Origin of the sequence: Methylobacterium sp. yr668 (genome assembly GCF_900116245.1) — a bacterium.
Classification (GTDB): domain Bacteria; phylum Pseudomonadota; class Alphaproteobacteria; order Rhizobiales; family Beijerinckiaceae; genus Methylobacterium.
This window is the reverse complement of the sequence record NZ_FOZY01000006.1, coordinates 170,885-282,384: the sequence shown is the minus strand read 5'-3', so window position 1 is coordinate 282,384 and position 111,500 is coordinate 170,885. Positions and strand designations below refer to the sequence as shown.

Below are 111,500 nucleotides of genomic sequence, written 5' to 3'. Positions count from 1 at the left end.
ACAGCGCCCGCCTCGCCGGCGAGATCGGCTGCGGTTTCGGCTTCGCGCAGCACTTCTCCGGGATGCCCGCGGAGCCGCCGATGCTGGACTACCGGACCCGGTTCCGGCCGACGCGGCTCGGCGCGAAGCCCCACGCGATCCTGGCGGTGGCGGCGATCTGCGCCGCCACGGACGCGGAGGCCGAGCGACTCGCCTCCAGCGCGCGGCTCGCGACGCTGCGGCGGGAGCGCGGCGAGTACCGGCCTCTGCCGAGCCTCGCCGAGGCGCTGGACTACCCGTATTCCGACGGCGAGCGGGTGCAGATCGCGCGCGGCCGCGACCGCCTGCACGTGGGCGGCCCTGAGACCCTGCGGGCCCGGCTCGCCGACATGGTCGCGCGCACGCAGGCCGACGAGCTGATGATCGTCTCGGCGATCCCCGACCAGGCGGCGCGCCACGACTCCTACGCGCTGCTGGCGCGGGCCTGGGGACTCGGCGCCGCCTCACAGGCGGCCTGAGCCGTCACTCGCCCCCGCCGCGGGCGCTGGCGGCGGCGAGGCCGGCCGTGCAGGCTCCCCCCGGTTCACGCCCGCGACCAGACGGGCCGACCGGAGGAGAGGCAGCATGGGCAACCGACGCGAATTCCTGACCGCCACGGCCGCGGGCCTCGCCGCCGCCGCCGCGGCGCCGGCCCGGGCCGCCGAGGAGCGCACGGCGGCTCCGAAATCCACGCCGGCGGGGGCGCCGCCCTTCGGCATGCCCCGCGACATGGTCCTCCTCAACATGCGCCGCGGCGACGGCTACGCCCTGGGCGTGAAGACGAAGGACGGCGTTCTCGACGTCGAGGCCGCCGGCCGGGCGCTCGGGATGCCGGTCCCCGCCGACATGGACGACCTTCTCCAGAACGGGCGCGGCCCGGCCCTGCGCGCCCTGATCGACGCGGTCGAGGCCGCGCCCGACGGGCGCTTCGTGCTGGCGGAAGCCGACGTCGCCTACGCGCCGGTGGTCACGCGGCCCGAGAAGATCATCATGATGGGCTTCAACTACCGCCACCACGCGGAGGAGACCGGCACGCCGATCCCCAAGGACCCGCCGCTGTTCAACAAGTACAACAACGCCCTGAACCACCACGGCGGCACGATCGCGCTGCCGACCCAGGCGGCGCGGGAATTCGACTACGAGACCGAGCTGGTGATGGTGTTCGGCCGCGAGTGCCGGAACGTGTCCGAGGCGGACGCCCTCGATTATCTCGCCGGCTACTGCACGGGCAACGATTTCAGCGCCCGGGACCTCCAGACGCTGACCTCGCAGTTCATGATCGGCAAGACCTCGGACGGGTTCGCGCCGCTCGGCCCCTACCTGGTGACCGCCGACCGGGTGAAGGACCCGAACAACCTCAAGCTCAAGACGCTGGTCAACGGCCGGGTGCGCCAGGACTGGAGCACCGACGACATGATCTTCAACTGCCGCCAGCTGATCAGCTTCGCGTCGAAGGTGATGACCCTGAAGCCGGGGGACATCTTCTACACCGGGACCCCGCAGGGGGTGATCTTCGGCGAGAAGATCCCGCGCAAGGACCGCGCGTGGCTGAAACCCGGCGACGAGGTCGTATCCGAGCTGGAAGGGCTCGGTGAGCTGCGCTTCAGGCTGGTCTGATCCGTCGTCCCAGTGGTGCGACCCGCACCGTCATCACGAGCGCAGCGACGTGACCCAGGGCAGCGCGACGGCAGGTGTCGTCGCGCCGGCCGGATCGCTTCGCTCCGCTCGCGAGGACGGCACTGTCGCAGCCATCACCCGTGAACGGCCCGGGTGCTGAGACCGTCCTCAGCGCCCGAACAGGCGACCGAGACGGGCGAGGAAGCCGCCCCCGTCCGCGGGCTGCGCACCGGGCGTCGCCGCCTGCGCGGCCTCCGCCCTCGGCGCCAGGACCAGCCCGAGGGCCGCCGTGTCGGTGGTCTCGCGGTCGATCAGGATCAGGCTGCCGGTCTCGCGGTTCTCCGCGTACGGGTCCACCGCCACCGGCCGGTCGAAGCGCAGGCTCACGTCGGCGATGTCGTTGGCCGACAGGCGCTCGGCCGGGCCGGGCCTGCCGGTCTCGGGATCGATGCGCGAGGCGATCCGCTCCACGGTCGCGGTGACCGTGGCGGTGCCGATCTTGGCGAGCAGGCTCGCGCCCGGGCTGAGATCGGTCTCGGAGGCCCAGAACAGGCGCGCGTCGAGGGTCTCGGTGACCCGCATCGGCGCGTCGGTGGCCACGATCACCTGCCCGCGGGAGGCGTCGATCTGGTCGGCCAGCACCAGGGTCACCGACTCGTCCTCGCCGGCCTCGGGCAGGTCGCCGTCGGCGGTGTAGATCCGCGCCACCGTGGAGGTCCGGCCGGAGGGCTGCACCGTCACCGAATCGCCCGGCCGCACCCGGCCGCTGGCGATCCGGCCGCTGTAGCCGCGGAACTCGGAATTGGGCCGGTTGACCCACTGCACCGCCATCCGGAACGGCGCGTTCAGCGCCTCCGCGCGGACCGGCACGGTCTCGAGGTAGTGGAGCAGGGTGCCGCCCGTGTACCAGGGCGCCGCGACGCCCGCGTCCACGACGTTGTCGCCGTTCTTGGCCGAGAGCGGGATCGCCTTGACCTCGGAGAAATTCAGCCCGCGGGCGAAGTCCGAGAACCCCGACACGATGCCGTCGAAGGTGCCCTGCGCCCAGCCGGCGAGGTCCATCTTGTTCACCGCCAGCACGACGCGGCGGATCCCGAGATTCGACACGAGCAGCGCGTGGCGCCGCGTCTGCCGGGTCAGGCCCTGGCGGGCGTCGACCAGGATCACCGCCACGTCGGCCGTCGAGGCGCCGGTGGCCATGTTGCGGGTGTACTGCTCGTGGCCGGGGGTGTCGGCCACGATGAAGGAGCGCTTGTCGGTGGAGAAGAACCGGTAGGCGACGTCGATGGTGATGCCCTGCTCGCGCTCGGCCTGGAGGCCGTCGACGAGCAGCGCGAGGTCCATCTCCTGCCCCTGCGTCCCGTGCTTGCGGGAATCCCGCTGGAGCGCCGAGATCTGGTCGTCGAAGATCTGCTTGGTGTCGTGCAGGAGCCGCCCGATCAGGGTCGACTTGCCGTCATCCACCGAGCCGCAGGCGATGAAGCGCAGCACCGCCTTGTTGCGGTGGGCGGTGAGGAACGCCGCGTAGCCGGAGGCCCGGTCGGTGAAGGCCGTGGGAGCCTGGTGGAGCGTCATCAGAAATAGCCCTCCTGCTTCTTGCGCTCCATGGCGCCGGCCCCGTCCTTGTCGATCACCCGGCCCTGGCGCTCCGAGGTGCGCGCCGCCAGCGTCTCGCCGATGATCTCGGGGAGCGAGGCCGCGTCGCTCTCCACCGCGCCGGTGAGCGGGTAGCAGCCGAGGGTGCGGAAGCGGACGAGGCGCTGCTGCGGGGTCTCGCCCGGCGCGAGCGGCAGGCGCTCGTCGTCGACCATGATGAGCTGGCCCTCGCGCTCGACCACCGGCCGCTCCTTGGCGAAGTAGAGCGGCACGATCGGAATGTTTTCCTGCTCGATGTAGAGCCAGATGTCGAGCTCGGTCCAGTTCGACAGCGGGAAGACCCGCAGGGACTCGCCGCGCTTCTTCTTGAGATTGTAGAGGTGCCAGGGCTCGGCGCGCTGGCGCTTCGGGTCCCAGCGGTGCTGCGCGGTACGGAGCGAGATGATCCGCTCCTTGGCGCGGCTCGCCTCCTCGTCGCGGCGCGCGCCCCCGAAGGCGGCGTCGAACTTGTGCTTGTCCAGCGCCTGCCGCAGGGCCTGCGTCTTCATCACGTCGGTGTGGACCTCGGAGCCGTGGCTCACCGGCCCGACACCGCGGGCGAGCCCGTCCGGGTTGGTGTGGACCAGGAGGTCGAGGCCGAGCTCCTTCGCGCGGGCGTCGCGGAAGGCGATCATCTCGCGGAACTTCCACGTCGTGTCGACGTGGAGCAGCGGGAACGGCAGCCGCCCGGGCGCGAAGGCCTTGAGGGCGAGGTGCAGCAGCACCGAGGAATCCTTGCCGATCGAGTAGAGCATCACCGGGTTCTCGGTCTCGGCGACCGTCTCCCGGAAGATGTGGATGCTCTCTGCCTCCAGCCGCTTGAGATGGCTGAGGCGGTCGGCGGCGGTCGGTGCGGGCGTGGGGGCGCTCGGCTGCACGGCGGCGGCGAGGGCGGCGCTCATCGGGCGAACTCCGGCTGGCGGGCTGTCTGATTCGGGGTGGTCTCGAAGGCGGCGGGCTCGAGGATCGCGGGTTCTTGGCCCGGCTGCACGGCCGCACCGGGGCGTCCGACGTGCAGGCCGCACTCCTTCTTGTCTTCCTGCTCCCACCACCACCGGCCGGCGCGCTCGGGCTCGCCGAGCTTCACGGCGCGGGTGCAGGGGGCGCAGCCGATCGACGGGAAGCCGCGATCGTGCAGGACGTTGTAGGGCACGAAATTGTCGCGCACGAAGCGGTCGACCTGCTCCCGCGACCAGTCGGCCAGCGGGTTCAGCTTGATCAGGCCGCGCTCCGCGTCGAAGGCGGCGAGCGGCGTCTCGGCGCGGTTGGCCGACTGGCCGGCCCGCAGCCCGGTGAGCCAGCCGCTCGCGCCGGCGAGCGCGCGGCCGAGCGGCTCGACCTTGCGGAAGCCGCAGCAGGCCTGACGGGCCGCCACCGAGCGCCGGAAGCCGTTGATGCCCTCGCTCCGCACGAAATCCTCGGCGGCCGCGCGTTCGGGGGCGTAGGCGGTGATTCGGATGCCGTAGGCCGACTCGGTCTCGGTCCACGTGTCGTAGGTCTCGGCGAAGAGGCGGCCGGTATCGAGGGTGACGATCTCGACGCGACCCTTCGCGAGGCCCGCCATGGCCAGCGCGTGGGTAAGCGCTTGGTCCTCGACGCCGAGGCTCGTCGTGAAGACGAGGCGGCCGGGGATCTCGGCGGCGATCAGGTGGAGGCGGCCTGGAAGGTCGAGCCCGGACAGCCGCTCCGCGAGGGAGTCGGCCGCCTGTCGGTCCGGACGGGTCATCGCGCCATGTCCCGGGGTTCGCGTGGTGGAAAGGCCACGGCCAGCGCCGTGCCTGTTGTCGAACGGTCGAAATGTTCGCTATACCGAACGAAGTCAAGGCGCCCCGGCGCGCTTGGCGGGGTCGGACCGGCGGTTCGGCGTGCGGTTGCGCACAGCTTCCGGCGCGGGCAGCATGGGCCCGAGGTAAAAGATTCTTCTCACTGGTCCCGGTAGACACGTATATGCGCTCGCGCCCCGCGCGCGGCGGAAGCCCACGGAGACAGCTTTGGACGCGATCGATCTGAAGATTCTCGCCCTGCTGCAGACGGACGCCACGCTCTCCATCGCGGCGATCGGCGAGCGCGTGGGCCTGTCGCAGACCCCGTGCTGGAAGCGCATCCAGAAGCTCGAGGCCGACGGGGTCATCGACCGGCGTGTGGCGGTGCTCGATCCGGTGAAGCTGGGCCTCGGGCTGACGGTGTTCGTCTCCATCGAGACCGCGGACCATTCCCAGGAGTGGCTGCAGCGCTTCGCCGCAACCGTCTCGGCCATGCCGGAGGTGCTGGAGTTCTACCGGATGGCCGGCGACGTGGACTACATGCTGCGGGTCGTCGTCGCCGACATGCAGGCCTATGACAGCTTCTACAAGCACCTCATCGCGGTGCTGCCGCTCAAGAACGTCACCTCCCGCTTCGCGATGGAGAAGGTGAAATCCACCACGGCCCTGCCGCTGCCGGCGCCCCCGAAGAACGGGCGGCACCTGCCGGGGACTGCCCCCGTCCTCGCCGTGGTTGGAGAATGATATTCTCTTTTTTCGCAGTGCAGCGAACGTGATGTCCTATACGCCGCCCGTTCTGCAAAACGAACGTTTCTCGATTGACACCGGCCGCGCCGGCCCCGACATGGTCCCGTGATGTCCCGCCAGAATCTCCTCCCGCGCACCGCCCCGTTCGGGGACGGCGAGCGCGCCAGCCTCGACGCGGTGCTCGGCACCGCGAGCCCCACGCAGCGCGCCTGGCTCGCCGGCTTCCTGGCGGGCCTCGACGCCGCGGGCGGCCAGCCGGCCGCGGTGCCGGCCGCCCCGCCCAAGGCCGCCGCGCCGCTGACGGTGATCTACGCCAGCGAATCGGGGAACTCCGAGGCGCTCGCCGGCAACGTCGCCAAGCTCGCGCGCAAGCAGGGCTTCAAGCCGAAGGTGGTGGACTTCGCCGACCTCGACGTCGCGACCCTGCCCAAGGCCGGCAAGCTGATCGCCATCGCGGCCACCTGGGGCGAGGGCGAGCCGCCGGCCCGGGCCGTGCGGGCCTACGGCGAGCTGATGGGGGAGGGCGCCCCGCGCCTCGACGGCGTCGAGTTCGCGGTCCTGTCGCTCGGCGACACGTCCTACGCGGAGTTCTGCGCCATCGGGAAGGCGCTCGACGCGCGCTTCGAGGCGCTCGGCGCCAAGCGCGCCGCCGAGCGGGCCGACCTCGACCTCGATTTCGAGAAGCCCGCCGCCGACTGGATCAAGGGCGCGCTGAAGGCGCTCGCCCCGGCCGAGCAGCCCGACAACGTCGTGGCGGTGGACTTCGCCCGCGCCGGCGCCGGCGAGGACGACGACGCCGAGCCGAGCCGCGAGCCCGTCGTGGTCGAGGTCGTTGAGCACGTGAACCTCAACTCGTCGCGCTCCGACAAGGAGACGATCCACCTCGCGCTCGCCTTCGAGGACGGCGCGCCGGCCTACGAGCCCGGCGATTCGCTGGAGATCTATCCCGAGAACGACCCGCAGCTCGTGGACGAGATCCTGAACGCCGCCGGGCTCTCCGGCGACGAGGCCCTGCGCCGGGCGCTGCTCGCCGAGCGGGACATCACCACGCTGTCGGCCGCCACGATCGAGCGGTTCGTGAAGGCGACCGGCCACGCGGAGGCGCAGACGCTCATCGACAGCGGCGAGGCCAAGGCCTGGATCGAGGGCCGCCACCTGATCGACCTGCTGGAGACCTACCCGGCGAAGCTCACCGCCGAGCACGTGAATACGATCACCCGGCCGCTGCCGCCGCGGGCCTACTCGATCGCCTCCTCCCGCAAGGAGGTCGGCGACGAGGTCCACCTCGCGATCGCGGCGGTGCGCTACGAGACCCACAGCCGCGCCCGCTCGGGCGTCGCCTCGGTCCACGTCGCAGACCGGATCCGCGACGGCGCCAAGCTGCGGGTGCGGCTGAAGCCGAACCGCCACTTCCGCCTGCCACAGGATCCGGCCACCGACATCATCATGGTCGGGCCGGGCACCGGCGTCGCGCCGTTCCGCGCCTTCGTGCAGGAGCGCCGCGCAGTGGAGGCCCCGGGGCGGTCGTGGCTGTTCTTCGGCGACCGGCACTTCACCCACGACTTCCTGTACCAGCTCGAGTGGCAGGACGCCCTGGAGGACGGGTCGCTCACGAAGATCGACGTGGCCTTCTCGCGGGACCAGCCGGAGAAGGTCTACGTTCAGGACCGGATCACCCAGCACGCGCAGGAGTTGGTCTCCTGGCTGGACGGGGGCGCGCATCTCTACGTCTGCGGCGATGCCAAGGCCATGGCCAAGGACGTGCGCGCCGCCGTGGTGGGCGCGTACCAGAGCGCGAAGGGCCTCAGCGCCGCCGACGCCGAGACGCAGGTCGCGGCGCTGGAGCGCAGCCACCGCTACCAGCAGGACGTTTACTGAGGACACACCGCTCCCCGCACCGCGGGGGGCCTTCAACGAGATGCGGCAGAGACAGGCGGGACGCAGGTCCCCGCTCCCGGGCGGGAGAGGGACAGGGTGAGGGATCAGGTCTTTCCGGAGAGGGCGCACCCCTCACGCCGACCCGCTCCCGCACGGGAGAGGGGGCGGGTCGCGGATCCGGTTCCAGTCCTGCACCGGCTTCGCTCCGCTCGCCACCTCCCGATCGGGGAGGAAGACGCGTTCAGACAGACGGATTCACCCCATGGACGACCACAGCCCCCGCGACGCCGCCGAGACCCCGGCCCCCGGCCCGACCACCGCCCCGGCCAAGCGCGTCTACGAGACCCCGCCGACAACGCGCCCGATCACGGACGCCGAGGCCGCGCGCGCGGAGAAGCTCGCGGCGAACGAGCACATCAAGATCGCCAGCGGCTACCTCCGCGGCACCCTGGCGGACGGCCTCCTCAAACACGCCACCGGGGCGATCTCGGAGGATGACGGGCAGCTCGTGAAGTTCCACGGGATGTACCTGCAGGACGACCGCGACCTGCGCCCCGAGCGGACCAAGAAGAAGCTCGACAAGGCCTACAGCTTCATGATCCGCCTGCGCATCGCCGGCGGCGTCATCACCCCGAAGCAGTGGCTGATCCTCGACGACATCGCCCGGACCTACGCGGGCGGGGCGCTGCGCGCCACGACGCGCCAGACCTTCCAGTACCACGGCGTGATCAAGTCGAACCTGAAGCGCACGATGGCCGCCATCGACGGCGCGCTGCTCGACACGATCGCGGCCTGCGGCGACGTCAACCGCAACGTCATGGCGGCGACGAACCCCGCTCAGACCGGCGCCCACAAGGCCGCCTACCAGCTCGCCAAGGACATCTCCGACTCGCTGCTGCCCAAGACCAGCGCGTGGCGGGAGATCTGGCTCGACGGCGAGCGCGTGGTCGGCGGCGAGGAGGAGGCCGAGGTCGAGCCGGTCTACGGTCGGACCTACCTGCCGCGGAAGTTCAAGACCGTCGTGGCGGTGCCGCCCTCCAACGAGGTCGACATCTTCGCCCACGACCTCGGCTTCATCGCGATCCTCGACAAGAAGAACCAGGTCACCGGCTGGAACGTGACGGTGGGCGGCGGCATGGGCATGACCCACGGCGAGCCCGACACCTTCCCGCGCACCGCCGACGTGATGGGCTTCGTGAAGCCCGAGGACGCCCTGAAGGTCGCCGAGGCGGTGATGACCGTCCAGCGCGACTGGGGCAACCGCAAGAACCGCAAGAACGCCCGGCTCAAGTACACGATCGAGCGCTACGGCCTCGACGCCTTCCGGGCCGAGGTCGAGAAGCGCGCCGGCAAGAAGCTCGGCGCGCCCAAGCCCTTCACCTTCACGGGCAACGGCGACCGCTACGGCTGGGTCGAGGGCGACGACGGCCGCCACCACCTGACCCTCTACGTGCCCTCGGGCCGGATCAAGGACATCGAGGGCGGCGCGCAGTTCCTCTCGGGCCTGCGCCGCATCGCCGAGGTGCATCAGGGTGATTTCCGCCTCACCGGCAACCAGAACGTCATCATCGCCAATGTCCCGGCCGAGAAGCGCGCCGAGATCGACGCGCTGGTCGACGAGTACGGCCTGACCCGGGGCGCGAGCGCGCTGCGGCGCAGCTCGATCGCCTGCGTGGCCCTGCCGACCTGCGGCCTCGCGCTCGCCGAGAGCGAGCGCTACCTGCCGGACCTGATGACCGAGCTGGAGGAGAGCCTCGCGTCCCACGGGCTCGCCGAGGAGGAGATCACGATCCGCTCCACCGGCTGCCCGAACGGCTGCGCCCGGCCGTTCATCTCGGAGATCGGCCTCGTCGGCCGCGGCCCCGAGCGCTACCACCTCTACCTGGGCGCCGCCCACGACGGCTCGCGGCTCAGCAAGCTCTACCGGGAGGACGTGGCGGCCTCCGAGATCCGCGACACCCTCGACCCGCTCTTCGCCGACTACGCGAAGGGCCGGCAGCCGGGCGAGCATTTCGGCGACTACCTGATCCGCGCCGGCCACGTGGCGCGGACCACCAACGGCCCGGACTTCCACGAGCGGACCGGCGCCCTCAAGCCGTCCACGCTCGGCTGACGAAAGGCCGCGCGCGTCCGGGACGGCGCTTCCGGACGCGCCGGGACCGCGAGGCCGCGGCGGCAGGGTCGCGGGCAGGGTTGCGGAATGCGGGTCGCGGCCCGGCCCCGCCCTGACCGGAGCCGCGCGCCGATCCCGGGCGGCCGGGCCGCGGCGCGAGGGATCCGAGCCCCGGAGGAGCTCCCCGCCCATGCGTGGATCCGGACGGCCGTTCCGAGAAAACCGGAACCGCCGCCGGAGACCCGGCCGCGCTCGCGCCGGCACGCCCGGTAGATCCCAGCCCTCGCATATCCCCGCCCCAGCGATGCGCTGCCGTCGCAACCCATCGCCCGCGATGAGAATGAACGTTCATTGACATGAGAATGAACGTTCATTATAAGGGTGGGGCAAACAGGAGCGCGCGATGGCTCTCACCCTAGAAGGCCGCTGGTCCGATCTCGATGCCGAGCGTTTCGGCGCCCGCGGCCCGGGCGCCCTCGCCCTCGTCCGCGCCGTCTGCACCCCCGCCAACCTGACCTTCGGCGCCGTCCTGGCCCTCGCCTGGCTGGCCCTGATCAACTGGACGGGCGCCGGCCCGGACGGCTGGCAGGCCCGGATCTGCGCGGACCTGCATCAGGGACCGCAATCCTGCGCCGTCGCCAGCCTGGGCAAGGACCAGAGCCGCGTCGCCCCGGTCGCCCTCACGGCGCAGCCGGGATCGTGACCGGCGCGGCGGACAGGGCGGCGGAGGCCCGCGGCAACCCGTCCGCCCGGCGCGAGCACATCCTCGACGCCGCCGAGACCTGCTTCGCGCGCAACGGCTTCCATCGCACCACCATGCAGGACCTCGCCCGCGAGGCCGCGATGAGTCCGGGCAACTTCTACCGCTACTTCGAATCCAAGGAGGCCCTGGTCCTCGGGCTGGTGGAGCGCGAGCGCGAGCGCGGCACGCTCCTGGTCGCCGAGATGGAGGGCAGCGGCGATCCGCGCGGGACGTTGCTGGGCATCATCGCCCGCTACTTCGCGTCGATCACCCGCGAGGCCGCGACCCTGCGGGTGGAGATCTGGTCGGAATCGACCCGCAACCCGGACATCGCCGCCATGACGGCGCGGACCGAGGCGGAGAGCCGCGACTGGTTCGTGGCGACCCTGGCGGCGCTCGCCACCGCGCCGGGATGCGATCCGGCCGGGCTCTACGCCCTGCTCGCGCCGCTGATGAAGGGGATCGTCGTCGGCCGGGCCGCGCTGCCCGACTACGACGTCGCCGCGGCGATCGCCCAGCTCCACGCGCTCCTCGACGCCGGGCTCGACGGTCGCCTGCCGGCCCCGGCGCTCGCGGGCCGACACGCCGGCCGCTGATCCCGGCACCGCGGCCGCCGCGCCCCCGGGACGCACCGGCGGCGCGCCGGTCGAACCGCCATCGACGATCGCGCGTCGGACACGGCGCGCGGTACGCCGGCCGGTCCGCGTTTCCCCCCCTCGCGCGGGCCGGCCGGCCGTTCTCCCGGGCGATCCCGCGCGGTCACCTGACAGACGCGACGGCGTGAGTCGGCCCGCGGCCCGGGATTCAGCCGGTTGCGAAGGCCACGCATTACACACTCTGTAGTTGGCATCTTTGAATGATTTCAAAGCATTGCCCCTCAAAGCGTGCCTTCCGCGCCACATCCGGGCAGAGGATGCGCGCGTCACCCGCGGCTTTCGGGATCGGCGTTGAGAAAGGAGGGCGTTTGCACTCTAGAAACACCGCACCGCGTCGATACGCCGCTCTTGAGAACGATTTTAAATCATGCACGCCGCCCGGATCGACGCCGTCGATCGCATCAAATACTGCCGGTCGCGCCTGAATATCTGCAGCACTGGACTCGCGACGTCGCTCCTCCTGCTCGCGCCGACGGAGATCCGCGCGCAATCCGAGCCGGCCGCCGACGAGGTCGTTCTCTCCGAACTCAGCGTTGCGGGCACGGGCCCGGCCAGCGAGCGGGCCGACGGTCCCGTCGTGGGCTACCGGGCGACGCGCTCGGCGACCGCCACGCGCACCGACACGCCCGTGCGCGACTCGCCGCAATCGATCAACGTCGTGTCCCGCTCGGTGATCACCGACCAGCAGGATCTGCGGCTGACCGATGCCGTGACCAACGTCAGCAACGTGGTTCTCGGCAGCACGGTGCAGGGCCGGTCGCAGAACTACCTGATCCGCGGCTTCTCTACGCAGGTCTTCGCCGTCGACGGCGTGCTGGTCGATCCGGCCATCAACTTCTACCCGGTCACACGGGACCTCGTGGACGCCGAGCGCGTCGAGGTGATCAAGGGCCCGGCCTCGGTGCTGTTCGGCCGGGGCGATCCCGGCGGCGTCATCAACATCGTGACCCGCCGGCCCACCTTCGAGCCCACGGCCGACGCGAGCGTGCAGGGCGGCAGCTTCGGCTTCCGGCGCTTCCAGGGCTCCGTGTCGAGCGCGCTGCCCGCCGTCGAGGGCCTCGCCGCGCGTCTCAGCTTCGCCGCCCAGGAGGATCCGACCTTCCGCAATTACGGCGGCGACACCAACCGGCGCGTCTTCGTGGCGCCGGCCTTCAGCTGGACGCCGAGCGCCGACACCCGGGTCTACGTGAACTCGGAATTCACCAACCAGCACACCCAGTACGACGAGGGGCTGGTGGCCTTCCGCGGCCGCGTCCCGCTCGACAACATCGGCCGGTTCTACGGTGAGCCGTCCTCGCGCTACTTCGGCGCGTTCAACACGATCACCATGCGGGCCGAGCACGACGTCAACGAGAACCTGACGCTCCGGCAGGTCATCGCCGGGCAATGGGGCACGTTCGACGTGTTCGCCGCCCGTGCCCTATCGGTCAACAATGCCGGCACGCTGCTGAGCCGGCGCGAAGCCACGGTCAATTCGCGCTTCGCCGCGGTCGACAGCCAGACCGAGGCCGTGATGAAGTTCGACACCTTCGGCTTCGCGCATACGGCGCTCCTCGGGTTCGAGTACTCGAACGGCTTCCGCCACGCCTTCTCCCAGCAGGGCAACCTCGCCCCGGTCAGCTTCCTCAACCCGATGTTCGGCGCGGCCTTCCAGCCGCTCCAGTTCCAGGCCGACCTGAAGCAGAAGCTGGAAGTGTTCGGGCTCTACGTCCAGGACCAGATCGTGCTGGCGCCGGGCCTGCAGCTCGTCGTCGGGGCCCGGTTCGATCTCGGCAGCCAGTACTATTTCAACCGGCAGCCGGCCTCGCGGACCCAGCCGCCCGAGCAGACCCTGTTCGGCGCCTCGCCGCGGGTCGGGCTGATCTACCGGCCGTTCGAGCCGCTGACCTTCTACGCGAGCTACGCCACGTCGTTCCTGCCGCAGACCGCCAGCGTGCTGAACGTGGCGAGCCCGCCGCCCAGCACGGGCGAGCAGGTCGAGGCCGGCACCCGGGTCGATCTCATGCCCGGCCTGACCCTGAGCGCGGCCGCCTTCCAGATCGTCCGGGACAACGTCGCGGCCACCGACCCGCGCAATCCCACCTTCTCGGTCATCACCGGCCAGCAGCGGTCGCGGGGTGTCGAGGCCGACCTGGCCGGCGAGATCCTGCCCGGCTGGAGCATCATCGGCAGTGTCGGCCTGATCGACGCGCGGATCACCAAGGACACGACCTTCGCGGTCGGCAACCGGCTCACCGGCGTGCCGGTGTTCAGCGGCAGCCTGTGGACGACCTACGCGTTCCAGGACGGCCCGCTGCGCGGGCTCGGGCTCGGCTTCGGCGTCACCCATGTCGGCCGACGCTACGGCGACCTCGACAACAGCTTCACCGTGGGCGCCTACAACCGGCTCGACGCGCTCGTGTACTACGATTTCGACGCCCACTGGCGCCTGTCGGTGAACATGCGCAACCTGACGAACGCGCGCTACATCGAGGCGCCGACCAACGCGACCAACAACACCCCCGGGGCGCCGTTCACGGTGCTGGCGACGATCACCGCCCGGCTCTGACGGGCGGGCCGCATCGCCCGAGCGGCCGGGCCGTCGCCCCGCCGGAGGCCGCCGTCAGGGGCTCGCCGTGCGGACGGCGCCCGCCGGCGCCCCGGCCGCGACGGTCCTGCGGCGGGCGCCGGCGCGGCGGCGCAGGACGTAGAGCGTCAGGCCGGTCGCCGCGAAGCCCGGCATGGCCAGCGCCGCGAGGCAGAACAGCAGCGCGACGAGGTCGCCGAAGAAGCGGCCGCGATGCACCTCCAGGACGTTGTCCAGGAGGCGCCGGCCCAGCGGCGCGTCGGCGGCCCGCTCGGAGGCCAGCAGCGCGCCCGTGGCGGGATCGTAGCGGATCTCGTTGCGGGCGCTCGGCGCGTCGACGCCCTTCGGCAGCCAGCGGATGCGGATCGCCTTCGTGTCGGCGCCCGGCAGGGTCAGGACCGCCGTCCCGGCCTCCGCGCCGGTCCGCGCCCGGAAATCCGCCCAGGCGCGGTCGACGGCCGCGCCGTCGGCGGCGGGATCGGCCGGTTTTCCGGCGGCCCTGCGGCCGGCCGGCTTCGCGGCGTCGGGGGCGCCCACGAGCAGCCGCGTCGCGCCGTCCTTGAACCACGGATAGGACCACGTCAGGCCGCTCAGCGCGATGACCAGGTAGACCGGCAGGAGCCAGGTTCCGACCACGGCGTGCAGCGACCACCAGCGCGGCCGGCCGGGCCGCGACAGGGCCGGCTTCAGCCAGATCCGCCAGCGGTGGATCCGGGGCCAGCGCAGGTAGAGGCCGGTCGCCAGGAAGGCCAGCAGCGCCAGGGTGCAGGCGCCCGTGACCGTGCGGCCCCAGCCCTTGGACCCGCCGGGCAGCAGCAGCCAGCGGTGCAGGTCCCGCACCGTCGTGAAGGCGCCCTCCAGCCGCACCGGGCCGAGCAGCGCGCCGTCGTAGGGGTCAGCGTAGGCGGCGGGCGGCCGCGCGCGGGTCTCGGGATCGCGGGCGAAGCGGACGTGGACGCTCGCGCGCGGGTCGTCCGACAGGGTCAGCACGTTGGCGACGCGGCCGCCCGCCTGCGCGACGATCCGCGCCGCCAGCGCCGCGGGGGGCAGTGCCGTCCGCCCGCCGGGCGCGACCTCGAGCCGGTCGCGGTTGGCGAAGGCGGTGACCGCCTCCTCGTAGCTCATCAGCGCCCCGGTCAGGCCCATCAGGGCGAGGACGAGGCCGGCGGTGAGGCCGAGCGCCCAGTGCAGGCGGAAGAGCAGGGTCCGGAGGGAGGGAATCGGCAGCGTCATGGCGGTGCCGGCTGCCTAGCAGAGTCCGGCCACGCTGACGACGCGGCGGGACGCAACGCCGTCCCGCCGGTGAGTCTCAGGTGATCGGCGCGGGGTTGAACAGGGTCAAGTCGTTGAACAGCCCCCACCGGTCCGACCAGGGGCGCTTGCGCCCGCTCGCCACGTCGAGGATCAGGTGGAACAGCTCCCAGCCGACCTCCTCGATCGTCGCCGCGCCGGTGGCGATGCGGCCGGCATCGAGGTCGATCAGGTCGGACCAGCGCTCGGCCAGCTCCGTGCGGGTGGCGACCTTGATCACCGGCGCCTGACTGAGCCCGTAGGGCGTGCCGCGGCCGGTGGAGAACACCTGCAGGGTGATGCCCGAGGCGAGCTGCAGCGTGCCGCAGACGAAGTCGCTCGCCGGCGTCGCGGCGAAGATCAGGCCCCTCTCGCGGACGCGCTCGCCCGGCGCCAGGACCCCCGAGATCGCGCTCGTGCCCGACTTGGCGACCGAGCCCAGCGCCTTCTCGACGATGTTGTTGAGGCCGCCCTTCTTGTTGCCCGGCGACGGGTTGGCCCGGCGGTCGGCCTCGCCCTTGGCGAGGTAGGCGTCGTACCACGCCATCTCGCGGACCAGCGCCGCGGCGACCTCCGGGCTCTTCGCCCGGGGGGTGAGCAGGTGGATCGCGTCGCGCACCTCGGTCACCTCGGAGAACATCACGGTGGCGCCGCAGCGGACCAGCAGGTCGGCCGCGAAGCCGAGCGCCGGGTTGGCGGTGACGCCCGAGAACGCGTCGCTGCCGCCGCATTGCAGGCCGACGACCAGCTCGGAAGCCGGGCAGGTCTCGCGGGTCCGGCGGTTCAGCACCTCCAGGCGGGCCTCCGCCATGGTCAGGATGCTGTCGATCATGGCCGAGAAGCCGCGGTGGCGCTCGTCCTGCAGCCGCACCACCCCGTCGCCGGCCGCGCCGCTGTCGGGCAGGAGCCGCTCCGAGACGAGCTTCTCGCAGCCGAGGCCGACGACCATGACCTCGCCGCCGAAATTCGGATTCTGCGCGAGGCTCTGGAGGGTCCGGATCGGCACCACCGCCTCGGGGGCGTTGATGGCGACGCCGCAGCCGTAGGCGTGGGTCAGGCCGACCACGTCGTCGACGTTGGGGAAGCGCGGCAGCAGCTCCTGCTTGATCCGCCGGATCGCCACGTCGAGGGTGCCGGCGACGCACTGCACGCTGATCGAGATCGCCAGGATGTTCTTGGTACCCACCGACCCGTCCGGGTTGCGGTAGCCCTCGAAGGTGTAGCCCTCGAGCGGGGGCAGGGGGGCCGGCACGCGGGTGGCCATCTCCAGGGCGTCGAGGGCGGGGGCGACCGGCGTCGCGACGCGGGATTCCTCCACCCAGGCGCCCCGCGGGATCGGTTGCGTGGCGATGCCCACCACCTCGCCGTAGCGGCGGACCTCGCCGCCCTCCGGGATGTCGGTGAGCGCCACCTTGTGGCCCTGCGGCACGAACTCGACGAGCTCCAGCCCGTCCGGGAAGACCGTGCCAGCCGGCAGCCCGAAGGCGTTGACCACGATCGCGACGTTGTCGCTGTCGCTCAGGCGGATCGTGCGCGGCACGTCGCCGGCGGCCCCTGCGGCCGCCGCGCCGGCCGGCTGCGGGCGGGTCGGGGCTTCGATCTCGGCCTGCATCGGATGCTCCTTCCGTCTCGCGCCCGTCCGGGCTCCTGTCGGGATCAGGCGGCGTCGCCGACCGCGTGGTTCGCCAGGGCCTCCAGGGCCTTCACCATGGCCGAGTGGTCCCAGGCCGCGCCGCCCTGGGCCACGCAGGCCGAGAACAGCTGCTGCGCCAGCGCCGTGGCGGGCAGGCTGAGGCCGAGCGTCCGGGCGTTGTCCAGGGCGAGGTTCAGGTCCTTCTGGTGCAGGCCGATGCGGAAGCCGGGATCGAAGGTCCGCTCGATCATCCGCGCGCCGTGCAGCTCCAGGATCCGCGAGGTGGCCAGCCCGCCGGTGATCGCCTGCCGCACCTTGGCGGGATCGGCGCCGGCCTTCGAGGCGAAGAGCAGCCCCTCGGCCACCGCCTCGATGGTCAGGGCGACGATGATCTGGTTGGCGACCTTGGCCACCTGTCCGGACCCGACCGGGCCGACATGCGTGACCGTCTTGCCCATCGCGGCGAACAGGGGCTCGGCGCGCGCGAAGGTCTCGGCCTCGCCGCCGACCATGATCGAGAGCGCGGCGTTCTTGGCCCCGACCTCGCCGCCCGAGACCGGCGCGTCCAGATAGGCGCCGCCCCGCTCGGCGATCCGGGCGGCGAAATCCTTGGTGGCGAGCGGCGCGATCGAGCTCATGTCGATCACGGTCTTGCCGGGCGACAGCCCCTCGGTGACGCCGCCCGCGCCGAACAGGACCTGCTCCACGTCCGGGGTGTCGGGCAGCATCAGGATGATCGTGTCGGCGCGCTCGGCGACCTCGGCGGCGGTGGCGCAGGCGGTGCCGCCCGCCGCGAGCAGGGCCTCGGGCACGCTGCGCCGGGACTTGAGGAACAGGCTGTGGCCCGCCGCGATCAGGTGTCCGGCCATGGGCGTGCCCATGATGCCGAGGCCGATGAATCCGATGTTCATGGGTACGATCCCGTTGCGGAGCTCAGGCGCGGAAGCGGGCGGCGAGCGCCTCGGAGCTGCGGGCGAGGAGCCCCATGTCGGAGCCCACCGCGGTGAAGCGGGTGCCGGCCGCGATGTAGCGGCGGGCCAGCTCCTCGCTCGGTGTGAGGATGCCGGCCTGCTTGCCGGCCCGGACGATCCGGGCGACCGCCGCCTCGATGGTGGCGACCACCTCCGGGTGGCCCTGCTGGCCGACATAGCCGAGGCTGGTGGAGAGGTCGCCGGGCCCGATGAACACGCCGTCCACGCCCTCCACGGCGGCGATCGCGTCCAGATTGTCGAGGGCGCGGCGGGACTCGACCTGCACCGCCACGAAGATCTCGGCCTCGCAGCGGGTGTGGTAGTCCTTGATCCGGCCGAACCGGGCGGCGCGGGGCGCCTGCGAGAAGCCGCGGATGCCGCGGGGCGCGTAGCGCGTCGCCGCGACCACGCGGGCGGCCTGCGCGGCGTCGTCGATGTTGGGGATCATCAGCGACTGGGCGCCGGCGTCGAGGATCCGCTTGATGGTGATCGGGTCGTCGCTCGGCACCCGCACCATCGGGTGCGTGTCGCCCTCCATCATCGCCTGGAGCTGGGCGTAGATGTCCCGGAGGTCGTTGGCCGAGTGCTCCATGTCGAGGAGCAGCCAGTCGAACCCGGCCCCGGCGACCACCTCGGTGGAGATGGGACTGGCGAGGCTGCACCACAGGCCGATCTGCTGGCGCCCCTCGGCGAGGGCCGCCTTGAAGCGGTTGGTGAGGTTGTCCATCACGATCCTCCCTGGGGGCGTCGCGGCGTCTGCGCGCCGTCCGCCCCATCACGCGCAGCCTTCCGCCGCGAGGTCAAAGCCAAACACTGGATCGATCGATGCGGATCGCGCATCGATCGACCGTGCGGGCTCACGCGGGCGGCATCTCGGCCACGATCGAGACAAGCTGGGCGATGAGGGGGTCGTCCGCGTCGCGCCGCCACGCGAGGAGCAGCTCCACGGGGCGCGGCGCCGGCAGGACGAGGGGGCGGAACACCACGCCCTCGAAGCGCAGGCGCTCGGCGGCGGCCGGCACCAGGGCGATGCCGAGCGCCGCCCGGACGAGGGCCAGGATCGAGTGGATCTGCGTGAGCTGCTGGACCGTCGGGGGCTGGATCTCGGCCTCGGCGAGCAGGCCGAGGACGAGGTCGTGGAAGTAGCGCGCCTCGTTGGGCGCGTAGCCGATGAGCGGCTCGCGCCCGAGATCGGCGGGGGTGAGCCCGTCGCGCAGGGCCAGGGGGTTCCCGGCCGGCAGGGCCACCACCAGGGGCTCGGCCAGCGCCCGGACGGCGATCAGGTCCGGGTGCGTCACGGGCGGGCGCACCAGCGCGGCGTCGATCCGGCCGGCGAGCAGCTCCTCGATCTGGTCCTTGCTGACCATCTCGCGCAGCGCGAGCGTCACGTCCGGCAGCGCCCGCCGGAACGCGGTGACGAGGCGCGGCAGGAAGTCGTAGGCCGAGGCCGCCGTGAAGCCGAACTTGAGGACGCCCGCGCGCCCCGCCGCGACCTGCCGGGTGACGTGCGTCGCGGTCTCGGCGAGCCGCAGGATGCGCTGCGCCTCGGGCAGGAAGCTGCGACCGGCGGCGGTCAGCCGGACCGTGCGGCTGGTGCGCTCCAGGAGCTGCACGTCGAGGACGCGCTCCAGGACCTGGATCTGCCGCGACAGCGGCGGCTGCGTCATGTTCAGCCGAGCGGCCGCACGCCCGAAATGCAGCTCCTCCGCCACGGCGGCGAAGCACCGGAGCTGGCTGAAGTCGAACATGAAGGCTCCCTCTCCCGGACCGCGGCGCAGTCGGGCGGGAGCATAAGGCCTTCGCGGCGGCCACGTTGAGATCGCCGCCCTCATCCAATTAGGTAAGGCGGCGGCCTCCGGGCCCGACCGGCCTACGGGGTCACCTCGTGCCCGGCATAGTCGATCCGGCCGTCCGGCCCCTTGGTCCACTCGTAGATGACGTAGTCGGGGCGGGTGAGGTCGCCCTTCCCGTCGTAGGCGATCGGGCCGACCACCGTGTCCACCGGCTTGCCCCGGTGCAGCCAGTCGGCGAGCGCCTTGCCGTCGCTGGAGCCGGTCTCGGCCATCGCCTTGGCCAGGACCTGCACGGCCGCGTAGGCGTAGAGCGTGTAGGCCTCGGGATCGATGCCCCGGGCGTTGAACGCCGCGACCACCCCCTTGGCGTTCGGGTTCTTGCGGGCGTCCGGCGCGAAGGTCATCAGGGTGCCCGCCGCGCCCGGGCCGGCGATCTGGACGAATTCCTTGTCGGGGATGGCGTCGCCGCTCATCATGCGGGCGGCGAGGCCCTGGTCGCGCATCTGCCGGATGATCAGCCCGGCCTCGGTGTGCACGCCGCCGAAATAGACGACGTCGACGTTGGCGGACTTCATCTTGGAGACGAGCGCCGCGTAGTCCTTCTCGCCCGGGTTGATGCCCTCGAACAGCACCTCCTTGCCGCCCTTGGCCTTGAAGGCCTTCAGCGTCTCGTCGGCCAGCCCCTTGCCGTAGGGGGTCTTGTCGTGGACGAAGGCGATCTTCCTGCCCGGGAAGTGCCCGGCCAGGTAGCTGCCCGCCACCGCGCCCTGCTGGTCGTCGCGGCTGCAGGTGCGGAACGTGTTCCACATGCCGCGCTCGGTGAACTTCACGCTCGTGGAGGCCGGCGTGACCTGGATGATGCCGGCGTCGAGATAGACGTCGGAGGCCGGGATCGTGACGCCGGAATTGTAGTCGCCGACGACCATCTTCACGCCGTCGCTGGCGAACTTGTTGGCCACCGAGACGCCCTGCTTCGGGTCGGAGGCGTCGTCGCCGACCGTGACGGTCAGCGTCCTGCCCTTCAGCGTGCCGGCCCTGTTGATGTCCTCGACCGCCTGGCTCACGCCGTTCCGGATCTGGGCGCCGAAAGCCGCGTTCGGCCCGGTCATGGGCGCGGCGACACCGATCTTCACCGGCGCGCCGCCCTCCTGACCTTGCGCCGCGGTCATGAACAGCAGCCCGGCCAGGCCGGCCATCAATAGTCGCGTCATCTTTCCCCCAAGATGTGGCCGGACAGATCGCCGACGAACGCTGAATTCGGATAGATCAACGCGGATTCCCGCGCGTCGAGTCGCAGATCACCCGGCGCGATCCTGTCGCTCACCTTCACCGGGGTCAAGGTTTGGGGGCGGGCCGAGACGGTCACCGGCGCGGGCGCGCGATCGGCCGGCGGGCCCTCACGGAGCCGTGCGGCGGCCCGAAGGCCCGACGGGTCGGGATGGCGCCGATGATGCATCGGGCCGGCGCATCCGCAGCAACCCGCCGTGACCGATGACCGCCTCCCGTCCCCGCCGCACCCCCAGCCCCGGCCGACCGGGCCCGCGTCCGGGACGCGGCTGATGGGGCCGCGCGCGGACGAGGATCGGGACGAGGATCGGGACAGGGATCGGGGCGAGGGTCGAGACGCGTCGGTGGACTGGGCCGAGCGTCGCCGGATCGCCGAGCAGGGACGGGGCGACCGGGCGTGGTCGCTCTGGGGCCCCTATCTCAGCGAGCGGCAATGGGGGACCGTGCGGGAGGATTACAGCCCCTGCGGCAACGCCTGGGCCGCCCTGACGCACGAGGACGCCCGCTCGCGCGCCTATCGCTGGGGCGAGGACGGGCTGGCCGGGATCTGCGACGAGCGCGGCAACCTGTGCCTGGCCCTTGCCCTCTGGAACGGGCGCGACCGCATCCTCAAGGAGCGGCTGTTCGGCCTGACCAACCAGGAGGGCAACCACGGCGAGGACGTGAAGGAGGTCTACCACTACCTCGACGCGGTCCCGAGCCACGCCTACCTGAAGATGCTGTACCGCTACCCGCAGGCGGCTTTCCCCTACGCGGACCTCGTCGACGAGAACGGGCGGCGCGGGCGGGAGCAGCCCGAGTACGAGATCGAGGAGACGGGCGTCTTCGACGGGGACCGGTTCTTCGACGTCACCGTGGAGTACGCCAAGGCCGACGCCGACGACGTCCACGCGGTGATCACCGCGCTGAACCGGGGGCCCGAGCCCGCCGACCTCCACCTCGTCCCGCAGCTCTGGTTCCGCAACACGTGGTCGTGGGAGGCCGGGCAGGCGCGCCCGCGGATCGCCCGCGCGCCCGACGGGGGCGCCGTCTGCACCCACGAGCGGCTCGGGCCGTACCGGCTCGCCTTCGACGGGGCGCCGGACCTGCTGTTCTGCGAGAACGACACCAACCTGCGGCTGCACGGCGGGCAGCCGGACGCCGCGGGGCCGTTCAAGGACGGTCTCCACGCGGCGATCGTCGACGGCGATCCCGCTTCGGTGCGCCGGGACGCGGGCACCAAGCTCGGCCTGCACTACGGGCTGCGGCTGGCGCCCGGGGAGACCGCCCGGATCCGCCTGCGGCTGTCGGCGGGCCTGCGCGCCCGGGCCGTCGACGACGGGTCCCTGGTCCGCCGCCGGGTGGCCGAGGCGGACGCGTTCTACGAGGAATTGCAGGACGGCATCGCGAGCGCGGATTCCCGCGCGATCTTCCGCCAGGCCGCCGCCGGCCTGATCTGGTCGAAGCAGCTCTACAGCTACGACGTGCGGCGCTGGCTGGAGGGCGACCCGCTCCAGCCGCCTCCGCCCCGGGGGCGCGCGGGCGGCCGCAACGGCCAGTGGCGCCACTTCGCGGCGGCCGACGTGCTGTCGATGCCCGACACCTGGGAATATCCCTGGTTCGCCGCCTGGGACCTCGCCTTCCACTGCCTGCCGCTCGCCCTGCTGGACCCGGACTTCGCCAAGAAGCAGCTCCTGCTGCTCACCCGCGAATGGTACATGCACCCGAACGGCCAGCTCCCGGCCTACGAGTGGGAGTTCGGCGACGCCAACCCGCCGGTCCACGCCTGGGCCACCTACCGGGTGTTCGAGATCGACCGGGACCGGCGGGGCGGGCGCGGCGACCTCGCCTTCCTGGAAGGCGTGTTCCACAAGCTCCTGATCAACTTCTCCTGGTGGGTGAACCGCAAGGATGCGCAGGGCCGCAACGTGTTCCAGGGGGGCTTCCTGGGGCTCGACAATGTCGGCGTGTTCGACCGCTCGCGCCCGCCCCCGGGCTTCGGGGTGGTGCACCAGGCCGACGGCACCGCCTGGATGGCGATGTACGCGCTGACCATGATGCGCATCGCCCTGGAGCTCGCCCTCCACAACGACGTCTACGAGAGCACCGCCTCCAAGTTCTTCGAGCACTTCCTGCTGATCGCCGAGGCCATGACCGACATGGGCGGGTCGGGCGGGGACGGGCAGGGCTACGGCCTGTGGGACGAGACCGACGAATTCTACTACGACGAGGTCGACATCCCCGGCGGCGGGATGCTCCCCTTGCGGGTCCGCTCCATGGTCGGGCTGGTCCCGCTCTTCGCCGTCGAGGTGATCGAGCCCTCCGTGCTCCACCGGCTGCCGGACTTCGCCCGGCGCCTGAACTGGGTGCTGGAGAACCGGCCCCACCTCGCCCGCCTGGTCTCCCGCTGGACCGAGGGGGGCGTGAAGGACCGCAAGCTGCTGTCGCTGCTGCGCGGCCACCGGATGAAGGCGCTGCTGCGCCGCATGCTCGACGAGGCCGAGTTCCTCTCGCCCTACGGCGTGCGCTCCCTGTCGAAGGTGCACCGCGACGCGCCCTACGTGCTCAACGAGCTCGGCGCCTCCTTCACGGTCCGGTACGACCCGGCCGATTCCACCTCGAACATGTTCGGCGGCAACTCGAACTGGCGCGGCCCGGTCTGGATGCCGATGAACTTCCTCATCGTCGAGGCGCTGCGGCGCTTCCACACCTATTACGGCGACGACTTCCGGGTGGAATACCCGACGGGCTCGGGCGCGCTGCTCACGCTCAGCGCCATCGCGGACGCCCTCGAGGACCGCCTGATCGCGCTGTTCACCAAGGACTCGACCGGTCGCCGGCCGGCCTTCGGGTCGCGGCCGCCGATCGCCCCGGCGCCGGGCGCCGAGGAGCCGCTGCTGTTCCACGAGTTCTTCGACGGGGATACGGGGCGGGGCCTCGGCGCCGCGCACCAGACCGGCTGGACGGCCCTGATCATCAACCTGCTGCGTGACCGGGCACGCCCGCGATAGGCGCGCCCGGCCGGGAGCCGGCCAATCCGGTCAGCAGCTCAGCCGCCGGCCTTCGCGACGCCCGAACACTTTGTAGTGGGCGGCGCCCGATTCCATCTGGCCGTTGGCCACGGCGCGGCGGACATCCGGATTGCAGCGCAGGTACTCGCGCTCGTCGAACCCGTAATTGGCGCGGCCGCGGTAATCGTCCCGGTCGCGGTAGCCGCGGTCCCGGTAATCGTAGTCGCCGCGGTCGCGGTAGCCCCGGCCGCCGTAATCGTCGTAGTCGGGGCGCGGCTGCGCGGAGACCGGGCCGACCACGCCCAGAATGCCGAGGCTCACCGCGGCCGCTGCCAGAATCGCCTTCATCGTACCAATCCTCCCTTGTCGGTGGCCAGAAACGCGTCGGGGCGCGGATGGTTCGATCGCCTCGGACGTGGCACCCCCGGCCAGCCCGAGCCCAGCCCCCGCGATGCGGGAAGCCCGCCTCGCGGCTCTGCCCCGGCCCGCGCCGGGGCGGACGCAGCCCCGGCGCGGATGCGCGTCACATGCGGCGCATCATCTCGCGACGCATCTCGCGGTGGCGCATCTCGCGGCGCATCTCCCGATGCATCATGTGGCGCTCCATCCGGTGGCGCATCATCCGGCGCTCCATGCGACGGCGCATCATGTGGCGCTCGACGGGATCCATCTGGACCGTCGAGACCATGCCGGCGGGCGCCGACACGCCCGTGCCGGGGCCGATCGGCGCGGCGGAGGCCGGGATCGCGACGGCGGAACCGAGGGCCGCCAGCAGGGCGGCGGCAATGATCGTTGAACGCACGTGAGGTTTCCTCTCTCGCCGCCCGGGAAGACGGGCGGGCGTTTCCAGGGGACTCGCGGCCGGATCCGCCCGCAATCCCGCCCAGGAAGGCTCGGGCCGCCCGGATGGTTCCCCGGACCGGGCCGCCCCGCCAGGAACGCGCCGGAGCGGTATCGCGACGGGCATCGCGTCGGGCCGGCGGCCGGGCCCCGTGGCCGCCCTGGGTTGGACCGGGCAGGGCACAGGTGATGCACGAACGCATCACCCGGCCGCAAAAGCGAACGGAACCAAGCCGCGGCACGACCGAAGATCAGAGCAACATCTCCGCCCACAATGACTCGAATACATCCTCAAAATACTCATTCTATGAAATCCATGAGATCTATAAAATATCATTCTCGTCTCAACGATTGCATAACCAGTCAAATTTGAGGAAACATCTCGAAAATCCACGCTTCAGAATCGAGACATCATGACCTAATCATGAGAACGCATCATGCGAACCGCGCGAGATCAGCAGAAGCTCCGCTTCGGCATCCGAAGCCTTACCGGCGAAGAGACCTTGACGCTCATGCCTTCGACGACGCGCGGCGGGGGACACTACATGTACCGCATCTCCAGTTCTGGACTTCTCCTGTGCCTGCTGTCGCAGACCGCGATGGCGGCGGACCTCCCGCGGCGGGCCCTTCCGCCGGCGGCGACGGCCGTGCCGATCTTCTCCTGGACCGGAGCGCATGCCGGCCTGTTCGCCGGTTACGGGACCCTCGATCGGGCCACGCAGTTCGTCTGCACAGGTCCGGACGGGCAGCCCGGAGCCCGGAACTGCCCGGTCATTCCATCGAAGCGGGCCTCGGACGGGAGCTTCGTCGGCGGCGCCGAGGTCGGCTACGATTGGCAGGTGAATTCCGGCTTCGTCGCCGGCGCCGCCGCGGATTACCAATTCACCCGGCTGTGGGGCTACGATCGCCGCGAGGGCGCCTTTCCGGCCGCGGGCGGCGGCTTCTATCGCCGCAGCGTCGCCCATTCCGGCCAGAGGCTGGACGAACTCGCCACCCTGCGCGGCAGGATCGGCTTCGCCGTCGATCGCACCCTCGTCTACGCCACGGGCGGCCTCGCCGCGGGCACGGTCCGGACCGACAACAACCTGTCGTTGGCCGGTTTCCCGCTGTTCGACGGGCGCCAGGGCGCGGTGCGCCTGGGCTACGTGGCCGGCGCCGGCATCGAGCACGCCTTCAGCGAGCACCTCTCCGCCAAGGTCGAGGGTCTCTACTACGATCTCGGCTCCCGGGCGGTCCTCCCGGCTCCGTCGTACCCCGTGCTGACCGGCTACCACGCCGGCACGCGGGTCGCGACGGACGGCTTCCTGGCCCGCGTCGGCCTCAACTACCGGTTCGGAGCCGGGCTTCCCACCCTGGCCCCGATCGCGTCGGCAGGCCCGGCCACCTGGGATTTCGAGGGCGGCCTGCGCTACTTCTTCAGCTCCGGGACACCGCGCGAGAAGCTCGGCGACCCCGACGCGCCCGGCCAACTCAATTCGCGCCTGACCTACAACAACACCCAGGCGCATGCCGGCGAGAGCTTCGCACGGCTCGAGCACAACCCCACCGGCCTGTTCGCCAAGGGCTTCCTCGGCTCGGGCGGCGTCACCGGCGGCCGCCTCGCCGACGAGGACTTCCCGCCCGCCCTGCGCCGCTATTCGAAGACGCTGTCGCCGATCAAGGACGGCGACATCGGCTACAGCGTGATCGATCTCGGCTACGACGTGCTGCGCCGGGACGGGTACAAGCTCGGCGGCTTCCTCGGCTACCAGTTCGCGTCCGAACTGTATAACGGCTACGGCTGCCGTCAGGTGGCGGGCGGGGCTCCCTGCGCCAGACCCTACCCGACCAGCATGAAGACGCTGGGCGAGAGCATGCAGTGGAACGCGCTGCGCGTCGGCGTGATCGGCGAAGCGCGGTTCGACCGGGTCCGGCTGAGCCTGGAAGGCGCCTACCTGCCGGTCGTGAGCCTGAGCGGCGTCGACCGGCACTGGCTGCGGCCCGACATCAATCCGGGGCCGGAAGGCGGCCGCGGCGACGGCTACTTCCTGGAGGGGATCATCTCGTACGACCTGACGCCGTCCGTCAGCGTCGGCGTCGGCGGCCGCTACTGGCAGCTCCAGGCCGACAAGGCGCACACGACGGCCTTCCCGTTCTCGCCGCCCAGCCCGATGAAGTTCGAGACCGGTCGCTACGGCGGCTTCGCGCAGCTCTCCTACCGGCTGGCCGATTTCGGCTTCGGCGAGACAGGCGCTCCGGCGGCCCCGATCCGCAAGGACTGATCCAGCCGCCACGCCGCGCCCGAACGCGGGCGCGGCAGGCCAGGGGACGGGCCGCGCCGGCCGTTCGATCCCGGTGCCTCGATCCCGGTGCCTCGATCCCGGCATCGCCCCCCCCCAGCCCGCGGCAGCGACGCCGCGGGGCCGCTCAGCTTGGCCGCGCGGCCGCGTGAACCGGCCGCGACCGGTCGTCGGCGTCCCCGGCAGGTCCGGCCCGGACGGGAGTTCCGGCCCGGACGGGAGTTCCGGCACGGACGGGAGTTCCGGCACGGACGGGAGCGCCGGCACGCTCGACGGAGGGCCGACGCGGCCGGACCGCTTCCGCACGGAGCGCGTGCCCCGCGCGCGCGCCACTCACGGCCGCGGCCGGGCCGGGTTCCCCACCACGGTGGCGCCGGCCGGGACGTCGCGCGTCACCACGCTGCCCGCCCCGACGATCGCGTCGTCGCCGATCGTGACCCCGGGGAGGATGATCGCGCCGCTGCCGATCCAGACATTGGCGCCGATCACCACCGGGCGGGCGAATTCCAGCATCTGCCGGCGCTGGGCCGGGTCGCGCGGATGATCGGGGGTCAGGATCTGCACGGCGGTGCCGATCTGCGTCAGGTCGCCGATCGTGACCGACATCACGTCGAGGATGCTGCACCCGAAGTTCAGGAACACGCCGCGGCCCAGGCTGATGTTGTAGCCGTAGTCGCAGTGGAACGGCGGCCGGATGTTGCAGCCCGGGCCGACCCGCGCGAAGGCCTCCTCCAGGAGCGCCTGCCGCTCGGGCTGGCTCCGCGTCTGCGCGGCGTTATACCGGTCCATCCATTCCGAGATGCGCCGGTTGTCGGCGGCCAGTTCCGGGTCGTCGGCGCAGTACAGCTCGCCCGCCAGCATCCTCTGCTTCTGAGTCTTCACGATCTCTGTCTTCATGGTGGGGACCTCCCTCCGGCCGCGTCGGACCCTAGCTATGCGTACATATGTACATATCAAGGCCGCGCGCGTCACGGCCCGGCTGCCCTGAACCGGATCCGAGGAGGTCCCCTTGCCCGCCGCCCAGCGCCGTTTCGACCCGGATCGCCGGGCGCGCATCATCCGGGCGACCCTCGACGTCGTCGCCGAGCACGGCGTCGCCGGCACGACCCACCGCCGGGTCGCGGCGGCGGCCGACGTGCCGCTGGGCTCCATGACCTACCATTTCGACAGCCTCGACGCGCTTCTGACCGAGGCGTTCACCGGGCTCGCCGACACGGTCTCGGCGCGGTTCGCCGACCGGCTCGCTGCGGCCGCGACCGTTGACGAGGCCTGCGAGGCCGTGGTCGACCTGATCGTGAGCGACCTCTGGGCGAGCCCGCGCACGATGCTGCTGAGCTACGAACTCTACGCCTTCGCGGCCCGGAACCCGCCGCTGCGCCGGGTCATGCAGGACTGGATGGCCAAGAGCCGGGCCGCCCTGGAACGGCACTTCGCGCCGGAGACCGCCAAGGCCCTCGACGCCATGATCGAGGGCCTGACGATCCACCGCTCGGTCGACCCGCAGCCGGCGGATCGGGCGCAGGTGCGGGCGATCGTGGAGCGGCTGGTGCGGTAGGGCCGCACCCGTCCCCGCACCCGTCCCCCACCGGGCCGGGGACGCCGCGCGCCGGCCCCTCAAGCGATCGTGATCGCCGGCCGGACAGGTGCCGAATGCCGCACGGTGCCGGCAAGGAATCAGCAACCGTCGCGCGAGCAGGTTCGCCCCGATGCGTGCCGAGGGCGCGCCCGGGCGCGGTCCGCGCCGGTGGTGGGGAACCCTGGGGCCGATGCAGACTGACGCGACCCGCCCGGCCGCGCCGCCGGATCCCGCTCCGCACCGGGCCGCGGGCGAGCCTGCACCCTGGGACGGGGGCCCCGGCTTCGGGCAGTGGCGTCTCGATCCGCGGACCCGCCGGGTGACCCGATCGGCGAGTCTCGCGCGGCTGCTCGGGACGCCCGGCGCGTGCGACCTGCCGCTCGCCGAGCACGTCGCGTGCTATCATCCGGACGACCGCGCCGCCCTGGTCGCGCGGCTCGAGGGGATCCTGGGAGGAAGCCGGCCGGCAATCCCCTACCAGGCGCGGGCCCGCATCGTCCGCCCGGACGGGACCGTGCTGGACGCGATCATCCAGGGGCTGCCCGAGTTCGGGCCCGAGGGCGCGCTCGTCGCCCTGCACGGCCTCATTCTCGACGTGACCGACCTCGTCCGGTCGGAGCGGCGGGCGCGCGAGACCGACATGATCCTGCGCGGCACGCTGGACAGCTTGGACCAGGGACTCGTCGTCCTCGACGCCGACCAGCGGGTGCGCGCGTTCAACCGGAGCGCCGCGGACCTGCTCGACCTGCCGGACGACGTCCTGCGGGCGGGCGTCGCCCTCCCGGACATCCGCGCCTACCAGCGGGCCCGCGGCGACTGCGCGGCGGCCGGGTCCGATCCGGGCCTCGGAACGGGCGCGCGCGCCGGGCTGCCGCCGCTGTTCGACTGGCGCCTGCCCGGCGGCCCGATCCTGGAGGTCCGGTGCGCGGCCCTGCCGGACGGCGGCACGGTCCTGACCTTCGGCGACGTGACCCAGAACCGGATCGCCGAGCGGGACCTGGAGGAGAGCGAGCGCCGCTACCGGCTGCTGGCCGAGAACGCCACCGACATCATCATCTGGTCCGACCTGACCGCCCGCCGCCGCTACGTCTCGCCGGCGGTGCGCGCCGTCCTGGGCTACGACCCGCAGGAGCTGATCGGCACCCATCCCCTCGACTTCGTCCATCCCGACGAGGTCGGCGCGTACCGCCGCGTCCTCGACGACCTCACCGGCGGCCGCGCGTCCCGCGCCCTGACCTCCCAGCGCTACCGGCACCGGGACGGGCACTGGGTCTGGGTGGAGATCTCGTTCAGCCTGACCCACGATCGGGCGACCGGCGCCCCGGACGGCTACGTGGCGACCCTGCGCGACGTGAGCGCCCGCAAGGCCGCGGAGGACGCCCTGCGGTTGAGCGAGGCCCGCTACCGCGCCCTGGCCGACGCGCTGCCGCAGCTCGTCTGGATCGCCAGCACGGAGACCGGCGACGCCTCCTACGTCAACCGGCGCTTCGAGGATTACTACGGCCCGATCGGCCCGACGCGCGCCGCCCGGATCGCCCGGACGCATCCCGACGACACGGAGCGGATGGAGCGGCTGTGGTCGGAGGCGCCCGCCCGCCGCGCGCCCTACGAGGTCGAGGGCCGCCTGCAGCGGCACGACGGCGCCTACCGCTGGCACAAGATCGTGCTCCTGCCGATCTGGCAGGGCGAGAGCATGGTGGGCATGCTCGGCACCGCCCTCGACATCGACGAGATCGTCACCGCCCGGCGCGCCGTGGAGGATGCCAGCAGCCTGCTGCACCTCGCCCAGCAGGCCGCCCATGCCGGGACGTGGCACCTCGACCTCGACAGCGGCCGGATCGAGTGGTCCCCCGAGAGCGCGCGGCTCCACGGCATCGAGACCGACCGGAACCACGCGCTCGACACCCGGGACTGGCTCGCCCTGATCGACCGCGCCGACGGCGAGCGGGCGCTGCGGATCGCGGCCGCGGCCGCGGCCGCCGGGCAGACCTTCTCGATCGAGTTCCGGGTCCCCACCGCGGACGGCGGCGTGCGCTGGATCAACGGCGTCGGGCGCGGCGCGCCCGGGCAGGCGCGGCGGATGATCGGCCTCAACATCGACGTCACCGCCCGCAAGGCCGCCGAGGCGGCGCTCCTCGCCGCCAAGGCGGCGGCCGACGCCGCGCGCCTGGAGGCGGAGCGGGCGAGCGCGGCCAAGAGCGAGTTCCTCGCCGCCATGAGCCACGAGATCCGCACGCCGCTCAACGGGGTGATCGGCTACGCCGACCTGCTCCTCGACGGGACGGATCTCGGACCGTCGGCGCGCCGGAACGCCGACCGCATCCGCACCGCCGGGGCCGCGCTCCTGACCGTGGTCAACGACGTCCTCGACTTCTCGAAGGTCGAGGCCGGGCAGATCGAGATCGTGCCCCGGCCCTTCGCCCTGGAGGCGCTGATCGACAACGCGGTGTCGATCGTGCGCCCCTCCGCGGAGCGCAAGGGGCTCGCCCTCACGCTCGCCCAAGGCCCGGGCCTGCCCGACTGGGTCGAGGGCGACGAGGACCGCCTCCGGCAGATCCTGCTCAACCTGCTCAACAACGCCGTGAAGTTCACCGCGTCGGGCGGCATCGACCTGTCGGTCCGGGTCAGCCCGGACGCGATCGGCGGGACGCGGCTGCGCTTCGCGGTCCGCGACACCGGCATCGGGATCCCGACCGACAAGTGCGACCGCCTGTTCCGGCGCTTCTCGCAGGTCGACGGCTCGATCAGCCGCGAGTACGGCGGCACCGGGCTGGGGCTCGCCATCTCGAAATCCCTCGTCACGCTGATGGGCGGGACGATCGGCGTCGCGAGCACGGTCGGGCACGGCTCGACCTTCTGGTTCGAGGCCGACCTGCCCGCCGCCGTCCCGCCGGCCCGCGCGACCGCGCCGGCCTCGGCGATCGCCCGCGCGACCGGCCGCCGCCTGCTCCTGGCCGAGGACGTGCCGCTCAACCAGGACCTCGCCCGGATGATCCTGGAGCGCGCCGGGCACGCGGTGGACGTGGTGGCCGACGGGGTCGCCGCGGTGGCGGCCGTCCAGGCGCGGTCCTACGACGTCGTCCTGATGGACGTGCAGATGCCCGTGATGGACGGCATCGCGGCGACCCGGCGGATCCGCGCCCTGGGCGGCGCCGCCGGCCGCCTGCCGATCCTCGCGATGACGGCGAACGTCCTGCCGCAGCAGGTGGCCGAGCTGCGCGCCGCCGGGCTCGACGACCATATCGGCAAGCCGTTCCGCGCGGACGCGCTGCTCGCCGCGATCGACCGGTGGGCGGCCCCTCGCGCCGAGCCGCCGCGCCGCGCGGGGACGATCGACCGGGCCACCCTGGACGAGATGACCGCGATGGTCGGCCAGGCGCGCATGGGCGACCTCCTGGCGATGCTGGCGAAGGAGCTCGCCGAGCGGTTCGGGCCGGCGGCGACCGACGGCGACCGGACGCGGCTGATGGGGGACGCGCACGCCATGGTGTCGGCGGCCAGCATGATCGGCTTCCTGGATCTGGCCGCGACCTGCCGGGCCTTCGAGACGGCCTGCCGCGCGGGCGAGGACGTCACCGCGCTGCTGGCCGCGCTCCGGGCCCAGGCGGCCGCCACGATCGACGAGATCGCCGCGCTGCGCGCGGCCTGAGCGGGGGCGCCGCCGGAGCCGGCCCGCGGGTTTTGCACGCCCAAATTCTCGTCTCCCAGCCACGCGGCGGCGAGGAACGATCTTCCAGCCCGGCGGTCCGCCCAGCTCCCCAGGCCGCGAGCCGCGCCCCGGCCCGCCGGGCCGCGACGCCGGGACGACGATGGCGGGTGCCTCCGGCGAGGGCGGTTCGGAGAACGGCACCGGGTATCGCGCGCGTCCGGGGAGATGGATATTCCGGCGCGCGCGGTCCGCGCACCGCCGCGGTCGGCTGCCTGCGACCCGCGCACCGCCGCGGGGGCCGCGGCGCGAGGCGGATCCCGGGCGCGACCCGGGCAGGGCGCGGGCCCTTGCCTTCGTGGCCGAGCTCGGTCGACCCTGCGCCCGGCCGCCCGAGTCGCCTCCGCGCCGGGCCGGCCGGAATGGGGGACATCTCATGACATCTGCCGGTCCGCACCGCCGCGCCGTCGCGCTGGCCGCCCTGGCCGCCCTGGTTCTCGGCGCGCCGTTCCCCGGCACCGCCCGCGCGGCCGACCGGGAGGTCACCTTCGCCCACCAGGACATGGTGGTGCCGTTCCGCGCCCTGATGGCCTCCGGGGCGATCGAGAAGGCGACCGGCTACACGATCCACTGGCGCAAGTTCGGCGGCGGCGGCGACGTGATCCGCGCCATGGCCTCGGGCAGCGTCCAGATCGGCGAGGCGGGGTCGAGCCCGATCGCGGCGGCCGCCTCGCAGGGGCTCGACATCCAGCTGTTCTGGATCCTCGACGAGATCGCCGACGCCGAGCAGCTCGTGGCCCGCGCCGGCAGCGGCGTGACGGGCGTGGCCGACCTGCGCGGCAAGACGATCGCGGTGCCGTTCGTGTCGACCGCGCATTACCAGCTGATCGCCGCCCTGGCGGAGGCCGGGCTGACGCAGGCCGATGTCCGGATCCTCAACATGCGGCCGCCCGAGATCGCCGCCGCCTGGGAGCGGGGCGACATCGACGCGACCTTCATCTGGGACCCGGTGCTCGCCCGGGTGAAGAAGTCCGGCACCGTGGTGGTCTCGGCCGGCGACCTCGCCCGCCGGGGCAAGGCGACCTTCGACGGCCTCGTGGTCGACCGGGCCTGGGCGGCGCGGAACCGGGACTTCCTGGTGACGCTCGTCCGGCTGATCGCCGCCCAGGACGCGGCCTACGCCGCCAGGCCCTGGGGCGCCGACGCGCCGGAGGTGGCGGCGGTGGCCCGGATCAGCGGCTCGGCGCCCGCCGAGGTGCCCGCGAGCCTCGCGGCCTACCGGTTCCCGACCCTGGAGGCGCAGGCCTCCCCGGCCTGGCTCGGCGGCGGCGCCGCCAAGGCCCTGACCGAGACCGCCGCCTTCCTGAAGGCGCAGGGGCGCGTGCAGGCGCTGGCGCCCGACTACGCCCGGTTCGTCACGACGGAGGTCGTGGACGCGGCCCGGAAATAGCCTGTCCCCGGACCGGAGGGCCCATGATCGAGATCCGCAACCTGAGCGTCCGCTACGGGCAGGGCGCCGACGCGGTCGCCGCGCTGTCGGGGATCGACCTGACCATCGGTCCCGGGGAGTTCGTGGTGGCGCTCGGCGCCTCGGGCTGCGGCAAGACCACCCTGCTCTCGGCGATCGCGGGATTCCTGGCGCCCACCGAGGGCCGCATCCTCCTCGACGGCGCGCCGGTCCGGGGTCCGGGGGCCGAGCGGGGCGTGGTGTTCCAGCGCCACGCCCTGATGCCCTGGCTGGACGTCGCCGAGAACGTGGCCTTCGGACCGAAGATGCGGGGCGTGCCCCGGGCGGAGCGGCGGCGGATCGCCCTGGCGACGCTCGACCTCGTCGGCCTGCCCGACTGCGCCGACCGGAAGGTCTACGAGCTCTCGGGCGGGATGCAGCAGCGGGTCGGCCTCGCCCGGGCGCTCGCCGGAGACCCGCGCGCCCTGCTGATGGACGAGCCGCTCGGCGCGCTGGACGCCTTCACCCGCGAGCAGATCCAGGAGCTGATCCTCCGGATCTGGCACCGGACCGGCAAGATGGCCTTCTTCATCACCCACGACGTCGAGGAAGCGGTGTTCCTCGCCACCCGGCTGGTGATCATGAGCCCGCGGCCCGGCCGCATCGTCGAGACGCTGGACCTGCCCTTCTCCCGGGCGTTCGTCGAGGGCCGCGACGCGCGGGCCGTGAAGTCGGACCCCGCCTTCATCGCCGTGCGCGAGCGCGTGCTCGCGCGCATCCGCGGCGGCGCCGGCGCGGCGTCCGAGGCCGTCCGATGAGCGGTCTGCCCCGCGCCGCGCCGGACGCGGTCCCGGACGTGATCCCGGACGTGATCCCGGACACGGCCCCGGCCCCGGCTCCGGCGGCGGCCCCGCTGGCGCGCACCGGAATCCGCCGCCGCCGTGGGATCCTGGTGCCGACGGTCAGCGCCGCCACGGTGCTGGCAGCCCTCGGCCTCTGGCTGGTCGCCACCCGTGCCGGCTGGGTGAAGCCGCTGTTCCTGCCGCCGCCTGAGGCGGTCCTGGCGGCCTTCGGTCAGGCCTGGCGCGGGGAGATCGACGGCGCCCCGCTCGGGCTCCACGTCGGCGACAGCCTCCTGCGCGTCCTCGGCGCCTTCGCGCTCGCCGCCCTGGTGGGCATCCCGGCCGGGCTCGCCATGGGCACGAGCCGGATCGCCCGGGGCATCCTCGACCCGCCGATCGAGTTCTACCGGCCGCTGCCGCCGCTCGCCTACCTACCCCTGATGATCATCTGGTTCGGGATCGGCGAGCTGTCGAAGGTGCTGCTGATCTTCCTCGCCTGCCTCGCCCCGGTGGCGCTCGCCGCGCGGGCGGGGGTGCGCTCCGCCTCGGTCGACCAGATCAACGCCGCGCGCGCCCTCGGGGCGAGCCGCTGGCAGGTCCTGCGCCACGTGGTCGTCCCGGCGGCGCTGCCGGAGATCCTGATCGGCCTGCGGATCGGCATGGGCGTGGGCTGGACCACCCTGGTGGCCGCCGAGATGGTGGCGGCCCAGGCCGGGCTCGGCCAGCTCGTCCTCAACGCCTCCAATTTCCTGCGCACCGACGTGGTGGTGATGGGCATCCTGCTGATCGGCCTGTTCGCGGGCCTGTTCGAGCTCGGGATGCGGGGCCTGGAGCGCGTGCTGGTGCCCTGGAAGGGCCGACACTAGCGCCGCCGCAGCACCCGCTTGAGCCGGCTGCCCGCGTGCGGATCGACGTAGTGCAGCAGGGCCGTGGCCCGGATCGCGTCGGACGCGCAGGGCTCGTTCGTGTGCAGCGAGCGGTAGCCCCAGAAGAAGTACAGGCTTCCCGGCTTCAGCGACAGGCGGATCACGCGGTCGCTGCCGCGGTCGTAGGCGCGGGTCAGGAGCTTCTGCGCGAGCGGATTGTCGACCAGCGCCTTGTCGACGAGGTTGCGGAGGTAGCTCCGACGCAGTGCGCGGGTGTTCGGGTGGATGATCAGGCGCCCCGGAGTACCGTGGTCCGGCATCGTGACCGGGACGAGGGCCGTGAGCACGTACGAGTCGAAGTGGAAGCGCATCGAGTGCGTCCTGGCGCCATGTCCCGCCAGACAGCGCAGGATCTGGTAGTAGCCGACATCCGGCGCGGGCCGTCCCACGGCGCTCTCGTAGATGCCGCGGCACAGGGCGTTGAAGGTCGGGTCGTCCGGCAAAGCGGCCAGGAACGTGCCGCCGAGATCCTTCGTCCCGGTGAAACCCGCGTACTCACCGCCCTTCGCGGCGACCGCCCGCGCGACGAAAGCCTGCGCGACGCGCAGGTCCTCCGGGCTCACGTAGTCCTCGAGAACCGCGTAGCCCTGTGACGTGATCTGCTGCGCGATCGCCCCCGCCACGGCGCCGGAGGGGACCTTGAACATGTAGCTCATGGGACCGACCCGAGCCAGACGACACCCGAGAGCCGGTCCGAACGCCATCAGGCGCATTATCTGAGCCGATAGAGTCGGATTCGTCAATCATTCATCTGGATAAATAGCTGCACAAGATGGCGCAAGTTGCGCCATTACTGCACAGGCCGCCGGGACGAAGGGGGCTATGGGTTCACGGCGCGGCGGCGGATGGGTCCGCGCGGAGACCCTGCGGATCGGAGGAACGGGCCGGCCCGCGCGCGGCTCTGCATCCACGTCCGCGTCCCGACAAGATGTGGGGCCCACCAGGCAGCGGACGTGGAGGTCGGCAGAACCAACCCGTCCTTGATCGCGTCGGCCCGCTCGCCGGTCGCCCTCATTTGATGCGCTCGCTGCGCTGACGAACCGCGTCCAGCGCTCACGCGGACGCGCAGGGCGCGCAAGCTCCGGCCTGGACCGGGACGTCCCGGGCCCCTCGGCCAGGACGCGGGGCCTGCATGCGGGGCTTGGACGCGGGGCGTCGCGCCGTCCCCGCCGGCGGAGTCAGGTGTCGGCCAGTGGAGGGACGGCACGTCGCGGCGGCCAGCAGAAGAAAATTCCCTTCGAGTCCGCCGCTCAACTCTGATGGAAGCCTAGGTCGGGCGAACCGGGCACGGCGAGACAACACATATATTTGAATACAAGATCTTTACGGGAATTTGTATTAGGCTATAACGGATTTTGCAGGATCACAATCGTCGCGCAGCGTCGCCTCTGGTTGCGGTGAGATCGGGGAGGTCTCGGATGGACCACGCGGACGACGTCGTATCCGAGGCGGCGCTCGTCGCAGCGCTCGAAGCCTCGGGCGGCGTCGGCTTCTGGATGTGGGACATCCTCCGGGACGAGGCGCGGGCCGATCCGGTGAGCGCCCTGCTGTTCAACATCAGCCCGGCCCGGTCGCGGGTCGGGGTCAGCCTCGCGGAGCTCCTGAAGGCCGTCCATCCGGACGATCAGCCCCACATCTCGCAGGTCATTCTGGACTGCGTCCGGACCGGCGGCTCCTACACGGCGGAGTACCGCGTCTGCTCGCCGGAGGGGCGGCTGCGGTGGCTGTTCACCCGCGGGCACTTCTACCTGGACCAGGACGGGCGACCGACCACCGGACGGGGCGTGATCGTCGAGATCTCGGACAGCAAGGCGGCCGGCGCGGCTTTCGCGGAGCGCGACGGGGACACGATCGACGACGCCCTCAGCCGCACCGCCGACCTCTGCCTGTCGCTGCACAACACGGTCTCGGTGGTCGGCGACACCGCCCTCGTGGCGCTGACCGAGACGCTGCTCCTCGAGATCGGCAAGCGCCTCGCGGAGCGCCAGCGCGCCGAGCGCAGCGGCGGCCTGCACTGAGCGGGGCAGCTGCCGGAGGTCGCGGATCGTCCGCTCGATGCGCGCCGCCCCGGCTTCGTCGACCGGCACCGGCCGGCCGGTCTCGTCCGGCCCGTCCGGGACCGGCGCCCCCCGCGCCTGCGACCTTCCGACCGGAACTTGGCCGTGCGGCACCCGTGTTTGCCGGTTGAATGAGCCCCGCGCTCACAACTGCTGAGAGGTGAACGCCATGACCATGGACGCCCGCGAGATCTACGTCACGGCCCTGAAGAACACCCATGCTGTGGAGATGCAGGCGCTGCAGATCATGGAGCGGCAGGTCGAGCGCCTGGAGCGCTATCCCGAGATGGAGCAGGCCCTGCGCCGCCACATCGAGGAGACGCACGGGCAGCGCCACCGGCTGGAGGAGGCGCTCCAGAGCCTGGGCGACAGCCCCTCGACCCTCAAGGAGGGCTTCCTGGGCTTCGTCGGCAACATGATGGCCCTGGGTCACACGCCGGCCCAGGACGAGATCCTGAAGAACACCTACGCCAACCACGCCTTCGAGAATTTCGAGATCGCCGCCTACGAGTCGCTGCTCACCATCGGCGACGCCGCCGGCCAGCAGGGCCACCGGACAGCGTTCGAGCAGTCCCTCAAGGAGGAGCAGGCCATGGCGGAGGCGGTGCGCAAGCTGATCCGCCCGACCACCGAGCGCTACCTCTCGCTGACGGTATCCGGCGCCAAGGCCGACCGCTGAGGTCCCGCCGTCCCCGCCCCGAGACCGGGCGGGGACGGCCTCCCGTACCACTTTCGCCCGCTACCCGAGCCACGCTGACCCGGTCTGATCGCGCGCCCATGGACATCGGAAGCCGCCCATCGACGGACAGTCCCCGGCCGGAGCCGGAAACCGCCGGCGGGGCCCTGGGGAGGGGGTGCGTCCACCTCTGCGTGGACATGCAGCGCATGTTCGCCGAGCCCACCGACTGGCAGACCCCGTGGATGAACCGCGTCCTGCCCCATGTCTGCCGCCTCGCGGCGGCGCATCCGGAGCGGACCGTCTTCACCCGCTTCATCCCGGCCACCCGGCCGGGCGAGGGCCGCGGGACCTGGGCGACCTACTCGCGGCGCTGGGCCGGCATGACCCGGGAGCGCCTCGACCCGGGCCTGATCGACCTCGTCCCGGACCTCGCCCGACTGGCTCCGCCCGCCGAGATCGTCGACAAGACCGTCTACTCGCCCTGGCTCGAGACGGGTCTCGACGCGCGCCTGCGCGCGCGGGGGGTCGACACGCTGATCGTCACAGGCGCCGAGACCGACGTCTGCGTGTTGGCCGCCGTGCTCGGCGGGGTCGATCTCGGCTACCGGATCGTGCTGGCTACCGACGGCCTGTGCAGTTCCTGCGACGAGGCGCACGACGCCCTCCTGCTGATGTACCGGATGCGCTACGGCCACCAGGTCGAGACGATGACGACCGCCGAGATCCTCGACCGCTGGCACTGAGCCGGCCGCGCGCCCTCCCGCCGGGCCCGAGCATCCGATCTGTAATGGCCAAGCTCAAGGCGAGTTCTCGGCCCGGCTCCGCCGGCCACCCCGGATCACGAACACTCGATCCGTGCGGCCGCGCACGCGAAAAACAGTCGCGGCGCATGAACCGGTGGCCGGTGAGACCGTTATGTTCCTGAACAGGGTTCCGGAGGAAAGGTTATGGCCAAGCACGAGATCCTCGGCTACTTCGAGCACCGCCGCGACGGGGCCTGGGTCTGCGTCCGTCCCTTCACTCTGACCACGCGGGATGCGAGCGTCGACATCCGCCAGGGCATGCGCTTCGACTACGGCAAGCGCGTCGGAGGCGTCGATCTGGCCGAGTACCTCGAGCGCCTGGGTTCGCAGTTCGGTTCCTGAGGCGCGGTCACGCGCGAGCCGCATATCGCAGATCCTTCGATGCGGCGCCGGGCGTGACCCCTGCGCCGCGCTTCGTCGTTCCGAGCGCCGCTCAGGCGCCGCCCCACTGCATCGTCAGGCCGCCATCGACCACCAGGGTGTGGCCGGTGATGTAGGCGGCGTCCTCCGAGGCGAGGTAGAGGATCGCCCGGGCGATCTCCTCGGGCTGGCCGGCCCGGTGCCACGGGATCCGCTCCAGGGACTCGTCGAGAACCTCCGGCTTCTCGAACCGGTCGGCGGTCATCGGCGTCTCGATCAGGCCCGGGGCGACGCTGTTGACGTTGATCCGATCCTCCGCGAGTTCGCGCGACAGGGACCGGCAGAGGGAGCCGAGCCCGGCCTTCGACATGCCGTAGGGGGCGCTCTCCGGCGTGGGCAGGTGCTGGGCCACGGAGGAGACGAACACGATCTTTCCGTTGCCGCCCTGGGCCCGGCGCATCCGGATGAAGGGGCGGGCGCAGAACAGCGGCCCCATGAGGTTCACCCGCAGGATCCGCTCCAGCACCGCGTCGTCCATCTCGGCGACCGGCATCCCGCTCATGGCCTGCCCGGCATTGGCCACGAGGATGTCGAGGGTGCCGAACTCGCTGCCGATGCGGTCGAAGGCCGCGGTGACCGCCGCCGGGTCGCCGACGTCGAGCTGGAGCACCAGCGCCCGCCGGCCCGCGGCCTCGACCCGCGCGGCGGTCTCGCGGATGCCCTCCGCGTCGCTGTGATAGGTGATGGCCACGTCGGCGCCCGCGCGGGCGAGCAGTTCCGCGGTCGCCTGCCCGATGCCGGAATCGGCCCCGGTGACCAGGGCGCGGGTGTCGGTGAAGCGCATCGCGGATCTCTCGCTGACGCCGCCGTCGCGGCGGGGTGCCTGGGCAATGGGCGCCGCCCGGGCCGGTTCCGGGCGCGCGCAGCCGCCGCAGGGGAACCCGATCCGGGTTCGCGTCTTTGACGCCCCGCCGCCGCATGGCCTAGTGAGGTCGCATGTCCCTCGAAGATACGACCCGCTCGCTCGCGGAGGAGTGCGCGCCCGACACGCGGAGCCGCATCCTCGCGACGGCGGGCACGTATTTCCGCGAGATCGGCTACCAGAAGACGACCGTGGCCGACATCGCCCGGACGCTGAAGATGAGCCCGGCCAACGTCTACCGCTTCTTCGAGTCGAAGAAGGCGATCAACGAGGCGGTGCTGGAGCGGCTGATCGGCGAGAGCGAGGCGGTGATCCTCGGCATCGCCGACCGGCCGGGCCTCGACGCCACCGCGCGCCTCGCGGCGGCGATCGAGGCCCTGCATCGCGACTCCACCCGGCGCTGCGAGACGTTTCCCCGCCTGCACGAGATGATCGAGGCGGCGATGGCGGAGAGCTGGGACGTCTGTCGCCACCACGTCGCCCGGATCACCGCCGGGTTCGAGCGGATCATCCGCGACGGGGTGGCGCGGGGCGAGTTCGAGGCGGCCGATCCCGCCGAGGCGGCCGCCTGCGTCCACGTCGCCATCGCCCGCTACACCCACCCGCTGCTGGTGGGCTGCTCCACCCTCCAGCCGGTGCCGCCCATGGCGGCGATGACGGCGTTCCTGCTGCGGAGCCTCGCGCCGCGCGGGTCGCTCCCGTAGCGCGCCGCCTACTCGGAGGCCGGTCCCGCCTCCGGCGCCGGCTCGGAGGCGCTGGGCTGCGGCCCGTCATAGCCCTCGATCACTAGGATCTCGGCCTCGACGCCGCCGCGCTGCTTGGCCTTGGCGGCCTGGTAGAGGTCGGAGTTCCAGCAGGCGAGGGCGTCGGCGTAGCTCGGGAACTCGATCACCACGTTGCGGGACCGGGCCGGGCCCATCACCGCCTCGTGGGCGCCGCCGCGCACGAGGAACCGGCCGCCGAACTTGGCGAAGGCCGCGCCGTTGGCCGCCACGTAGTCCTTGTAGGCCTCCGCGTCGCGGACATCGACCCGCGCGATCCAGTAGCCCTTGGTCATGCTGCGTCTCCTGCCCTGCGGAGCGAAGTGGGACCGCTCCGCCCGAAGGCAATCCCGCTCGGATCAGGCGAGGTCCGCCACGATCGCCCGCGCCACCGCGCGGGGGTCGGCGGCGCCGGTGATCGGGCGGCCGACCACCACGTGGTCGATCCCGGCCCGGCGGGCGTCGCCCGGCGTCATGACCCGCTTCTGGTCGCCGGCCGCGGCGCCCGCCGGGCGGATGCCCGGGGTGACGATCAGCCGGTCCGGACCGACGACGCGCCGGACCGCGCCCGCCTCGGCGGCCGAGCAGACGAGGCCGTCGATGCCGATCTCGGCCGCCTGCGCGGCGCGCTTGGCGACGAGCTCCGCCACCGGCAGGCCGTAGCCGGCCTCCGCGGCGTCGGCGTCGTCGTAGGAGGTGAGCACCGTCACGGCGAGGATCCTGAGTCCCGCGCCCCGGCCGCGGACCGCCGCCCGCATGGTCTGCGGGTAGGCGTGGACGGTGAGGAAGGTGGCGCCGGAGCCCGAGGCCGAGCGCACGCCCTCCTCGACGGTGTTGCCGATGTCGTGGAGCTTCAGGTCGAGGAAGACCTTGAGCCCGCGGGCCGCCAGCCGCTCGGCCAGGGCGAGGCCGCCCGCGTAGCCGAGCTGGTAGCCGATCTTGTAGAAGGTCGCGGCGTCGCCGATCCGGTCGATCAGCGCCTCGGCGGCCTGCACGCTCGGCAGGTCGAGGGCCACGATCAGGCGGTCGCGGGGGTCGGCAATCTCGGTCATCGGCGCGTCCTTCGGGGGTCGCGGCACGGATCACGCGCCGGCGATGCCTGTCAATGCGGGCGGGTCCGGGCGACGCCGTCCCCGACCCGCCGTGCGCGCCCCGACCCGCGCGCCGTCCTTGCGAGCGCAGCGAAGCAATCCAGGGCGGCGCGCCGGTCTCGGATTTGATGTGTCGCTGGATTGCTTCGCTGCGCTCGCAAAGACGGGCGCGACCCTTCAGTCCCGAGGGATATGGGATGCGCATGTCGTCGCTGTCGGGACGAGGCCCCGATGGCCCCTCATCCCGCCATCACCCCGCCATCACCCGCGCCACCTCGGCGCGCAGCACCGGCAGCAGCTCCGCCTCGAACCAGGGCTCGCGCTTCAGCCAGCCGTTGTTGCGCCAGGACGGGTGGGGCAGGGGCAGGACCCGGGGGCGGCGCGGCTCGGCCAGGATCTCCCGCCAGCGCCGCACCGTCCCGGTGAGGCCGCCCTCCATCCGTCCGAGGTGCCAGCCCTGCGCGTACTGGCCGATCACCAGGATCAGCTCCAGGTCCGGCAGGCCGGAGAAGAGTTCCGCCCGCCAGCGCTCGGCGCATTCCCGGCGGGGCGGCCGGTCGCCGCCCTTGGCGTCGAGGCCGGGGAAGCACGACCCCATCGGCACGATGGCCACCCGGGCGGGATCGTAGAACCGCGCCGCGTCGAGGCCGAGCCAGGCGCGCAGCCGCACGCCCGACGGGTCGGTGAAGGGCTGCCCGGTGCGGTGGGCGCGGGTACCGGGAGCCTGGCTGGCGATGCAGAGGCGGGCCGTGGCCGAGCCCTGGACGATCGGCCGGGGCTCCTGGGGCAGGGGCGGCCCGTAGCGCGGCGTGTCGCGGCAGAGGCGGCATGCGCGCAGGCGCGCGGCGGTGTCGTCGAAGGCGGGCATGGCCCGGAGATGGCGTCGCGGCGCCCGAAAAAGAAACGGCGCGGTGTCGCGCCGCGCCGTCGTCAGTCGGGTCTCTTGCCTTGGGGGGAAGGCCCACCCTTCCTACGCCGATCCGGGCCGGCGGAACGTGCGTTTCCTCACGCGCCCTTCACGCCGGAGAGGTCGAGCGGCAGCGAGCGCAGGCGCCGGCCGGTCGCGGCGAAGACCGCGTTGGCGATCGCCGGCCCGAGCACGGGCACGCCCGGCTCACCGATCCCGGTGGGCGCCGCCTGGCTCGGCACGATGTGCACTTCCACCTTCGGCATCTCGCTCATCCGGGTCGGCTCGTAGGCGTCGAAATTGTGCTCCTGCACCTGCCCGTCCTTGAGGGTGATGCGGTTGCGCAGCACCGCCGACAGGGCGAAGCCCACCGCGCCCTCGACCTGCGCGCGGATCACGTCCGGGTTGACCGGAACGCCGACATCCACCGCCGCCACGATCCGGTTGACGCGGATCGCGGCGTCGTGCGCCGTGACGTCGGCCACCATGGCGACGTAGGAGCCGAAGGATTCGTGGACCGCCACCCCGAGGCCGCGGCCCTGGTCCTGCGGCTTGGCGCTCCAGCCGGCCTTCTCGGCGGCGAGCTTGAGCACGCCGGACAGCCGCGGCGCCTGGGTCAGGAGGGAGAGCCGGTAGGCGACCGGATCGACGTTGGCGGCGTGGGCCAGCTCGTCGATCATCACCTCCATCACGTGGGCCGTGTGGGTGTGGCCGACCGAGCGCCACCACAGGACCGGCACGCCCTCGCGGCCGTTATGGACGCCGAACCGGTAGGCCGGCAGCGCGTAGGCGGTGTCGGAGGCGCCCTCCACGGTGGTGGCGTCGATGCCGTTCTTGACGATCATCGCCTCGAAGGGCGAGCCGATCATGATCGACTTGCCGACCATCACGTGGTCCCAGCCGACCACCGCGCCCTTGCCGTCGATGCCGGCCCGGACCCTGTGCAGCACGGTCGGGCGGTAATAGCCGCCGGCCATGTCGTCCTCGCGGGTCCAGACGAGGTGGAGCGGGGCCTTCTCGCCGGACGCCTTGAAGACGGTGGCGGCTTCCGCGAGGTAGTCGGCGGTGGGCGTCGCCCGGCGCCCGAACGAGCCGCCGGCCCAGTTGCTGTGCAGCCGGACCCGGTCGGCCGTCACGCCGAGGATCGCCGCCATGGTGGCCTGCTCGACGGTCTGGAACTGGAAGCCCGCGTAGACGTCGTAGCCGCCGTCGGCCCCCTTCTCGATCGTGGCGTTCAGGGGCTCCATCGCCGCGTGGGCGAGGTAGGGGAAGGTGAACTCGGCCTCGACGACCTTGGCGGCGCCCTTGAGCGCCGCCTGCGGGTCGCCGCGCTCGGAGGCCGTCAGGCCGGGACCCTTGGCGCGCTCGCGGTACTCGGCCAGGATCGCGTCGGACGAGCGGGTCTCGGCGGTGCTGTCGTCCCAGGCGACGGTCAGCGCCTCGCGGCCCTTCATGGCCGACCACGTGTCGCGGGCGATCACCGCCACGCCGGTCGGCACCTGCACCACGTCGAGGACGCCCGCGACCTTCCGGGCGGCCGCGGCGTCGAAGCTCTTCACGGTGGCGCCGAAGCGCGGGGCCCGGGCGACGAGGGCCGTGACCTGGTTCGGGCGGCGGATGTCGAGGGAGTAGACCGCCGTGCCGTTCGTCTTGGCGACGGAATCGAGGCGCGGCACCGTCTGGCCGATCAGCGTCCACTCGCTCGGGTCCTTGAGCCGCGGCTCGGACGGCACCGGCAGCGAGGCGGCCGAGGCCGCGAGCTCCCCGAACCGGGCCTGCCGGCCGGACGGGGCGTGGCGCACGAGACTGTCGGCGACCGTGATCTCGGAGACCGGCACCTTCCAGCGGAAGGCGGCCTCGGCCATCAGCATCTCGCGGGCGGCCGCGCCGGCCTTGCGCAGCTGGAACCAGGAATTGGCCACCGCGGTCGAGCCGCCGGTGCCCTGGATCGGGCCCATCAGGGTGTTGTTGTAGAGCGCCGCGTCGGCGGGCGCGAACTCGGTGCGGACGTGTCGCCAGTCGGCGCCGAGCTCGTCGGCCAGGATCGTGGCAAGCCCGGTCGTGTTCCCCTGGCCCATGTCGAGGTGCTTGATCACCACCGTGACGGTGTCGTCCGCGCCGATCCGCACGAAGGCGTTGGGCTGCGCCTTCACGTCGGCGAGGTTCGGGCCGGGCGCGGCGCGGGCGGGTTTCGGGTCGAGCCGGAACGCGACCACGAGGGCGCCGGCGCCCGCCAGCAGGCCGCGGCGGCTGGGACGGGCGGGGAGGGGATTCGGTCGACGGGCGTTCAGCATGGCGGCGAGGCTCCGGTCGGGACCGCGGGGGGAGGGCGGGAAGGTGGGCGCCGGGACGGATCAGGCGAGGCTGCGCGCGGCTTCGTGAATCGCCGCGCGGATGCGCTGATACGTGCCGCAGCGGCAGATGTTGCCGTCCATGGCACCGTCGATGTCGGCGTCGGTGGGCTTGGCGTTGCCCGAGAGCAGGCCGATCGCCGACATGATCTGGCCGGACTGGCAGTAGCCGCACTGGACCACGTCGAGCTTGCGCCAGGCCGCCTGGACGGCCTCGGCCACCCGGCCCGACACGCCCTCGATGGTCGTCACCTGCGCGGCGCCGACATCGCCCAGCCGCGTCTGGCAGGCGCGGACCGGCTGGCCGTCGAGGTGGACCGTGCAGGCGCCGCACTGCGCGATGCCGCAGCCGTACTTGGTGCCGGTGGCGTCGAGCCGGTCGCGCAGCACCCAGAGCAGGGGCATGTCGGGATCGGCGTCGATCGCGTGCGCGACGCCGTTGACGGTGAGATTCGGCATGGTCGGCGACCCTCTACTCGACGCGCGTGTCCGGGCGCCCCGGATCGCGGCGTGCGACCGCGCTCGGGCCGGCGGGCCTCCACCCGAGACTAGCGGGCGCGGGCCCCGACACGATGTGCGGCACCGCACGTCGATCCGGCGGCACGACAGTCTCGATACAGCCCGCGATGCTTAAGATTGCAGGGATGTCGGCAGCCGCTTCTTAACATATCCGCCCCATCCTCACGGAGTGCTTCCCCGCCACCGCCGCCCGTCCGCGCATTCGAGCCGAGTTTGAAGACGCGCATGTCCGATCTCACCGTCGAGATGGTCCAGCGCGGTCGCGGCCCCTCGACGGAGGAGGCGGCGCGCCGCCGCGGGGTCGCCCGGGAAATCCGTTCGGCCCGGGAGAAGCTGACCTCGCGGACCGGCCTCGAACGGGCCTTCGACTACGAGCTGCTGCGCCACTACGCCCAGTACCGGGTCGGCGCGGGCATCCCGCTGGTGGGGTTCGCGGCGGTGCTGGCCGCGGCGTCGACCTTCTGGATCGCGCCGCCGGTGGCGGCGATCTGGGCGCTCGGCGTGGTCCTGATGATCTCGCTCAACACGACGTTGAGCCGGCGCTTCCTCCGCGCCGACCCGGCGACGATCCCGCTCGCCCGCTGGCGCCGCCGCTTCCTGGTCGGCGAGGTGCTGCAGAGCCTGTCGTGGGCCGCGATGATCGGGCTCGGAACCACCGGCGGCTGGACCTTCGCGCTGTTCGGCCTCGTCATCGCCTCCGCGGTCACCACCATGCTGGCCGCGACGGTGCCGCTCGCCGCCGTCGCCGCCCTGGTGCCGCTGGCCCTCGCAACCGCCTCGCTCGCGGCCTTCTCCCGCGGGATGGACCTGCTGATGCTGGTGGTCATGGCCGGCGGGGCGCAGGTCTTCTTCCTCGGCCTGTCCCGCCGCCTCTACACCTCGACGGTGGGCGCCCTGCGCTCCCGCGCCGAGAAGGACGCGGTGTTCGGCGAGTTGGAGCAGGCCAAGGCCAATTCGGACGAGGCCCGCCGCCGGGCCGAGGAGGCCAACCTCGCCAAGTCGCGCTTCCTCGCCACGATGAGCCACGAGCTGCGCACGCCGCTCAACGCCATCCTGGGCTTCTCGGAGGTGATGAAGAACGAGGTGTTCGGCACCCATACGGCGCCGTCCTACCGCGAGTACTCGCACGACATCCACGACAGCGGGATGCACCTCCTGAACCTGATCAACGAGATCCTCGACCTGTCGCGGATCGAGGCGGGGCGCTACGAGCTGAACGAGGAACCTGTGCAGCTCGCCCACGTGGTCGAGGAGTGCCGCCACATGATGGGCCTGCGGGCCAAGGCGAAGAACCAGACCTTCCACGACCTCGTCGACGGCTCGCTGCCGCGGCTCTGGGCCGACGAGCGGGCTCTGCGCCAGATCGTCCTGAACCTCCTGTCGAACGCCGTGAAGTTCACGCCCCCGGGCGGCGAGATCTGGCTGAAGGTCGGCTGGACCGCCTCGGGCGGGCAGTACGTCTCGGTGAAGGACAGCGGCCCGGGCATCCCCGAGGACGAGCTCGGCACGGTCCTGTCCTCGTTCGGGCGCGGCTCGCTCGCGATCAAGACCGCCGAGCAGGGCTCCGGCCTCGGCCTTCCGATCGTGAAGGGCCTCGTGGAGCTGCACGGCGGGCAGTTCCAGCTGTCCTCCAAGCCCCGCGAGGGCACCGAGGTGGTGGTGACCCTGCCGGCCGCCCGGGTCATGGACACGCTGCCGCCGGTCGAGGTCGAGCCGGACTTCGTGGGCCCCGTGCGCGGCCCCCTCAACCGCGCCGCCTGAGCGGCCCGTTGGGCCGCGCGCCCCGGCTCAGCCGAGACCGCCGAGGGCGCAGACCCGCGCCCACTCGGCCTCGGTCACCGGCTGCACCGACAGCCGGGAATTGTTGACCAGCACCATGTCGGCGAGCGCCGCGTCGGCCTTGATCGCCTCAAGCGTGACCGGGCTCGGCAGCGCCCGCACGGCCCTGACGTCGACCATGCCGAAGCGGCCGGTCTCGTCGGTGTGGTCGGGGTAGTAGGCGCGGATCACCGCCACGATGCCCACCACCGCCTTGCCCTCGTTCGAGTGGTAGAAGAAGCCCTCCTCGCCGACCTGCATGGCCATCAGCTGCTTCTTGGCGAGGTGGTTGCGCACGCCGTTCCAGTGCGTGCCGGCCTCCCCGGCCGCGACCTGCTGATCCCACGACCAGGTCGCGGGCTCGGATTTGAACAGCCAGTACGCCATCGCTGAAGTCCCAGTAGACCGCCCGGCCGGGCGGCGCGCCCCGCCATAGCCCAGCTTCGCCTCCCGGGAACAGGCCGGTCCGGCCCCGGCCGCGCGCGGGACCGGCGGTCAAGCAGAACCCGCGTAGAACGCCGCAGCTCTGCTATCGCAAGCCTTGGGCAAATATTAAATTCTGCATGCAAATAGCCGTATAGCGCGTCACGCACCAATCGCCGGTTGCATACATGATCTCAGTCATCGGTTGCTTTATCGGTGAACACAACCTGTGGCTGGTAGGCCTCGCGGCCCTGGTCTGCGCGCTGGCGAGCGGCACCGCGATCGAGCTTCTCACCCATGCCGGCCGGACCGGCGGCCGCGGCCGCTACGTCTGGGTCGCGGTGGCCGCCGCCGCCGGGGGATCGGGGATCTGGGCGACGCATTTCCTGGCGATGCTCGCCTTCGAGCCCGGGCTGCCGTCGGGCTACGGCGTCGGGCTGACGCTCCTCTCCTACGTGGACGCCGTCGCGATCACCGGGCTCGGCTTCGCCCTGGCCGTCTCCGGCCGGGCGGTCCAGGCGGGCCTCGGCGGCGCCGTGGTCGGCGGCGGCATCGCGACGATGCACTACACCGGCATGGCCGCCTATCAGGTGGCAGGACACCTCGCCTGGACCCCCGCGCTGGTCGTGGTCTCGGTCGGCCTCGGGGCGGGGCTCGGCGCCGCCGCCCTGGTGGTCGGCCTGTCGGCCACCACGTTCCGGGGTCGGTACGGCGGCGCCGCGCTGCTGATCCTGGCGATCTGCGGCCACCACTTCGCCGGCATGGGCGCGGTGACCCTGCATCCCGACCCCACCGTGGCGATCCCCTCGGGCGCGATCCGGAGCGGGTGGCTCGCCGCGGCCGTGGCGGTGGCGAGCTGCCTGATCCTGCTGCTCGCCGGCGCCGCCCTCGTGGTCGACCTGCGCGAGCGCCGCCGCGCCGATCTCGAGCGCGAGCGCCTGCGCAGCCTCGCCAACGCGGCCGTGGAGGGCCTCGTCGTCTGCCGCGGCGGCGAGATCGTCAGCGCCAACGAGGCCTTCGCCCGGCTCGCGGGCCTGGAGGCGGCCGTCCTGACGGGCCGGAGCCTCAGCGCCTACCTGCCGGACCTCGTGCCCGGCTTAGGGACGGCCGACCAGCCCCTGGAGACCGAACTCGTCCCGGCGGCGGGCGCCCCCATTCCCGTCGAGGTGATCATGCGCCCGGTCGCCGAGTACGGGCGCCTGCCGCACCACGCCGTGGCGGTGCGCGACCTGCGCGCGCGGCGCCGGGCCGAGAGCGAGATCCACTACCTCGCCCACCACGACGCGCTCACCGGCCTCGCCAACCGCACGAGCTTCCACGCCCGGCTCGAGCGCGCGATGCGCGCCGCGGACGCCCAGGGCGGCCGGCTCGCGGTGCTGTGCCTGGACCTCGACCGGTTCAAGGAGGTCAACGACCTGTTCGGGCACGCCGCCGGCGACGCGATGCTGCGCGACCTCGCGCTGCGGGTCGGCGGTCTCCTCGATGCCGAGCAGCTGATGGCGCGGCTCGGCGGCGACGAGTTCGCCATCCTGACGCCGCAGGCGGAGGGACAGGCGGAGCGGCTGGCCGAGCGAATCCTCGCCACCCTGGCGGCGGTTCCGGCCGCCTCCGGCCCGGTGATCGCCACCAGCATCGGCATCGCGGTCTATCCCGACGACGCCGCGGACCTGCGCGCGCTCCTGAGCCATGCCGACGCCGCCCTCTACCGGGCCAAGAGCGAGGGGCGCGGCACCTGCCGGCGCTACGACGCCAGCATGGGCGCCGAGATCCGCGACAGGCGCCAACTCGAGCACGACCTCCGCCACGCGGTGGCGCGGGGCGAGCTGGAGCTCGTCTACCAGCCGCAGAGCCAGATCGAGTCCGGCACGGTCACGGGCTTCGAGGCGCTGCTGCGCTGGCACCATCCGGCCAGGGGCGGCATCTCGCCGGCCGTGTTCATCCCGATCGCCGAGGAGACCGGGGCGATCCTCGAGATCGGCGCCTGGGTGCTGCGGGAGGCCTGCCGGGCGGCGGCCGGCTGGCCGAACCCGCTGGCGATCGCCGTCAACGTCTCGGCGGTGCAGCTCCACAACCCGCACTTCGTCCCGTTCGTCCACGGGACCCTGTACGAATCCGGATTGCGGGCGGAGCGCCTGGAGATCGAGATCACCGAGACCGCGCTGATCCGGGATCCGGCCCGGGCGCTCCTCACCCTGCGCCAGCTCAAGGCCCTCGGCGTGCGGATCGCCATGGACGATTTCGGCACCGGCTACTCGTCGCTGTCGAACCTGCGCGCCTTCCCGTTCGACCGGATCAAGATCGACGGCTCGTTCATCAGGGCGGTCCACAGCAACCCGCAGGGGGCCGCGATCGTGCGCTCCGTCCTGGGGCTGGGGCGCGGCCTCGGGCTCGCCGTGGTGGCGGAGGGCGTGGAGACCGCCGAGGAGCTGTCCTTCCTGGCCGGCGAGCAGTGCCACCTCGCCCAGGGCTACCTGCTGGGTCGGCCGGCGCCGATCGCGCGCTTCGCGGCCCACACCCACGGTCAAGGACAAGGACAAGGCCACGCTGTGCCGGCGGCCTCGGTGGCGTGACAGAGGTTGCGGGGCGGGGCCGGCGTCAGTCGGTCTCCCCGCGCAGCGGACGGGCCAGCAGGCCGGCGATCACGTCGTCGACGCTGGCGGTGCCCGCCACGATGGCGGCGACGGCCGCCGCCACCGGCATCTCGATGCCCCTGGCGGCGGCCAGCCCGGCCAGCGCCGCGGCCGTGAACGCCCCCTCGGCGAGCTTGCCGCCCGCGGCCTCGGCCGGGCTCGCCCCGGCGCCGAGGCGCTGGCCGAAGGCGAAGTTGCGCGATTGCGGCGAGGAGGCGGTGAGCACGAGGTCGCCGAGGCCGGAGAGCCCCATCAGCGTCTCGGGCCGGCCCCCGAAGGTGCGGGCGAAGCGCATCAGTTCGGCGAAGGCCCGGGCGATCAGCGCCGCCCGGGCGCTCTCGCCGAGCCCGCGCCCGGCCACGATCCCGCAGGCGATGGCGAGCACGTTCTTGCCGGCGCCGCCGATCTCGACGCCGCGCACGTCGTCGGTGTGGTAGAGGCGGAAGCTCGGTCCCGACAGCAGCGCGCTCAGGGCGGCGGCGCGGCCGGCATCGGCCGCCGCCAGGGTCACGGCCGTGGGCAGGCCGCGGGCGACGTCGATCGCGAAGCTCGGGCCGGACAGGACCGCCACGGGCGTTCCCGGCGGCAGGACCTGCTCGGCCACCGCGCTGAGGAAGCTGTCGCTGCCGCGCTCGATCCCCTTGGCGCAGAGGATGACCGGCCCGGCCGTCGCCAGGGGTCCGCGCAGGGATTCCAGCACGCCGCGCACGGTCTGGGCGGGCACGACCAGGAGCGTCGCCCGGGCACGGGCGAGGTCGGCGGCCTCGCCCGTCGCCCGGATCGCCGGGTGGAGCGGCACGCCCGGCAGGTAGCGCGGGTTCTCCCGCTGGGCCTGCAGGGCGGCGGCGGCCCCCGGGTCGCGCAGCCAGAGGGTGACGGGATGGCCGGCCCCGGCGGCGGCGTTGGCCAGCGCCGTGCCCCAGGCCCCGCCGCCGACGACGTTGATCGGGGTCTCGGCGCTCATGCCGCTTCCTCCCTGTCGGCGCAGTCCAGCCGGTAGAGCACGTGGTCGCGCAGCGGCCCCTCCGGCACCGCCGGATGCGGGAATGTCCCGGCCGCGCGCATGCCGAGGCGCTCCATCACGGCGCGGGAGCGGCCGTTGCCGGCCGCCGTGAAGGCCACGACGCTGCGGATCCCGCAGCGCTCCGCGAGGTCGGCGCGGGCGAGCCGCGCGGCGCGCGTGGCGAGGCCGCGGCCCCAGGAGTCGCGCGCGAGGCGCCAGGCCAGCTCGACCGTCGAACCGGGCCGGTCGCCGCCGGGGAAGGGCAGGGGCCGCAGGATCCGCATCGCGCCGGCGAAGCCGACGAACCGGCCCGCGTGTTCCAGGGCCCAGGGGCCGAACCCGTCCGCCACGAAGCGGCGGTCGAGGAGGCCGGCCTCGGCCTCGCTCTCCGTCGCGGTCCGGGTCCGGGGACAGTGGGCCATCACCGCCGGATCGGCGTTGAGCGCCGCGAACGGCGCCGCGTCCTCCGGGCGCCAGCGGCGCAGGGTCAGGTCGCCGTCGCGGAGAGCCGCTGGCACCGGCGCCAGGGCGATCTTGCCGCGCCACGCGAGCGAGCGGCGGTTGAGGAGGGCGAGATCCGCGCGCCCCGCGAGCACCGCCTCGCCGAGCGCGATCGCCAGCTCCAGCTGCGCGAGGGGCATGGTGGCGTGGGCGGGCGGGCGGACATGGTCGCGCCAGGCGCCGCCGCAGGCGTGGTCCAGGAGGATGCGGGCGAAGCAATGGTCGAGCCGCACCGGCCAGCCCGGCCGGGCGGCCCCGGGCAGGCGGCGCTCCACCAGGTCCCGCCAGTGGGCGCGCCGGTCCGCCGCGCTCATCCGGCCGGGACCGCCGCGCGGGCCGGGGCGGCCGCCAGCGGCCAGCGGGGCCGCGCCGGGGCGGTGAGGTCGTCCACCAGCCCGAGGCGCAGGCGCTCCAGCCCGGCCCAGGCGATCATCGCGCCGTTGTCGCCGCAGAGGGGCAGGGGCGGGGCCACGAAGCTCAGGCCCGCCTCGCCCGCCAGGGACGCGAGCGCCCGCCGGACGGCGCCGTTGGCCGCCACGCCCCCCGCCGCCACCAGGGCGGTCGGGCGTCCGGCGACGTCCGAGAAGGCGCGCAGGGCGACCCGGGCGCGGTCCACCACCACGTCGACCACGGCGGCCTGGAAGCTCGCGCAGAGATCGGCGACGTCGCGCTCGGCCAGTGGGGCGATCCGCTCGGCCTCGATCCGCACGGCGGTCTTGAGGCCCGAGAGGGAGAAGTCGGCCTCGCGGCGGCCGAGCATCGGCCGGGGCAGGGCGAAGCGCTCGGGATCGCCGGCCTCGGCCACGCGCTCGACCTCGGGGCCGCCGGGATAGCCGAGGCCCAGGAGCTTGGCGACCTTGTCGAAGGCCTCGCCGATGGCGTCGTCGACGGTGGAGCCGAGGCGCACGTAGTCGCCGACGCCGCGCACGGCGACGAGCTGGGTGTGGCCGCCCGAGACCAGGAGCAGCAGGTAGGGGAAGGCGATGCCGTCGGTGAGCCGCGCCGTGAGGGCGTGGGCCTCCAGGTGGTTGACGGCGAGCAGGGGCTTGCGGGTCACGAGCGCCAGGGTCTTGGCGGTGACGAGGCCGACCAGCACGCCGCCGATCAGCCCGGGCCCGGCCGCCACCGCGATGCCGTCGAGGTCCCGGAAGCCGGTCCCGGCCCGGTCGAGGGCGCGGGCGATCAGCCGGTCGAGCACCTCGACATGGGCGCGGGCGGCGATCTCCGGCACGACGCCGCCGTAGGCCGCGTGCTCGGCGATCTGGCTCAGCACCTCGTTGGCGCGGATCTGAGCGCCACCCTCCTCGTCGACCGACACCACCGCGGCGGCGGTCTCATCGCAGGTGGTCTCGATGCCGAGCACGGTCTTCTGCACGCGCGGAACTCCTTGGTCCGGGCTCATCCTATCCGGCGGCGGCGGCGGCGCGAAGGCGGCCGGTCCCCGCCCGGGCCCGGAGCGTGGTGGATGCGCGCCGCCCTCCGTCCAGGAGGGCGGCGCGCGAGCCGTCGTCAGTCGACGGCGACCATGACGTCGGAGGCCTTGATCACCGCGTAGGCGGGACCGCCGGCGACGAGCTTGAGGGCCTCGACGGCCTCGTTGGTGATCGAGGCGGTGACCACCTGGCCGGGGCTGATCTCGATCCTCACGTGGGAGGTAGTCGCCCCCTTCTCCACCGAGACGACCGTACCCTTGAGAACGTTGCGCGCGCTGATCTTCATGGTCTTCTGCCAATCTCCACGAGCGGCACCGGAACGGGCCGCGGGGCGGCCCCGGGCCGGTCTCCTACAGCATGGCGGAGCCCGGCGCGACCGCCTCAGCGCGGATCGGCCCCGGGCGCGCCGGGCTCGTCCTCGGGGACCGGCGCGGCGCCCCAGGCGGCGAGCGCGGCGTTGAGGTCTTCGAGGACGAAGTGCCGGGCGCTGTCCCGGTCGTAGCCTTCCGCGAGGAGTTCGTCGTAATCCGTGAAGACGTGGCGCGCGTAGGCCACGAGGGCGAGGCGGGCCGCCGTCTCGGGGGCGGCCCGGCGGAGGCCGGGGCTCGCCAGCGCCCGGTCGAGGGCGGCCTCGGCCTCGAAATCCGGCAGGCGCGGGGCGAGGCGGGCCAGGGCCGCGGCGACGGCCTCCCGGCGGTTCAGGGGCGGACCGGCGCTCACCGGGGATCTGCCGTCGGCATGATTTTAAAGGTGTGATCGGGTAGGATCGCCGCCAGATGAGGCGGGGCCGGCACAGGATCCTCCGCCGGGGAGATCACGTCCATGGCAATTCTTCGTCCCGCGCTGCTTCTCGGCCTCCTGCTCGGGGCGACGCCGGCGCTGGCCCAGAGCCCGGCTCCGGGCGCGGGCCCCGGCCCCGCCGCCCCGGCCGGCCCCATCGTGGGCGGCCGCCGGGTCACCCCCATGAGCCAGATCAAGCCGACGGGCAACGCCGCGGCCACCGGACTGCCGCAGCCCGTGAGCCAGGCCGAGATGATCAAGGCTCAGAAGGCCGCCGAGGCCCGCTCGAAGGCCTGGGACAGCAAGATGCGGCACACGATGGGCTCGATCTGCCACGGCTGCTGAGGCCCGCGCCCCGTCCCGGGTGCCGGAGGCCGGCCTTCGGGACTGAGGTATCGAAACGCGAAGGGGCCGCCCGAACGGGCAGCCCCTCCATCGGTCGCCGGGGCGACAGGATCAGCGGGAGTAGAACTCGATGACGAGGTTCGGCTCCATCTGCACCGGGTAGGGCACCTCGGACAGGCTGGGGATGCGGGTGACGCGGGCGGTCATCTTGGCGTGGTCGGCCTCGATGTAGTCCGGCACGTCGCGCTCGGAGAGCTGCGTCGCCACGATGACGATCTCGAGCTGGCGGGACGACTCCTTGACCTCGATGAGGTCGCCGGCCTTCACTTGGTAGCTCGGGATGTTGACGCGGACGCCGTTCACCTTGACGTGCCCGTGGTTGACGAACTGGCGCGCGGCGAACGGGGTCGCGACGAACTTCGCCCGGTAGACCACGGCGTCGAGGCGGCGCTCGAGCAGGCCGACGAGGTTCTCGCCGGAATCGCCGCGCAGGCGGATCGCCTCGGCGTAGTAGCGGCGGAACTGCTTCTCGGTGATGTTGCCGTAGTAGCCCTTGAGCTTCTGCTTGGCGCGCAGCTGCGTGCCGAAGTCGCTCATCTTGCCCTTGCGGCGCTGGCCGTGCTGGCCGGGGCCGTACTCGCGGCGGTTGACGGGGCTCTTCGGGCGGCCCCAGATGTTCTGGCCCATGCGGCGGTCGAGCTTGTGCTTCGCCTGAATCCGCTTCGACATATCTTCCGCGTCCTCTCGTGACGAGAATGAGGAACGCGCCCTCCTTTTCCCGGCCCTTCGCGGTCCGGGACGACAGGGCGGGAGGATCCCGCCCACGGGTGCGCGTGAAAACGCGACGGGGCCCCGTGCGGAGCCCCATCGACGGGCGGGTCTTTAGGGGACGGACGCGCCGCGGTCAACCGTGAGAGGTCAGATGAACGAGTCAGTCGCGCTCCGGCGCGGTGCGCCCGCGGACGCGGACGCGATCCGGGCGCTGGTGGAGGCGGCCTACACGAAGTGGATCCCGGTGATCGGCCGCCTGCCGATCCCCATGCGGGCGGACTACGCGCAGGCTCTGCGGGACCACCGCTTCGACCTGCTGGTGGCCGGCCCGGATCTCGCCGGCCTGATCGAGACGCGGACCGAGGCCGATCACCTTCTGGTCGTCAACGTCGCGGTGCATCCGACCTTCCAGGGCCGGGGCTTCGGCAGCCGGCTGATGGGACGCGCCGACGCGGTCGCGGGCGAGGCCGGGCTGACGCGACTGCGCCTCTACACCAACAAGAAGTACACGGCGAACCTGCGCCTCTACGGGGCACTCGGCTACCGGGTGGAGCGGGAGGAGCTCTACGACGGACCGGGCCGGACCCGCGACGACGACGTCACCGTGCACATGGTGAAGGACCTGGTTTGAGGAAATCGGCGCCGGCCCTGCCGCCATCGCGCGCGCAGCGAAGCGACCCGGAGTCGCGCGCCGCCGTCGAGCGTGGCGCCTCTGGGTCGCTTCGCTCCCCGCGCAGAGACGGGTCGTCTCCCGGCTCCCCTCAGGTCACCACGCTCGGCTCAGGCCTTCCGGTGCGCGGCGCGATCTCGGCGATCGCGCGGGCTGCGGCGGCCACCGGGGCCAGCACCTCGGCCACGGCCAAGTCGAGCCGGTCCGGCGCGTTCTCGTAGCGCTCCAGGTAGACCCGCAGCGTCGCCCCGGCGGTGCCGGTGCCCGAGAGCCGGAACACCGCCCGCGCGTCCTCGGCGAAGCCGATCCGGATGCCCTGGCGCTCGGTGAGCGAGCCGTCGACCGGGTCGCGGTAGGCGAACTCGTCGGCCGTCGACACCGTGAGGTCGCCGATCCGCGTGCCCGGCAGCCCGGCGAGCTTCTCGCGGAGCGCGTCCATCAGGCCGTTGGCGGCGTCGGAATCGACCTCCTCGTAATCGTGGCGGGCGTAGTAGTCGCGCCCGTAGGCGCGCCAATGCGCCCGCACCAGCGCGTCGGCGCGCTCGCCGGTGGCGGCCAGGATGTTGAGCCAGAGCAGCACCGCCCAGAGCCCGTCCTTCTCGCGCACGTGGTTCGAGCCGGTGCCGGCGCTCTCCTCGCCGCACAGGGTGATGAGGCCCGCATCCAGCAGGTTTCCGAAGAATTTCCAGCCGGTGGGTGTCTCGTAGGCCTCGATGCCGAGGGCGGCGGCGACCCGGTCGGCGGCGCGGCTGGTGGGCATGGACCGCGCGACACCGGCGAGCCCGCCGGCGTAGCCCGGCGCCCGGTGGGCGTGGGCGGCGAGCAGGGCGAGGCTGTCGCTCGGCGTCACGAACAGGCCCGGCGCCACGATCATGTTGCGGTCGCCGTCGCCGTCCGAGGCCGCGCCGAAATCCGGCGCGGCCGGGCCCTGCATCAGGTCGAACAGGTCGTGGCAGTGGACCGGGTTCGGGTCCGGGTGGTGGCCGCCGAAATCCTCCTTCGGCACGGCGTTGACCACCGTGCCGGCGGGGGCGCCGAGCATCCCTTCGAGGATCGCCGTCGCGTACGGCCCCGTCACCGCGCTCATGGCGTCGAAGCGCATGCGGAAGCCGGAGGCGAACAGCCGCGACACCGCGTCGAAGTCGATCAGCGTGCGCATCAGCTCGGCGTAGTCGGCCACCGGGTCGATCACCGTGACCGTCATGGCGCCGAGGCGGGTGTCGCCGAGCGTGTCGAGGTCGAGGTCCGGGGCCTCGACGACGCGGTACTCGGTCAGCGCCTTGGCCCGCGCGAAGATCGCGTCGGTGACGGTTTCCGGCGCCGGGCCGCCGTTGGCGGCGTTGAACTTGATGCCGAAATCGCCCTCCGGGCCGCCTGGGTTGTGGCTCGCCGAGAGGACGATGCCGCCGAGCGCCTTGGCCTTCCGGATCACGCAGGAGGCGGCCGGCGTCGAGAGAAGGCCGCCCTGCCCGACCAGGACCCGGCCGAAGCCGTTTCCGGCGGCCAGTCGCAGCGTCTTCTGCACCACCTCGCGGTTGAGGAACCGGCCGTCCCCGCCGAGCACCAGGGTGGCGCCCGCCCTGTCGGGCAGGGTGTCGAAGATCGCCTGGACGAAGTTCTCGACGTAGTTCGGCTGCCGGAACACCGGCACCTTCTTGCGCAGGCCGGAGGTGCCCGGCTTCTGGTCGGGGAAGGGCGTAGTGGCGACGGTGGTCGGAGTCGTCATAAGCGGGCGTCTCCCGGGATCCTGCGCCTCAATGCCCGCCCGGAGGCGCGGCGTCACCAGCCCCGGCGACAGGGGCGGGCTTTTATCACGCGGTTTCGCCGGATCGGGCGACGGAACCCGCCACCTGTCCGCCGCCGGCCGCCCCGGAGCGTTGCGCCCGCCGGCACCCGCCGGTTCAATCGCCCGAGCCGCCGGACAAGGCGGACCGGAGGAAACCATGGCGGACAGACCGATGCGGACAGATCCGAACGGGGCACGACCGGGCCGGGGCCTGGCCCGGCGCGAGTTGGTCGGGGCGCTCGCCGCCGGGGCGGCGGTCGCGGCCGCGGCGGCCCCTGCCGTCGCGGCTCCCGCGGCCCGGCTGGCCACGGAAGAGTTCCGCCTGCCCTGGAGCGAGCCGGGCGTCGACATCTACGTGCGCAACAAGCGCCCGGCCGGCACCGACACGTTCCCGGGCGACCGGATCCTGCTCTACGTGCACGGCTCGACCTACCCGTCCTCTACGGCCTTCGACCTGCCGCTCGGCGGGATGTCGGCCATGGACTACCTCGCGGGCCTCGGCTTCGACGTCTACTGCGTGGACCTGCCGGGCTACGGCCTGTCGGGGCGCCCGGCCGCCATGGACGCGCCGCCGGACGACAACCCGCCGCTGATGCGCACGCCCGACGCCGCCAAGGTGGTGGGGCAGGTCGTCGACTTCATCAAGAAGCGGCGCGGCGTCGAGAAGATCGACCTGATGGGCTGGTCCTGGGGGACCTCCACCATGGGGCTCTACACCAGCACCCACAACGACAGCGTCAACCGCCTCGTCCTCTACGCGCCGCAATGGCTCGCGCGCACGCCGGGCCTGATCGGCGGCGGTGGCAAGGTCGGGGCCTACCGCACCGTCGGCCGGGACAGCGCCCGGGCCCGCTGGCTGACCGGGGTGCCCGAGGACAAGAAGGCCGACCTGATCCCGGCGGGCTGGTTCGACCAGTGGGCCGACGCGACCTTCGCGACCGACGCGGCCGGCGCGACGCGGTCGCCGCCGGTCCTGCGCGCGCCGAACGGCACGGTCGCCGACAAGGACGCCTACTGGGCGGCCGGCAAGCCGCTCTACGACCCGGGCGAGATCCGCGTGCCGGTGCTGATCATCCACGCCGAGTGGGACGCGGACCTGCCGAGCTACCAGGCGCAGGAATACTTCACCAAGCTCACCCACGCCCCGTACAAGCGCTTCGTCGAGCTGGGGGAGGGCACCCACACGGTGATGATGGAGAAGAACCGCATGCAGTTCCTCCACGCCGTCGGGGCGTTCCTCACGGAGGCGGACCCGCAGGCGCTGAACTGAGGCGCCTCGGCAATGAGGTCCGCGGCGGCCAGCCCGGCCGCCGCGGGAGGCTCGCCCTACTCCGCCGCCTGCCGGGCCGCGTAGCCCAGCCGCTCGTTCAGCGCGCGGATCAGCTTGGCGGCCGCCTCGGCGATCACCGTGCCGGGCGGGAAGATCGCCGCCGCGCCCGCCGCCGTCAGCGCCTCGTAGTCGCCCGGCGGGATGACGCCGCCGATGGCGATCATCACGTCGTCGCGGCCCTGCTCGGTGAGCGCCGCCTTCAGCTCCGGCACCAGCGTCAGGTGGCCGGCCGCCAGCGACGAGACGCCGACGATGTGGACGTCGTTCTCCACCGCCTGCCGGGCGGCCTCCGCCGGCGTGGCGAAGAGCGGCCCGATATCCACGTCGAAGCCGAGATCCGCGAAGGCCGAGGCGATCACCTTCTGGCCGCGGTCGTGACCGTCCTGGCCCATCTTGGCGACCAGGATGCGCGGCCGGCGGCCGTCGTTCTCCTCGAACGCCTCGACCAGCGCCCGGACTTCCTCGACCACTGGCGACATGCCCCCCACCTCGCGCTTGTAGACGCCGGAGATCGAGCGGATCTCGGCGCGGTGCCGGCCCCAGGCCTTCTCCAGGGCCTCGGAAATCTCGCCCACCGTCGCCTTGGCGCGGGCCGCGTCGACGGCGAGTTCGAGCAGGTTGCCGGTGCCGTCGGCGGCCTTCGTGAGCGCGTCGAGCCGGTCCGCGACCGTCGCCTCGTCGCGCTCGGCGCGCAGGCGCTTGAGCTTGTCGATCTGGAGCCGGCGGACGTTGCCGTTGTCCACCCGCAGCAGCTCGATCGCCATCTCGTCGTCGGCCCGGAACTTGTTCACGCCCACGATGGTCTGGCGGCCGGAATCGATCCGCGCCTGCGCCCGCGCGGCGGCCTCCTCGATGCGCAGCTTCGGGATGCCGGCCTCGATCGCCTTGGCCATGCCACCGAGCCCGTCGACCTCGCGGATGTGCTCCCAGGCCCGGGCGACCATGTCGGCGGTGAGCTTCTCCACGTAGTAGGAGCCGCCCCAGGGATCGACGATCCGGGTGGTGCCGCTCTCCTGCTGGAGGAACAGCTGGGTGTTGCGGGCGATCCGGGCCGAGAAATCGGTCGGCAGCGCCAGCGCCTCGTCCAGCGCGTTGGTGTGGAGCGACTGCGTGCCGCCCTGCGTCGCCGCCATCGCCTCGATGTTGGTGCGGGTGACGTTGTTGAACACGTCCTGGGCGGTGAGCGACCAGCCCGACGTCTGCGAGTGGGTGCGCAGGGCGAGCGACTTCTCCGACTTCGGATCGAACCCCTTCACGAGCTTCGCCCAGATCAGGCGCGCGGCCCGCATCTTGGCGACCTCCATGAAGAAGTTGGTCGAGATCGCCCAGAAGAACGACAGGCGCGGGGCGAACTGGTCGATGGTCAGCCCGGCCGCCAGCCCGGCCTTGATGTACTCGACGCCGTCGGCGAGCGTGTAGGCGAGCTCCAGGTCGTTCGTGGCGCCGGCCTCCTGCATGTGGTAGCCGGAGATCGAGATCGAGTTGAATTTCGGCATGTTCTTCGACGTGTAGGCGAAGATATCCGAGATGATCCGCATCGATCCCTTGGGGGGATAGATGTAGGTGTTGCGGACCATGAACTCCTTGAGGATGTCGTTCTGGATCGTGCCCGCGAGCTTCTGCGGCGGCACGCCCTGCTCCTCGGCGGCCACGATGTAGAGGGCGAGGATCGGCAGCACGGCGCCGTTCATCGTCATCGACACGGTCATCTCGTCCAGCGGGATGCCGGAGAACAGCGTGCGCATGTCGTAGATCGAGTCGATCGCCACGCCCGCCATGCCGACATCGCCCGAGACGCGGGGATGGTCGGAATCGTAGCCGCGGTGGGTGGCGAGATCGAAGGCGACCGACAGGCCCTTCTGCCCGGCCGCGAGGTTGCGGCGGTAGAAGGCGTTCGAATCCTCGGCCGTGGAGAAGCCGGCATATTGCCGGATCGTCCAGGGCTGGGTGACGTACATGGTCGGGTAGGGGCCGCGCAGGAACGGCGCGATCCCCGGATAGGTGTCGAGGAACTCGATGCCCTCCCGGTCCTCCGGCCCGTAGCGTCCCTTCACCGGGATGCCCTCCGGCGTCATCCAGGGCTCGCCGAGCGCCGGGGCCGACACCGCGAGCGATTCGCCTGAGAACGGGACTTCGGCGAAGTTCGGGATGCGGGAGGTCATGGCGTTGACTCGTTGTGGCGTTTGTCACGCCATTATAGGGACCCGCTCGGAGCGGGCTACTCCCCTATCGGTCAAGCCTCGCGCGGAGGCCGCGCGGCGCCGGCGCCCCAGCAGGCCTCAGCGCGCCTCGGCGTCCCGGTCCCCCGGGCCGCGCCGCAGCAGGTAGATCACGGCGCCGGCGAGCATCAGCGCCATCCCGTACCACGTGATCGCGTAGACGAGGTGGTTGTTGGGGAAGGCGATCACCGTCAGGCCGCCCACCGGCAGGCCGCCCGGATTGGCCGTCGCGTCCGCGTCCACGAAGTAGGGGGCGACGTCGGTCAGGTCCCGGGCGGCGGCGATCGCCGCCACGTCGCGGGAATACCAGCGGCCGTCCTTCGGATCGTTGGCGCGCAGGAACGCCCCCCCGGGCTCGGTCAGCCGCAGGAGGCCGGTCACCGCGGTCTCGCCGGCGACCTGCCCGGCCGCCCGGGTCGCCGGGTCCCGACGGTCGCCGGGCACGAAGCCGCGATTGACCAGCACGACGGTCCCGTCCGGCCGCCGCAGGGGCGTCAGCACCCAGAAGCCGCCGCCCAGCTCGGTGACGGCCTGAACCAGGGTCTCGCGATCGTGCAGGAAGGTGCCGGAGAGCCGGACATGCCGGTAGGCGTCGTCGGGGCCGACGCGCGGCCACGCGGCGGCGCCGGGCGCCGGTACGGGCGGCGCGTGGACCCGGGCATCGACCCGGGCGATCAGGTCGAGCTTCCAGGCCCGCCGCTCCACCTGCCAGGTCCCGAGCCCCAGCAGCACCAGGAAGACGAGGCCCGCGCCGGCGCCGAACACGGCGCGCCGCAGCAACGAGAGCGGGGCCGGGGAGGGGCCCGGATCGGACCCCCCTCCCGACCCCGCGGGTCTCGAAACCGAACGCGCGCTCAGCGGGCGTTCTTCATGACGTCGTGGGCGTCCATCGGCATCATGTTGTGGTTGAGGTGGTACATGACCCACACCGAGCCGGCGAGCATGATGACCACCAGCGTGATGGTGAAGATCAGTGCCATGAAGGTCCAGCCGCCCTCCGACTTCGTGCTCATGTGCAGGAAGTAGATGACGTGCACGACCATCTGGACGCCGCCGAGCGCCAGGATCACCAGGGTGGTGACGAGGCTGTTGTCGAGCACGTTGCCCATCACCAGCCAGAACGGGATCACCGTCAGGATCACCGACAGGACGAAGCCCGTCATGTAGCTCTGGAAGGTGCCGTGCCCGCCCTCGCTGTGGGCGTGGGGGTCGTGCGTGTCCTGACCGTGGCCGGTGAGGTGGTGTGCGTCGGCGCTCATTCGAGCACTCCCATCAGGTAGACGACGGTGAAGACGCCGATCCAGATCAGGTCGAGGAAGTGCCAGAACATCGACAGGCACATCAGCCGGCGCTTGTTCTCGACGATCAGGCCGCGCTTGCTGACCTGCACCATCAGCACGACGAGCCACAGGATGCCCATCGAGACGTGCAGGCCGTGCGTCCCGACGAGGGTGTAGAACGAGGACAGGAACGCGCTGCGCCAGGGCGGCGCGCCCTCGTGGAACAGGTGGACGAACTCGCGGATCTCCAGGGCCACGAAGGCGACGCCGAACAGGCCGGTGATGGCGAGCCAGATCTGCGTCTGCTTCACCCGGTCCCGGTCCATCTCCAGCATGGCGAAGCCGTAGGTGATGGACGAGAACAGCAGCATGGCGGTGTTCACCGCGATGCCCGGCAGGTCGAACAGCTCCTTCGGGGTGGGGCCGGCCGCGTAGCTGCGCCCGAGCACCCCGTAGGTCGCGAACAGGGTCGCGAAGATGAGGCAGTCGCTCATCAGGTAGAGCCAGAACCCGAGCATGGTCGAGCCCTCGGAATGATGGCCCTCCTCGTCGGTCTGGTAGAAGACCGGCGCCGCGGCGCCGGGGGGTGCAGTCTCCGCGTGCATCATCGGATCACGCCATCTCCAGTTCGCGCGTCCGCTGACCTTCCGTCCGACTGACGACGTCGGCGGGAATGTAGTAGTCGCGATTGTAATTAAAGGTGTGGGCGATCGCCACGACGAAGATCGCCACGAAGCTGAGGATCGCCAGCCACCAGACGTACCAGACCATGGCGATGCCGAAGGTGAAGTTCAGCGCCGCCAGGATCGCGCCGGCCGCGGTGTTCTTGGGCATGTGGATCGGCCGGTAGCCCTTGAGCGGGCGGTCGAAGCCGCGGTTCTTCATGTCCCACCACGCGTCGGAATCGTGGACCACTGGCGTGAAGGCGAAGTTGTAGTCCGGCGGCGGCGAGGAGGTGGACCATTCCAGCGTCCGGCCGCCCCACGGGTCGCCGCTGAGGTCACGCAGCTTGTCGCGGTTCCGGATCGAAACCACGAACATGATGATCTGCGAGGCGATGCCGCAGGCGATGAGCGCCGCGCCGAACGCCGCGATCACGAACCAGATCTGCAGCGACGGGTCGTCGAAGTGCTGCATGCGCCGGGTCACGCCCATCAGGCCGAGCACGTAGAGCGGCATGAAGGCGACGTAGAACCCGGTCACCCAGAACACGAGGGCCATCTTCCCCCAGAACTCGTCGAGCTTGAAGCCGAAGGCCTTGGGGAACCAGAAGGTCACGCCGGCGAACATGCCGAACAGCACGCCGCCGATGATCACGTTGTGGAAGTGCGCGATCAGGAACAGCGAGTTGTGCAGGACGAAGTCCGCCGGGGGCACAGCGAGCAGGACGCCGGTCATGCCGCCGATCACGAAGGTGACGATGAACGCCACCACCCACAGCATCGGCACCTCGAACCGGATCCGGCCGCGGTACATCGTGAACATCCAGTTGAAGATCTTCGCGCCCGTCGGGATCGAGATGATCATGGTCGTGATCCCGAAGAACGAGTTCACGTCCGCGCCCGAGCCCATCGTGAAGAAGTGGTGCAGCCACACGAGGTAGGCGAGGATGGTGATCACCACCAGCGCGTAGACCATCGAGGTGTAGCCGAACAGGCGCTTGCCGCAGAAGGTCGAGGTGATCTCCGAGAACACGCCGAAGGCCGGCAGGATCAGGATGTAGACCTCCGGGTGACCCCAGATCCAGATCAGGTTGAAGTACAGCATGGCGTTGCCGCCGAGGTCGTTCGTGAAGAAGTGCGTGCCGACGTAGCGGTCGAGCGACAGCATCGCGAGAACGGCCGTGAGGATCGGGAAGGCGGCCACGATCAGGATGTTGGTGCACAGCGACGACCAGACGAAGATCGGCAGCTTCATCATGGTCATGCCGGGCGCCCGCATCTTCACGATGGTGGCGATCAGGTTGATCCCTGAGAGCAGCGTCCCGATGCCGGCGATCTGCAGGGCCCAGATGTAGTAGTCGACGCCCACGCCGGGGCTCATCGCCGCCCCCGAGAGGGGCGGGTAGGCCAGCCAGGTGGCGCGGGAGAACTCGCCGACGAAGAGCGAGACCATCACCAGCATGCCGCCGGCGACCGTCATCCAGAAACTGAAATTGTTCAGGAACGGGAAGGCGACGTCGCGGGCGCCGATCTGCAGCGGCACGGCGAAGTTCATGAGCCCCGTGACGAACGGCATCGCCACGAAGAAGATCATGATCATGCCGTGGGCGGTGAAGATCTGGTCGTAGTGGTGCGGCGGCAGGAAGCCCTGCTGGTCGCCGAACGCGACCGCCTGCTGCGAGCGCATCAGGATCGCGTCGGCGAAGCCGCGCAGCAGCATGATGCCCGCGAAGATGCAGTACATGATGCCGATCTTCTTGTGGTCGATGGACGTGATCCAGTCACGCCACATCGGCCCCCAGAAGCGGTAGTAGGTGATGACGCCGAGCACGGTGAGGCCGACGACGGCCACGCCGGCGAACGTCCCCTGCAGGATCGGCTCGTGATAGGGGATCTGCTCGATCGTGAATCGCCCGACGAGCAGCTGCTGTAGGTCCAGGTTTGCGAACATGGGATCGGCCCGTTCAGTGGGTTCGACGGCGACCGCCGGTTGTGTGTGTGGAGTCCGCTGTCAGCACGCGCGGCCTCACTGGTTCAGCTGCTTCGGGGCGATCTGGATGCCCCCGCTCCGACCCCCGCCGGAGCCCTGGCCCGTGGCGTCGGGCGGCGTCGTCTGGCCCCGGACGTCCGGGTTGCCCATGTCGGGCCGCGGCTGCATGCCCTGCGGCTGCGTCTGGCCGTGCGGCGCGGTCCCGGAGGCCGGCGCCGTCGCGCCCGGCCCCTCGACGCCGCGCTCGGCGAGGCGGTTGTCGTACCGGAGACGCGCGTAGTTCTCCGCGGCCTCCGCGCCGGTGGCGCCGCCCTGCGCGTCGATCTTCGCCATCTCGCCGACGCACATCTGGTCGGGCCGGGGGCACATGCCGATGATCCGGTCGTACAGGCCCTTCATGTAGGACTTGTAGAACCGCGCCGGCTCTGCCTCGCTCGGCTCCTCCAGCTTCAGGTAGGCCTCCTGGGTCAGCTCGCCGCCCTCGGCCTTGGCCTTGGCGATCCACTGGTCGAACTTGTCGGTGGTCAGGCCGTGGAACTTGAAGAACATGTTGGAGAAGCCGGCGCCGCTGTAATGCGCCGAGCGGCCCTCGTAGGCGCCCTCGCGGTTGATCACCGCGTGGAGCTGGGTCTGCATGCCCGGCATCGCGTAGACCATGCCGGCGAGTGTGGGCACGTAGAACGTGTTCATCACGTCGGTGGCGGTGATCTTGAAGCGGATCGGCCGGTCCACCGGCGCGGCCAGCTCGTTGACCGTGGCGATCCCGTATTGCGGGTAGAGGAAGAGCCACTTCCAATCCATGGCCACGGCCTCGACCTCGAGCGGCACCGTCCCGGCCGGGACGTCGCGCTTCGGGTCGATCTTGCTGAGCGGCCGGAACGGATCGAGGGTGTGGGTCCCGATCCACGTGAGGGCGCCCAGGGCGATGATGATCATCAGCGGCGCCGTCCAGATCAGCACCTCGAGCTGCGTCGAGTGGTGCCATTCGGGATCGTAGACCGCGTCCTGGTTGCTGGCGCGGTAGCGCCACGCGAAGATCAGCGTGAAGGCGATCACCGGGACGATGATCAGGAGCATCAGCCCGGTCGCCGCCAGCACGAGGTTGCGCTGCTGCTCGGCGACGTAGCCGGCCGGGTGCAGGACCACGAAGTTGCAGCCGCCGAGCAGGGTCAGGAGGGGCAGGGCGAGGAGCGGCAGGAGGCGCCGAGCGCGACCGCCTCGGCGGGTCGCGGTGTCGGTCCTGTCCGGTCGATGGATCGTGGATGTCACAGCACGCGTCTCGTCATCCCAGGCCGCTGCCGCGGCACTTCTGCCATGCCGCTGCCGCGGCGCTTCTGCCGTACCGCGCGAGGCGGCGTTCCAGTCAGCTCACGGGCGGGCCGGGCGGCCTGCGCCGCCGGCCGCCGACTCACATCTGGCGCAGTTCCGACCGGTCGGTGAACAGGGCCACGAGGCTGCAGACCGCGCCGGAGAGGAGGTAGACGCCGATCATCGCCAGGCCGTAGCGCTGCGACAGGAACAGAGCCACCAGGGGCGCGAAACCGGCCCCGATCAGCCACGCGAAGTCGGAGGTCAGCGCCGCGCCGGTGTAGCGGTAGCGGTTGCCGAGGCGGGCGCTCACCGCTCCCGCGGTCTGGCCGTAGGCGAGGCCGAGCAGCATGAAGCCGATCGTGACGTAGATGGTCTGGCCGATGGCGCTCTCGCCGAACAGGAGCGGCGCGATGATGCTGCCGACGGCGAAGAAGCCGATCAGCGAGCTGCTCATGATCAGGCAGTTGCGGCGGCCGATCTGGTCGGCGATCAGCCCCGAGGCCGCCACCGCGCCGGCGCACACGATCGCGCCGGAGAACTGCACGATCAGGAACTCGCCCGGCGAGCGGGTCGTGCTGTTCAGCGCGAGCCACGCGATCGGGAAGATCGTCACGAGGTGGAACAGCGCGAAGGCGGCGAGCGGCACGAAGGCGCCGCGGACCACGTCGCCGGCGTGGTGGCGGAACAGCTCCAGGGCCGGGACCGGGCGCAGCCGGTCGAGGTCCATCATCCGGGCGAACTCGTCGGTGGCGACGAGGCGCAGCCGGGCGAACAGCGCGACCACGTTGATGGTGAAGGCGCAGTAGAACGGGAAGCGCCAGCCCCAGTCGATGAAATCGGCCTCGTCGAGATTGACGATGAAGAACGCGAACAGGGCGCTCGCCACCATGAAGCCCAAAGGCGCGCCGAGCTGCGGGATCATCGCGTACCAGCCGCGGCGCTCCCGCGGGGCGTTCATGGCGAGCAGCGAGGCGAGGCCGTCCCAGGCACCGCCGAGGGCGAGGCCCTGCAGGATCCGCAGGCCGGCCAGGATGTAGACCGCCGAGATGCCGATGCTGTCGTAGCGCGGCAGGAAGCTCACCGCCGCCGTCGACCCGCCGAGCAGGAACAGGGCCGTGGTCAGCTTGACGCTGCGGCCGTGGCGCCGGTCGATCGCCATGAACAGCACGGTGCCGAGCGGCCGGGCGATGAAGGCGAGGGCGAAGATCGAGAAGGCGTAGAGGGTGCCCTTCAGCGGGTCGACGAAGGGGAAATACACTTTCGGGAAGACCAGCACGCAGGCGATGCCGAACACGAAGAAGTCGAAGTATTCGGACGCGCGTCCGATCACCACGCCGATAGCGATCTCGTTGGGGTGGACCTTGTGGTCTCCCATCGCCTGCTGGGCGTCGCGCTCCAGGCCCGCGACCGTAGGGGTGTTCGCACTCATCTCTGATTGTCGCCCTCGCCGCGCGCCCGTGGGGACGCCTTGGCCGGAACTGCCTCTTGCGGCATGTCCAGAGGTACCGCAACCGGCTCCGGACGCAAGTTTACCCACTGACGCATGCATAGCACCGCGCGGTCGCGACCACCGGTGTCGCCACCGGGTGAGGACCGCTCACACGCGGTAATGGGCGGAATTCCGTGACAGGTTGATGTTGTAATAGGGGTCGGCACGCAGCTCCGGGCCCCAGCGGTCGAGCATGGTCAGCACCTCGCCCTCGAAGCGCTTCTGCTTCTCCGGCGTGTCCTCGGCCCCGCGGCTCTTCGACTCGTGATGAATCAATTTCGCGAAGGGGGTCCAGACGATCCGGTAGCCGGACCGGCGGATCTTCAGGCAGAGATCGACGTCGTTGAAGGCGACCTTCAGGGCCTGCGCGTCGAAGCCGCCGACCTCCGCGAACACGTCCGCCCGCATGGCCAGGCACGCGCCGGTGACCGCCGAGACCTCGTGGGCGATGACCATGCGGCAGAAATAGCCCGGATCCGCGTCCGCGACGCCGAGATGGCTGTGGCCGGCCACGCCCCCGATCCCGAGGACGATGCCGCCGTGCTGGATCGTGTGGTCCGGGTAGAGGAGCTTCGCCCCGACGGCCCCGATCTCCGGCCGCACGGCGTGGCGGACCAGCTCGGCCAGCCAGCCGGGCTCGAGCACCTCGATGTCGTTGTTGAGGAACAGGAGCACCGCGCCGGTGGCCGCGGCGGCGCCGCGATTCGACAGATCCGAGAAATTGAACGCCCCCGGCACCGGCACGACGCGCACCCGCGGATCGTCCCGGTAGCGGGCGAACAGGGCGGCGGTCTCCGGCTCGCGGCTGTCGTTGTCGACGATGATCACCTCGATGTCGGGGTAGTCGGTCGCGCCGAGCAGTCCGTCGAGGGTCACCGACAGGATCTCGGCCCGGTCGCGGGTCGGGATGATCGCGGAGACCCGCGGCGGCGAAGCCGGCAGCGGCCGGACCAGGCGGTTGAAGCCGCCGGGACCGCGCTCCGCGCGGCCGCCCCAGGGCGCCACGACCTCCTCCAGGGCGCGCAGGCGCGCGGCCTCCGCCCGGGCGAGCGCCCGGTCCGAGAAGGTCCCGGAGCCCTGCGCGGCGCGCCAGTGATAGAGCACCCGCGGGATGTGGCGGATGCGGGCGGGGTCGAGCCCGTCGGTCAGCCGCAGCAGCAGGTCGTGGTCCTGACTGCCCTCGAAGCCGGGGCGCAGGCCGCCGACGGCGCGCAGCGCCTCGGTGCGCACGACCGTGAGGTGGTTGATGTAGTTCTGGGCATAGAGCAGCTCGCGGTCGAAGCAGGACTTGAAGTGCGGGTCGAATCGCCGGCCGCGCCCGTCGATCTTGTCCTCGTCGCTGTAGATCAGCACGAGACCCGGGTCGCGGCGCAGCGCCCGGGCGACCTCGTAGAGGGCGTCCTCGGTGAGAGCGTCGTCGTGGTCCATGAAGGCGCAGACCGCCCCCCGGGCCATGCCCAGCGCGTCGTTGGTCGCCCGGGCGATGTGGCCGTTCTCCATCCGGGCGAGGACGCGGATGCGCGGGTCGGCCTCGGCCGCCCGGCCCAGGATCCGCGGGATCTCGGGGCGCGTGGAGGCGTCGTCCACGGCGCACAGTTCCCAGTGGGGGTAGAGCTGCGCCCGCAGCGAGGCCAGGGCCGCGCGCAGCACCTTCGGGTCCGGATCGTGGACCGGCATCAGCACGGAGATCAGGGGCGGATCGGTCCAGGCGGCGATCTCGGCGGCGATCCCGTCCCGCTCCGCGCGGCGCAGGGTGTGGGTCCCGAGCCAGGCCTCGTAGCCGCTCACGCGCCGGTGGCGCAGCGCCCGGCCGAGGAAGCCCCGCGCGCGCACCTTCTTGCCGAGGATCCGCCAGGTGAAGGCCTGCACGGTCAAGCCGGGATCGCGCAGGAGCCCGCGGGCGGCCAGGACCGGCCGGGCGAGGCGGCGCACGGCGATCCGGCGCAGCCGGACCGGGACGCGCCCGGCCGGGTCGGCGACGCGCAGCTCGACGACGTCCTCGGGCAGGCAGCCGATCCACGCGAAGGCGCCGCCGCCCCGGGCCTCCTGGGGCAGCAGCGTGCCGGCGCGCCCGTCGGGACCGACGAAGCTGATGTCGGGGAGGGTGTCGCGGGCCTCGGCCGGGTCGTTGGACAGGATGATCTCGACCCAGCGGCCCGCGAGATCCGGCAGCGCGACGCGCAGCCCGTCGGAGCCCGCCCGCGCCGGGAGGGCGCGCCGCTTGCCCCAGAGCCCCGCGACCTGCGCCGTCGGGAGGCGGAATTCGGGCACCGCCGGCCCGGTCGAACGCACCATCAACTCCAGCTCTTGTCGACCGAGGCCTTCACGGCATCCGACATGGCCACGTCGAACACGATCATGTCCTCGACCGCCTTGACGCTCTTCAGGCGCTCGGCCAGCGCCAGCGTCTCGGCCGGCACCGGCGGCAGCGCCGGGATCGGCGCGCCGATCCCGAGGCGGTCGAACAGCGTCGACGCGAAGGCGGGGAACCGGGTCTTGTGGCCGACGATCCCGACCCGGGCGAGAATCTCAATCGCCGCGATCGAGTTGCCCGGATGCAGCCGGTCGTCCGGCATGCGGGTCCCGAGCTGGCGGGTCAGGGGGTTGTAGAGCAGCCGGTAGGCGGGCTCGGGCAGCATCCGGAAGAAGCGCTTGAGGCTCTTCACGTCGGAGAAGTCGTACCCGTCCGCGAAGGCGGCGGCCTCGGCCAGCGGCCCCAGGCGCCAGCTGCGCGCCGGATCGGCCGCATCCGCGGCCCGGGCCTTCAGCCAGCGCATCCGGGCCGCCATCTCGATCTGCGGTTCCTGGAGCAGGATGGCCGTGACCATCAGGTCCGGCGTCATGAAGTTCTCGTAGCGCGGGATGGTCACGGCGCCCGACAGGAAGGCCGACGGGGCGGCCGGGCCGGCCAGGACGCAGCTCAGGATCTCGTCCGGCAGCTTGTGGATGCCGAAGTAGCAGTGCTGGAAATACGGGAAGAGCGCCGTCTGGAGGACGGTCTCGGGCTCGATGCCGGTGTTGATCAGCATGGTCCGCAGCCGGATCTGACCCTCGACCGGCATGCGGCGGTAGACCAGCACGTTGGTGTCGGCATCGTAGAGTTCTAGCCGCGGGATCTCGGACAGGCCCGGCACCTCGGCCTCGCTGACCACGAAGGTGCATTGCCCGGTGGCGTGCCAGCCGTTGCGCTTGAACGCCTCGTCGATGACGCTGGCCGGGACCTCGGCCACGCGTCGGCCGTCGACCGCGACCACGACCCGGCTGATGGCGAGGGGATTGTCCGGCACGATCCAGCCGCGGATCGAGTCGCCCTGATCGTGGTCGATGAAGTAGCGCATGTCCTGAAGCGTGAGGCGGCGGCATGCCGGCGCCGAGTGTCCGCCATGTGTCGCGGCGCGGCCGGATGCCGAGCGGCAGGGCCATAGCGCATTTTCCCGTCGGCGTGCACCATGGCGCGTTCGGCCCGGAGATGGATCCCGGCGGGTTGCCCCCGCCGGCTCGTTCTCCCCGTCTCTAAGCCATTGACGCAGAATGCGCTATCCACGCGCGGCGCGGGGCGATCGGGTCGGCGCGCGCCGCGGCCGGACCATTGAGGGACGCGATCGATCGGCCTGGTCACGCAGGTTCCGCTTGCGCCCTCGCCGGGCAGCCGCTATAGGCCCCGCCCACCGGAGCCCGAACGGCGCCGGCCCGGACGCGCAGCTCGGCGGGAGAGCACTACCTTGACACGGTAGTCGGCACTCTCATAAGTTACTGAGCAGTCTGGACTATTTCGATGGCTTGCAGGTTCGTCGAACCTGATCGCGGTCGATACGGAGACGTAGCACAGCGGTAGTGCATTCCCTTGACATGGGAAAGGTCACAGGTTCGATCCCTGTCGTCTCCACCATTCGACGCCGTGACTCCCGGCCCGTCTCCAGATTGAACGCCCCAGACTGACGTCACGGCAGGATCGCCCACCGAGAGGGGTTCTCCGAACCCGTCGCGGCCTCCGGAATCGCGCCTGCCCGCTCCTCCCTCACGGCGTCGCTCGTGCCTCCTCTCGCGTGGCGAGACGGCGAGGCTCGAGCAGAACCGATGCCCGACCCGTCGGCGGGACCGGGATCCTACGGGATCGCGGCGCGGGCGAGGGCCGCGCGGCGCAGCCGACAGGCGGCCTCCGTGACACGGCGCGAGCGGTGCCGTCCCGCGTCCGGCCGCGCGCGGTCGCAGGTCTTCGCGACCGCGTCCAGCACGGCCGAGGCCGCCGCCATGAGGGCCAGCGTCGTCGCCGAACCGACCGAGACCAGGAAGAAGATCGTTGCGATGACTTGCGGAGCGGTCATGACGCACCTCCTCGGGTGCTTCGCGGTGATGCGGGAGACTTATGGCCGGTGCGGCGGGAACAGCGTGCGGCCGAGCACGGGCCGCGTCGCGTCGGGCGCACCGCCCGCGGGCTCCGGACGGGGGGAGAACCTCAGCTCGATCGTCCGGCCCTCGCGCGCGACGACCTCACAGGCCTGGTTCAGCAGCAGGGCGATCGAGACGAGCCGGACGGCCTGCGGTGGCACCGCCTCCGGCTGGACCTCGATCCGCGCCCCGGATGTCCTGAGCTCCCAGATCAGGCAGTCACAGCATTCCTGCGGGTGCCCGAAGAAGATCTGTCCGGTCTTGAAGGCCGGCCTCCAGGCCTCTTCCATGCGGTTCCCGGCCATCGCGATCTCCTGCAGAACAACCATTTCAGCCCGTACCGATGAGCTGAATACGCGGTCATTCCGGGCGCGAATTCCGTATCAAACAGCACATCCGGCGAGCGCACCGGCAATCCTGCCGCCGGCTTCGATCCGGCGATCCGGGGCCCGGTGCGAGGCCCGCCCGGCCGTGGCCGCCGCGCGCGGATCGGCCGCCGTCATCAATTGTCCGATACCCGATCGCCCGTCGTTTAATCCTTCGTTAACCATTCTAAACAGGTTAGTCGGATCAGAATCGCGTACACAGGGAGCAGGGGATCCGTGAGCGAGCTGCAGAGGCTTCTGAGCGATCCTCGGTTCCGGCCCGCAGACAAGGCCAAGCGCGGCGCCGCGTCCGAACCCGACCTCGGCAACGTCCTGCGCGCCGTCGCGTCGCTGCACGCGCGGGCCGAGTCCCCGACACCGCCGGCCGCGCCGCGGGACTGGGACGCGCTGATCCACCGGGTGCAGACCGCCGCCCGCCAAGCGCGCGTGATCGAGGCCCAGGCGCGCGAGCGGGAGGCGCGGATCGAGCAGGTGCTGGATCAGGTCCGCGAGGAGGTCCACGCCTCCAACGAGCGCGCCCGGATGGCCGAGATGCAGGCGCGCGAGGCCCAGCTGCGCGCCGAGGCGCAGGTCGTCGCCGCCGAGGAGCGCGCCAAGGCGGCGGAGGCCCGCGCCCGCGCCGCCGAGGATCGGGCCCGGCAGGCAGAGGATTGGCTGGACCGTGTCCAACAGGCGATCCTGTCCGAGTTCTCGGACCTCACCGAGCAGGCCGCGGCATGAGTGCCGCCCGCGCGTGGGCCGAGCCGACGGTGCCCCATCCCCTGTCCGACCCGGCCCTGCCGCGCGACGGCCACGCCGACCCGATCGACCGGGTCGTGGCGCTGTTCTCCGGCGCCGCGGCCGCATCCCCCGCGCCCGCCTCCCCGGCGGCCGAGGACGACTGGTCGACCTCCCTGACCGCCGTGCGCGGCGCCGCGGCGCGGGTCCGCGCCCTGCAGGCGAGCGCCCGCGACTCCGTCCGGGAGGCTCAGAGTTCCGTGCGGGCGGCCGAGACGGCGCTCCGCGCGGCCGAGGAGCGGGCCCGCCACGCCGAGGCGCTCCTGCAGGCGGCGCTCGCCCGGGCCGAGCGGGCCGAGGCGCAGGCCCGTGCGTCGGACGAGCGGGCCGAACGGGCGGAGGCCCAGCGGGCCGAGGCGCGGGCGTGGCTGCGCCGGATGCACGAGTGCATGGTCAACGAGTTCGGCGCCCTGTCCGGAGCGGCGGATCAGCCCTGAGCCGGCGCGCGCCGGCCCCGGTCGCCCGGACATCCGGCCGGGATCGCGCGGACCCGCGATGCGTCGGCCTCGGCCGAGCGTCCGACGCCACCATGACGCGCGATGGCCGCCGCGACGCGGGCCGGCCGCGCAGATCTCCTCCGGGGTCCCGCAATTACGAGCACTCGCCTTAAGTCGTCGAAAACAATTCTCAGGATATGGAATTCTGATCTCGTCGCCTCGACACCGTCCGCCTGGCAGGATCGCCGTGACCCTCAGCCTCGTCCTCAGCACGTCCCTTCCGCTCCTCACCGGGGCGGTGGCCCTGCTGTGGGCGGGCTTCGTCGCTCCGGAGCGGGAGGAGCGTCCGGACGTGCCCGGCGCCCGCGACCTGCGCACGTGGTGAGCGCCGGATCCCGGTTCCGGCCGTGAGGCGCCCGCCGAACCGGCCCTCCGGAGGCGGAGAGACCCCGAGAGGCCCCGCGCCCCGTCCCGGGCCGCTTCCGGGGACGGCACCCGGCGCGCTATGACGCGCCGGACGCCCTCGCGGCGAGGGCCGGCTCACGGAGGCTTCCCATGGATCTCGGCTTGAGCGGACGCCGGGCGCTCGTCTGCGCGGCGAGCAAGGGACTGGGCAAGGGCTGCGCCCTGGCGCTCGCCCGGGAGGGCGTCGCGGTGACGATCACGGCCCGCACCGCGGAGACGCTGGAGCGGACCGCGGACGAGATCCGCGCCGCGACGGGCGTCACCGTCACCGCCGTCGCGGGCGACATCGCCACCGAGGCCGGCCGGGCCGCCGCGCTCGCCGCCTGCCCCGAGCCCGACATCCTGGTCAACAATGCCGGCGGCCCGCCCCCCGGCGATTTCCGCGAGTGGGACCGCGACGCCTGGATCCGGGCGCTCGACGCCAACATGCTGGCGCCGATCGCGCTCATCAAGGCGACGGTCGACGGGATGATCGACCGCGGGTTCGGCCGGATCGTCAACATCACCTCCGGCGCCGTGAAGGCGCCGATCGAGCATCTCGGCCTGTCGAACGGCGCCCGCTCGGGGCTGACGGGCTTCGTGGCCGGCTTGGCGCGCAAGACCGTGCGGCACGGCGTGACGATCAACAACCTGCTGCCCGGCCCCTTCGACACCGACCGGATCCGCGGCAACGCCGTCGCGGGGGCCGCCAAGGCCGGCACCTCCGTGGAGGCGTTCCTGGAGGCGCGGGCCCGCGACAACCCCGCCGGCCGCTTCGGCCACCCCGACGAGTTCGGCGCCGCCTGCGCGTTCCTGTGCAGCCAGCAGGCGGGCTTCATCACCGGGCAGAACCTGCTGATGGATGGCGGCGCCTATCCCGGCACGTTCTGACGCGGACCGGCCCGACCGGCCCTCCGCTTGCAGGGCCGGATCAGATCATGCGGTGAGGACCATGAGCGTACGCGAGACCCTCGAGGCCCGGCTGGCCCGGATCGCCGCGGGGGACCCGGCGGTCTTCACCCGCCTCTACCCGGAGCAGGCCCGCGCGGCGGCGGACGCCGCCGATGCGCGCCGCCGGGACGGGATCTCCCTCGGCCCCCTCGACGGCGCGATGGTCTCGATCAAGGACCTGTTCGACGTGGCGGGCGAGACGACGCGCGCCGGCTCGGTCCTCTTGGCCGACGCGGCGCCGGCGCGGTCCGACGCCCCGGTGGTCGCCCGCCTGCGCCGCGCCGGCGCGGTGATCCTGGGCAAGACCAACATGTCCGAGTTCGCCTTCTCGGGGCTCGGCCTCAACCCGCATTACGGCACCCCCGGCAACGCCGCCGATCCGGCGCGCATCCCGGGGGGCTCGTCCTCCGGCGCCGGGGTCTCGGTGGGGCAGGGGACGAGCGACATCGCGATCGGGTCCGACACGGGCGGCTCCGTCCGGATCCCGGCCTCGCTGAACGGCGTCGTCGGCTTCAAGCCGACCGCAAGCCGCGTGCCGCTGGAGGGGGCGTTCCCGCTGTCCTACGCCCTCGATTCCCTGGGGCCGCTCGCCCGGACGGTCGCGGATTGCGCGGCCGCCGACGCCGTGATGGCGGGCGAGGAGCCCGCGCCGCTGGAGGCGCTCGCCGTCGCCGGCCTGCGCATCGGCGTGCCGCGGGGCCTGCTGTTCACCGAGACGGAGGCGCCGGTCGCCGAGGCCTTCGAGCGGGTGCTGTCCCGCCTGTCCCGGGCCGGCGCCCGGATCGCCGATCACCCGATCGACGACCACCTCGCCGCCATGGACGCGGCGCTCCCGGACGGCTCCCTCGCGGCGATCGAGGCCGCGGCGATCCACGCCGACTGGCTGGACAGCGCGGCCGGCCGCTACGACCCGCGGGTGCATCGCCGCATCGTGGCCGGCCGGAATGCGACGGCCGCGGGCTACATCCGGACGATGCGCCGGCGGGCCGCGCTGATCGCCGCCTTCGACCGGCACCTCGCCCCGCTCGACGTGCTGGCGCTCCCGGCGACCGCCGCGACGGCGCCGCTCACCGCCCCGCTGGCGGCGGACGACGCGGCCTTCCTGGCGGCCAATCGCCTGATGCTGCGCAACACCGCCTTCGGCAACTTCTTCGATCTCACCGGCCTGTCCCTGCCGATGCCGGGCCTGCCCCGGCCGGCGGGCCTGATGCTGCTGGCCCGGCACGGACAGGACCGCCGGCTCCTGGCGATCGGGGCCGGGATCGAGGCCGGGATCGAGGCCGCGCTGGCGGGGTGAGCGCCCCGCGCGGCCCGGGCCCGCTCAGCGGATCTGGCGGGACAGCGCCACGCCGAGGCGCTCCGCGCCGATCTTCGGCTGGCCGCCGGCCACGAAGACGACGAGATCCTTGCCCGGATTGACGACGACCACGCTGTTGAAGCCGTCGGTCCCCCCGACCTTCAGGAAGACCGGCCGCTGGCCCGCGTCCGGGTCGCCGATCTCCTCGATCCAGGCCATGCCCTGCCGGAAGGTCTGTCCCTCCGGCTGGTAGAGCGGCGTCATCGCCTCGCGCAGCGCCCGGGTGAGCGCTGGCGGCACGGGCGCGCCGTTCACCGCCTCGTGCCCGAGCGCCGCCTCGCCGAAGGCGAGCATGTCGGTGGCGGTCGAGCGGAGCGCTCCCGCGGCGTACCACGCGAAGACCGGCCAGGGCATGACCGGCTGGCCCTCCATCCCGTAGCCCTGCGCGAGACGCGCGCGGTCGGCCGGCTTCACGGTGACCGCCGTGCTGGTCATCCCGAGCGGCCCGGTGATCCGCTCGTGCACGAGGCTCTCCCACGGCGCGCCGAGACGTTCGGAGAGAACGTAGCCGAGCAGGCCGATGCCGGCATTCGAGTACCGGTAGGGGGCGGGCAGGGCGCAGCCGCCCGCCTCGGATCCATCCGGGCTCCAGCGCGACACCCAGGCCAGGAACGCTTCCGGCGGGTAGGTCCGGACGCTGCGCTCCGCCAGGGCACGCGGCAGGTCGCCCGGCAGCGTCGGCATCCCCGAGGTGAAGTCGGCGAGCTGCAGCGGCGTGATCTGGGCCGTGCAGGGCCGGAGCCGCAGGTTCGGCAACAGCTCCTGCAGCGGCGTGTCGGGACGCAGGCGGCCCGCATCGACGGCCTCGGCGAACAGTGCGGTCGTGAACACCTTGGTGATCGAGCCGATCTCCACGATCGTGTCGGACCGGTAGGGCGCGCCGCCGGCCCCGTTGAACCCGAAGTAGCTGCGCCGCCCCCGGTGGCTCACGCCCACGATCAGGCCCGGGATCGCCCCGCGCGCGACCCAGGCGCCGGCCAAGCGCTCGACGACCGGCCGCAGCGCGTCCACCTCCGCGCCGGCCGCGAGGTCGGCCGGGCGCCCGGCCCCCTCACCGAAGCCGTCCTGCGCGCCGCCGGGACCGGCGGCGAGCGCGAGGACGAGGGCGGCGAGGCCGGCCGTCACGATGGGTCGAGACCGTCCGCCGGCCCGACGATCCGTGCTGTTCATGGTCCTCCTCCCGATCCGTTACCGGCGCGCCGGGTGCGTCAGATTGGAACGGATGCATTGACGAACACTGAATACAGAACGGAAATCGCGCGGCTCATAAATGATGATGCGTAGTTGATACAGGTATTGACTGAATGTGGGCCATTGACATTAATCTTGGCTCGCAAGCAGCATGATGCACGATCCGGACGCGGACAGCGCGCCGGTCGCGGGAGGATCACGCCGTGCATTTCATGCGGATGATGGGGCTCGTGGCCCTTGTGTTGAGCGGCCTGGGCCTGGCGGGCCCGGCGTCGGCGGCCCCGCTCTCACCGGCGCCGCTGGCCGGCGACGCGAGCGGGCTGACCCGGGTCGGCTACTGGTGCGGGCCCGGATTCCACCTCAACCCGTGGGGCCGGTGCGTCCCGAACGCCCGCCGGTTCTACGGCCCGGGCCCGGCCTTCTACGGAGCCCGCTACTACGGAGGCCGGCGCTTCTACCGGACCTACAACTATCGCTGGCACCGCAATTACCGCTGGCATCGCAACTATCGCTGGCACCGCAACTATCATTGGCATCGCAGCTACCACTGGCGTCGCCGCTGACGAACGCGCCGGCGGCGCTCCGGACGGTCTCGCCCGGAGCGCCGCCGGCCCCACATACCGCTTCCCAGATCCGCGGCCGGCCGGACAGCGGCCACCGCGGCGCCGTATTCGGAGACCTGTGACGATGCGCCTCCCGCTGATTGCCTTCGCGACCGCGATTGCCCTGACCACGGGGGCGTCGGCGCAATCCGTGCCGGAGCCACCCATCCAGAGCCCGCAGGACGCCGCCTGCCGCGAGCAGGCGCGGGCCCAGATCTTCAGCTACCCCAACCCGAACAACCTCAGCCTCTACGACCTCGGTTCGCAGATCTGGCACCTGTGCATGGCGTCCTATCACGGCCGCGGCCCCAACCCCGGCCGCACGGAGCAGCGCTTCTAGGCAGCGCTTCCAGGCAGCGCTTCCAGGCAGCGCTTCCAGGACGGCCCCGGGCCGCGGTCGCGGCCGCCGGGACGGCCCCTCGAGACAGCTCAGCGGAACCGATCATGACGAGCAAGCTCCGCGGCACCGGGCAGCACGGCCACGCACCGCCCGTCGCGCCCGATGCGGGCCGGCGCGCGTTCCTCGGGGCCGCGGCGCTCGGCGTGGCGCTGACGACGGGCGCGCGCCCCGCGTCGGCGACCACCGCCGCGCCGGCCACGGCCGCGGACGAGACTTTCATGCGGGCGGCCATCGCCGAGGCGCGCCGCGCCGACTTCCCGTTCGGCGCCGTCATCGTCGCGGAGGGCGAGATCCGCGCCCGGGGCCTGAATCTCGGGAAGCAGCAGCGCGATCCCACGGCGCACGGCGAGATGGTGGCGATCCGCCGCTTCCTCGCGGAGCACGGGCCGGAGGCGCTGCGGGGGACGACCCTCTACACGTCCGGCGAACCCTGCGCGATGTGCATGGGCGCGATCGTCTGGTGCGGGATCTCGCGCGTCGTCTTCGCCGCCTCGCTGCAGCAGCTCGCCACGAAGATCGACCAGATCATGATCACCTGCACGGAGGTCGCGGACCGGTCGCCGTTCCGCCCGATCGCGATCACGGGCGGCGTCCTGGCGGAGGAGGCGCTCGCGCTCTTTCCGCCCGGCGACCGCCCGTCCAAGTAAGGGACTGGAAGACGGCTCGGGCGACCGCCCGCGCGGCCCGGCAATCCGGTGGGACGCGGCCGTCGCTCCCCCGGAGGTCCCGCCGCATCCCACCGGATTGCCGGGCCGCCCGCCCTGGTGCACCCTGCCGGCGATTCCCGGACCTCGCCCCGAGCCCCCGCCTCGGGCGCCCGGGGATCGCGGGACCGCCTGCGCCGGGCGGCGATCCCGGAGGGCCGACAGGGCCGACCGGCAGGGAGCCGTCGCATGAGCGCAGCCACACCGTCGACCGTCGCGGACCGGGATACGGACCCCGCCGATCGCGCCGCGATCCGCGCGATGCGCGTCGACCTCGCGGCCGCCTACCGGCTGATCCATCGGCTGGGCCTCGACGACAGCATCTACACCCACATCTCGGCGCGGCTGCCGGGCGCCGGGCACCGGTTCCTGATCAACCCCTACGGGATGCGCTTCGAGGAGGTGTCGCCGGAGAACCTCGTCACCGTCGACATCGACGGGAAGGTGCTCGAGGATCCGATGGGGCTCGGCATCAACCCGGCCGGGTTCACGATCCACAGCGCCATCCACGCCGCGCGCCACGACGCGATCTGCGTGCTGCACACCCACACGGTCGCGGGCGTGGCGGTCTCCTGCCAGGAGGAGGGGCTCCTACCCCTGAACCAGTGGTCGATGCAGTTCACGGGGCGCGTCGCCTACCACGCCTACGAGGGCATCGCCCTCGACCTCGACGAGCGGGAGCGGCTGGTGGCCGATCTCGGCGACAAGCCCGTGATGGTGCTGCGCAATCACGGCCTGCTGACCTGCGGCCGCACGGTCGGCGAGGCGTTCCGGCTGATGCACAACATGGAGCGCTCGTGCCGGGCGCAGCTGGCGATCCAGGCGGCGGGCGCGCCGGTGATCCGGCCCTCCTCCGCCGTCGCCACCAAGACCGCCGGGCAGTACGCCGCCGGCTACGACCGCGTCGTGGTCCAGGGGGCGCCCGACAACGAGTGGGCGGCGTTCAAGCGGATGCTGGCGCGGACGGATCCGGATTTCTTCGCGAACGGCTGAGGGCGGCACGGCCGCCGGCTGAGCCGTTCGGTCGATGCGCCGCTCTCCGTCATCGCGAGCGCGGCGAAGCGACCCAGGGCAGCGCGACGTCCGACCTCGTCACGCCGACCGGACTGCTTCGCTCCACCCGCAACGACGGCGGTGCCGCGATCGGCGACGGCGTGAGACGTCGAGCGGGCGTCTCCCGCTCAGCAGGAGCGAGACGCCGCAGCACGGGCCTCACCCGTCTGCCCAGGCCCCGCTCGACCGGTAGGTCTGCTTGAGGAACGCGATGAAGGCCCGCGTCTTGGCCGGCACGAAGGCCCGGCTCGGGTAGACCGCGAAGATGCCGGCCGAGGCCGCCGCCGCGTAGGCCGGCAGCACCACCTCCAGCAGGCCGTCGCGCAGCTCCGCGTGCACGTCCCAGGTGGAGCGCAGCGCGATCCCGAGGCCGCCGATCACGGCCTCGCGCACCACCTCGTTGGAATGGGTGCGCAGCGGCCCCGAGGCGCCGACCGTGCAGGGGCCCTCCGGCCCGACCAGCCGCCAGGGATTCTGGTTCTCGGTGGCGAGGCAGACATGGCCGCGCAGGTCGTCGAGGCTCCGCGGCCGCCCGGCCGCGTCGAGGTAGCTCGGCCGCGCGCAGAGGACGCGCTGCACCGGCGCGAGGCGCACCGCCGTCAGCCCGGAACTCTCCAGCGCGCCGACCCGGATCGCGAGGTCGTAGCCGCGCTCGACGATCGACTCGAAATCGTCGCTCAGCTCCAAGTTGAGCACGATGCCGGGATGGAGGGCGAAGAAGGCCCGCAGGTGCGGGACGATGTGCAGGCGCCCGAAGGAGCTCGGCGCCGTGACCCGGAGCGTCCCCCGCGCCCGCGTCGCCGTCTGCGACACGAGGCTCTCGGCCTCCGCGATGGCGTCGACGATCGGCGCGATCCGCTCGAAGAAGGCCGCCCCGACATCCGTGGGCGCCACCCGCCGCGTGGTGCGATGCAGCAGGCGCACGGCGAGCCGTTCTTCCAGCCTTTTCAGCCGCTTCGACACCACCGCGACCGACAGGCCGAGCTCCGAGCCGGCCTGGGTGAGGCTGCCGGTGCGGACCACCCGGGCGAAGATCTCCAAGTCGCTCTGGTCGTGCATTGTCAACGCTGCGGAAAAAATCAAATCCGTTTTGCCGCCTTTCTCGCGGATGCCAAGCGATCTATCGAGGAAACATCAAAAATTTTTCACGGCGCGTTCGATTTTTTCTGACGCGCGTCGCCACGCATCCCCGAGGATCGCCATGTCGAAGCTCGTCGTCGCCGAGGATCTCCGCACCTTCGTCTCCGAGGAAGCGCTGCCCGGGACCGGTCTCTCGGCCGACCAGTTCTGGTCGGGCTTCGCCGCGATCGTCCGCGATCTCGCACCGCACAACCGGGCGCTGCTCGACCGGCGCGACGGCCTCCAGGCCGACATCGACTCCTGGCACCGCGACCATCGCGGAGCGCCGCACGATCCGGCGGCTTACGCGGACTACCTGACGCGGATCGGCTACCTGCAGCCGGAGCCCGAGACCGTGCGGGTGACCACCGAGAACGTGGACGCGGAGATCGCCGCCATCGCCGGGCCGCAGCTCGTGGTGCCGATCTCCAACGCCCGCTACGCGCTGAACGCCGCCAATGCCCGCTGGGGCAGCCTCTACGACGCCCTCTACGGCACCGACGCGATCCCGCAGGACGGCGAGCTCGCGCCCGGCGCCGGGTTCAACCCGGCCCGCGGCGCCGCGGTGGTGGCCAGGACCAAGGCGTTCCTCGACGCGACCGCGCCGCTGAGCGTCGGCTCCTGGGCGGATGCCGTGGGCTTCTCGGTGACGGACGGCCGCCTCGCCGCCGATCTCGGCGCCGGTCGCAGCGCCGGCCTGACCGGATCGTCCGCCTTCGCGGGCTACACCGGCGACGCCGCGGCGCCGACCGCGCTCCTGCTGCGCCACAACGGCCTGCACATCGAGGTCGTTATCGACCGCGCGAGCCCGATCGGCCGCACCGACCCGGCCGGCATCGCCGACGTGGTGCTGGAGGCCGCCCTCTCGACCATCATGGATATGGAGGATTCGGTGGCGGCCGTGGACTCGGCCGACAAGGTCGCGGTCTACCGGAGCTGGCTCGGCCTGATGCGCGGTGATCTGACCGCCACCCTGTCCAAGGGCGGCCGCACGGTCGAGCGGCGGCTCGCCGAGGACCGGACCTTCACGGCCCCCGACGGCGGGCGCCTGACCCTGCCGGGACGGTCGCTGATGCTGGTCCGGCATGTCGGCCACCACATGTACACCGACGCCGTGACCCTCGACGGCGCCGAGATCCCGGAGACGATCCTCGACGCGGCCGTCACCGCGCTGATCGCCCTGCACGACCTGAAGGGCACCGGTCCGCTCCGCAACAGCCGGACCGGCTCGGTCTACATGGTCAAGCCCAAGCTGCACGGTCCCGACGAGGTCGCCTTCGCGGTGGCGCTGTTCGGGCAGGTCGAGGCGCTGGTCGGCCTCGCGCCGCGGACGCTCAAGATCGGCGTCATGGACGAGGAGCGGCGCACGACGCTCAACCTCAAGGCGGCGATCGCCGCGGCGTCGGACCGGCTGTTCTTCATCAACACCGGCTTCCTCGACCGGACCGGCGACGAGATCCACACCTCGCTGGAAGCGGGTCCGGTGGTCCGCAAGGACGCCATGAAGGCGACCGCCTGGATCCAGGCCTACGAGGACGGCAACGTCGATGCCGGCCTCGCCTGCGGCCTGCCCGGCCACGCGCAGATCGGCAAGGGCATGTGGGCCGCCCCCGACCGAATGGCGGCGATGCTCGACGCCAAAGGCGCTCACCCGGAGGCGGGCGCCAACACCGCCTGGGTGCCGTCGCCGACCGCCGCGACGCTCCACGCGCTCCACTACCATCAGGTGGATGTCCGCGCCCGCCAGGCGGCGCTCGCCGGCCGGGCGCCCGCGACCCGCGCCGCCATGCTGACCCTGCCCCTCGCCGAGGGCGCGTTCGCGCCGGAGGCGGTGCGGGAGGAGCTCGACAACAATTGCCAGGGGATCCTGGGCTACGTGGTCCGCTGGGTCGACCAGGGCGTCGGCTGCTCCAAGGTGCCGGACATCCACGAGGTCGGGCTGATGGAGGACCGCGCCACCCTGCGGATCTCCAGCCAGCACATCGCCAACTGGCTGCGCCACGGGATCGTGGATCGCGACGAGGTCGCCGCGGCCCTGCGGCGCATGGCCGAGGTCGTCGATCGCCAGAACGCCGGCGACCCGGCCTACCGGCCGATGGCCCCGGGCTTCGACGGGCCGGCCTTCCGCGCCGCCGAGGCCCTGGTCTTCGAGGGCGCCGGCCAGCCGAACGGCTACACCGAGTTCGTGCTGCACCGGTTCCGCCGGGAGGCGAAGCGGCTGGAGGCCCGCGTACGGGCGGCCTGAGGCCGCTCCCGGATCCCGGACGCGCAGCGCCCCGGGCCCGCCCCGGGCCCGCCGACGGCCTGCGCGGCCCGAAACGCCGCGCCGCGGATCTGCCAGGGTCCGCGGCCTCTGCCGGTCGGGACGGGCCGACCGGTCAACGCCGCTGCCAAGCCGCTGCCACGCCTCGGCCACGCCGCGCCGGTCAGCGGCGCTTGCGCGTCATCACGTAGACCAGCAGGTTCGCCACCGCCCGGTAGAATTCCGCCGGGATCGCCTGGTTGACCTCGACATGGTCGTACATCGCCCGGGTGAGCGCCTTGTCGACGACGACCTCGATCCGGTGCTTCTCGGCGATCTCGCGGATGCGGAGGGCGATCAGGTCCGCGCCCTTGGCCAGAACCGTCGGGGCGTCGTTCTCGCTCTGGTCGTAGCGCAGCGCGATCGCGTAGTGCGTCGGGTTCGCCAGGATCATGGTGGCGCGGGGCACCGCCGCCATCATCTGCTTGCGCAGCCGGTCCTGCGCCAGCGAGCGCATCTTCGCCTTCACGAGCGGGTCGCCCTCGAGCTGCTTGAACTCGTCCTTCACCTCCTGCCGCGACATCCGCAGGTCGCGCTGCCAGCGCACGCGGGTCCAGACCAGGTCGCCGGCGACCAGCGCGATCGTCGCGACGCTCACGGCCGAGACGAGGCGCACCGACAGGGTCAGCAGGAATTCGGGCAACCCGACTGGATCCACGAACATGACATTGACGATCTCGTGGCGATCCGCGTGCAGGACCATGTAGGACATGCCGCCGATCGCGAAGAACTTGAACAGATTTTTCCCGAACTCGACGAACCCCTGCACACTGAAGAGCCGATTCCAGCCTGCGACGGGGGAGATGCGGGACCATTTCGGCTGGATCCGATCGAACACCACGCGCGGCGCGTTCTGGAAGATCGAGGCGGCGATGCCGGCCACGAGCAGGATGACCAGGACCGGCAGCAGGAAGCGGCCCGTCTCCAGGGCGAGGGCGTGGACGAGGCGCATCGCGTCGTGGCTCGTCTCCACGCTGAAGTTGCGCGGCTGCTCCAGGATCAGCGCGAGCCTCTGCACCAGCGGCAGCCCCTGATCCCGCGCCACGAAGACCAGGAAGATCAGCAGTCCCAGGATGGAGGCGAAGACGGGCGCTTCCCGCGAGAACGGCGTGTTTCCTTCCGCGATCGCGTCGCTGATCTTCTTCTCGCTCGCCGCCTCGGTCTTGCTCTCCCTGTCCTCAGACATCGCGGCGCCCCGAACTCGGGCCGCCGACGGCACCGCGCCGGTCGGCCCGGCGGGACGCGTCCGCCGGAGCGGCGCCCCGGAGCCGTCCCCGACCGGGGACGGTGCTAGCGGAAGTAGGTCTCATCCGAGTCGGCCGGGGTGAGTTCGATCTCGCCGCGCGACGCCATCTCGAGCGCCTGGTCGGTGATCGCGCGGCGCGCGTCGAGCACGTCCCGCTGGGCGGCGGGCTCGCCTCCCTCCAGCTCGTGCTCGACGAGGCGCCGGGCGCGGGCGGTCAGCGCGCTGAGCACGACGTTCCGCAACGGCCCGTTCGTGCCCTTCAGGGCGAGGATGACCTTCTCGTGCGGGACCTGATCGAAGAGCGTCGTCCGCGCCCGCGGCGTCATGTGGATGATGTCGTCGAAGGTGAAGAGCAGGCTCTTCAGGATCTCGGCCGATTTCGGGCGCGTCTGCGTGAGGTTGTCCAGGACCTCCTCCATGCTCTGGCGCTCCATCTTGTTGACGATGTCGGCCATGCGCGAGTGGGTATCCGCCGCGGCATTGCGCGCCAGGTTGATCATGAAGTCCTCGTGGATGGTCTGCTCGATCATCTTCATGGTCGCGTCGACGATCGGCTTGAACGTCAGCATCCGCCGCATGACGCCGTTGCGCAGCGGCGCCGGCAATTGCGCCATCACCTTGGCGGCGCAGGCCGGCTTGACCTTGGACAGCACGAGCGCCGCGGTCTGAGGGTGCTCCTTGATCAGGTAGCCCGCCAGGGCGGTCTCGGACCCGTTGGAGATGCGGTCCCAGATCGAGCGGCGTACATGCTCACCCGGGCCGGGATCGACGAAGCGCGGATCTGGCGCGTCGAGGGCGCCGCGGACCGGACGCCGCGCAACGCCGCGGATCCGAAGGCTCCGGAGAACCGGCGGATCGAGATTCTCCTGCAGGGATCTCCAGGATGAAGGTGTCCCGGACCGGGCGGATCGTGGCGGCCGCCCTCGGCCTGCTCATCGCAGGGAGGGCCGCCCCCGTCGCCGCGGAACCGGCGGGCGGCCCTCCCGCCGCCCCGGCCGCCGACCCGCAGGCGCCGACGGGCGATCCGGTGCAGTGGGTGCGCACGCTCCAGTTGCTGCAGGATCGGGTCGCCGCCGGCTCCCGGGCCGCCCACGAGAGCCAGCCGCTGCTGATCGCCCGGATCAACGCGGATCTCCTGGCCGCCCCGCCCGAGATCTGGGGCCGCCGGAGCAATCTCCGGGCCGCGATCACCTTCGCCCTCAGCGGCGGCGGTCCTTCCGTCCTGCGCCGGCTGACGGCTCAGGACGGCCTCGGCGAGCCCGAAGCGACGCTCGCGCGCGGGGCGCTCGCCTATGTCGAGAGGCGGGAGGCCGAGGCGCGGCGCCTGCTCCAGGACGTCGACACGACGGATCTGCCGCCGACGCTCGCGGGCGCCATCGGCCTGACGCAGGCGTCGCTCGCCGTGCCCGACCAGCCGATCCGGGCGATCGCCCTGCTCGACCGCGTCCGGGTGCTGCTGCCGGGCACTCTGACCGAGGAGGGCGCCCTGCGCCGCGAGATCTTCACCCTCGGTCAGATCGGCGACCTGAAGACGTTCGAGGCGCTGGCGATCCAGTACCTGCGCCGCTTCCCGCACTCGATCTACGCGGGCAACTTCCGGCAGCGACTGGCCTATCAGCTGACGCAGTTCGATATCGGCCACGACGCGGAGCGCTTCGCGACCCTCAACAGGATCCTGGACGAGCTCGGTCCCGAGAGCCGGCGCGACCTGTATCTCGTGGTCGCCCAGACGGCGATCCAGGCGGGTCAGACGGCCGCGGCGCTCCGCGGGCCCTCGCGCTGTGCGCGCCCGGAAGCGCGGAGGCGACCCGGGGCCAGCTCTACCGGGCTGCCGCCGAGATCGTGAGCCTGGCGACGTTCCAGTCCGGGTCGCGGACGCTGAGATCGCTCGACAGGGCCAAGCTCACGGCCCGCGACCTGCCCCTCCTCGAGACGGCCCTGTCGACCGCCGAGGCGATCGGACGCGGGCTCGCCGGCCGGCCCGGCCTGCCGGAGGCCGACGCCGCCGCGAAGCCGGCGCGGGCGGCGCCGGATCCCACCGACGGGCCCGCGAGCCTGATCCCGAAGGCGCAGGCCACGATCGACCGGATCGATCTGATGCTCAGCAAGGCGACCCCGTGAACACGATCTCCACCGCGGTCCAGAAACCCGTCCCCAAACCCGATCGGGATGTCGCACCGTCCCCGCATCCGGCGGCCGACCTTCAGGCGCTGCCGGATCCGGCGGTGCGGGGCGCCTTCGACCTGGTCCTGCGCGCGGTCTCAGGGGGAACTCCCGCGGCCCGACCCGAGACCGACGGGGGTGAGATGGACGAACCGGAGGGCACGACCGGGGAGGATCGGCGGCCCGAAGCCGGCGCATCGCCCGCGCCGCCGCCGTCACCGGGCGATCCCGGCAGCGCCACCGCGGCGCTCGCCGAGATCCTGAGCGCGGCCGTCCTGTCGGCCCGTCCGGAACTGCCCGCGGGACACGGAACCGGTGCTCCGGGACCGGCCCCATCCGCCGCATCCCCGGCGGGCCCCGACGCGGCCCCGGAGACCAGCCTCGTGGGAAATCTCGAGGCAGCCCGCGCGGACGCGTCGCCGCGCGCCGGGCCGAGCCCGGGCACCCTGCTGCAGGGCGGCCCCCCGCAGGTCGAGGTTCTCGACCGGGCGGTTCACTTCAAGCCCGTCCTGCCCGAGGCGGCCCGCCACGCCCTCCCGGCCGCCGCAGCGGCAACGTCCCCGTTGCCGGCCGTCCCGAATGCGGCGGACGCTCAGCCTCGACCCGTCCGCCCGGGACCGGTGGCTCCGGCCGTCGCCGGGCCCGATCCTGCTCCGATCGCGCCGGCCGCCCAGATCGCCGCCCAGATTGCCGCGCAAGTCGCCACCCAGATCGCCGGGACGGTCGCCGGGAAGGTGAACGCAGCGCCGCCGAAGGCGACGGTCGCCCTCGCGACCGATCCCGAGCCTCGAGCCGGCGATGCGTCGGCCCGCACCGCGACGGGGATCGATGGGCCGGGGGGGCTCACGGCACGCGAGGACAACCGTTCCCGCTCCGGCATCGCCGGACTCCTCCTCGCCCCCACCGGCCGGCAGGGGCCGCCGGGCGTCCCCATCCCGGGTCCCGGCAACGGATCCGGGACCGAGCCGGCCCGACTCGCCGCCGTCCTGCCGACGATCGCGGCGGCCATCACGGAGGAGCTCGAGCGCGCGACCGCGGCCGGACCGGAGCGTCGCGTCGGCGCCGATCCGGCGATCCCCGCGGCTCAGGATGGGCCGCTCCGGGTGCTCAAGATCCAGCTCCGGCCGGAGAGCCTCGGGATCGTCACGGTGGAATTGCGGCTCGTCGACGGTCAGCTCGAGACCCATCTGCGCGCCGCGCGTCCCGAGACGGCGGCGATGCTGCAGCGGGATTCGGCGATCCTCACCGAACTGCTCAAGCACGCGCATTACCGGCCCGAGATCATTGTCGAGCCGGTTCGCCCCGGCGACGCCGGGTTCTCCGCGGGCGGATCACCGTCCCAGGGCCAATCCGGGCTCACCGACGGCGGCGCCCGGCCGGGTCACGGCGGGGACGGGCAGCGGCAGGCAGACCAGCGCGCGGCGCAGCGGCCGACGCTCGGCAGGCGTGACGGGGAGCGGACAGATGAGACGGCACGTCCTCGCGACGGCGGCGTTTATCTGTAGCGCCGCCCCGGTCGCCGGGACCGTGTGCGAGGCCGAGATGAGCCGTGCCGCGGCCCGTTACGGCGTGCCCCTCGGCGTGCTCTACGCGGTCGGCCTCACGGAGACGGGTAAGCGCGGCTCGCTCCAGCCCTACGCCATGAACATCGAAGGGGCGGCCTATTTCGCGACCGGGCCCCAGGACGTGCTGGCCCACTTCGCCGCGGCGCGCCGCCGGGGCGCGCGCCTGATCGATCTCGGCTGCATGCAGATCAACCACCACTATCACGGCGAAAAGTTCGCCTCGGTCGAGGCCATGATCGACCCGCGCGCGAACGTGGACTACGCGACGCAATTTCTCCGGGATCTGAAGCGGCGGGAGGGCAGCTGGACGATGGCCGTGGCGCGCTATCATGCCGGCCCGCACAACAACGCGGCGCAGAAGATCTACATCTGCCGGGTCGTGGCCAACATGGTCGCCACGGGCTTCGGCCAGTGGACGCCGGCCGCGGCCCATTTCTGCCGGTGATCGTCCCGGCCGGGGCGGAAGAATGCGGACCGAGCCCGGTCAGGGAACCAACCGAAGGACCGGGCCCTTTCGGCAGAGGCCCCGTCACCGGCCCGGAGGAGCCGCATGACCGACGCCCCAGACCCGCCGGAAGGACCGCCCGGGAAAACGGCGCTGCTGGTGGTCCTCACCCTCACGGCCGTTGCCGCCGCCGCGTACGTCCTGATCCACATGGACTAGGTTGCCCGGCGACGCCCCTACAGGGTCCGACAATTCCCGTAGCTGACCTTGACGTCGTTGCGCTCCTCGGGATTGAGCTGCGCCTCGACGAAATTCATCTTGTTGAGGTCGATCAGAAGGAAGTAGACGCCGTTCTGACACTTGATCGCGTTGCGCGGCGTGCGCTCGTTCAGCCGCGGCGAGGCCGTCTGGCACTCGTAATAGTCGGAGCGCCCGGCCGAGATCACGGTCAGCAGGCCGCCGCTGGAGACCAGCGAGAATGTCCGGGCCTTCTGGGGTTGCGGTTTGGCGCCTTCGGGTGCGGCGACATCGAGACTGGTCGACGCCTCCACCGTACACGTCATCGGACGGCGCAGCTGGGGGACCGCGGGCGTGATGCTCAGCAGGAGGAGCGCACCAGCGAGCGCTACCCGTTCGGCGATCATCGGCGAGGGATCCGTGATTCGTGGGTAGTTTCTACCCAGAAGCTAGACCGTTATCCATCCTTGTAAATGCCGCCTGCTCGGATCGATGGGCCGATCAACAGATTTGCCGCCCGCTCCATTGCATCGCGCCAAGGATTACGGGCCAGGCCGGTTCTTCCGCCGGGACCCGATCCGACCGGAATGCCGGCGGAGCGCGCTCTAATCCTCCAGGGCGTCCGGATTGTCGTTGGCGGCCGGATCGGGATCGCGCCGCGCCGCGATCTCCGTACCGATCTCCATGAGCAGCAATCGGGACAGGAGCTGCATCGTCGCCGTGCCGTGCGCGGCCACGAGTTGATGGGCCAGGATCGTCGCCTCCACCATGCGGTCAAAACCGTCGTCGTCGGACATGGCGGTGCAGTAACCTGGTTGAATGCCGAGCATACAACTTAAAGGTAAGGATCCGGTTCGACCGCCCGCGCAGAAACAGGATTTCCCATGATCCCGATCGTCCAGGCCGACGCGCTCCTGAGGAGACTGGCCGAGGCCCTGGGGAGCCCGGTCGAGATCTTCTTCGCCGCGGGCGCGCCGGCGACCGGGCGCACATCCGGGGACGCGTCGCCGGATTGCGACGCGCTGCCGACGCTGGAGCTGCTCCGTCTGTGGGAATCGCTGCGGGAGCCGGTGCGCCGGGAGCGGGTGCTGGCCGCCGCCCGGCATGAGGCCCGAACCCTGCGGGCGAGCCGCGCGGAGGACGCGGCGGCCGGCTGACCGGAGCTCACCGCGCGCAGATCCGGGACGCGGCTGTCGGATCGGGCCGTCTCGATCAGGGGCCCGCGGCGGGCGGCGCGGGTACGGCCGCGAAGGTCAGGGCCGTCGCGGGCAGGGCGGGCGTGGCCGGCCTGTCCTGCTGAGCCGGCTTCTCCGGCTTCTCCAGCTTGGCCGTTCGCCTGTCGCGCTTCTCGTAGAAGGCGTTGCCGCCGGCGACGGCCACGTAGTGCATGTTCGTGTAGGGGAAACGGTGGCCCGCGGTGTGGAAGAACATCGCCTTCCCGACCTTCGGGTGCCGCTCGCCGGCCAGGACGGCGTCGGCGGCGTCGGCGACCTTCTGCAGGTCCTTCTCCTGCATCGGCTTGGTGAGGACGCCCGGCGCGAACTGGCCCGGCTGCCCGACCACCGCGCAGATGCCGCCCGGGAAGATCGCGTTCTCGAGCCGGTTCATCACGACCGTGCCGACGGCGACCAGCCCGTCGCTGTCGCTCCTGTTCGACTCGAAGTACATGGCGCGGCCCAGACAATCGCGCTCGGCGTCGCTGACGACCATCGGCGGCTTGCGGTCGGGGATCGATCCCGTCGTGAGCACCGGCGACGCGGTGTTGCAGGCCCCCAGGCCGCCGGCCGCCGCCAGAACGATCAGTACAGGACCGACCTTCGTCCTCTCGCTACCCCGCATGCATCCGCGCTCCGTGCTCCTCCAGCCTGACCAGCCGGGCGGTGTTCCGCTCCGACCGGACGAAGGCCAAGCTTGACGGCACGTTCGCGGCGAGGATGTGGCGAGGGCGTCCCGTTTCGGGATCGGACCGGGAGCCTCAGTGCTGGCCCTGACCCGCGGCCAGGACGGTCACGCCCAGGGCGATCACCCCGATGCCCACCAGCATCGTCGGGTTGAGCGCCTCGCCGTACAGCCACGCGCCGCCGAGCGCCGCGCCGATCATGCCGATCCCCGACCAGATCGCGTAGACCACGCCGATCGGCAGCATGTCCATGCTGGTCGACATCAGCCACAGGGCGGTGCCGTAACCGAGCGCCACGATCACCGTCGGCCCCGGGCGGGTGAGGCCGTCGGCGGCCTTCAGCGCCAGGGTGGCGGTCACCTCCGCGCCGATGGCGAGCCCGAGGATCAGGTACGGATTCATGGCACGGCGGACTTTCGGGCTGCGCGGGCTGGGTGAGTCGGGCGGTCGAGGCGTGTAGAACCAGGTTCGAATCGGACGCCCGCGCGGACGGGGCGGCGCTGGGCCGGCCCGGATCCGCGTCGAAACGGCCGCGGACGTCGGCGGCCGCCGGACACAAGGCCACAGATCCGTGAACATTTCCGAACCGGCGGCTCGCCGCTTCGCGGGCGACGGACCGGCCCGTCGCCGGGGCCGATTGGGGCTTTCGTTAAGGCCTGCTGATCATGGTGACCGCGCGCCGTCCCGCCCCGGGGCCGGCCGCGCGACAGCGACGATCCAGAGCGACACAGATCCAGCATGACCGCGTCCTTGGCGATCCCGGATTCCCCGGCCCGCGCGCGCCGGGGCCGCCGCTGGAGCGCGATCGCCGCGGCGGGCGGCGCCGCGATCGCGGGCTGCGCCTGGACCGCGGCCGCGCTGATCAACGTCCCCGATCCCGTCACCCTGACGGCGCTCGCGGTCATCGAGCCGTCGTCGGTGGGCACGTGGTTCCCGAGCCGGATCGTCCAGGCCCCGGCCCGGGCGAGCGACCTGCCGGCGCGGCCGCGCCCGATCCTCGACCGCGTCCCCTGGAAGGGCAAGACAGTCCCGCTGATGACGGTGCTGGAGGCGACCCACACCAACGCGTTCCTGGTGCTGCAGGACGGCGTCCTGATCCACGAGTGGCAGCGCGCAGGCACCGGACCGGAGACGCTGTTCCCCTCGTGGTCGGTGGCGAAGTCCATCGTCTCGCTGCTTGTCGGCGCCGCGGTGGCGCGGGGTCAGCTCGCCGAGACCGACCGGGTCTCCACCCTCCTGCCCGAGCTGCGGAACGGCGCGGTCTTCGGCCAGATCACCGTGCGCAACCTCCTCGACATGGCGAGCGGCATCGCCGTGCCGGAGAACTACGACCCCCGGCATCCCCTGACCGGCACCGCCGGCATGTACCTGACGCGCGATCTCACGGCCTTCGTGCGCGACAACGCCCACCTGGCGTTCAAGCCCGGCACCAAGGGCCGCTACCGCAGCATCGACACCGAGCTGCTCGGCCTGATCCTCGCCCGGGTCGAGGGCAAGCCGCTGGCCGACATCCTCTCGGAGCGGATCTGGAAGCCGATGGGCGCCCAGGCCGACGCCACCTGGAACCTCGACCGGCCCGGCGGCATCGAGAAGGCGTTCTGCTGCATCAACGCGACGGCCCGCGACTTCGCCCGCCTCGGCCTTCTGGTGGCCGACCAGGGCCGGTCGGGCGATCACCGCATCATCCCGGGCCGCTGGATCGAGCGGATCATGACGCCGGCCCGGCGCGACGTCGACGGCTGGCAGTACTCGGCCCAGTGGTGGCACGCCCCGGGCGGCGAGGACGACGACATCTCGGCGATCGGCGTCTACGGCCAGTACATCTACGTGAACCGCGCGACCGGCACGGTGATCGTGAAGCTCAGCGACCACGGCGCCGAGCAGGACGAGGTCGACACGCTGGCGGTGATGCAGGCCATCGCGGGCGACCTCGCCGCCGGCCGCCCCGCCGCCCGCAAGGACCCCTGAGCGGGCGACCGCGGTCCCGAGTCCCGATCGGGCCGGGATCAGGCTTCTGTCGGGCCAGCTCCCGGCACGGAGGGCTGCCGGGCGATCGGGCTCAGGGGCGCGAGGTCCCGCGCCCGCCAGTTGCGCAGGAGCCGCCAGCCGACCCGCTTCCAGGCGATCGACGGCACCGGCGAGGCCGGATCCACGAGGGCGCTCAGCGCCCGCGTGTAATCGAGCACGAGGCCCGGGGTCCAGGTCATGGACCGCGCCCCGTTGCGCAGGAAGGCCGCCGCCCAGAACTCCGGCGTGGTCAGCGCCGCCGCGAGCCGCCGCCAGGGATGCCCGCCGCGGCTGAACGCGCCCTCCACGGCGATGTCCAGCGCCCGCGCCACCGTGGTGGAGCAGTTGCGGCTGATGAAGTTGTAGGTGGTGTCGCGGCTGTACTGCGCCCAGAACGCCCGCAGCCGGGCGGCGTCGATGCCGTTCAGCGTCACCGCCACCGTCGCGGGGCACCAGTCCGCCACCTCCGCGGCGTGCGAGGGCAGGAAGCGCCCGGGCACGTCGTTCTCCGGGCCCGCGCGCAGGCTCGAGCGCAGGTTGGCGGGGGAGCGGTCGATCTCCACCGCGGGGTAGTGGCTGACGTAGAGGTCGTCGCCCTGCTGCAGGGCCGCGTGGCCGGTGGAGAAGCGCCCGGCCTTGTCGACGGAGGCGACGTAGCGCCGGATCAGCCGCTGGCCGGCGGGCGTGGTCGCCTGCCCGGTGGGCGTCCAGACATAGACCGTCAGGCTGCCGGGCTCGTCGCCGCCGACCGACACGGCCGGCTCGGCGGTGCCCAGGCGCCGGGTGCGCAGCCCGACCAGCGCGAGGTTGGCGCCGTTCAGGATCAGGAACATGCCGATGCAGTAGCCGACCGTGCCGGCGTACCAGGTCGGCCAGGGCTGGAGATGGAACAGGCCGAAGGCGATGCTGAGGCCGCCGAGGACGACCGACATCCGCCAGCCAGCGAATTTCAGCAGGCCGGCGATCGTGATCCGGACGAGGCCGTCGACCACGAAGGCGACGCCGAAGATCATGGCGAGCAGGAAGGTGCTGTGCTTCGTGGCCATCATGATCAGCACGGCCATGACCGACAGCAGCGCGCCCTTGGCGAGGCGCAGGCGGCGCGCGGCACCGATCGCGGACGCGCCGACGAGGAGGGAACTCACGCCCTCGGCCAGGAGGATCAGGCCGAACCACCGGTCCGGGACGTGGAGCGCACCGTCGAGGGAATCGATCACCACCAGGAGGCCGAGCGACGACCACAGGAGGCCGGTGGCGGCGATGAGGTGCCAGTGACGGCGGACCGCGGCCCGGCCGACGAGCAGCATCCAGAGGGGCGGCATCCGGCCGCCGACCGCGTCCGCGGCGCCCGGTCCGGGCGCTTCGAGCGCGGAGAGCGCGCGCGGGATAGTGGTCGCACAGGGTCCGGACATAGGGGTCGCCCTCGATAGCGCGCGTCGACGGGCCTCTCGCACGGATGCCGCCGTGCCGTCACGGCCGGAACGAGGCTCCCAACGCGCGAGCGTTTCGCGACGCGCCCGGCGCGCACGATCCACGCCTTGCCTGAGAACTTTGTTAATCGCGGCCCGGTCGCGGCGCGAGAGGCCGTGGAGAAGCGCCACGGCCCCCGGGATCCCGTCGCGCGCCGCCCGACCGATGGTCAGCAGGGACGCGGGCCGCGGTCCGATCGACCCGTAACCGGGCGGCATCCGCGATCCGTCCCTGTCTCCGCCGCTGATTCGCGCCCCTGCAGCCCGTCATCGCGCGGCCGTTCGCAGTCATCGCGGACAGCCTCACGGACCGGAGGCCGAAACTGCGCACTGTTTGCGAGACGCCGCAGGCCTGGCAACCTCATGTTGCCTCGCAAGAACAGAAAATGTTCAAAGAACATCCTAAGATAAAGTATAGACAAAATAGACACTTTTTGTATATTACGCGCCAATCTTGGCACACTCGAAGCAATTCGGCGCATGCTTGGGCGGTAAAAGCTGATCCTAGCCTCAGCTTTATCGATGCGCCGGTTTTCATGCCTCGAATTTCGGTACTGGGGGATTCATGAACACCATCGATCTGAACGAAAAAACCTCGGACCTGAACACAGACCTGATCAAGTGCACGGCATCACTGGTCGCGGCCTACGTGTCTCGGAATGCGGTGGGCGTGGGCGACCTGCCGGTTCTGATCGACCAGGTGCACACGGCCATATCGGTGCTGCAGGGCGGCGGCTCGGGATCCGGTCCCGGCTGGACCGGCCCGACGGCGGCGCAGATCGAGGCTTCGATCCAGCAGGACGGCCTGATCAGCTTCATCGACGGCCGGTCCTACAAGACCCTGAAGCGTCACCTCACGGCGCACGGCCTCACGCCGGAGCGTTACCGGGCGAAGTACGGCCTGCCGGCCGACTACCCGATGGTGGCCCCGGGCTACGCCGCCAAGCGCTCGGAGATCGCCAAGGCGATCCAGCTCGGACACAAGGCGGCCTGAGGCGGCCAGGCCCGCACCGCCCTGGATCGGCGGCCCCGTCCGGGCCGCCGCGGGACACGGGCGCGGGAATGCCTGACGGCGGATCGCCCGATCCGCCCGTCCCGGTCTCCGCGCTGGGGTCGGGGGGCCCCCGGGGGGGGCCAGCGCGGAGACCGACCCCGATGACCCGGTGGGGCGGGGCAGGGCGGATCCCGCGAGCGCCCGTCGGCCGCGCGGGCCGCTCAGACCCGGGCGACCGCCAGGGTCCCGTCATCGATGGGGACGAACCGGACGCCCGCCCGGCGCAGCGCCTCGACCGCGTGCAGGCGGGACCGGCTTCCCCGATGCTCGCTGTCCTCTTCCAGACGCCGCACGGTGGAATGCGACAGGCCGCTCGCCTGAGCGAGCTCCATCATCGACCAGTCGAGGAGCGCCCGCGCGGCCCGCAGGTGGTGGCCGCTCACGGAATGCTCCAGCCCCTCGTGCAGGCCGCCGGGGGGCGGGGCGTGGTTGCGGATGGGGTATTTGAGCCCGCAGCGCCCCAGATAGGTCCCGTCCGGATCCCAGACGGGCATCGTGAGGATCCGGAAGTGCCAGAGCTCGCCGTTGGCGAGGCGCTCGTGGGCGCCCCCCTGGAAGAACGCCCGCCGCTCGATCTGCTCCAGGGCCGCTGCCCGGAAGCCCGCGCGCTCCTCGGGAACGATCAGGATATACGGCTCGGCGCAGATCTCCTCCAGCGGGAGCCCGTGGACCTGGGCGACGGCGAACGGGATGTCCCGGACGCGGTCGAGCCCCATCGAGAAGGTCGTGATGTGCTCCGTGAGGTAGAGCGCGCTCTGCCGGCGGCGCTCTTCCTGCCGCAGGCGCGCCAACTGCTCGCGGTCGCTCACGTCGAGCGCCGTGCCGCTGAGGGCGACGGGCCGCCCCTCCGCCGAGACGCGCACCTCCATCGTCAGCGAGAGCGTGCGCACCGTGCCGTTCGTCCGGATCACCCGGACGATGACCTCGCGGGGCACGTGCCCCTGCCGGATGTCCGCCAGCGCCGGCATGAGAGGCCGGTCCTCGGGATGGATCAGGCTCAGCAACAGGTCGTAGCGCGCCTTCGCGGCGTTCGGAACGAGCCCGAGCAGCCGGTAGAACCCGGGCGACCAGACCTGCTCCTCGCCCGCGAAGATCCAGCTCCAGGCCCCACTCACGCCCCGACTTTCCGTGAGAGTCAGGAACTCTCCCGACGAGAAAGTCAGAGCGCTTAAAGCAGTATGGAACATCTCAGCACCGTTCGAACCGTATCACCGTTCCCGCCGTTCGGCCACGAGAATTTTTCCGGCACAACACTTCACCATTCATCCGGAATTTATTCAGATCCGGCACGTATCTCCATTGATATGGCGCCCGCGATCGACAAACATCTTGCATCGACATTCCAGACCGAGGCGGTTTGTTCCCGATCGAACGGATTCGTTCCTGCCGCGCTGTGAACGGAGGTTTCCGGGATCCTCGACCGCATCCCGCCCCTCCGCGCGTTCGGCACACACCGTCACAACAGCAATGCGACCGGATCTCGCTCGACAATGACCCCTGTCGCAAAGGAGCTTCTCTGACCTTCGGTGTTTAAGAATGGTGATTTTCCGCTCCGGCATTGAATCGAACTTCAGAAAAGCGCGATGTCGAGGTTCTATGACGCGTCATGCACGCATATTACAGATTTTATTGTGAATTCTATTGATTGCATATGATACATAATCGGTCATGGTGCGAATATTAAAATACGCTTGCCAAATTATCGATATGAAAATCCCACGAAATCGAGCGACTGGCGCGCTGATCCTTGGATCGTCGAGGCTCCTCAGACGGGCGCGCGACGGGGCCACGCGAGCGCGGCCGGCGCGGCGAGGTCGGGACCGGTGGCGATTGACAGGCCGGGCCGTACAATGCGGGGACACGGGGGTCGCGCACCGGGAGGAACCGCATGAGGGTCGCCTGCATCGGCGAGTGCATGGTCGAACTGTCCGAACGCCCGGACGGGAATCTGGTCCGGGGCTTCGGCGGCGACACGCTGAACACCGCGCTCTACCTCGCGCGCCTCGGCGTCGCGGTGGACTACGTGACCGCGCTGGGCGACGACATCTGGAGCGACGAGATGGCGGCGGCCTGGGGCCGCGAGGGCATCGGCCTCGACCGGGTCCGGCGCCTGCAGGGCCGGATGCCGGGCCTCTACATCATCCGCACGGATGCCGACGGCGAGCGCAGCTTCCACTACTGGCGCGACCGGGCCGCCGCCCGGGACCTCTTCACCGAGCCGGGCGCCGCCGAGACGGAGGCGGAGCTGGAGCGCTACGACCTCGTCTACCTGTCCGGCATCAGCCTCTCGCTCTACGGCGAGACCGGGCGCGCCGCGCTGTTCGAGACGCTGTCGCGCCTGCGGGAGCGGGGCGGGCAGGTCGCCTTCGACACCAATTACCGTCCCCGCGGCTGGCCCGACCGGGACGAGGCCTGGGCGGCCTTCCGCGCGGCCCTGGACCTGGCCGACGTGATCTTCGCCTCGGCCGAGGATCTGGACTGGCTGTTCGGCGCGGCGGGCGAGGACGAGGTGCTGCGCCACCGCGGCCGGGCCGAGATCGTGCTCAAGACCTCGGACGGATCCGGCCCCGTCGCCCGGGTGCTGCACGGCCGGGCCGACACCGCCGTGCCGGCCGGGCGCGCCGCGCGGGTCGTCGACACGACGGCGGCGGGCGACAGTTTCGCGGCGGGCTACCTCGCGGCGCGCATCGCCGGGCTGGCACCGGAAGCCGCCGCCGCCGAGGCGCACCGCTTGGCCGGGGCGGTGATCGGGCATCGCGGCGCCGTGATTCCCCGGGACGCGATGCCGGTCCCCGCCGCCCGACCGCCGGGTGCGGACGCCTGAGGGAGGCGGGGCCGCCCTTGAGGCGGACAAGCGCAACCGCTACCTCTCTGCCAGCGGGGGACGGCCCCGCAGCGTCATCGCCGCGCGTGGTGCGGCCGAGAGGGCACCCGTGGCGCCGATTCCCCCGCCGATCCAGGTTCCCGAGCCCGACGCCGCGGCGGGCGGCGGCACCCCGAAGACGCGGGTCAGCGCGCGCGGCCGGCTGCGCACCTATTTCCTCACCGGCATCATCGTCGCCGGCCCGCTCGCCATCACGGCCTACATCACGTGGTGGTTCATCGCGCTGATCGATTCGTTCGTGAAGCCGCTGATCCCGGCGAGCTACCTGCCGGACCATTACCTGCCGTTCTCGATCCCGGGCCTCGGCCTCGTGATCGCGTTCCTGGCGGTGACCCTGCTGGGCTTCCTCACGGCGAACCTCGTCGGACGCTCGGTGATCGAGTTCGGCGAGGTCCTGCTGGCGCGGACCCCCGTGATCTCCGGCCTCTACAAGGGCCTGCGGCAGATCTTCGAGACGCTGTTCTCGGCCAACGGCACCTCGTTCCGCACGGTGGGGCTCGTGGAGTTCCCCGTGAAGGGCACGTGGTCGGTGGTGTTCCTGTCCGCCCCGGCGGCCCACGAGGTCGAGGGGGCGCTGCGGGCCCGTGGGGCGCCGGCGGACGACCTCGTCGGCGTCTTCCTGCCCTGCGCGCCGAACCCGACCACGGGCTTCTTCTTCTACCTGCCGCGCGCGGAGGTGGTGGAGCTCGCCATCAGCGTCGACGACGCCGCCAAGCTGGTGATGTCGGCCGGGGTGATCCAGCCGGAGGACCCGCAGGGCCGCCTCAACGCCATGGCGGCCACCCTGCGGACGGCCCAGCAGGCCGGCGGACCGCTGCCCCGCCGGGAGCCGCAGGACGCCTGATGCGGCGCCCGGTCGCCGGCTTCGTCGCCGTCTCGGCGGCCGGAGCCACCCCGTCTCGCGCCACGGTGCAGGACGTCCCGCTGCCCTGGGTCGCTTCGCTGCGCTCGCGATGACGGCAGCGTCGACCGGAACCGTCGAAGCGGGGACGACCTCCGGTCCGCTCAAGGGGCCTTCCCGAGGCGCCGGCGCGCGATCCAGGCCTCCTGCGCGCCGAGCTCACCGCTCCTCGGCTTGCGGGAGACCGTGGGATTGGCGGCCATCGTCCACGAGAAAGGCCGCCCCGCGCGCGGGACGGCCCTGAAATGATCAGACTGCTATCGGCTCAGCGCTGCAGCGAGGCGGTCTGCGGCGCGATGGTCGGCGGCGTCGCCTGCGCGACCGTCACGGCGCTGCGGGGCGCCGTCGGGCCCCAGCCGGAGGCGCATTGCAGGGTAAGGGCGAGGCCCAGCGCGATGCAGAGCCCGTTGGCGGCCAGCCAGAAGGGCCGGGACGCCCGACGCACGGCGGCCTGCAGCTCGTCCGCGGTCTTGCCCGCCGCCTCGGCGGCGCGATCCGAGATCGGCAGGAGCCAGGGCTCGGTCGGCAGGGCGTGGGCACCGGCCATCTCGTGGGAGCCCGGCAGGCCTTGGAACAGTCCGTTCGACATGTCCGTCCTCCAGATTCGTCCGTGATGTCCCGGCTTACCGGGCCATTCGTTCATCTCCAGTTAAGGGAAGAATATGGCTGATGCAAGGTCACGAGGCCTGTCCGGAGCCTCACAGACCGCCCGTACGGCGCCGCCAAGCTTCCGCGCGATCCCGTCAAACCTCTGAAACGAAACACTTTTTCAGAGAGCCTGTGACATCGGCGCATCGGAGTACCGATCCGGTCGCGCGGCGGCGATTCCGGATCCGGCCGTTCAGGAAGGCCGGACTTTCCTGAACGAATCCGTTCAGGAAACCGTTCATCCGGCCCCGATCAGCCGGATCGCGGCCTCCCGCTCGAACAGGTAGAGCAGCACCCGCAGCGCCTGTCCCCGCGGGCTCTTGAGGCCGGGATCGCGCTCCACGATCATCCGCGCGTCGTCGCGGGCGGCCTCCAGCAGGGCGGCGTCGCTCTCCAGCCGCGCCAGCCGGAACGCCGCCATGCCGGATTGGCGGGTGCCGAGCACCTCGCCCTCGCCGCGCAGCTTCAGGTCGGCCTCGGCGATGCGGAAGCCGTCCTCGCTCGCGCGCATCATCTCCAGCCGGGCCCGGGACACCTGCCCGAGGGGCCCCCGGTAGAGCAGCAGGCACGAGGAGGCCTTCGAGCCGCGCCCGACCCGGCCGCGGAGCTGGTGCAGCTGCGCCAGCCCGAAGCGCTCCGCGTGCTCGATCACCATGATGGTGGCCTCGGGCACGTCGACCCCGACCTCCACCACCGTGGTCGAGACCAGGAGCTCGGTCTCCCCGGCGGCGAACCGCGCCATGGCGGCGTCCTTCTCGGGGCCGGGCATCTTGCCGTGGATCAGCCCGACCGCGTCGCCGAAGTGCTTCCGCAGATCGTCGAAGCGCTCGGCCGCGGCGGCGAGGTCGACGAACTCCGATTCCTCCACCAGCGGGCAGATCCAGTAGACCCGCTCGCCCCCGGCGATCGCCCGGGCGAGGCCGGCCACGACCTCGTCGATCCGCTCGGTCGGCAGCGTGATCGTCCGGATCGGCTGGCGGCCGGCGGGCTTCTCGTCGAGGATCGAGACGTCCATGTCGCCGAAGAAGGTCAGCGCCAAGGTGCGGGGGATCGGCGTCGCGGTCATGACCAGGAAGTCCACCGCCTCGCCCTTGGCGCCGAGCGCGAGGCGCTGGTGGACGCCGAACCGGTGCTGCTCGTCCACCACCGCGAGGCCGAGGTCGCGGAACGTCACCGCCTCCTGGAACAGGGCGTGGGTGCCGACCAGGATGTCGATCTCGCCCGCGGCGAGGTCGGCGAGCGTGCTTTTCCGCTCCGCGGCCCGGTCGCGGCCGGTCATCAGGCGCAGGCGCAGGGGGCCGGCCAGGGGCTTCAGCCGCTCGAAATGCTGCCGCGCCAGGATCTCGGTGGGCGCCATCAGGGCGGCCTGACGCCCGGCCTCGACCGCCGAGGCCATGGCGAGCAGGGCCACCGCGGTCTTGCCCGAGCCGACATCGCCCTGGAGCAGGCGCAGCATCCGTCGGGGCGCCGCGAGGTCGGCGCGGATCTCCGCCACCGCCCGGCCCTGCGCGCCGGTCAGCGCGAAGGGGAGGGCGGCCTCGAGGCGCCCGCTCAGGGCGCCGTCGCCGGCATTGACGCGGCCGGCCTTGCGCCGCTGGCGGGCGCGCAGGAGGGCGAGCGCTAGCTGCGAGGCGAGGAGCTCGTCGTAGGCCAGCCGCTTCCGGGACGGCGTCGCGGGCGGCGGCTGGAGCGGGTCCTCGGCCTTCGGGGGCGCCTCCTCGGGGCGGTGCTCGAGGCGGAGCGCGTCCGCGAAGGCGGGCAGGCGGTTCCGCTCCAGCCAGGCCGGGTCCTGCCATTCCGGCAGGACCGGCAGCCGGTCGAGGGCCGCGACCGCGAGCTTGTTGATCGCCCGGGAGGTCAGCCCCTCGGTGGCGCCGTAGACCGGCTCGACGGCGGGGAGTTCCGCGAGGCCCGCCTCGTCCACGATCCGCGACGGGTGGACCATCTGGCGCGTGCCGTCCCAGAGGTCGATCCGGCCGGTGATGTAGCGGTGCGACCCGAGCGGCAGCATCTTCTCCACCCGGGCGCGCGGCATGCCGAAGAAGACCAGGGAGATGTCGCCGGAGGCATCCTCCACCAGCACCCGGTGCGGGCGCCGGCCGGGCCCGGCCTGGGCCGGGCGGTGCGCCACCACGGTGACGCCGATCGTCACCGGCTCGCCGGTGGGGGCCTCGCTGATCGAGCCCATGAGCTTCCGCGCCACGCCGCCCTGGGGCAGGTGGAACAGCAGGTCCACGACCCGGGCCTCGCGCTCGGGGGTGCCGAGCAGCTTCTCGATGAGCGGCGCCATCTTCGGCCCGATCCCCGGCAGGGCGCGGGCCGGCGCGAAGAGCGGGTCGAGGATGCTCGGCCGCAGGGGCGGGGCGACGGCAGGCGCGGGGGCGGCCTCCGCCGCCGGCGCCTCGGCCGCGTCGGAATCCTTCAAGGCCGGGTCCTGAGTCGCGCGTGCATCTGTCATGGCGGTTCGGCGGACATGGTGCCGGAGGCGCCTTATCATCCGGTGCATCCCGGCGCGCCAGTGCGGCAGGATGGAGACCGAACCCGGAGACCGAATCCATGGCCCGCGACTTCCTGCCGGGTTTCGACCGGCACCGGATCGAGACCGCGCCCGGCGTGACGATCAACGCCCGCTCGGCCGGGTCCGGGCCGCCGGTGCTGCTCCTGCACGGCCATCCGCAGACCCTGTCGACCTGGCTCCACGTCGCACCGCGCCTCGCCGAGCGGCACGCCGTGGTGGCGATGGACCTGCGCGGCTACGGCGATTCGGCCAAGCCCCCGGGCGGCGAGCGCCACGTCGCCTATTCCAAGCGCGCCATGGCGGCCGACGCGGTGGCGGTGATGCGGGCGCTCGGCCACGAAAGGTTCGCGGTGGTCGGCCACGATCGGGGCGGGCGCGTCGCCCACCGCCTCGCCCTGGATCATGCGCAGGCCGTGGAGCGGATCGCCGTGTTCGACATCGCGCCGACCGCGACCATGTACGCGCGCACCGACAAGGATTTCGCCACACGCTATTTCTGGTGGTTCTTCTTCATCCAGCCCTATCCCCTCCCGGAGACGCTGATCGGGGCCGATCCGGAATACTTCCTGCGCCACCACGTCGAGGGCCAGTCGAAGACCCCCGGCTCGACCCCGCCGGAGCTCTTCGCCGAGTACCTGCGCTGCTATTCCGACCCGGCCTGCCGCCACGCGATCTGCGAGGATTACCGGGCGGCCGCCGGGATCGACTTGGAGCACGACGCGGCCGATGCAGAGGCCCGGATCACCGCGCCGCTGCTGGCGCTCTGGGGCGCGAAGGGCGTGGTCGGCCGGACCTACGACGTGCTGGAGACGTGGCGCGAGAAGGCGACCGACGTCTCGGGCCGGGCGCTGGATTGCGGCCACACCCTCCAGGAGGAGAGGCCGGACGCGGTTCTCTCGGAGCTTGCGGCGTTCCTGGGTTGACGGGCTGCGGCGCCGTGGCCCCGCGTCGCCGGTCTTGGCAGATCCGTTGAAAAGCGCAGATACGAGACGTGCCGGGCTCGCGAACAGCGTCCCCGGTTGATGACTTCGACACCGCCGTCATCGCGAGCGGAGCGAAGCGACCCAGGGTGGCACCACGCTTCCTGACGTCCCGCTGCCCCGGGTCGCTCCGCTCGCGATGACGGGGCCGCGCATCAACCGGAACCTTGGGAAGCCCGACGCCACACTGTCCCGAGTGGGACGCGTCGATCGTGCAGGACACCATGCCGGAGGACACCAACACCGTCTTCGAGGTCGCCGTGGTCGGGGCCGGGGCCGCGGGGCTCGCCGCCGCCCTGGCGGTCGCCCGCGAAGGGATCCCCACGGCGCTGGTCGGGCGCCACGCCCCGGTGGCGGACGGACGGACCGTCGCGCTCCTCGACGGGTCGGTGCGCTTCCTGGACGCGCTCGGCGCCTGGGAGGCGGTGGCGCCGCACGCGAGCCCGCTCTGCACGCTGCAGATCGTCGACGACACCGGCAGCCTGTTCCGGCCGCCGCCGGCGCGGTTCCGCGCCGCCGAGATCGGCCTCGACGCCTTCGGGTGGAACGTCGAGAGCGCCCGCTTGGTCGAGAGCCTGCGCGCCCGCGCCCGGGCGCAGGACAACCTCACCCTGGTCGAGGCGGACGCCGCCGGCGCCGTGCCCGGCGAGGCGGCGGCCCGCGTCGCGCTGGCGGACGGGCGTGCCGTCGAGGCCCGGCTCGTGGTGGGGGCCGACGGGGCCCGCTCGCCGCTGCGGGCCGCCAGCGGCGTCCGCGTGCGCGACTGGACCTACCCGCAGAGCGCCATCACCACGATCCTGGCCCACGCGCGCCCGCACCGCGACGTCTCCACCGAGTTCCACACCCGGTCGGGGCCCTTCACCCTGGTGCCGCTGCCCGGCGGCCACCGGTCCAGCCTCGTCTGGGTGACCGGGGAGGGGGCGGCCCGGCGGCTCGCCGCCCTCGACGACGCGGCGCTGGGGCAGGCGGTGGAGCGGCAGGCCCGGGCGATGCTCGGCGCCATGCGGGTCGACGGCCCCCGCGGCCTCGTGCCGATGCGCGGCCTCGCGGTGGCGACCCCCGTGGCCCCGCGGCTGGCGCTGATTGGGGAGGCGGCCCACGTCTTCCCGCCGATCGGCGCGCAGGGGCTCAATCTCGGCCTGCGCGACGCCGCGACCCTGCGCGACGCGGTGCTGGCCGCCGTCCGCGACCGCCGCGATCCCGGCTCCCGCGCCGTGCTCGACGGCTACGCGCGGGCGCGCCGCGTCGACACGGCCGCGCGCACCGCCGCGGTCGATCTCCTCAACCGCAGCCTGCTCACCGACCTGCTGCCGGTCGACGCGCTGCGCGGTCTCGGCCTGCTGGCGATGACGCAGCTCGGACCGCTGCGGCGCCTGGTGATGCGGGAGGGCGTGTTGCCCCGGATCGGCGCGCCGGAGCTGATGCGCGCGGCGCGCTAGGACCGTTCCCGATCGTCTCGCGCCAGCGGCGCCCCCTTTCCCGCGCGGGAGAGGGGACCCGCGCCTCGTGCGGCACCGGCAGTGACAGGGAGCGGTCGGACGGCGTTTCCCGGAGGCGGCCTCAGTCCCGGCGCGAGCGCCCGGACGCCGCGACCTCGGCGCGCGCCGGAGGGGGCCTCAGAGATCCGGCTGGGCGGCGACATAGGCGCCGAGCCGGGTCGCGAGATCGACCGGGCCGCCGCCTCGGGCCTCGCCCGAATCACCGATGAGGATCACCGGGATGCCGCGCTCGCGCAGCTGGCCGCGGAGGCGGGCCGCGCGGCGGGCGTAGGCGGGATTCCGGCGGGTGGGCGCCTGGAGCAGCACGGCCGCCGGACGGGCGATCACGGTCAGGACGTCGTCGGCCGCCTCCATCGAGGCGGTCACGCTCGCGTATCCGAGGCTGGCCAGCTCGCCCGAGAGGGACCGGTCCACGGCGCGGACGCCGTCGTCGACCACGAGCACTTGTTGCAGCGCACCCATAAGCTTGAGCGGTACTCCATCCCGGACGGCTTGGAAAGATAGCCGTCACGACAATCCGATGCAGAACCCGCGAAGAGGCGGATCGGATCCGTCGGTTCGTGTGCAGATGCGAGATTATCCGCGCCGCCTGAGTGCCGGATGAACCGGCGATCGTCCGCCGTTCAGGCGGAGGGGACGGTCGCGACGGTGGCGGCGATCGCCGCGACCGCCCCGTTCGCGCCCCCGTCCGCGCGCCCGTCCGCGCGAAGCGGGCGGAAGCCCGTGCTTCGCCACGCCAGGGGGTCCGTCGCCGGGATCGCGCCGCGGGTGAGCGGGGAGGCCGCGCAGGCCGCCCCCCGGCAGGCGAGGTCGCCGTCGGCGCCGGCGGCGAGGTCCAGGAGATCGCGGGGCAGGAAGGCCTGCCCGGGCTCGGCCAGGGTCGCGGCGAGGTCGTCCGGGCCGGGGCGGGTCAGCACGAGCGCCTCACCCAGGACCAGCGAATCGAGGCGCTGCGGGCCCGCGGGCCCGGCGCCCCGCGGGGTCAGCCGGGCGGGCGCGCGGTGGACCACGTCGAGGACCCGGACGGTCCAGGGCAGCGGCAGGGCGGCGAGGGCTGATTCGACCCGCGCCGGGACCACCAGCCGGGTCGGAACCGGCCGCAGCAGGGCGGCGCGGAACCCGGTCTCGTCGAAGGGCAGAACGGTCTCCAGGCCGGCGCCGGCCGCCAGGGCGGTGCCCAGGCCGGTCACGAGGCCGCGCAGGTCGTGGCCGGGCAGGAGCGTCAGGACCCGCTCGTCCGCGGTCAGGGGCAGCGCGTCGAGATGGGCGGCGACCGCCGCCGCCAGCGCCGCGGCGGTGCGGTAGACCGGCCGGCCGGGATCGCCGCCCGCGAAGGTGACGAGGCCGCGGCCCGGCGCCGGCTCGACCACGCCCCGCTCCAGGGCCATCGCGTCGAGGCTGATCACGCCGTCCGGCACGCTCGGGCCGAAGGCCGCGAGGTAGCGCAGGGCGAAATGGCGCATGGCCGCGCGGGTGAGGTCCTCGGCGGGCCGGCGCGCGCCGCGGCGGCCCTCCGTCAGCACGGCCACGAGGCCCGCGGCCTCGATCCCGGCGGAGAGCTCCGCCTCGTCCCAGAGGGCGGGCATCGCGCAGGGCAGGTGGCCGGCCGCCTCGACGGCGAGGTGGGCGAGGGCCGATTCGGCACCGCCCGAATACCACAGCCCGATCCGGCTGCCGGCCGGGAGCCGCCACGCGGCGATCCCGCGGGCGAGCCGCCCGACGATCTCGGCGGCGGCCGCGTAGGTCCAGGTGATGGACGGGCGCCCGCACCACGCGACCCGGTCCCCCGAATCACGCAGGAGGGTGCGCTGCGGGCCCGCCAGGGCGGCGGCGAACAGGCGGGTCGCGAGACCGTCGGACAGGCGTCCGGACAGGACTCCGGACAGGCCGTCGGGCGCATCCTCGGATCGCGCGGACGCGTCCGGTGCGGCGTCTTCCGCCCACTCCGCCACCGCCAACGCGCTCAAACCCGCCGCCCCCGCCGATCCTGCAGAACGCCTATCATCTCGGCCCGACAGGGTTAACCGACCGCTAAGAGCGGCCGCGCCGCCGATCGCTGCCGGAGGGCGTCCGGAAGGCCTTCGGCAGCGATCGGCGGCGCGGCGCGATCACGCGCTCGTGCCTCGCGGCCGCGCAACGTCGCGCTTGCGGCCGGGCGGATGGGAGCCTATCGGGGGCCGGGCGCGGTCGGGACGGTTCCGACAGCTTCCCCGGCCGCGGTGTCATGCCTTCGCCTCATTCGAGGGGAAAGGCAGGCCGCCCGGTCGCCGGGGAGAGGGATGCGCGCAGACGGCGCCCGTCCCGCCCGATGGCCGGACCGATTCATCCGGAGTTCCGGGCGGCGCGCCAACGCGGCGGGCAGCCGGACGCTCCGGCGGACCTGCCGCCAGGCCGGCTCCGCATCCTGCCAGCCACACCACGTCTCTTCCAAGGGGTCAGAGCCGATGTCCTTCACCCGCACCGCGACGCTCGCCCGCGCCGCCCTCCTCGGCCTCGCGGGCCTCGGTCTCGCGGCCGCGCCGGCCCTGGCGCAGCCGAAGAAGCCCGCCGCGCCCGCGCCGGCCGCCCCGGCGCCGACCGCCCCGGGCACCCCCGCGGCCAACACCCCGGCCGCCCAGACGGGCCCGCAGATCGTCGCGGTGAAGTCCGAGCCGAGCCAGGCCGACTGGACCAAGGTCTGCGGCAAGGACCAGGGTTCGGGCACCGACATCTGCTACACGACCCGCGACTTCGTGTCCGACCAGGGCCAGCCGGTGCTGGCCGTGGCGGTCTACGAGATGAAGAACGCCGCTCAGAAGCAGGAGGTGCGCGTGGTGCGCTACCTGCTGCCGCTCGGCCTGCTGCTGCAGCCGGGCATCCGCTTCAGCGTCGACGGCCAGGCGGCGACCGCCGGCCGCTTCGCGGTCTGCTTCCCGAACGGCTGCTTCGCCGAGGCCGGCGGCGTCGATGCCGGCGTGATCGCCGCGATGAAGAAGGGCACGACCCTGAACGTCTCGGTCCAGAACCAGACCCAGCGCGAGGTCACCTTCGCGGTGCCGCTGGCCGGCTTCGGCAAGGCCTTCGACGGCCCGGCCATCGACCCGAAGGTCCTCGAGGAACAGCAGAAGAAGCTCCAGGCAGAGCTGGAGAAGCGCTCCGAGGATATGCGCAAGAAGCTCGAGCAGCAGCAGGGCGCCGCCCCGGCCGCCGGCGCGGCTCCGGCGCCGGCCCCGGCCGCCAAGTAAGCGCCATCGACCCGCCGCGCGGCGGGTCCGTACCGGGGGCCGGGCCGCGAGGTCCGGCCCTTCGCGTTCGAGCCGCCCGGCGACGGGACCTAACGCGTCCCCGGGGTCGCCGAAGCCGGCTGGACGATCAGCACGCGCAGGTCCTGGTCGGGCACGTAGTCCCGGGCCTCCCAGCGGAACGTGGTCGGCCCGGTCTTCCGGATGTCCGTGCGGCAGAAGCTGACGATCGCCTCCGGGCTGCCCTTGTCGACCGTCAGTGTGAAGCGCCCGATCGGCGCGGCCCAGTTGCGCGCCGTGGTGACGATGTAGGGCACCACGGTCGCCCGCAGGGTGCCGCCGGGATCCGGCGCCTTCGCGTGCAGGCGCCGGATCGCCGCGAGCCCCGCCTCGTCCAGGCAGTAGGTCGCCCGGTAGGCCGCGCGGGACGCCGCCTTCGGCTCGAGCAGGTGGAAGCCGGTCACCGGCGCGTAGCTGTGCGCGATGCGGACCTCCTGCCCGGGCGGGAAGGTCTGGAGCCAGTGGAACTTGGCCTCGCCGCGCCACAGCCCCTCGGTCATCCGGTCCGGCGTGTCGGGGACGTCGGGGAAGAGCCCGGCCTTGACCAGCGCGGCCCATTCGGGCGCGCCGATCCGCTTGGCCGCCGCGCTGATCGCCTCGAAGCGCAGCGGGTTCAGCGGCAGGCCGTGACGGCGCAGCAGGTCCGTCACCTCGCGCTCGCCCACGAAGGCGCGCTCCTCCAGCTCGGGCTCGAGGGGCTTGCCGTCCACCGTGACGGTGAAGCCGACGAAGTTCGGGCTGTCGGGCCGGGGCAGCGCCAGGGCCGAGAAGCTGAGTTCCCGCCCGTCGATCGGCGGCAGGGGGAAGGCGATCCGGACCGTGCGCGCCTCCTGAACCTGATTGCGGAACAGGTAGGACACGTCGATCCGGTCGCGGGCGATCGACAGGTCCTCGCTCACCAGCGCGATCCCGGGCTCGCGCCGCAGGACGAGGCCGCCGGCATCGAGTTCGGCCGCGCTGTCGTTGGCGCGCGCCGTGCCCGTGAGCAGGCCAGCGAGCAGGCCAGCGCGCAGGCCAGCGCGCAGGAACGCGGCGGCGAAGCGGGGTTTGGCGACCATCGGGCGGGCTCGTCCGACGGCACGGGCCGTCGCGGCAGACGAGCGCCCGCCGCTTGCCAGGACCTTCACGGACCGGGCGCCTCAGTTCGTGGCGCGGTCGCGCATCCGGTACGCGCCGGCGGCGTCGCGCTCGAACATCTCGGCGATGCCGGCGTGGCGCAGGGCCTCGCCCGACGTGTCGGGCAGGAGGTTCTGTTCTGACACGTAGGCCACGTACTCGGTCTCGGCGTTCTCAGCGAGCAGGTGGTAGAACGGCTGGTCCTTGCGCGGCCGGACCTCCTCGGGGATCGACAGCCACCATTCCTCGGTGTTGTCGAACACCGGGTCGACGTCGAACACGACGCCCCGGAACGGGTAGATCCGGTGGCGCACCACGGCGCCGATCGCGAATTTCGCGGTTCTCAGTGTTACGTCCGACATGGTTCAACCCGTCCAGATCGGACAGATAGGTCCGATGACGGATCGTGTCACCCGGTCGCCGCGGAAGTCGGCGTTTCGGCGGCGCGGGCCAGACGGTCCCGGACGGCGATCGCCTCCGGCAGCGGCCGCCACGGGACGGTCATCTCGGCGATGCGCCCGGCCGCGTCGAGGCGCCGCTCATCCATCCCGTCGAGCCGGTGCGGGCCGGCCGCCGCGCCGAAGAAGGCGGCGGCGTGCGCCGGGCCTTCCAGGATCGCGCGGCTCTCGAAGGCGTCGACCACCGGCCGGATCGCCGCCGTCCCGCGCACGGGCTCGGCGGCGAGCGGGGTGTTGAGCACGCCCCCCTCGGCCATCTGCGCCAGCACGGCGTCCCGGTCCTTCGCCGCCAGGACGGCCGCGAAGGCGCGAACGCGGGTCAGGTCCATCGGAGGTCTCCTACGGGATCCGGATGCCGAGCTCGGTCGCGATCGCCCGGGCGGTGGCCTCGCGCCGGGCCGTGATGTCGGCCGCCGCCGCCCGCACCCGCGCCACGGTGTCCGGGGAGGCCGTGTGGGGCGTGCCGCTGTCGAAAGGGGGCTCGGGGGCGTACTGGATGCCGAGCTGGATGGTCCGGGCGGCCTCCTCGCCGCGCAGCGCGGCGGCGAGCTGCAGCGCCCCGTCGATGCCCGCGGTGACGCCGGCCGCGAACACCCAGGTGCGCCCGTCCGCGTCGCGGTCGATCACCACGCGCGCGTCCACCGGCTCGGCGCCGAAGAACGGCAGCAGGTGCACGGCGTTCCAGTAGGTCGTGGCCCGCCGCCCGATCAGCAGGCCGGCCGCGCCGAGGATCAGGGCGCCGGTGCAGACCGAGAGGACGTGGCCGGCCCCGGCCGCCTGGTCGCGGATCCAGCCGAGCACGGCCGGGTCCCGCATCAGGGCCTCCTGGCCGGTGCCGCCCGGGACGTGCAGCACGTCGAGCCGCGGGGCT

At 72.3% G+C, this 111,500-nt stretch carries 105 protein-coding genes, 1 tRNA gene and 1 pseudogene (2 of these 107 running past the window's edge); 50 read left to right on the top strand and 57 right to left on the bottom strand.

Going from position 1 to position 111,500, the window contains the following annotated elements; translation table 11 throughout:
- A protein-coding gene (locus BM419_RS10540; RefSeq protein WP_091926381.1) for an LLM class flavin-dependent oxidoreductase crosses the window boundary here: on the top strand, positions 1-497 show its end. The gene continues 541 nt to the left of window position 1, outside the view; the window shows 497 of its 1,038 coding nt (coding positions 542-1,038); the start codon falls outside the window, past its left edge; it ends in the stop codon at positions 495-497.
- A 106-nt stretch (positions 498-603) separates the two neighbouring features.
- Positions 604-1,635 (top strand): fumarylacetoacetate hydrolase family protein, encoded by a 1,032-nt coding sequence (locus tag BM419_RS10535; RefSeq protein ID WP_091926380.1) that lies wholly within the window; start codon positions 604-606, stop codon positions 1,633-1,635.
- Positions 1,636-1,803: 168 nt separating this feature from the next.
- Here the strand turns inward: BM419_RS10535 and cysN are convergent, their stop codons facing one another.
- Genes cysN through BM419_RS10520 form a run of 3 tightly spaced genes read right to left on the bottom strand, consistent with a single transcriptional unit; the run spans position 1,804 to position 4,996 of the window.
- On the bottom strand, positions 1,804-3,210 hold the full coding sequence (gene cysN, locus BM419_RS10530; protein ID WP_091926379.1) for a sulfate adenylyltransferase subunit CysN: 1,407 nt from the start codon (positions 3,208-3,210) through the stop codon (positions 1,804-1,806).
- Positions 3,210-4,172 carry a sulfate adenylyltransferase subunit CysD gene (cysD, locus tag BM419_RS10525; RefSeq protein WP_091926378.1) on the bottom strand — a complete coding sequence of 321 codons (963 nt, stop codon included), beginning with the start codon at positions 4,170-4,172 and terminating at the stop codon, positions 3,210-3,212. Before cysD ends, cysN begins: the two co-directional genes overlap by 1 nt.
- The gene (locus BM419_RS10520) at positions 4,169-4,996 is read right to left on the bottom strand and encodes a phosphoadenylyl-sulfate reductase (protein WP_020093186.1); all 828 of its coding nucleotides are present in this window, start codon (positions 4,994-4,996) and stop codon (positions 4,169-4,171) included. Before BM419_RS10520 ends, cysD begins: the two co-directional genes overlap by 4 nt.
- A 265-nt stretch (positions 4,997-5,261) precedes the next feature.
- On the opposite strand from BM419_RS10520, the gene BM419_RS10515 reads away from it, so the two are divergent.
- From BM419_RS10515 to BM419_RS10485, 6 genes are all read left to right on the top strand, one after another.
- Entirely contained in the window at positions 5,262-5,777 is a 516-nt protein-coding gene (locus tag BM419_RS10515) for an Lrp/AsnC family transcriptional regulator (protein ID WP_010686224.1), read from the top strand.
- A 111-nt stretch (positions 5,778-5,888) separates the two neighbouring features.
- Positions 5,889-7,658 (top strand): diflavin oxidoreductase, encoded by a 1,770-nt coding sequence (locus BM419_RS10510; RefSeq protein ID WP_091926377.1) that lies wholly within the window; start codon positions 5,889-5,891, stop codon positions 7,656-7,658.
- 262 nt (positions 7,659-7,920) lie between these two features.
- Positions 7,921-9,771 carry an NADPH-dependent assimilatory sulfite reductase hemoprotein subunit gene (locus tag BM419_RS10500; protein WP_091926375.1) on the top strand — a complete coding sequence of 617 codons (1,851 nt, stop codon included), beginning with the start codon at positions 7,921-7,923 and terminating at the stop codon, positions 9,769-9,771.
- A gap of 403 nt (positions 9,772-10,174) precedes the next feature.
- Positions 10,175-10,474: a hypothetical protein gene (locus BM419_RS10495; protein WP_091926374.1), complete on the top strand. Its 300-nt coding sequence runs from the start codon at positions 10,175-10,177 to the stop codon at positions 10,472-10,474.
- Positions 10,471-11,109, top strand: a complete 639-nt coding sequence (locus BM419_RS10490) for a TetR/AcrR family transcriptional regulator (RefSeq protein WP_091926373.1) — start codon at positions 10,471-10,473, stop codon at positions 11,107-11,109. The genes BM419_RS10495 and BM419_RS10490 overlap by 4 nt, the downstream gene beginning before the upstream one ends.
- A gap of 427 nt (positions 11,110-11,536) precedes the next feature.
- The gene (locus BM419_RS10485; protein ID WP_091926372.1) at positions 11,537-13,717 is read left to right on the top strand and encodes a TonB-dependent siderophore receptor; all 2,181 of its coding nucleotides are present in this window, start codon (positions 11,537-11,539) and stop codon (positions 13,715-13,717) included.
- Between the two features lie 54 nt (positions 13,718-13,771).
- Here the strand turns inward: BM419_RS10485 and BM419_RS10480 are convergent, their stop codons facing one another.
- The 7 genes from BM419_RS10480 to BM419_RS31905 all read right to left on the bottom strand — a co-directional run bounded on the left by BM419_RS10480 (position 13,772) and on the right by BM419_RS31905 (position 20,878).
- Positions 13,772-14,968 (bottom strand): PepSY-associated TM helix domain-containing protein, encoded by a 1,197-nt coding sequence (locus BM419_RS10480; protein WP_091926371.1) that lies wholly within the window; start codon positions 14,966-14,968, stop codon positions 13,772-13,774.
- Positions 14,969-15,044: 76 nt separating this feature from the next.
- Positions 15,045-16,637, bottom strand: coding sequence for a galactarate dehydratase (gene garD / locus BM419_RS10475; protein WP_091926370.1), 1,593 nt, complete (start codon positions 16,635-16,637; stop codon positions 15,045-15,047).
- A 44-nt stretch (positions 16,638-16,681) separates the two neighbouring features.
- Positions 16,682-17,569 carry a 2-hydroxy-3-oxopropionate reductase gene (locus BM419_RS10470; protein ID WP_091926369.1) on the bottom strand — a complete coding sequence of 296 codons (888 nt, stop codon included), beginning with the start codon at positions 17,567-17,569 and terminating at the stop codon, positions 16,682-16,684.
- A gap of 22 nt (positions 17,570-17,591) precedes the next feature.
- Entirely contained in the window at positions 17,592-18,356 is a 765-nt protein-coding gene (locus tag BM419_RS10465; RefSeq protein ID WP_056523353.1) for an HpcH/HpaI aldolase family protein, read from the bottom strand.
- A gap of 130 nt (positions 18,357-18,486) precedes the next feature.
- The gene (locus tag BM419_RS10460) at positions 18,487-19,377 is read right to left on the bottom strand and encodes a LysR family transcriptional regulator (protein WP_091926368.1); all 891 of its coding nucleotides are present in this window, start codon (positions 19,375-19,377) and stop codon (positions 18,487-18,489) included.
- A 122-nt stretch (positions 19,378-19,499) separates the two neighbouring features.
- On the bottom strand, positions 19,500-20,633 hold the full coding sequence (locus BM419_RS10455; protein WP_091926367.1) for a branched-chain amino acid ABC transporter substrate-binding protein: 1,134 nt from the start codon (positions 20,631-20,633) through the stop codon (positions 19,500-19,502).
- Complete coding sequence (locus BM419_RS31905) at positions 20,630-20,878, bottom strand: hypothetical protein (RefSeq protein WP_139257059.1); 249 nt, start codon at positions 20,876-20,878, stop codon at positions 20,630-20,632. The genes BM419_RS10455 and BM419_RS31905 overlap by 4 nt, the downstream gene beginning before the upstream one ends.
- A 103-nt stretch (positions 20,879-20,981) precedes the next feature.
- Here BM419_RS31905 and BM419_RS10450 point away from each other — a divergent pair, with 103 nt between their 5' ends.
- Entirely contained in the window at positions 20,982-23,699 is a 2,718-nt protein-coding gene (locus BM419_RS10450) for an MGH1-like glycoside hydrolase domain-containing protein (protein WP_244540746.1), read from the top strand.
- Between the two features lie 30 nt (positions 23,700-23,729).
- Here BM419_RS10450 and BM419_RS10445 read toward each other — a convergent pair whose 3' ends face one another.
- Positions 23,730-24,047 (bottom strand): hypothetical protein, encoded by a 318-nt coding sequence (locus BM419_RS10445; protein ID WP_020093199.1) that lies wholly within the window; start codon positions 24,045-24,047, stop codon positions 23,730-23,732.
- A gap of 175 nt (positions 24,048-24,222) precedes the next feature.
- Positions 24,223-24,501 (bottom strand): hypothetical protein, encoded by a 279-nt coding sequence (locus BM419_RS10440; RefSeq protein WP_012318753.1) that lies wholly within the window; start codon positions 24,499-24,501, stop codon positions 24,223-24,225.
- Between the two features lie 550 nt (positions 24,502-25,051).
- Here BM419_RS10440 and BM419_RS10435 point away from each other — a divergent pair.
- Positions 25,052-26,800, top strand: a complete 1,749-nt coding sequence (locus BM419_RS10435) for an outer membrane beta-barrel protein (RefSeq protein WP_244540745.1) — start codon at positions 25,052-25,054, stop codon at positions 26,798-26,800.
- 351 nt (positions 26,801-27,151) lie between these two features.
- Here the strand turns inward: BM419_RS10435 and BM419_RS10430 are convergent, their stop codons facing one another.
- Complete coding sequence (locus tag BM419_RS10430) at positions 27,152-27,715, bottom strand: sugar O-acetyltransferase (protein ID WP_091926364.1); 564 nt, start codon at positions 27,713-27,715, stop codon at positions 27,152-27,154.
- 112 nt (positions 27,716-27,827) lie between these two features.
- Here BM419_RS10430 and BM419_RS10425 point away from each other — a divergent pair, with 112 nt between their 5' ends.
- The 5 genes from BM419_RS10425 to BM419_RS10405 all read left to right on the top strand — a co-directional run bounded on the left by BM419_RS10425 (position 27,828) and on the right by BM419_RS10405 (position 35,195).
- Positions 27,828-28,373 carry a TetR/AcrR family transcriptional regulator gene (locus BM419_RS10425; protein WP_020093203.1) on the top strand — a complete coding sequence of 182 codons (546 nt, stop codon included), beginning with the start codon at positions 27,828-27,830 and terminating at the stop codon, positions 28,371-28,373.
- Positions 28,374-28,584: 211 nt separating this feature from the next.
- On the top strand, positions 28,585-32,043 hold the full coding sequence (locus BM419_RS10420) for a PAS domain S-box protein (protein WP_091926363.1): 3,459 nt from the start codon (positions 28,585-28,587) through the stop codon (positions 32,041-32,043).
- A 433-nt stretch (positions 32,044-32,476) separates the two neighbouring features.
- Positions 32,477-33,490 carry a taurine ABC transporter substrate-binding protein gene (gene tauA, locus BM419_RS10415; RefSeq protein ID WP_091926362.1) on the top strand — a complete coding sequence of 338 codons (1,014 nt, stop codon included), beginning with the start codon at positions 32,477-32,479 and terminating at the stop codon, positions 33,488-33,490.
- A gap of 23 nt (positions 33,491-33,513) precedes the next feature.
- Complete coding sequence (locus BM419_RS10410) at positions 33,514-34,305, top strand: taurine ABC transporter ATP-binding protein (protein WP_091926361.1); 792 nt, start codon at positions 33,514-33,516, stop codon at positions 34,303-34,305.
- Positions 34,302-35,195 (top strand): ABC transporter permease subunit, encoded by an 894-nt coding sequence (locus BM419_RS10405; RefSeq protein WP_091926360.1) that lies wholly within the window; start codon positions 34,302-34,304, stop codon positions 35,193-35,195. The genes BM419_RS10410 and BM419_RS10405 overlap by 4 nt, the downstream gene beginning before the upstream one ends.
- On the opposite strand, the gene BM419_RS10400 is transcribed toward BM419_RS10405, so the two are convergent.
- Complete coding sequence (locus BM419_RS10400) at positions 35,192-35,911, bottom strand: phytanoyl-CoA dioxygenase family protein (protein WP_020093208.1); 720 nt, start codon at positions 35,909-35,911, stop codon at positions 35,192-35,194. The two genes, BM419_RS10405 and BM419_RS10400, sit on opposite strands and share 4 nt — an antisense overlap.
- A gap of 762 nt (positions 35,912-36,673) precedes the next feature.
- On the opposite strand from BM419_RS10400, the gene BM419_RS10395 reads away from it, so the two are divergent.
- From BM419_RS10395 to BM419_RS10380, 4 genes are all read left to right on the top strand, one after another.
- On the top strand, positions 36,674-37,273 hold the full coding sequence (locus BM419_RS10395) for a PAS domain-containing protein (RefSeq protein ID WP_020093209.1): 600 nt from the start codon (positions 36,674-36,676) through the stop codon (positions 37,271-37,273).
- A gap of 208 nt (positions 37,274-37,481) precedes the next feature.
- A complete protein-coding gene (locus tag BM419_RS10390) occupies positions 37,482-37,991 on the top strand; it encodes a ferritin-like domain-containing protein (protein WP_091677612.1) in 510 nt (169 codons plus the stop codon).
- Between the two features lie 98 nt (positions 37,992-38,089).
- Positions 38,090-38,734, top strand: a complete 645-nt coding sequence (locus tag BM419_RS10385; protein WP_091926359.1) for a cysteine hydrolase family protein — start codon at positions 38,090-38,092, stop codon at positions 38,732-38,734.
- A 204-nt stretch (positions 38,735-38,938) separates the two neighbouring features.
- Positions 38,939-39,136 carry a hypothetical protein gene (locus BM419_RS10380; protein WP_012318739.1) on the top strand — a complete coding sequence of 66 codons (198 nt, stop codon included), beginning with the start codon at positions 38,939-38,941 and terminating at the stop codon, positions 39,134-39,136.
- A 91-nt stretch (positions 39,137-39,227) separates the two neighbouring features.
- Here the strand turns inward: BM419_RS10380 and BM419_RS10375 are convergent, their stop codons facing one another.
- Positions 39,228-39,998, bottom strand: a complete 771-nt coding sequence (locus tag BM419_RS10375; protein WP_091926358.1) for an SDR family NAD(P)-dependent oxidoreductase — start codon at positions 39,996-39,998, stop codon at positions 39,228-39,230.
- A gap of 152 nt (positions 39,999-40,150) precedes the next feature.
- Here BM419_RS10375 and BM419_RS10370 point away from each other — a divergent pair, with 152 nt between their 5' ends.
- Positions 40,151-40,780 carry a TetR/AcrR family transcriptional regulator gene (locus tag BM419_RS10370; protein WP_020093213.1) on the top strand — a complete coding sequence of 210 codons (630 nt, stop codon included), beginning with the start codon at positions 40,151-40,153 and terminating at the stop codon, positions 40,778-40,780.
- 8 nt (positions 40,781-40,788) lie between these two features.
- Here the strand turns inward: BM419_RS10370 and BM419_RS10365 are convergent, their stop codons facing one another.
- The 5 genes from BM419_RS10365 to BM419_RS10345 form a co-directional block, all read right to left on the bottom strand.
- Complete coding sequence (locus tag BM419_RS10365) at positions 40,789-41,133, bottom strand: DUF1330 domain-containing protein (RefSeq protein ID WP_020093214.1); 345 nt, start codon at positions 41,131-41,133, stop codon at positions 40,789-40,791.
- A gap of 63 nt (positions 41,134-41,196) precedes the next feature.
- Entirely contained in the window at positions 41,197-41,889 is a 693-nt protein-coding gene (pyrF, locus tag BM419_RS10360) for an orotidine-5'-phosphate decarboxylase (RefSeq protein WP_056523322.1), read from the bottom strand.
- A 289-nt stretch (positions 41,890-42,178) separates the two neighbouring features.
- A complete protein-coding gene (locus BM419_RS10355; RefSeq protein WP_056523320.1) occupies positions 42,179-42,796 on the bottom strand; it encodes a uracil-DNA glycosylase family protein in 618 nt (205 codons plus the stop codon).
- 137 nt (positions 42,797-42,933) lie between these two features.
- Entirely contained in the window at positions 42,934-45,129 is a 2,196-nt protein-coding gene (locus tag BM419_RS10350) for a xanthine dehydrogenase family protein molybdopterin-binding subunit (protein ID WP_091926357.1), read from the bottom strand.
- Positions 45,130-45,189: 60 nt separating this feature from the next.
- Positions 45,190-45,645 carry a (2Fe-2S)-binding protein gene (locus BM419_RS10345; RefSeq protein ID WP_020093218.1) on the bottom strand — a complete coding sequence of 152 codons (456 nt, stop codon included), beginning with the start codon at positions 45,643-45,645 and terminating at the stop codon, positions 45,190-45,192.
- Between the two features lie 285 nt (positions 45,646-45,930).
- On the opposite strand from BM419_RS10345, the gene BM419_RS10340 reads away from it, so the two are divergent.
- Positions 45,931-47,466: a sensor histidine kinase gene (locus tag BM419_RS10340; RefSeq protein WP_020093219.1), complete on the top strand. Its 1,536-nt coding sequence runs from the start codon at positions 45,931-45,933 to the stop codon at positions 47,464-47,466.
- A gap of 27 nt (positions 47,467-47,493) precedes the next feature.
- On the opposite strand, the gene BM419_RS10335 is transcribed toward BM419_RS10340, so the two are convergent.
- The gene (locus BM419_RS10335; RefSeq protein ID WP_020093220.1) at positions 47,494-47,910 is read right to left on the bottom strand and encodes an EVE domain-containing protein; all 417 of its coding nucleotides are present in this window, start codon (positions 47,908-47,910) and stop codon (positions 47,494-47,496) included.
- A gap of 224 nt (positions 47,911-48,134) precedes the next feature.
- Here BM419_RS10335 and BM419_RS10330 point away from each other — a divergent pair, with 224 nt between their 5' ends.
- The gene (locus tag BM419_RS10330) at positions 48,135-50,516 is read left to right on the top strand and encodes a bifunctional diguanylate cyclase/phosphodiesterase (protein ID WP_091926356.1); all 2,382 of its coding nucleotides are present in this window, start codon (positions 48,135-48,137) and stop codon (positions 50,514-50,516) included.
- 25 nt (positions 50,517-50,541) lie between these two features.
- On the opposite strand, the gene BM419_RS10325 is transcribed toward BM419_RS10330, so the two are convergent.
- From BM419_RS10325 to BM419_RS10305, 5 genes are all read right to left on the bottom strand, one after another.
- Positions 50,542-51,540: an NAD(P)H-dependent glycerol-3-phosphate dehydrogenase gene (locus tag BM419_RS10325; protein ID WP_091926355.1), complete on the bottom strand. Its 999-nt coding sequence runs from the start codon at positions 51,538-51,540 to the stop codon at positions 50,542-50,544.
- Positions 51,537-52,394 carry a GNAT family N-acetyltransferase gene (locus BM419_RS10320; protein WP_020093223.1) on the bottom strand — a complete coding sequence of 286 codons (858 nt, stop codon included), beginning with the start codon at positions 52,392-52,394 and terminating at the stop codon, positions 51,537-51,539. The genes BM419_RS10325 and BM419_RS10320 overlap by 4 nt, the downstream gene beginning before the upstream one ends.
- Entirely contained in the window at positions 52,391-53,482 is a 1,092-nt protein-coding gene (tsaD, locus tag BM419_RS10315; protein WP_042670840.1) for a tRNA (adenosine(37)-N6)-threonylcarbamoyltransferase complex transferase subunit TsaD, read from the bottom strand. Before tsaD ends, BM419_RS10320 begins: the two co-directional genes overlap by 4 nt.
- Before the next feature lie 107 nt (positions 53,483-53,589).
- The gene (locus tag BM419_RS10310; protein WP_020093225.1) at positions 53,590-53,799 is read right to left on the bottom strand and encodes a TOBE domain-containing protein; all 210 of its coding nucleotides are present in this window, start codon (positions 53,797-53,799) and stop codon (positions 53,590-53,592) included.
- Between the two features lie 95 nt (positions 53,800-53,894).
- The gene (locus tag BM419_RS10305) at positions 53,895-54,233 is read right to left on the bottom strand and encodes a DUF2293 domain-containing protein (RefSeq protein WP_042670839.1); all 339 of its coding nucleotides are present in this window, start codon (positions 54,231-54,233) and stop codon (positions 53,895-53,897) included.
- Between the two features lie 102 nt (positions 54,234-54,335).
- On the opposite strand from BM419_RS10305, the gene BM419_RS10300 reads away from it, so the two are divergent.
- Positions 54,336-54,638, top strand: a complete 303-nt coding sequence (locus BM419_RS10300) for a hypothetical protein (protein WP_091926354.1) — start codon at positions 54,336-54,338, stop codon at positions 54,636-54,638.
- Positions 54,639-54,749: 111 nt separating this feature from the next.
- Here the strand turns inward: BM419_RS10300 and rpsD are convergent, their stop codons facing one another.
- A complete protein-coding gene (gene rpsD, locus BM419_RS10295) occupies positions 54,750-55,367 on the bottom strand; it encodes a 30S ribosomal protein S4 (RefSeq protein ID WP_010686187.1) in 618 nt (205 codons plus the stop codon).
- A 193-nt stretch (positions 55,368-55,560) separates the two neighbouring features.
- Between rpsD and BM419_RS10290 the strand changes: the two genes are divergently transcribed.
- Complete coding sequence (locus BM419_RS10290) at positions 55,561-56,040, top strand: GNAT family N-acetyltransferase (protein WP_091926353.1); 480 nt, start codon at positions 55,561-55,563, stop codon at positions 56,038-56,040.
- Between the two features lie 130 nt (positions 56,041-56,170).
- Here the strand turns inward: BM419_RS10290 and BM419_RS10285 are convergent, their stop codons facing one another.
- Entirely contained in the window at positions 56,171-57,805 is a 1,635-nt protein-coding gene (locus BM419_RS10285) for an alpha-D-glucose phosphate-specific phosphoglucomutase (RefSeq protein ID WP_091926352.1), read from the bottom strand.
- Between the two features lie 217 nt (positions 57,806-58,022).
- Here BM419_RS10285 and BM419_RS10280 point away from each other — a divergent pair, with 217 nt between their 5' ends.
- Positions 58,023-59,135, top strand: coding sequence for an alpha/beta hydrolase (locus BM419_RS10280; RefSeq protein WP_091926351.1), 1,113 nt, complete (start codon positions 58,023-58,025; stop codon positions 59,133-59,135).
- A gap of 56 nt (positions 59,136-59,191) precedes the next feature.
- On the opposite strand, the gene scpA is transcribed toward BM419_RS10280, so the two are convergent.
- From scpA to BM419_RS10235, 9 genes are all read right to left on the bottom strand, one after another.
- On the bottom strand, positions 59,192-61,357 hold the full coding sequence (gene scpA, locus BM419_RS10275) for a methylmalonyl-CoA mutase (protein WP_056523306.1): 2,166 nt from the start codon (positions 61,355-61,357) through the stop codon (positions 59,192-59,194).
- A 117-nt stretch (positions 61,358-61,474) separates the two neighbouring features.
- Positions 61,475-62,194, bottom strand: a complete 720-nt coding sequence (locus BM419_RS10270) for an SURF1 family protein (RefSeq protein WP_091926350.1) — start codon at positions 62,192-62,194, stop codon at positions 61,475-61,477.
- 74 nt (positions 62,195-62,268) lie between these two features.
- Positions 62,269-62,673, bottom strand: coding sequence for a cytochrome o ubiquinol oxidase subunit IV (gene cyoD / locus BM419_RS10265; RefSeq protein ID WP_091677584.1), 405 nt, complete (start codon positions 62,671-62,673; stop codon positions 62,269-62,271).
- Complete coding sequence (gene cyoC / locus BM419_RS10260; RefSeq protein WP_020093234.1) at positions 62,670-63,302, bottom strand: cytochrome o ubiquinol oxidase subunit III; 633 nt, start codon at positions 63,300-63,302, stop codon at positions 62,670-62,672. Before cyoC ends, cyoD begins: the two co-directional genes overlap by 4 nt.
- A gap of 4 nt (positions 63,303-63,306) precedes the next feature.
- A complete protein-coding gene (gene cyoB / locus BM419_RS10255; protein WP_020093235.1) occupies positions 63,307-65,307 on the bottom strand; it encodes a cytochrome o ubiquinol oxidase subunit I in 2,001 nt (666 codons plus the stop codon).
- Between the two features lie 75 nt (positions 65,308-65,382).
- The gene (gene cyoA, locus BM419_RS10250; protein WP_042670818.1) at positions 65,383-66,615 is read right to left on the bottom strand and encodes a ubiquinol oxidase subunit II; all 1,233 of its coding nucleotides are present in this window, start codon (positions 66,613-66,615) and stop codon (positions 65,383-65,385) included.
- 139 nt (positions 66,616-66,754) lie between these two features.
- Positions 66,755-68,086, bottom strand: coding sequence for an MFS transporter (locus tag BM419_RS10245; protein ID WP_020093237.1), 1,332 nt, complete (start codon positions 68,084-68,086; stop codon positions 66,755-66,757).
- A 168-nt stretch (positions 68,087-68,254) separates the two neighbouring features.
- A complete protein-coding gene (locus tag BM419_RS10240; protein WP_091926349.1) occupies positions 68,255-70,441 on the bottom strand; it encodes a glycosyltransferase family 2 protein in 2,187 nt (728 codons plus the stop codon).
- Positions 70,441-71,484: a hypothetical protein gene (locus tag BM419_RS10235; RefSeq protein ID WP_091926348.1), complete on the bottom strand. Its 1,044-nt coding sequence runs from the start codon at positions 71,482-71,484 to the stop codon at positions 70,441-70,443. Before BM419_RS10235 ends, BM419_RS10240 begins: the two co-directional genes overlap by 1 nt.
- A gap of 476 nt (positions 71,485-71,960) precedes the next feature.
- On the opposite strand from BM419_RS10235, the gene BM419_RS10230 reads away from it, so the two are divergent.
- A tRNA-Val gene (locus tag BM419_RS10230) sits at positions 71,961-72,035 on the top strand.
- Positions 72,036-72,252: 217 nt separating this feature from the next.
- Here the strand turns inward: BM419_RS10230 and BM419_RS10225 are convergent.
- Both BM419_RS10225 and BM419_RS10220 read right to left on the bottom strand, forming a co-directional pair.
- Positions 72,253-72,471 (bottom strand): hypothetical protein, encoded by a 219-nt coding sequence (locus BM419_RS10225; RefSeq protein ID WP_091926347.1) that lies wholly within the window; start codon positions 72,469-72,471, stop codon positions 72,253-72,255.
- 39 nt (positions 72,472-72,510) lie between these two features.
- Positions 72,511-72,840, bottom strand: a complete 330-nt coding sequence (locus BM419_RS10220) for a hypothetical protein (RefSeq protein ID WP_020093241.1) — start codon at positions 72,838-72,840, stop codon at positions 72,511-72,513.
- A gap of 297 nt (positions 72,841-73,137) precedes the next feature.
- Between BM419_RS10220 and BM419_RS10215 the strand changes: the two genes are divergently transcribed.
- From BM419_RS10215 to BM419_RS10200, 5 genes are all read left to right on the top strand, one after another.
- Entirely contained in the window at positions 73,138-73,641 is a 504-nt protein-coding gene (locus tag BM419_RS10215; protein WP_020093242.1) for a hypothetical protein, read from the top strand.
- Complete coding sequence (locus tag BM419_RS10210; protein ID WP_020093243.1) at positions 73,638-74,135, top strand: hypothetical protein; 498 nt, start codon at positions 73,638-73,640, stop codon at positions 74,133-74,135. The genes BM419_RS10215 and BM419_RS10210 overlap by 4 nt, the downstream gene beginning before the upstream one ends.
- A gap of 247 nt (positions 74,136-74,382) precedes the next feature.
- The gene (locus BM419_RS32340; protein ID WP_020093244.1) at positions 74,383-74,520 is read left to right on the top strand and encodes a hypothetical protein; all 138 of its coding nucleotides are present in this window, start codon (positions 74,383-74,385) and stop codon (positions 74,518-74,520) included.
- Between the two features lie 170 nt (positions 74,521-74,690).
- A complete protein-coding gene (locus tag BM419_RS10205) occupies positions 74,691-75,470 on the top strand; it encodes an SDR family oxidoreductase (RefSeq protein ID WP_056523289.1) in 780 nt (259 codons plus the stop codon).
- 61 nt (positions 75,471-75,531) lie between these two features.
- The gene (locus BM419_RS10200) at positions 75,532-76,827 is read left to right on the top strand and encodes an amidase (RefSeq protein ID WP_091926346.1); all 1,296 of its coding nucleotides are present in this window, start codon (positions 75,532-75,534) and stop codon (positions 76,825-76,827) included.
- A 24-nt stretch (positions 76,828-76,851) separates the two neighbouring features.
- Here BM419_RS10200 and BM419_RS10195 read toward each other — a convergent pair whose 3' ends face one another.
- Complete coding sequence (locus tag BM419_RS10195) at positions 76,852-78,057, bottom strand: serine hydrolase domain-containing protein (protein ID WP_107684763.1); 1,206 nt, start codon at positions 78,055-78,057, stop codon at positions 76,852-76,854.
- A 233-nt stretch (positions 78,058-78,290) separates the two neighbouring features.
- Between BM419_RS10195 and BM419_RS10190 the strand changes: the two genes are divergently transcribed.
- The 4 genes from BM419_RS10190 to BM419_RS10175 all read left to right on the top strand — a co-directional run bounded on the left by BM419_RS10190 (position 78,291) and on the right by BM419_RS10175 (position 80,777).
- Complete coding sequence (locus BM419_RS10190) at positions 78,291-78,641, top strand: GCG_CRPN prefix-to-repeats domain-containing protein (protein WP_234082999.1); 351 nt, start codon at positions 78,291-78,293, stop codon at positions 78,639-78,641.
- 124 nt (positions 78,642-78,765) lie between these two features.
- Positions 78,766-79,020, top strand: coding sequence for a hypothetical protein (locus tag BM419_RS10185; protein ID WP_091926344.1), 255 nt, complete (start codon positions 78,766-78,768; stop codon positions 79,018-79,020).
- A 104-nt stretch (positions 79,021-79,124) separates the two neighbouring features.
- Complete coding sequence (locus tag BM419_RS10180) at positions 79,125-79,727, top strand: nucleoside deaminase (protein WP_091926343.1); 603 nt, start codon at positions 79,125-79,127, stop codon at positions 79,725-79,727.
- A 246-nt stretch (positions 79,728-79,973) separates the two neighbouring features.
- A complete protein-coding gene (locus BM419_RS10175) occupies positions 79,974-80,777 on the top strand; it encodes a class II aldolase/adducin family protein (RefSeq protein WP_020093251.1) in 804 nt (267 codons plus the stop codon).
- 219 nt (positions 80,778-80,996) lie between these two features.
- On the opposite strand, the gene BM419_RS10170 is transcribed toward BM419_RS10175, so the two are convergent.
- The gene (locus BM419_RS10170; protein ID WP_042670683.1) at positions 80,997-81,896 is read right to left on the bottom strand and encodes a LysR family transcriptional regulator; all 900 of its coding nucleotides are present in this window, start codon (positions 81,894-81,896) and stop codon (positions 80,997-80,999) included.
- Positions 81,897-82,038: 142 nt separating this feature from the next.
- On the opposite strand from BM419_RS10170, the gene BM419_RS10165 reads away from it, so the two are divergent.
- Positions 82,039-84,201, top strand: a complete 2,163-nt coding sequence (locus BM419_RS10165) for a malate synthase G (protein WP_020093253.1) — start codon at positions 82,039-82,041, stop codon at positions 84,199-84,201.
- Positions 84,202-84,382: 181 nt separating this feature from the next.
- Here the strand turns inward: BM419_RS10165 and flhB are convergent, their stop codons facing one another.
- The gene (flhB, locus tag BM419_RS10160) at positions 84,383-85,444 is read right to left on the bottom strand and encodes a flagellar biosynthesis protein FlhB (RefSeq protein WP_020093254.1); all 1,062 of its coding nucleotides are present in this window, start codon (positions 85,442-85,444) and stop codon (positions 84,383-84,385) included.
- Between the two features lie 104 nt (positions 85,445-85,548).
- Positions 85,549-86,244 (bottom strand): annotated as a pseudogene (locus BM419_RS10155) (FliG C-terminal domain-containing protein); the annotation flags it as partial.
- Between the two features lie 6 nt (positions 86,245-86,250).
- On the opposite strand from BM419_RS10155, the gene BM419_RS10150 reads away from it, so the two are divergent.
- The 5 genes from BM419_RS10150 to BM419_RS10135 are packed head-to-tail and all read left to right on the top strand — an operon-like array spanning position 86,251 to position 89,677.
- On the top strand, positions 86,251-86,391 hold the full coding sequence (locus BM419_RS10150) for a hypothetical protein (RefSeq protein WP_020093256.1): 141 nt from the start codon (positions 86,251-86,253) through the stop codon (positions 86,389-86,391).
- Positions 86,388-87,350, top strand: coding sequence for a chemotaxis protein (locus tag BM419_RS10145; protein WP_244540744.1), 963 nt, complete (start codon positions 86,388-86,390; stop codon positions 87,348-87,350). Before BM419_RS10150 ends, BM419_RS10145 begins: the two co-directional genes overlap by 4 nt.
- The gene (locus tag BM419_RS32845; RefSeq protein WP_244540743.1) at positions 87,347-87,625 is read left to right on the top strand and encodes a hypothetical protein; all 279 of its coding nucleotides are present in this window, start codon (positions 87,347-87,349) and stop codon (positions 87,623-87,625) included. Before BM419_RS10145 ends, BM419_RS32845 begins: the two co-directional genes overlap by 4 nt.
- Positions 87,622-89,172, top strand: a complete 1,551-nt coding sequence (locus BM419_RS10140; protein WP_091926342.1) for a flagellar hook-length control protein FliK — start codon at positions 87,622-87,624, stop codon at positions 89,170-89,172. The genes BM419_RS32845 and BM419_RS10140 overlap by 4 nt, the downstream gene beginning before the upstream one ends.
- Positions 89,132-89,677, top strand: coding sequence for a transglycosylase SLT domain-containing protein (locus tag BM419_RS10135; protein ID WP_091926341.1), 546 nt, complete (start codon positions 89,132-89,134; stop codon positions 89,675-89,677). The genes BM419_RS10140 and BM419_RS10135 overlap by 41 nt, the downstream gene beginning before the upstream one ends.
- 236 nt (positions 89,678-89,913) lie before the next feature.
- Here BM419_RS10135 and BM419_RS10130 read toward each other — a convergent pair whose 3' ends face one another.
- Complete coding sequence (locus BM419_RS10130) at positions 89,914-90,321, bottom strand: hypothetical protein (protein WP_091926340.1); 408 nt, start codon at positions 90,319-90,321, stop codon at positions 89,914-89,916.
- A gap of 198 nt (positions 90,322-90,519) precedes the next feature.
- Positions 90,520-90,711, bottom strand: coding sequence for a hypothetical protein (locus tag BM419_RS10125; protein WP_091677546.1), 192 nt, complete (start codon positions 90,709-90,711; stop codon positions 90,520-90,522).
- Between the two features lie 87 nt (positions 90,712-90,798).
- Here BM419_RS10125 and BM419_RS10120 point away from each other — a divergent pair, with 87 nt between their 5' ends.
- Positions 90,799-91,071: a hypothetical protein gene (locus tag BM419_RS10120; protein WP_091926339.1), complete on the top strand. Its 273-nt coding sequence runs from the start codon at positions 90,799-90,801 to the stop codon at positions 91,069-91,071.
- A gap of 55 nt (positions 91,072-91,126) precedes the next feature.
- Here BM419_RS10120 and BM419_RS10115 read toward each other — a convergent pair whose 3' ends face one another.
- Positions 91,127-91,753 carry a cell wall hydrolase gene (locus tag BM419_RS10115; RefSeq protein ID WP_091926338.1) on the bottom strand — a complete coding sequence of 209 codons (627 nt, stop codon included), beginning with the start codon at positions 91,751-91,753 and terminating at the stop codon, positions 91,127-91,129.
- A 136-nt stretch (positions 91,754-91,889) separates the two neighbouring features.
- Positions 91,890-92,216: a DMT family transporter gene (locus BM419_RS10110; RefSeq protein ID WP_020093265.1), complete on the bottom strand. Its 327-nt coding sequence runs from the start codon at positions 92,214-92,216 to the stop codon at positions 91,890-91,892.
- A gap of 336 nt (positions 92,217-92,552) precedes the next feature.
- On the opposite strand from BM419_RS10110, the gene BM419_RS10105 reads away from it, so the two are divergent.
- Positions 92,553-93,782 (top strand): serine hydrolase domain-containing protein, encoded by a 1,230-nt coding sequence (locus BM419_RS10105; RefSeq protein ID WP_091926337.1) that lies wholly within the window; start codon positions 92,553-92,555, stop codon positions 93,780-93,782.
- Positions 93,783-93,820: 38 nt separating this feature from the next.
- Here the strand turns inward: BM419_RS10105 and BM419_RS10100 are convergent, their stop codons facing one another.
- Complete coding sequence (locus tag BM419_RS10100) at positions 93,821-95,233, bottom strand: DUF4105 domain-containing protein (RefSeq protein ID WP_091926336.1); 1,413 nt, start codon at positions 95,231-95,233, stop codon at positions 93,821-93,823.
- A 622-nt stretch (positions 95,234-95,855) separates the two neighbouring features.
- Here BM419_RS10100 and BM419_RS10095 point away from each other — a divergent pair.
- The gene (locus BM419_RS10095) at positions 95,856-96,284 is read left to right on the top strand and encodes a Ros/MucR family transcriptional regulator (RefSeq protein WP_020093268.1); all 429 of its coding nucleotides are present in this window, start codon (positions 95,856-95,858) and stop codon (positions 96,282-96,284) included.
- Positions 96,285-96,505: 221 nt separating this feature from the next.
- Here the strand turns inward: BM419_RS10095 and BM419_RS10090 are convergent, their stop codons facing one another.
- A complete protein-coding gene (locus tag BM419_RS10090) occupies positions 96,506-97,459 on the bottom strand; it encodes a PAS domain-containing protein (RefSeq protein ID WP_244540742.1) in 954 nt (317 codons plus the stop codon).
- Positions 97,460-97,522: 63 nt separating this feature from the next.
- On the opposite strand from BM419_RS10090, the gene BM419_RS31900 reads away from it, so the two are divergent.
- The 3 genes from BM419_RS31900 to BM419_RS10080 all read left to right on the top strand — a co-directional run bounded on the left by BM419_RS31900 (position 97,523) and on the right by BM419_RS10080 (position 100,072).
- Positions 97,523-97,741, top strand: a complete 219-nt coding sequence (locus tag BM419_RS31900) for a hypothetical protein (RefSeq protein WP_139257058.1) — start codon at positions 97,523-97,525, stop codon at positions 97,739-97,741.
- Between the two features lie 491 nt (positions 97,742-98,232).
- Positions 98,233-99,168 carry a sugar kinase gene (locus BM419_RS10085; RefSeq protein WP_042672778.1) on the top strand — a complete coding sequence of 312 codons (936 nt, stop codon included), beginning with the start codon at positions 98,233-98,235 and terminating at the stop codon, positions 99,166-99,168.
- Between the two features lie 109 nt (positions 99,169-99,277).
- Positions 99,278-100,072, top strand: coding sequence for a DUF502 domain-containing protein (locus BM419_RS10080; protein ID WP_091926334.1), 795 nt, complete (start codon positions 99,278-99,280; stop codon positions 100,070-100,072).
- A 322-nt stretch (positions 100,073-100,394) separates the two neighbouring features.
- Here BM419_RS10080 and BM419_RS10075 read toward each other — a convergent pair whose 3' ends face one another.
- Together BM419_RS10075 and recG are read right to left on the bottom strand one after the other, a co-directional pair.
- Positions 100,395-100,718: a hypothetical protein gene (locus BM419_RS10075; RefSeq protein ID WP_012318646.1), complete on the bottom strand. Its 324-nt coding sequence runs from the start codon at positions 100,716-100,718 to the stop codon at positions 100,395-100,397.
- Between the two features lie 297 nt (positions 100,719-101,015).
- Positions 101,016-103,235 carry an ATP-dependent DNA helicase RecG gene (gene recG / locus BM419_RS10070; RefSeq protein WP_244540741.1) on the bottom strand — a complete coding sequence of 740 codons (2,220 nt, stop codon included), beginning with the start codon at positions 103,233-103,235 and terminating at the stop codon, positions 101,016-101,018.
- Between the two features lie 98 nt (positions 103,236-103,333).
- Here recG and BM419_RS10065 point away from each other — a divergent pair, with 98 nt between their 5' ends.
- Both BM419_RS10065 and BM419_RS10060 read left to right on the top strand, forming a co-directional pair.
- On the top strand, positions 103,334-104,218 hold the full coding sequence (locus BM419_RS10065) for an alpha/beta fold hydrolase (RefSeq protein WP_091677531.1): 885 nt from the start codon (positions 103,334-103,336) through the stop codon (positions 104,216-104,218).
- A 281-nt stretch (positions 104,219-104,499) separates the two neighbouring features.
- Positions 104,500-105,714 (top strand): UbiH/UbiF family hydroxylase, encoded by a 1,215-nt coding sequence (locus tag BM419_RS10060; RefSeq protein ID WP_020093274.1) that lies wholly within the window; start codon positions 104,500-104,502, stop codon positions 105,712-105,714.
- Between the two features lie 177 nt (positions 105,715-105,891).
- On the opposite strand, the gene BM419_RS10055 is transcribed toward BM419_RS10060, so the two are convergent.
- The gene (locus tag BM419_RS10055; RefSeq protein ID WP_020093275.1) at positions 105,892-106,236 is read right to left on the bottom strand and encodes a hypothetical protein; all 345 of its coding nucleotides are present in this window, start codon (positions 106,234-106,236) and stop codon (positions 105,892-105,894) included.
- Between the two features lie 161 nt (positions 106,237-106,397).
- Entirely contained in the window at positions 106,398-107,741 is a 1,344-nt protein-coding gene (locus BM419_RS33215) for an AMP-binding protein (protein ID WP_244603192.1), read from the bottom strand.
- Positions 107,742-108,218: 477 nt separating this feature from the next.
- Between BM419_RS33215 and BM419_RS10045 the strand changes: the two genes are divergently transcribed.
- On the top strand, positions 108,219-108,998 hold the full coding sequence (locus BM419_RS10045; RefSeq protein ID WP_020093277.1) for an invasion associated locus B family protein: 780 nt from the start codon (positions 108,219-108,221) through the stop codon (positions 108,996-108,998).
- Positions 108,999-109,087: 89 nt separating this feature from the next.
- On the opposite strand, the gene BM419_RS10040 is transcribed toward BM419_RS10045, so the two are convergent.
- The 4 genes from BM419_RS10040 to BM419_RS10025 all read right to left on the bottom strand — a co-directional run.
- Entirely contained in the window at positions 109,088-110,113 is a 1,026-nt protein-coding gene (locus BM419_RS10040) for a DUF4424 domain-containing protein (RefSeq protein ID WP_244540740.1), read from the bottom strand.
- An 81-nt stretch (positions 110,114-110,194) separates the two neighbouring features.
- Positions 110,195-110,533: a heat shock protein HspQ gene (gene hspQ / locus BM419_RS10035; RefSeq protein ID WP_012318638.1), complete on the bottom strand. Its 339-nt coding sequence runs from the start codon at positions 110,531-110,533 to the stop codon at positions 110,195-110,197.
- 47 nt (positions 110,534-110,580) lie between these two features.
- On the bottom strand, positions 110,581-110,958 hold the full coding sequence (locus BM419_RS10030) for a nuclear transport factor 2 family protein (RefSeq protein ID WP_091926331.1): 378 nt from the start codon (positions 110,956-110,958) through the stop codon (positions 110,581-110,583).
- Between the two features lie 10 nt (positions 110,959-110,968).
- Positions 110,969-111,500, bottom strand: partial view of a DJ-1/PfpI family protein gene (locus BM419_RS10025; RefSeq protein ID WP_091926330.1) — the 3' portion only. It continues 191 nt past the right edge of the window; only the last 532 of its 723 coding nucleotides appear in the window; its start codon lies off the right edge, out of view; it ends in the stop codon at positions 110,969-110,971.

Excerpts from the sequence above, each read along its gene's own strand:
- BM419_RS10535 (WP_091926380.1), top strand. The coding sequence starts at position 604 with ATGGGCAACCGACGCGAATTCCTGACCGCCACGGCCGCGGGCCTCGCC.
- cysN (WP_091926379.1), bottom strand. The coding sequence starts at position 3,210 with ATGACGCTCCACCAGGCTCCCACGGCCTTCACCGACCGGGCCTCCGGC.
- cysD (WP_091926378.1), bottom strand. The coding sequence starts at position 4,172 with ATGAGCGCCGCCCTCGCCGCCGCCGTGCAGCCGAGCGCCCCCACGCCC.
- BM419_RS10520 (WP_020093186.1), bottom strand. The coding sequence starts at position 4,996 with ATGACCCGTCCGGACCGACAGGCGGCCGACTCCCTCGCGGAGCGGCTG.
- BM419_RS10510 (WP_091926377.1), top strand. The coding sequence starts at position 5,889 with ATGTCCCGCCAGAATCTCCTCCCGCGCACCGCCCCGTTCGGGGACGGC.
- BM419_RS10500 (WP_091926375.1), top strand. The coding sequence starts at position 7,921 with ATGGACGACCACAGCCCCCGCGACGCCGCCGAGACCCCGGCCCCCGGC.
- BM419_RS10495 (WP_091926374.1), top strand. The coding sequence starts at position 10,175 with ATGGCTCTCACCCTAGAAGGCCGCTGGTCCGATCTCGATGCCGAGCGT.
- BM419_RS10485 (WP_091926372.1), top strand. The coding sequence starts at position 11,537 with ATGCACGCCGCCCGGATCGACGCCGTCGATCGCATCAAATACTGCCGG.
- BM419_RS10480 (WP_091926371.1), bottom strand. The coding sequence starts at position 14,968 with ATGACGCTGCCGATTCCCTCCCTCCGGACCCTGCTCTTCCGCCTGCAC.
- garD (WP_091926370.1), bottom strand. The coding sequence starts at position 16,637 with ATGCAGGCCGAGATCGAAGCCCCGACCCGCCCGCAGCCGGCCGGCGCG.
- BM419_RS10470 (WP_091926369.1), bottom strand. The coding sequence starts at position 17,569 with ATGAACATCGGATTCATCGGCCTCGGCATCATGGGCACGCCCATGGCC.
- BM419_RS10465 (WP_056523353.1), bottom strand. The coding sequence starts at position 18,356 with ATGGACAACCTCACCAACCGCTTCAAGGCGGCCCTCGCCGAGGGGCGC.
- BM419_RS10460 (WP_091926368.1), bottom strand. The coding sequence starts at position 19,377 with ATGTTCGACTTCAGCCAGCTCCGGTGCTTCGCCGCCGTGGCGGAGGAG.
- BM419_RS10455 (WP_091926367.1), bottom strand. The coding sequence starts at position 20,633 with ATGACGCGACTATTGATGGCCGGCCTGGCCGGGCTGCTGTTCATGACC.
- BM419_RS31905 (WP_139257059.1), bottom strand. The coding sequence starts at position 20,878 with ATGCATCATCGGCGCCATCCCGACCCGTCGGGCCTTCGGGCCGCCGCA.
- BM419_RS10450 (WP_244540746.1), top strand. The coding sequence starts at position 20,982 with ATGGGGCCGCGCGCGGACGAGGATCGGGACGAGGATCGGGACAGGGAT.
- BM419_RS10445 (WP_020093199.1), bottom strand. The coding sequence starts at position 24,047 with ATGAAGGCGATTCTGGCAGCGGCCGCGGTGAGCCTCGGCATTCTGGGC.
- BM419_RS10435 (WP_244540745.1), top strand. The coding sequence starts at position 25,052 with ATGCCTTCGACGACGCGCGGCGGGGGACACTACATGTACCGCATCTCC.
- BM419_RS10430 (WP_091926364.1), bottom strand. The coding sequence starts at position 27,715 with ATGAAGACAGAGATCGTGAAGACTCAGAAGCAGAGGATGCTGGCGGGC.
- BM419_RS10420 (WP_091926363.1), top strand. The coding sequence starts at position 28,585 with ATGCAGACTGACGCGACCCGCCCGGCCGCGCCGCCGGATCCCGCTCCG.
- tauA (WP_091926362.1), top strand. The coding sequence starts at position 32,477 with ATGACATCTGCCGGTCCGCACCGCCGCGCCGTCGCGCTGGCCGCCCTG.
- BM419_RS10410 (WP_091926361.1), top strand. The coding sequence starts at position 33,514 with ATGATCGAGATCCGCAACCTGAGCGTCCGCTACGGGCAGGGCGCCGAC.
- BM419_RS10405 (WP_091926360.1), top strand. The coding sequence starts at position 34,302 with ATGAGCGGTCTGCCCCGCGCCGCGCCGGACGCGGTCCCGGACGTGATC.
- BM419_RS10400 (WP_020093208.1), bottom strand. The coding sequence starts at position 35,911 with ATGAGCTACATGTTCAAGGTCCCCTCCGGCGCCGTGGCGGGGGCGATC.
- BM419_RS10395 (WP_020093209.1), top strand. The coding sequence starts at position 36,674 with ATGGACCACGCGGACGACGTCGTATCCGAGGCGGCGCTCGTCGCAGCG.
- BM419_RS10390 (WP_091677612.1), top strand. The coding sequence starts at position 37,482 with ATGACCATGGACGCCCGCGAGATCTACGTCACGGCCCTGAAGAACACC.
- BM419_RS10385 (WP_091926359.1), top strand. The coding sequence starts at position 38,090 with ATGGACATCGGAAGCCGCCCATCGACGGACAGTCCCCGGCCGGAGCCG.
- BM419_RS10380 (WP_012318739.1), top strand. The coding sequence starts at position 38,939 with ATGGCCAAGCACGAGATCCTCGGCTACTTCGAGCACCGCCGCGACGGG.
- BM419_RS10375 (WP_091926358.1), bottom strand. The coding sequence starts at position 39,998 with ATGCGCTTCACCGACACCCGCGCCCTGGTCACCGGGGCCGATTCCGGC.
- BM419_RS10370 (WP_020093213.1), top strand. The coding sequence starts at position 40,151 with ATGTCCCTCGAAGATACGACCCGCTCGCTCGCGGAGGAGTGCGCGCCC.
- BM419_RS10365 (WP_020093214.1), bottom strand. The coding sequence starts at position 41,133 with ATGACCAAGGGCTACTGGATCGCGCGGGTCGATGTCCGCGACGCGGAG.
- pyrF (WP_056523322.1), bottom strand. The coding sequence starts at position 41,889 with ATGACCGAGATTGCCGACCCCCGCGACCGCCTGATCGTGGCCCTCGAC.
- BM419_RS10355 (WP_056523320.1), bottom strand. The coding sequence starts at position 42,796 with ATGCCCGCCTTCGACGACACCGCCGCGCGCCTGCGCGCATGCCGCCTC.
- BM419_RS10350 (WP_091926357.1), bottom strand. The coding sequence starts at position 45,129 with ATGCTGAACGCCCGTCGACCGAATCCCCTCCCCGCCCGTCCCAGCCGC.
- BM419_RS10345 (WP_020093218.1), bottom strand. The coding sequence starts at position 45,645 with ATGCCGAATCTCACCGTCAACGGCGTCGCGCACGCGATCGACGCCGAT.
- BM419_RS10340 (WP_020093219.1), top strand. The coding sequence starts at position 45,931 with ATGTCCGATCTCACCGTCGAGATGGTCCAGCGCGGTCGCGGCCCCTCG.
- BM419_RS10335 (WP_020093220.1), bottom strand. The coding sequence starts at position 47,910 with ATGGCGTACTGGCTGTTCAAATCCGAGCCCGCGACCTGGTCGTGGGAT.
- BM419_RS10330 (WP_091926356.1), top strand. The coding sequence starts at position 48,135 with ATGATCTCAGTCATCGGTTGCTTTATCGGTGAACACAACCTGTGGCTG.
- BM419_RS10325 (WP_091926355.1), bottom strand. The coding sequence starts at position 51,540 with ATGAGCGCCGAGACCCCGATCAACGTCGTCGGCGGCGGGGCCTGGGGC.
- BM419_RS10320 (WP_020093223.1), bottom strand. The coding sequence starts at position 52,394 with ATGAGCGCGGCGGACCGGCGCGCCCACTGGCGGGACCTGGTGGAGCGC.
- tsaD (WP_042670840.1), bottom strand. The coding sequence starts at position 53,482 with ATGAGCCCGGACCAAGGAGTTCCGCGCGTGCAGAAGACCGTGCTCGGC.
- BM419_RS10310 (WP_020093225.1), bottom strand. The coding sequence starts at position 53,799 with ATGAAGATCAGCGCGCGCAACGTTCTCAAGGGTACGGTCGTCTCGGTG.
- BM419_RS10300 (WP_091926354.1), top strand. The coding sequence starts at position 54,336 with ATGGCAATTCTTCGTCCCGCGCTGCTTCTCGGCCTCCTGCTCGGGGCG.
- rpsD (WP_010686187.1), bottom strand. The coding sequence starts at position 55,367 with ATGTCGAAGCGGATTCAGGCGAAGCACAAGCTCGACCGCCGCATGGGC.
- BM419_RS10290 (WP_091926353.1), top strand. The coding sequence starts at position 55,561 with ATGAACGAGTCAGTCGCGCTCCGGCGCGGTGCGCCCGCGGACGCGGAC.
- BM419_RS10285 (WP_091926352.1), bottom strand. The coding sequence starts at position 57,805 with ATGACGACTCCGACCACCGTCGCCACTACGCCCTTCCCCGACCAGAAG.
- BM419_RS10280 (WP_091926351.1), top strand. The coding sequence starts at position 58,023 with ATGGCGGACAGACCGATGCGGACAGATCCGAACGGGGCACGACCGGGC.
- scpA (WP_056523306.1), bottom strand. The coding sequence starts at position 61,357 with ATGACCTCCCGCATCCCGAACTTCGCCGAAGTCCCGTTCTCAGGCGAA.
- cyoD (WP_091677584.1), bottom strand. The coding sequence starts at position 62,673 with ATGAGCGCCGACGCACACCACCTCACCGGCCACGGTCAGGACACGCAC.
- cyoC (WP_020093234.1), bottom strand. The coding sequence starts at position 63,302 with ATGATGCACGCGGAGACTGCACCCCCCGGCGCCGCGGCGCCGGTCTTC.
- cyoB (WP_020093235.1), bottom strand. The coding sequence starts at position 65,307 with ATGTTCGCAAACCTGGACCTACAGCAGCTGCTCGTCGGGCGATTCACG.
- BM419_RS10245 (WP_020093237.1), bottom strand. The coding sequence starts at position 68,086 with ATGAGTGCGAACACCCCTACGGTCGCGGGCCTGGAGCGCGACGCCCAG.
- BM419_RS10240 (WP_091926349.1), bottom strand. The coding sequence starts at position 70,441 with ATGGTGCGTTCGACCGGGCCGGCGGTGCCCGAATTCCGCCTCCCGACG.
- BM419_RS10235 (WP_091926348.1), bottom strand. The coding sequence starts at position 71,484 with ATGCGCTACTTCATCGACCACGATCAGGGCGACTCGATCCGCGGCTGG.
- BM419_RS10225 (WP_091926347.1), bottom strand. The coding sequence starts at position 72,471 with ATGACCGCTCCGCAAGTCATCGCAACGATCTTCTTCCTGGTCTCGGTC.
- BM419_RS10220 (WP_020093241.1), bottom strand. The coding sequence starts at position 72,840 with ATGGCCGGGAACCGCATGGAAGAGGCCTGGAGGCCGGCCTTCAAGACC.
- BM419_RS10210 (WP_020093243.1), top strand. The coding sequence starts at position 73,638 with ATGAGTGCCGCCCGCGCGTGGGCCGAGCCGACGGTGCCCCATCCCCTG.
- BM419_RS10205 (WP_056523289.1), top strand. The coding sequence starts at position 74,691 with ATGGATCTCGGCTTGAGCGGACGCCGGGCGCTCGTCTGCGCGGCGAGC.
- BM419_RS10200 (WP_091926346.1), top strand. The coding sequence starts at position 75,532 with ATGAGCGTACGCGAGACCCTCGAGGCCCGGCTGGCCCGGATCGCCGCG.
- BM419_RS10195 (WP_107684763.1), bottom strand. The coding sequence starts at position 78,057 with ATGAACAGCACGGATCGTCGGGCCGGCGGACGGTCTCGACCCATCGTG.
- BM419_RS10190 (WP_234082999.1), top strand. The coding sequence starts at position 78,291 with ATGCGGATGATGGGGCTCGTGGCCCTTGTGTTGAGCGGCCTGGGCCTG.
- BM419_RS10185 (WP_091926344.1), top strand. The coding sequence starts at position 78,766 with ATGCGCCTCCCGCTGATTGCCTTCGCGACCGCGATTGCCCTGACCACG.
- BM419_RS10180 (WP_091926343.1), top strand. The coding sequence starts at position 79,125 with ATGACGAGCAAGCTCCGCGGCACCGGGCAGCACGGCCACGCACCGCCC.
- BM419_RS10175 (WP_020093251.1), top strand. The coding sequence starts at position 79,974 with ATGAGCGCAGCCACACCGTCGACCGTCGCGGACCGGGATACGGACCCC.
- BM419_RS10170 (WP_042670683.1), bottom strand. The coding sequence starts at position 81,896 with ATGCACGACCAGAGCGACTTGGAGATCTTCGCCCGGGTGGTCCGCACC.
- BM419_RS10165 (WP_020093253.1), top strand. The coding sequence starts at position 82,039 with ATGTCGAAGCTCGTCGTCGCCGAGGATCTCCGCACCTTCGTCTCCGAG.
- flhB (WP_020093254.1), bottom strand. The coding sequence starts at position 85,444 with ATGTCTGAGGACAGGGAGAGCAAGACCGAGGCGGCGAGCGAGAAGAAG.
- BM419_RS10150 (WP_020093256.1), top strand. The coding sequence starts at position 86,251 with ATGCTCACCCGGGCCGGGATCGACGAAGCGCGGATCTGGCGCGTCGAG.
- BM419_RS10145 (WP_244540744.1), top strand. The coding sequence starts at position 86,388 with ATGAAGGTGTCCCGGACCGGGCGGATCGTGGCGGCCGCCCTCGGCCTG.
- BM419_RS10135 (WP_091926341.1), top strand. The coding sequence starts at position 89,132 with ATGAGACGGCACGTCCTCGCGACGGCGGCGTTTATCTGTAGCGCCGCC.
- BM419_RS10130 (WP_091926340.1), bottom strand. The coding sequence starts at position 90,321 with ATGATCGCCGAACGGGTAGCGCTCGCTGGTGCGCTCCTCCTGCTGAGC.
- BM419_RS10125 (WP_091677546.1), bottom strand. The coding sequence starts at position 90,711 with ATGTCCGACGACGACGGTTTTGACCGCATGGTGGAGGCGACGATCCTG.
- BM419_RS10120 (WP_091926339.1), top strand. The coding sequence starts at position 90,799 with ATGATCCCGATCGTCCAGGCCGACGCGCTCCTGAGGAGACTGGCCGAG.
- BM419_RS10115 (WP_091926338.1), bottom strand. The coding sequence starts at position 91,753 with ATGCGGGGTAGCGAGAGGACGAAGGTCGGTCCTGTACTGATCGTTCTG.
- BM419_RS10110 (WP_020093265.1), bottom strand. The coding sequence starts at position 92,216 with ATGAATCCGTACCTGATCCTCGGGCTCGCCATCGGCGCGGAGGTGACC.
- BM419_RS10105 (WP_091926337.1), top strand. The coding sequence starts at position 92,553 with ATGACCGCGTCCTTGGCGATCCCGGATTCCCCGGCCCGCGCGCGCCGG.
- BM419_RS10100 (WP_091926336.1), bottom strand. The coding sequence starts at position 95,233 with ATGTCCGGACCCTGTGCGACCACTATCCCGCGCGCGCTCTCCGCGCTC.
- BM419_RS10095 (WP_020093268.1), top strand. The coding sequence starts at position 95,856 with ATGAACACCATCGATCTGAACGAAAAAACCTCGGACCTGAACACAGAC.
- BM419_RS31900 (WP_139257058.1), top strand. The coding sequence starts at position 97,523 with ATGGAACATCTCAGCACCGTTCGAACCGTATCACCGTTCCCGCCGTTC.
- BM419_RS10085 (WP_042672778.1), top strand. The coding sequence starts at position 98,233 with ATGAGGGTCGCCTGCATCGGCGAGTGCATGGTCGAACTGTCCGAACGC.
- BM419_RS10075 (WP_012318646.1), bottom strand. The coding sequence starts at position 100,718 with ATGTCGAACGGACTGTTCCAAGGCCTGCCGGGCTCCCACGAGATGGCC.
- recG (WP_244540741.1), bottom strand. The coding sequence starts at position 103,235 with ATGACAGATGCACGCGCGACTCAGGACCCGGCCTTGAAGGATTCCGAC.
- BM419_RS10065 (WP_091677531.1), top strand. The coding sequence starts at position 103,334 with ATGGCCCGCGACTTCCTGCCGGGTTTCGACCGGCACCGGATCGAGACC.
- BM419_RS10060 (WP_020093274.1), top strand. The coding sequence starts at position 104,500 with ATGCCGGAGGACACCAACACCGTCTTCGAGGTCGCCGTGGTCGGGGCC.
- BM419_RS10055 (WP_020093275.1), bottom strand. The coding sequence starts at position 106,236 with ATGGGTGCGCTGCAACAAGTGCTCGTGGTCGACGACGGCGTCCGCGCC.
- BM419_RS10045 (WP_020093277.1), top strand. The coding sequence starts at position 108,219 with ATGTCCTTCACCCGCACCGCGACGCTCGCCCGCGCCGCCCTCCTCGGC.
- BM419_RS10040 (WP_244540740.1), bottom strand. The coding sequence starts at position 110,113 with ATGGTCGCCAAACCCCGCTTCGCCGCCGCGTTCCTGCGCGCTGGCCTG.
- hspQ (WP_012318638.1), bottom strand. The coding sequence starts at position 110,533 with ATGTCGGACGTAACACTGAGAACCGCGAAATTCGCGATCGGCGCCGTG.
- BM419_RS10030 (WP_091926331.1), bottom strand. The coding sequence starts at position 110,958 with ATGGACCTGACCCGCGTTCGCGCCTTCGCGGCCGTCCTGGCGGCGAAG.